This is a genomic window from Microbispora sp. CL1-1, from assembly GCF_012034195.1.
GTDB lineage: Bacteria > Actinomycetota > Actinomycetes > Streptosporangiales > Streptosporangiaceae > Microbispora.
Genome location: NZ_JAATEK010000021.1, coordinates 1 through 108589 on the forward strand (window position 1 = coordinate 1; position 108589 = coordinate 108589).

Annotated in this window: 134 protein-coding genes and 1 tRNA gene (1 of these 135 cut by a window edge); 94 read left to right on the forward strand and 41 right to left on the reverse strand. The window is 70.7% G+C overall.

Features of this window, described 5'->3' with window-relative positions; translation table 11 throughout:
* Positions 1 to 210: 210 nt before the first annotated feature.
* Positions 211 to 936, reverse strand: coding sequence for an SDR family oxidoreductase (locus HCK04_RS23155; protein ID WP_142649479.1), 726 nt, complete (start codon positions 934 to 936; stop codon positions 211 to 213).
* A 106-nt stretch (positions 937 to 1042) separates the two neighbouring features.
* Between HCK04_RS23155 and HCK04_RS23160 the strand changes: the two genes are divergently transcribed.
* On the forward strand, positions 1043 to 1891 hold the full coding sequence (locus HCK04_RS23160) for a LysR family transcriptional regulator (RefSeq protein ID WP_142649480.1): 849 nt from the start codon (positions 1043 to 1045) through the stop codon (positions 1889 to 1891).
* 256 nt (positions 1892 to 2147) lie between these two features.
* Here the strand turns inward: HCK04_RS23160 and HCK04_RS42660 are convergent, their stop codons facing one another.
* Entirely contained in the window at positions 2148 to 2429 is a 282-nt protein-coding gene (locus tag HCK04_RS42660) for a hypothetical protein (RefSeq protein WP_240971721.1), read from the reverse strand.
* A gap of 124 nt (positions 2430 to 2553) precedes the next feature.
* Here HCK04_RS42660 and HCK04_RS42665 point away from each other — a divergent pair, with 124 nt between their 5' ends.
* Positions 2554 to 2775: a hypothetical protein gene (locus HCK04_RS42665; protein ID WP_240971722.1), complete on the forward strand. Its 222-nt coding sequence runs from the start codon at positions 2554 to 2556 to the stop codon at positions 2773 to 2775.
* Positions 2776 to 2778: 3 nt separating this feature from the next.
* On the opposite strand, the gene HCK04_RS23170 is transcribed toward HCK04_RS42665, so the two are convergent.
* The gene (locus tag HCK04_RS23170) at positions 2779 to 4317 is read right to left on the reverse strand and encodes a phospholipid carrier-dependent glycosyltransferase (RefSeq protein ID WP_260617378.1); all 1539 of its coding nucleotides are present in this window, start codon (positions 4315 to 4317) and stop codon (positions 2779 to 2781) included.
* Positions 4318 to 4447: 130 nt separating this feature from the next.
* Between HCK04_RS23170 and HCK04_RS23175 the strand changes: the two genes are divergently transcribed.
* The 4 genes from HCK04_RS23175 (at position 4448) to HCK04_RS23190 (ending at position 8361) form a co-directional block, all read left to right on the forward strand.
* Complete coding sequence (locus HCK04_RS23175; protein WP_142649482.1) at positions 4448 to 5305, forward strand: neutral zinc metallopeptidase; 858 nt, start codon at positions 4448 to 4450, stop codon at positions 5303 to 5305.
* 56 nt (positions 5306 to 5361) lie between these two features.
* Positions 5362 to 5658, forward strand: coding sequence for a type II toxin-antitoxin system VapB family antitoxin (locus HCK04_RS23180; protein WP_142649483.1), 297 nt, complete (start codon positions 5362 to 5364; stop codon positions 5656 to 5658).
* Between the two features lie 91 nt (positions 5659 to 5749).
* Positions 5750 to 7171, forward strand: a complete 1422-nt coding sequence (locus tag HCK04_RS41355; protein ID WP_142649484.1) for an ATP-binding protein — start codon at positions 5750 to 5752, stop codon at positions 7169 to 7171.
* Positions 7165 to 8361: a tetratricopeptide repeat protein gene (locus tag HCK04_RS23190; protein ID WP_142649485.1), complete on the forward strand. Its 1197-nt coding sequence runs from the start codon at positions 7165 to 7167 to the stop codon at positions 8359 to 8361. The genes HCK04_RS41355 and HCK04_RS23190 overlap by 7 nt, the downstream gene beginning before the upstream one ends.
* A 254-nt stretch (positions 8362 to 8615) precedes the next feature.
* On the opposite strand, the gene HCK04_RS23195 is transcribed toward HCK04_RS23190, so the two are convergent.
* Both HCK04_RS23195 and HCK04_RS23200 read right to left on the reverse strand, forming a co-directional pair.
* A complete protein-coding gene (locus tag HCK04_RS23195; RefSeq protein ID WP_142649486.1) occupies positions 8616 to 8849 on the reverse strand; it encodes a hypothetical protein in 234 nt (77 codons plus the stop codon).
* 163 nt (positions 8850 to 9012) lie between these two features.
* A complete protein-coding gene (locus tag HCK04_RS23200) occupies positions 9013 to 9471 on the reverse strand; it encodes a hypothetical protein (RefSeq protein ID WP_142649487.1) in 459 nt (152 codons plus the stop codon).
* Between the two features lie 235 nt (positions 9472 to 9706).
* Between HCK04_RS23200 and HCK04_RS23205 the strand changes: the two genes are divergently transcribed.
* From HCK04_RS23205 to HCK04_RS23305, 23 genes are all read left to right on the forward strand, one after another.
* Positions 9707 to 9943, forward strand: coding sequence for a helix-turn-helix transcriptional regulator (locus HCK04_RS23205; RefSeq protein WP_142649488.1), 237 nt, complete (start codon positions 9707 to 9709; stop codon positions 9941 to 9943).
* 8 nt (positions 9944 to 9951) lie between these two features.
* Positions 9952 to 10182, forward strand: a complete 231-nt coding sequence (locus tag HCK04_RS23210) for a helix-turn-helix domain-containing protein (RefSeq protein ID WP_142649489.1) — start codon at positions 9952 to 9954, stop codon at positions 10180 to 10182.
* A gap of 66 nt (positions 10183 to 10248) precedes the next feature.
* Positions 10249 to 10380 (forward strand): hypothetical protein, encoded by a 132-nt coding sequence (locus tag HCK04_RS43720; protein WP_260617379.1) that lies wholly within the window; start codon positions 10249 to 10251, stop codon positions 10378 to 10380.
* The gene (locus tag HCK04_RS23215) at positions 10377 to 10709 is read left to right on the forward strand and encodes a hypothetical protein (RefSeq protein ID WP_142649490.1); all 333 of its coding nucleotides are present in this window, start codon (positions 10377 to 10379) and stop codon (positions 10707 to 10709) included. The genes HCK04_RS43720 and HCK04_RS23215 overlap by 4 nt, the downstream gene beginning before the upstream one ends.
* Positions 10709 to 11146 carry a hypothetical protein gene (locus tag HCK04_RS23220; RefSeq protein WP_142649491.1) on the forward strand — a complete coding sequence of 146 codons (438 nt, stop codon included), beginning with the start codon at positions 10709 to 10711 and terminating at the stop codon, positions 11144 to 11146. Before HCK04_RS23215 ends, HCK04_RS23220 begins: the two co-directional genes overlap by 1 nt.
* Complete coding sequence (locus HCK04_RS23225; RefSeq protein WP_142649492.1) at positions 11143 to 11364, forward strand: hypothetical protein; 222 nt, start codon at positions 11143 to 11145, stop codon at positions 11362 to 11364. Before HCK04_RS23220 ends, HCK04_RS23225 begins: the two co-directional genes overlap by 4 nt.
* Complete coding sequence (locus tag HCK04_RS23230; protein ID WP_142649493.1) at positions 11361 to 11645, forward strand: hypothetical protein; 285 nt, start codon at positions 11361 to 11363, stop codon at positions 11643 to 11645. Before HCK04_RS23225 ends, HCK04_RS23230 begins: the two co-directional genes overlap by 4 nt.
* Positions 11642 to 11971: a hypothetical protein gene (locus HCK04_RS23235; protein ID WP_168066199.1), complete on the forward strand. Its 330-nt coding sequence runs from the start codon at positions 11642 to 11644 to the stop codon at positions 11969 to 11971. Before HCK04_RS23230 ends, HCK04_RS23235 begins: the two co-directional genes overlap by 4 nt.
* On the forward strand, positions 11968 to 13002 hold the full coding sequence (locus HCK04_RS23240) for a lambda-exonuclease family protein (RefSeq protein WP_168066203.1): 1035 nt from the start codon (positions 11968 to 11970) through the stop codon (positions 13000 to 13002). The genes HCK04_RS23235 and HCK04_RS23240 overlap by 4 nt, the downstream gene beginning before the upstream one ends.
* On the forward strand, positions 12999 to 14000 hold the full coding sequence (locus tag HCK04_RS23245) for a recombinase RecT (RefSeq protein WP_142649495.1): 1002 nt from the start codon (positions 12999 to 13001) through the stop codon (positions 13998 to 14000). The genes HCK04_RS23240 and HCK04_RS23245 overlap by 4 nt, the downstream gene beginning before the upstream one ends.
* Entirely contained in the window at positions 14000 to 14197 is a 198-nt protein-coding gene (locus tag HCK04_RS23250; RefSeq protein ID WP_142649496.1) for a hypothetical protein, read from the forward strand. Before HCK04_RS23245 ends, HCK04_RS23250 begins: the two co-directional genes overlap by 1 nt.
* Positions 14197 to 14547, forward strand: a complete 351-nt coding sequence (locus HCK04_RS23255; RefSeq protein ID WP_142649497.1) for a hypothetical protein — start codon at positions 14197 to 14199, stop codon at positions 14545 to 14547. The genes HCK04_RS23250 and HCK04_RS23255 overlap by 1 nt, the downstream gene beginning before the upstream one ends.
* The gene (locus HCK04_RS23260; RefSeq protein ID WP_142649498.1) at positions 14540 to 14779 is read left to right on the forward strand and encodes a hypothetical protein; all 240 of its coding nucleotides are present in this window, start codon (positions 14540 to 14542) and stop codon (positions 14777 to 14779) included. Before HCK04_RS23255 ends, HCK04_RS23260 begins: the two co-directional genes overlap by 8 nt.
* Entirely contained in the window at positions 14776 to 15324 is a 549-nt protein-coding gene (locus tag HCK04_RS44315) for a RusA family crossover junction endodeoxyribonuclease (RefSeq protein WP_168066205.1), read from the forward strand. Before HCK04_RS23260 ends, HCK04_RS44315 begins: the two co-directional genes overlap by 4 nt.
* A complete protein-coding gene (locus HCK04_RS41360; protein WP_185949018.1) occupies positions 15321 to 15653 on the forward strand; it encodes a hypothetical protein in 333 nt (110 codons plus the stop codon). The genes HCK04_RS44315 and HCK04_RS41360 overlap by 4 nt, the downstream gene beginning before the upstream one ends.
* The gene (locus HCK04_RS41365) at positions 15650 to 15901 is read left to right on the forward strand and encodes a WhiB family transcriptional regulator (RefSeq protein WP_185949019.1); all 252 of its coding nucleotides are present in this window, start codon (positions 15650 to 15652) and stop codon (positions 15899 to 15901) included. Before HCK04_RS41360 ends, HCK04_RS41365 begins: the two co-directional genes overlap by 4 nt.
* Before the next feature lie 11 nt (positions 15902 to 15912).
* Positions 15913 to 16119 (forward strand): hypothetical protein, encoded by a 207-nt coding sequence (locus tag HCK04_RS23275; protein WP_142649500.1) that lies wholly within the window; start codon positions 15913 to 15915, stop codon positions 16117 to 16119.
* Positions 16120 to 16122: 3 nt separating this feature from the next.
* Positions 16123 to 16473 carry a hypothetical protein gene (locus HCK04_RS23280; RefSeq protein WP_142649501.1) on the forward strand — a complete coding sequence of 117 codons (351 nt, stop codon included), beginning with the start codon at positions 16123 to 16125 and terminating at the stop codon, positions 16471 to 16473.
* The gene (locus tag HCK04_RS23285; protein WP_142649502.1) at positions 16473 to 16877 is read left to right on the forward strand and encodes a hypothetical protein; all 405 of its coding nucleotides are present in this window, start codon (positions 16473 to 16475) and stop codon (positions 16875 to 16877) included. Before HCK04_RS23280 ends, HCK04_RS23285 begins: the two co-directional genes overlap by 1 nt.
* Positions 16870 to 17262: a hypothetical protein gene (locus tag HCK04_RS23290; protein ID WP_142649503.1), complete on the forward strand. Its 393-nt coding sequence runs from the start codon at positions 16870 to 16872 to the stop codon at positions 17260 to 17262. The genes HCK04_RS23285 and HCK04_RS23290 overlap by 8 nt, the downstream gene beginning before the upstream one ends.
* Positions 17252 to 17533 carry a hypothetical protein gene (locus HCK04_RS23295; protein WP_142649504.1) on the forward strand — a complete coding sequence of 94 codons (282 nt, stop codon included), beginning with the start codon at positions 17252 to 17254 and terminating at the stop codon, positions 17531 to 17533. Before HCK04_RS23290 ends, HCK04_RS23295 begins: the two co-directional genes overlap by 11 nt.
* A gap of 106 nt (positions 17534 to 17639) precedes the next feature.
* A complete protein-coding gene (locus HCK04_RS23300) occupies positions 17640 to 18581 on the forward strand; it encodes a hypothetical protein (protein ID WP_142649505.1) in 942 nt (313 codons plus the stop codon).
* Position 18582: 1 nt separating this feature from the next.
* On the forward strand, positions 18583 to 19446 hold the full coding sequence (locus tag HCK04_RS23305; protein WP_142649506.1) for a hypothetical protein: 864 nt from the start codon (positions 18583 to 18585) through the stop codon (positions 19444 to 19446).
* A gap of 2 nt (positions 19447 to 19448) precedes the next feature.
* On the opposite strand, the gene HCK04_RS23310 is transcribed toward HCK04_RS23305, so the two are convergent.
* Entirely contained in the window at positions 19449 to 19691 is a 243-nt protein-coding gene (locus HCK04_RS23310; RefSeq protein ID WP_142649507.1) for a hypothetical protein, read from the reverse strand.
* Positions 19692 to 19802: 111 nt separating this feature from the next.
* Here HCK04_RS23310 and HCK04_RS23315 point away from each other — a divergent pair, with 111 nt between their 5' ends.
* The 12 genes from HCK04_RS23315 (at position 19803) to HCK04_RS23370 (ending at position 29009) form a co-directional block, all read left to right on the forward strand.
* Positions 19803 to 20078: a hypothetical protein gene (locus tag HCK04_RS23315; RefSeq protein ID WP_142649508.1), complete on the forward strand. Its 276-nt coding sequence runs from the start codon at positions 19803 to 19805 to the stop codon at positions 20076 to 20078.
* A gap of 201 nt (positions 20079 to 20279) precedes the next feature.
* Positions 20280 to 20795: an AAA family ATPase gene (locus tag HCK04_RS23320; protein WP_142649509.1), complete on the forward strand. Its 516-nt coding sequence runs from the start codon at positions 20280 to 20282 to the stop codon at positions 20793 to 20795.
* A complete protein-coding gene (locus tag HCK04_RS23325; protein WP_142649510.1) occupies positions 20767 to 21111 on the forward strand; it encodes an HNH endonuclease in 345 nt (114 codons plus the stop codon). Before HCK04_RS23320 ends, HCK04_RS23325 begins: the two co-directional genes overlap by 29 nt.
* An 86-nt stretch (positions 21112 to 21197) precedes the next feature.
* A complete protein-coding gene (locus HCK04_RS23330) occupies positions 21198 to 21416 on the forward strand; it encodes a hypothetical protein (RefSeq protein WP_142649511.1) in 219 nt (72 codons plus the stop codon).
* Positions 21416 to 21652 carry a hypothetical protein gene (locus tag HCK04_RS23335; protein ID WP_142649512.1) on the forward strand — a complete coding sequence of 79 codons (237 nt, stop codon included), beginning with the start codon at positions 21416 to 21418 and terminating at the stop codon, positions 21650 to 21652. The genes HCK04_RS23330 and HCK04_RS23335 overlap by 1 nt, the downstream gene beginning before the upstream one ends.
* 62 nt (positions 21653 to 21714) lie before the next feature.
* Complete coding sequence (locus tag HCK04_RS23340) at positions 21715 to 22311, forward strand: RyR domain-containing protein (protein WP_142649513.1); 597 nt, start codon at positions 21715 to 21717, stop codon at positions 22309 to 22311.
* 9 nt (positions 22312 to 22320) lie between these two features.
* Positions 22321 to 22869, forward strand: coding sequence for a 3'-5' exoribonuclease (locus tag HCK04_RS43725; RefSeq protein WP_142649514.1), 549 nt, complete (start codon positions 22321 to 22323; stop codon positions 22867 to 22869).
* 169 nt (positions 22870 to 23038) lie between these two features.
* Complete coding sequence (locus tag HCK04_RS42680) at positions 23039 to 23536, forward strand: phage terminase small subunit P27 family (RefSeq protein ID WP_205830618.1); 498 nt, start codon at positions 23039 to 23041, stop codon at positions 23534 to 23536.
* Positions 23514 to 25253 carry a terminase TerL endonuclease subunit gene (locus HCK04_RS23355; protein WP_142649515.1) on the forward strand — a complete coding sequence of 580 codons (1740 nt, stop codon included), beginning with the start codon at positions 23514 to 23516 and terminating at the stop codon, positions 25251 to 25253. Before HCK04_RS42680 ends, HCK04_RS23355 begins: the two co-directional genes overlap by 23 nt.
* 11 nt (positions 25254 to 25264) lie before the next feature.
* Positions 25265 to 26797: a phage portal protein gene (locus HCK04_RS23360; protein ID WP_142649516.1), complete on the forward strand. Its 1533-nt coding sequence runs from the start codon at positions 25265 to 25267 to the stop codon at positions 26795 to 26797.
* 2 nt (positions 26798 to 26799) lie between these two features.
* Entirely contained in the window at positions 26800 to 28773 is a 1974-nt protein-coding gene (locus HCK04_RS23365; protein WP_142649517.1) for a hypothetical protein, read from the forward strand.
* Between the two features lie 5 nt (positions 28774 to 28778).
* Positions 28779 to 29009 (forward strand): DUF3300 domain-containing protein, encoded by a 231-nt coding sequence (locus tag HCK04_RS23370; protein WP_142649518.1) that lies wholly within the window; start codon positions 28779 to 28781, stop codon positions 29007 to 29009.
* Here the strand turns inward: HCK04_RS23370 and HCK04_RS23375 are convergent.
* Positions 28978 to 29547 (reverse strand): hypothetical protein, encoded by a 570-nt coding sequence (locus tag HCK04_RS23375; RefSeq protein ID WP_142649519.1) that lies wholly within the window; start codon positions 29545 to 29547, stop codon positions 28978 to 28980. The two genes, HCK04_RS23370 and HCK04_RS23375, sit on opposite strands and share 32 nt — an antisense overlap.
* Before the next feature lie 235 nt (positions 29548 to 29782).
* Here HCK04_RS23375 and HCK04_RS23380 point away from each other — a divergent pair, with 235 nt between their 5' ends.
* The 23 genes from HCK04_RS23380 (at position 29783) to HCK04_RS23490 (ending at position 47223) form a co-directional block, all read left to right on the forward strand.
* Positions 29783 to 30508, forward strand: a complete 726-nt coding sequence (locus HCK04_RS23380; RefSeq protein ID WP_142649520.1) for a hypothetical protein — start codon at positions 29783 to 29785, stop codon at positions 30506 to 30508.
* Positions 30509 to 30560: 52 nt separating this feature from the next.
* Positions 30561 to 31784 carry a DUF5309 family protein gene (locus HCK04_RS23385; RefSeq protein WP_142649521.1) on the forward strand — a complete coding sequence of 408 codons (1224 nt, stop codon included), beginning with the start codon at positions 30561 to 30563 and terminating at the stop codon, positions 31782 to 31784.
* 3 nt (positions 31785 to 31787) lie between these two features.
* Positions 31788 to 32150, forward strand: coding sequence for a hypothetical protein (locus HCK04_RS23390; protein ID WP_142649522.1), 363 nt, complete (start codon positions 31788 to 31790; stop codon positions 32148 to 32150).
* A gap of 11 nt (positions 32151 to 32161) precedes the next feature.
* The gene (locus HCK04_RS23395; protein ID WP_142649523.1) at positions 32162 to 32818 is read left to right on the forward strand and encodes a hypothetical protein; all 657 of its coding nucleotides are present in this window, start codon (positions 32162 to 32164) and stop codon (positions 32816 to 32818) included.
* Complete coding sequence (locus HCK04_RS23400) at positions 32818 to 33132, forward strand: hypothetical protein (RefSeq protein WP_142649524.1); 315 nt, start codon at positions 32818 to 32820, stop codon at positions 33130 to 33132. The genes HCK04_RS23395 and HCK04_RS23400 overlap by 1 nt, the downstream gene beginning before the upstream one ends.
* Complete coding sequence (locus tag HCK04_RS23405; RefSeq protein WP_142649525.1) at positions 33129 to 33482, forward strand: hypothetical protein; 354 nt, start codon at positions 33129 to 33131, stop codon at positions 33480 to 33482. The genes HCK04_RS23400 and HCK04_RS23405 overlap by 4 nt, the downstream gene beginning before the upstream one ends.
* Positions 33479 to 33913, forward strand: a complete 435-nt coding sequence (locus HCK04_RS23410) for a minor capsid protein (protein WP_142649526.1) — start codon at positions 33479 to 33481, stop codon at positions 33911 to 33913. The genes HCK04_RS23405 and HCK04_RS23410 overlap by 4 nt, the downstream gene beginning before the upstream one ends.
* A gap of 3 nt (positions 33914 to 33916) precedes the next feature.
* On the forward strand, positions 33917 to 34393 hold the full coding sequence (locus HCK04_RS23415; protein WP_142649527.1) for a hypothetical protein: 477 nt from the start codon (positions 33917 to 33919) through the stop codon (positions 34391 to 34393).
* Positions 34390 to 34902 (forward strand): hypothetical protein, encoded by a 513-nt coding sequence (locus tag HCK04_RS23420; RefSeq protein ID WP_142649528.1) that lies wholly within the window; start codon positions 34390 to 34392, stop codon positions 34900 to 34902. Before HCK04_RS23415 ends, HCK04_RS23420 begins: the two co-directional genes overlap by 4 nt.
* 156 nt (positions 34903 to 35058) lie before the next feature.
* Complete coding sequence (locus HCK04_RS23425; protein ID WP_240971741.1) at positions 35059 to 38010, forward strand: phage tail tape measure protein; 2952 nt, start codon at positions 35059 to 35061, stop codon at positions 38008 to 38010.
* 32 nt (positions 38011 to 38042) lie between these two features.
* Positions 38043 to 38321, forward strand: coding sequence for a hypothetical protein (locus HCK04_RS23430; RefSeq protein WP_142649530.1), 279 nt, complete (start codon positions 38043 to 38045; stop codon positions 38319 to 38321).
* Positions 38318 to 38653, forward strand: coding sequence for a hypothetical protein (locus HCK04_RS23435; RefSeq protein WP_142649531.1), 336 nt, complete (start codon positions 38318 to 38320; stop codon positions 38651 to 38653). Before HCK04_RS23430 ends, HCK04_RS23435 begins: the two co-directional genes overlap by 4 nt.
* A complete protein-coding gene (locus HCK04_RS23440) occupies positions 38653 to 39093 on the forward strand; it encodes a hypothetical protein (RefSeq protein ID WP_142649532.1) in 441 nt (146 codons plus the stop codon). The genes HCK04_RS23435 and HCK04_RS23440 overlap by 1 nt, the downstream gene beginning before the upstream one ends.
* 9 nt (positions 39094 to 39102) lie before the next feature.
* Entirely contained in the window at positions 39103 to 40881 is a 1779-nt protein-coding gene (locus tag HCK04_RS23445) for a hypothetical protein (RefSeq protein ID WP_142649533.1), read from the forward strand.
* A 20-nt stretch (positions 40882 to 40901) separates the two neighbouring features.
* Positions 40902 to 42764, forward strand: a complete 1863-nt coding sequence (locus tag HCK04_RS23450) for a hypothetical protein (protein WP_142649534.1) — start codon at positions 40902 to 40904, stop codon at positions 42762 to 42764.
* The gene (locus tag HCK04_RS23455; RefSeq protein ID WP_142649535.1) at positions 42764 to 43162 is read left to right on the forward strand and encodes a hypothetical protein; all 399 of its coding nucleotides are present in this window, start codon (positions 42764 to 42766) and stop codon (positions 43160 to 43162) included. Before HCK04_RS23450 ends, HCK04_RS23455 begins: the two co-directional genes overlap by 1 nt.
* 34 nt (positions 43163 to 43196) lie before the next feature.
* Entirely contained in the window at positions 43197 to 43538 is a 342-nt protein-coding gene (locus HCK04_RS23460) for a hypothetical protein (protein WP_142649536.1), read from the forward strand.
* Positions 43539 to 43566: 28 nt separating this feature from the next.
* Positions 43567 to 45132 carry a hypothetical protein gene (locus tag HCK04_RS23465; RefSeq protein WP_142649537.1) on the forward strand — a complete coding sequence of 522 codons (1566 nt, stop codon included), beginning with the start codon at positions 43567 to 43569 and terminating at the stop codon, positions 45130 to 45132.
* A 2-nt stretch (positions 45133 to 45134) separates the two neighbouring features.
* Positions 45135 to 45470 (forward strand): hypothetical protein, encoded by a 336-nt coding sequence (locus HCK04_RS23470; protein ID WP_142649538.1) that lies wholly within the window; start codon positions 45135 to 45137, stop codon positions 45468 to 45470.
* Between the two features lie 13 nt (positions 45471 to 45483).
* Positions 45484 to 45729, forward strand: coding sequence for a hypothetical protein (locus HCK04_RS23475; protein WP_142649539.1), 246 nt, complete (start codon positions 45484 to 45486; stop codon positions 45727 to 45729).
* 39 nt (positions 45730 to 45768) lie between these two features.
* On the forward strand, positions 45769 to 46092 hold the full coding sequence (locus HCK04_RS23480; RefSeq protein WP_142649540.1) for a hypothetical protein: 324 nt from the start codon (positions 45769 to 45771) through the stop codon (positions 46090 to 46092).
* Positions 46089 to 46994: a CHAP domain-containing protein gene (locus HCK04_RS23485; RefSeq protein ID WP_142649541.1), complete on the forward strand. Its 906-nt coding sequence runs from the start codon at positions 46089 to 46091 to the stop codon at positions 46992 to 46994. Before HCK04_RS23480 ends, HCK04_RS23485 begins: the two co-directional genes overlap by 4 nt.
* A 34-nt stretch (positions 46995 to 47028) precedes the next feature.
* Positions 47029 to 47223: a hypothetical protein gene (locus HCK04_RS23490; RefSeq protein ID WP_142649542.1), complete on the forward strand. Its 195-nt coding sequence runs from the start codon at positions 47029 to 47031 to the stop codon at positions 47221 to 47223.
* Positions 47224 to 47488: 265 nt separating this feature from the next.
* Here the strand turns inward: HCK04_RS23490 and HCK04_RS23495 are convergent, their stop codons facing one another.
* From HCK04_RS23495 to HCK04_RS23515, 5 genes are all read right to left on the reverse strand, one after another.
* On the reverse strand, positions 47489 to 48790 hold the full coding sequence (locus tag HCK04_RS23495; protein WP_142649543.1) for a glycosyltransferase family 2 protein: 1302 nt from the start codon (positions 48788 to 48790) through the stop codon (positions 47489 to 47491).
* A 290-nt stretch (positions 48791 to 49080) separates the two neighbouring features.
* The gene (locus HCK04_RS23500; RefSeq protein ID WP_142649544.1) at positions 49081 to 49263 is read right to left on the reverse strand and encodes a hypothetical protein; all 183 of its coding nucleotides are present in this window, start codon (positions 49261 to 49263) and stop codon (positions 49081 to 49083) included.
* Complete coding sequence (locus tag HCK04_RS23505; RefSeq protein WP_185949021.1) at positions 49263 to 49508, reverse strand: hypothetical protein; 246 nt, start codon at positions 49506 to 49508, stop codon at positions 49263 to 49265. Before HCK04_RS23505 ends, HCK04_RS23500 begins: the two co-directional genes overlap by 1 nt.
* A 1-nt stretch (position 49509) precedes the next feature.
* Entirely contained in the window at positions 49510 to 49926 is a 417-nt protein-coding gene (locus HCK04_RS23510) for a hypothetical protein (RefSeq protein WP_142649545.1), read from the reverse strand.
* Positions 49927 to 49993: 67 nt separating this feature from the next.
* Positions 49994 to 50377: an ATP-binding protein gene (locus HCK04_RS23515; RefSeq protein WP_142649546.1), complete on the reverse strand. Its 384-nt coding sequence runs from the start codon at positions 50375 to 50377 to the stop codon at positions 49994 to 49996.
* A gap of 145 nt (positions 50378 to 50522) precedes the next feature.
* On the opposite strand from HCK04_RS23515, the gene HCK04_RS23520 reads away from it, so the two are divergent.
* Positions 50523 to 51269 carry a GntR family transcriptional regulator gene (locus HCK04_RS23520; protein ID WP_142649547.1) on the forward strand — a complete coding sequence of 249 codons (747 nt, stop codon included), beginning with the start codon at positions 50523 to 50525 and terminating at the stop codon, positions 51267 to 51269.
* Here the strand turns inward: HCK04_RS23520 and HCK04_RS23525 are convergent.
* The 5 genes from HCK04_RS23525 to HCK04_RS23545 all read right to left on the reverse strand — a co-directional run bounded on the left by HCK04_RS23525 (position 51266) and on the right by HCK04_RS23545 (position 54264).
* On the reverse strand, positions 51266 to 52528 hold the full coding sequence (locus HCK04_RS23525) for a site-specific integrase (protein ID WP_142649548.1): 1263 nt from the start codon (positions 52526 to 52528) through the stop codon (positions 51266 to 51268). The genes HCK04_RS23520 and HCK04_RS23525 overlap by 4 nt on opposite strands.
* 112 nt (positions 52529 to 52640) lie before the next feature.
* A tRNA-Ser gene (locus HCK04_RS23530) sits at positions 52641 to 52728 on the reverse strand.
* 61 nt (positions 52729 to 52789) lie between these two features.
* Complete coding sequence (tadA, locus tag HCK04_RS23535) at positions 52790 to 53245, reverse strand: tRNA adenosine(34) deaminase TadA (protein ID WP_142649629.1); 456 nt, start codon at positions 53243 to 53245, stop codon at positions 52790 to 52792.
* 32 nt (positions 53246 to 53277) lie between these two features.
* Positions 53278 to 53760 (reverse strand): tRNA adenosine deaminase-associated protein, encoded by a 483-nt coding sequence (locus HCK04_RS23540; protein WP_142649549.1) that lies wholly within the window; start codon positions 53758 to 53760, stop codon positions 53278 to 53280.
* A 15-nt stretch (positions 53761 to 53775) separates the two neighbouring features.
* Entirely contained in the window at positions 53776 to 54264 is a 489-nt protein-coding gene (locus HCK04_RS23545; RefSeq protein WP_142649550.1) for a tRNA adenosine deaminase-associated protein, read from the reverse strand.
* 138 nt (positions 54265 to 54402) lie between these two features.
* Between HCK04_RS23545 and upp the strand changes: the two genes are divergently transcribed.
* The 6 genes from upp (at position 54403) to HCK04_RS23575 (ending at position 58462) form a co-directional block, all read left to right on the forward strand.
* Positions 54403 to 55041, forward strand: a complete 639-nt coding sequence (gene upp, locus HCK04_RS23550) for a uracil phosphoribosyltransferase (RefSeq protein WP_142649551.1) — start codon at positions 54403 to 54405, stop codon at positions 55039 to 55041.
* Between the two features lie 174 nt (positions 55042 to 55215).
* The gene (locus HCK04_RS23555) at positions 55216 to 55434 is read left to right on the forward strand and encodes a hypothetical protein (protein WP_142649552.1); all 219 of its coding nucleotides are present in this window, start codon (positions 55216 to 55218) and stop codon (positions 55432 to 55434) included.
* A 75-nt stretch (positions 55435 to 55509) separates the two neighbouring features.
* Complete coding sequence (locus tag HCK04_RS23560) at positions 55510 to 55686, forward strand: hypothetical protein (protein WP_168066201.1); 177 nt, start codon at positions 55510 to 55512, stop codon at positions 55684 to 55686.
* Entirely contained in the window at positions 55683 to 56213 is a 531-nt protein-coding gene (locus HCK04_RS23565) for a PH domain-containing protein (protein ID WP_030508643.1), read from the forward strand. The genes HCK04_RS23560 and HCK04_RS23565 overlap by 4 nt, the downstream gene beginning before the upstream one ends.
* Positions 56214 to 56351: 138 nt before the next feature.
* The gene (locus HCK04_RS23570; RefSeq protein WP_142649553.1) at positions 56352 to 57674 is read left to right on the forward strand and encodes a helix-turn-helix transcriptional regulator; all 1323 of its coding nucleotides are present in this window, start codon (positions 56352 to 56354) and stop codon (positions 57672 to 57674) included.
* A gap of 98 nt (positions 57675 to 57772) precedes the next feature.
* Complete coding sequence (locus tag HCK04_RS23575; RefSeq protein ID WP_142649554.1) at positions 57773 to 58462, forward strand: FadR/GntR family transcriptional regulator; 690 nt, start codon at positions 57773 to 57775, stop codon at positions 58460 to 58462.
* Between the two features lie 24 nt (positions 58463 to 58486).
* Here HCK04_RS23575 and dnaN read toward each other — a convergent pair whose 3' ends face one another.
* The 3 genes from dnaN to HCK04_RS23590 all read right to left on the reverse strand — a co-directional run bounded on the left by dnaN (position 58487) and on the right by HCK04_RS23590 (position 61784).
* Positions 58487 to 59578 carry a DNA polymerase III subunit beta gene (gene dnaN, locus HCK04_RS23580; RefSeq protein ID WP_142649555.1) on the reverse strand — a complete coding sequence of 364 codons (1092 nt, stop codon included), beginning with the start codon at positions 59576 to 59578 and terminating at the stop codon, positions 58487 to 58489.
* 68 nt (positions 59579 to 59646) lie between these two features.
* Positions 59647 to 60294, reverse strand: coding sequence for a response regulator transcription factor (locus tag HCK04_RS23585; protein ID WP_142649556.1), 648 nt, complete (start codon positions 60292 to 60294; stop codon positions 59647 to 59649).
* Positions 60285 to 61784, reverse strand: a complete 1500-nt coding sequence (locus HCK04_RS23590; RefSeq protein WP_205830621.1) for a histidine kinase — start codon at positions 61782 to 61784, stop codon at positions 60285 to 60287. The genes HCK04_RS23585 and HCK04_RS23590 overlap by 10 nt, the downstream gene beginning before the upstream one ends.
* 132 nt (positions 61785 to 61916) lie before the next feature.
* Here HCK04_RS23590 and HCK04_RS23595 point away from each other — a divergent pair, with 132 nt between their 5' ends.
* The 5 genes from HCK04_RS23595 (at position 61917) to HCK04_RS23615 (ending at position 65828) form a co-directional block, all read left to right on the forward strand.
* Entirely contained in the window at positions 61917 to 62792 is an 876-nt protein-coding gene (locus HCK04_RS23595; RefSeq protein ID WP_142649557.1) for an ABC transporter ATP-binding protein, read from the forward strand.
* Positions 62789 to 63538, forward strand: coding sequence for an ABC transporter permease (locus HCK04_RS23600; RefSeq protein ID WP_142649558.1), 750 nt, complete (start codon positions 62789 to 62791; stop codon positions 63536 to 63538). The genes HCK04_RS23595 and HCK04_RS23600 overlap by 4 nt, the downstream gene beginning before the upstream one ends.
* Before the next feature lie 77 nt (positions 63539 to 63615).
* Positions 63616 to 64407: a helix-turn-helix transcriptional regulator gene (locus HCK04_RS23605; protein WP_260617380.1), complete on the forward strand. Its 792-nt coding sequence runs from the start codon at positions 63616 to 63618 to the stop codon at positions 64405 to 64407.
* 84 nt (positions 64408 to 64491) lie between these two features.
* A complete protein-coding gene (locus tag HCK04_RS23610; RefSeq protein WP_142649559.1) occupies positions 64492 to 64956 on the forward strand; it encodes an SRPBCC family protein in 465 nt (154 codons plus the stop codon).
* Positions 64957 to 65093: 137 nt separating this feature from the next.
* The gene (locus HCK04_RS23615) at positions 65094 to 65828 is read left to right on the forward strand and encodes a metallophosphoesterase (RefSeq protein WP_142649560.1); all 735 of its coding nucleotides are present in this window, start codon (positions 65094 to 65096) and stop codon (positions 65826 to 65828) included.
* A gap of 23 nt (positions 65829 to 65851) precedes the next feature.
* Here the strand turns inward: HCK04_RS23615 and HCK04_RS23620 are convergent, their stop codons facing one another.
* A complete protein-coding gene (locus HCK04_RS23620) occupies positions 65852 to 67246 on the reverse strand; it encodes a carotenoid oxygenase family protein (protein WP_240971724.1) in 1395 nt (464 codons plus the stop codon).
* 13 nt (positions 67247 to 67259) lie between these two features.
* Complete coding sequence (locus HCK04_RS23625; protein WP_142649562.1) at positions 67260 to 67832, reverse strand: hypothetical protein; 573 nt, start codon at positions 67830 to 67832, stop codon at positions 67260 to 67262.
* Positions 67833 to 67910: 78 nt separating this feature from the next.
* On the opposite strand from HCK04_RS23625, the gene HCK04_RS23630 reads away from it, so the two are divergent.
* Entirely contained in the window at positions 67911 to 68465 is a 555-nt protein-coding gene (locus HCK04_RS23630; RefSeq protein ID WP_142649563.1) for a PadR family transcriptional regulator, read from the forward strand.
* A 227-nt stretch (positions 68466 to 68692) separates the two neighbouring features.
* Here the strand turns inward: HCK04_RS23630 and HCK04_RS23635 are convergent, their stop codons facing one another.
* The gene (locus tag HCK04_RS23635; protein ID WP_142649565.1) at positions 68693 to 69334 is read right to left on the reverse strand and encodes a TetR/AcrR family transcriptional regulator C-terminal domain-containing protein; all 642 of its coding nucleotides are present in this window, start codon (positions 69332 to 69334) and stop codon (positions 68693 to 68695) included.
* A gap of 74 nt (positions 69335 to 69408) precedes the next feature.
* Between HCK04_RS23635 and HCK04_RS23640 the strand changes: the two genes are divergently transcribed.
* Positions 69409 to 69834 carry an ester cyclase gene (locus HCK04_RS23640; RefSeq protein WP_142649566.1) on the forward strand — a complete coding sequence of 142 codons (426 nt, stop codon included), beginning with the start codon at positions 69409 to 69411 and terminating at the stop codon, positions 69832 to 69834.
* 231 nt (positions 69835 to 70065) lie between these two features.
* Here HCK04_RS23640 and dnaB read toward each other — a convergent pair whose 3' ends face one another.
* The gene (gene dnaB, locus HCK04_RS23645; protein WP_185949022.1) at positions 70066 to 71433 is read right to left on the reverse strand and encodes a replicative DNA helicase; all 1368 of its coding nucleotides are present in this window, start codon (positions 71431 to 71433) and stop codon (positions 70066 to 70068) included.
* A 290-nt stretch (positions 71434 to 71723) separates the two neighbouring features.
* Here dnaB and HCK04_RS23650 point away from each other — a divergent pair, with 290 nt between their 5' ends.
* The gene (locus HCK04_RS23650; RefSeq protein WP_142649567.1) at positions 71724 to 73052 is read left to right on the forward strand and encodes an MATE family efflux transporter; all 1329 of its coding nucleotides are present in this window, start codon (positions 71724 to 71726) and stop codon (positions 73050 to 73052) included.
* A 1-nt stretch (position 73053) separates the two neighbouring features.
* Here the strand turns inward: HCK04_RS23650 and HCK04_RS23655 are convergent, their stop codons facing one another.
* From HCK04_RS23655 to rpsF, 7 genes are all read right to left on the reverse strand, one after another.
* Complete coding sequence (locus tag HCK04_RS23655) at positions 73054 to 73797, reverse strand: amino acid ABC transporter ATP-binding protein (protein ID WP_142649568.1); 744 nt, start codon at positions 73795 to 73797, stop codon at positions 73054 to 73056.
* Complete coding sequence (locus HCK04_RS23660; protein WP_260617381.1) at positions 73794 to 74819, reverse strand: amino acid ABC transporter permease; 1026 nt, start codon at positions 74817 to 74819, stop codon at positions 73794 to 73796. The genes HCK04_RS23655 and HCK04_RS23660 overlap by 4 nt, the downstream gene beginning before the upstream one ends.
* Positions 74816 to 75697, reverse strand: a complete 882-nt coding sequence (locus tag HCK04_RS23665; RefSeq protein WP_142649569.1) for an ABC transporter substrate-binding protein — start codon at positions 75695 to 75697, stop codon at positions 74816 to 74818. The genes HCK04_RS23660 and HCK04_RS23665 overlap by 4 nt, the downstream gene beginning before the upstream one ends.
* A gap of 179 nt (positions 75698 to 75876) precedes the next feature.
* Positions 75877 to 76323 carry a 50S ribosomal protein L9 gene (rplI, locus tag HCK04_RS23670; protein ID WP_142649570.1) on the reverse strand — a complete coding sequence of 149 codons (447 nt, stop codon included), beginning with the start codon at positions 76321 to 76323 and terminating at the stop codon, positions 75877 to 75879.
* Positions 76324 to 76342: 19 nt separating this feature from the next.
* Positions 76343 to 76579, reverse strand: a complete 237-nt coding sequence (gene rpsR / locus HCK04_RS23675) for a 30S ribosomal protein S18 (RefSeq protein ID WP_076439843.1) — start codon at positions 76577 to 76579, stop codon at positions 76343 to 76345.
* 87 nt (positions 76580 to 76666) lie between these two features.
* Positions 76667 to 77203, reverse strand: coding sequence for a single-stranded DNA-binding protein (locus tag HCK04_RS23680; protein ID WP_142649572.1), 537 nt, complete (start codon positions 77201 to 77203; stop codon positions 76667 to 76669).
* 102 nt (positions 77204 to 77305) lie between these two features.
* Positions 77306 to 77596 (reverse strand): 30S ribosomal protein S6, encoded by a 291-nt coding sequence (gene rpsF, locus HCK04_RS23685; protein WP_142620127.1) that lies wholly within the window; start codon positions 77594 to 77596, stop codon positions 77306 to 77308.
* 271 nt (positions 77597 to 77867) lie between these two features.
* Here rpsF and HCK04_RS23690 point away from each other — a divergent pair, with 271 nt between their 5' ends.
* Positions 77868 to 78113: a hypothetical protein gene (locus tag HCK04_RS23690; RefSeq protein WP_240971726.1), complete on the forward strand. Its 246-nt coding sequence runs from the start codon at positions 77868 to 77870 to the stop codon at positions 78111 to 78113.
* 127 nt (positions 78114 to 78240) lie between these two features.
* Here the strand turns inward: HCK04_RS23690 and HCK04_RS23695 are convergent, their stop codons facing one another.
* Positions 78241 to 78417 carry a hypothetical protein gene (locus tag HCK04_RS23695; protein WP_168066207.1) on the reverse strand — a complete coding sequence of 59 codons (177 nt, stop codon included), beginning with the start codon at positions 78415 to 78417 and terminating at the stop codon, positions 78241 to 78243.
* A gap of 185 nt (positions 78418 to 78602) precedes the next feature.
* On the opposite strand from HCK04_RS23695, the gene HCK04_RS23700 reads away from it, so the two are divergent.
* The gene (locus HCK04_RS23700) at positions 78603 to 79394 is read left to right on the forward strand and encodes a deoxyribonuclease IV (RefSeq protein ID WP_142649575.1); all 792 of its coding nucleotides are present in this window, start codon (positions 78603 to 78605) and stop codon (positions 79392 to 79394) included.
* Positions 79395 to 79437: 43 nt separating this feature from the next.
* On the opposite strand, the gene HCK04_RS23705 is transcribed toward HCK04_RS23700, so the two are convergent.
* The 4 genes from HCK04_RS23705 to HCK04_RS23720 form a co-directional block, all read right to left on the reverse strand.
* On the reverse strand, positions 79438 to 80673 hold the full coding sequence (locus tag HCK04_RS23705; protein WP_142649577.1) for a glycosyltransferase 87 family protein: 1236 nt from the start codon (positions 80671 to 80673) through the stop codon (positions 79438 to 79440).
* A gap of 114 nt (positions 80674 to 80787) precedes the next feature.
* Positions 80788 to 82155, reverse strand: coding sequence for a glycosyltransferase 87 family protein (locus HCK04_RS23710; RefSeq protein WP_142649578.1), 1368 nt, complete (start codon positions 82153 to 82155; stop codon positions 80788 to 80790).
* A 103-nt stretch (positions 82156 to 82258) separates the two neighbouring features.
* The gene (locus tag HCK04_RS23715) at positions 82259 to 84814 is read right to left on the reverse strand and encodes a transglycosylase domain-containing protein (protein WP_168066209.1); all 2556 of its coding nucleotides are present in this window, start codon (positions 84812 to 84814) and stop codon (positions 82259 to 82261) included.
* A gap of 564 nt (positions 84815 to 85378) precedes the next feature.
* Positions 85379 to 85762, reverse strand: coding sequence for a DUF5318 family protein (locus tag HCK04_RS23720; RefSeq protein WP_142620120.1), 384 nt, complete (start codon positions 85760 to 85762; stop codon positions 85379 to 85381).
* 125 nt (positions 85763 to 85887) lie between these two features.
* Between HCK04_RS23720 and HCK04_RS23725 the strand changes: the two genes are divergently transcribed.
* Together HCK04_RS23725 and HCK04_RS23730 are read left to right on the forward strand one after the other, a co-directional pair.
* The gene (locus tag HCK04_RS23725; RefSeq protein ID WP_142649582.1) at positions 85888 to 86526 is read left to right on the forward strand and encodes a PadR family transcriptional regulator; all 639 of its coding nucleotides are present in this window, start codon (positions 85888 to 85890) and stop codon (positions 86524 to 86526) included.
* Between the two features lie 13 nt (positions 86527 to 86539).
* Positions 86540 to 87619 carry an inositol-3-phosphate synthase gene (locus tag HCK04_RS23730; RefSeq protein ID WP_142620118.1) on the forward strand — a complete coding sequence of 360 codons (1080 nt, stop codon included), beginning with the start codon at positions 86540 to 86542 and terminating at the stop codon, positions 87617 to 87619.
* A 76-nt stretch (positions 87620 to 87695) separates the two neighbouring features.
* Here the strand turns inward: HCK04_RS23730 and idi are convergent, their stop codons facing one another.
* Positions 87696 to 88292 (reverse strand): isopentenyl-diphosphate Delta-isomerase, encoded by a 597-nt coding sequence (gene idi / locus HCK04_RS23735; protein ID WP_142649584.1) that lies wholly within the window; start codon positions 88290 to 88292, stop codon positions 87696 to 87698.
* A 102-nt stretch (positions 88293 to 88394) separates the two neighbouring features.
* Here idi and HCK04_RS23740 point away from each other — a divergent pair, with 102 nt between their 5' ends.
* Positions 88395 to 89696 (forward strand): MFS transporter, encoded by a 1302-nt coding sequence (locus tag HCK04_RS23740; RefSeq protein WP_142649586.1) that lies wholly within the window; start codon positions 88395 to 88397, stop codon positions 89694 to 89696.
* 31 nt (positions 89697 to 89727) lie between these two features.
* On the opposite strand, the gene HCK04_RS23745 is transcribed toward HCK04_RS23740, so the two are convergent.
* Together HCK04_RS23745 and HCK04_RS23750 are read right to left on the reverse strand one after the other, a co-directional pair.
* Entirely contained in the window at positions 89728 to 90993 is a 1266-nt protein-coding gene (locus tag HCK04_RS23745; protein WP_142649588.1) for an adenosylmethionine--8-amino-7-oxononanoate transaminase, read from the reverse strand.
* Positions 90994 to 92391 (reverse strand): CCA tRNA nucleotidyltransferase, encoded by a 1398-nt coding sequence (locus HCK04_RS23750; RefSeq protein ID WP_260617382.1) that lies wholly within the window; start codon positions 92389 to 92391, stop codon positions 90994 to 90996.
* 181 nt (positions 92392 to 92572) lie between these two features.
* Here HCK04_RS23750 and HCK04_RS23755 point away from each other — a divergent pair, with 181 nt between their 5' ends.
* From HCK04_RS23755 to trxA, 8 genes are all read left to right on the forward strand, one after another.
* A complete protein-coding gene (locus HCK04_RS23755) occupies positions 92573 to 93109 on the forward strand; it encodes a YbaK/EbsC family protein (RefSeq protein WP_142649592.1) in 537 nt (178 codons plus the stop codon).
* Between the two features lie 46 nt (positions 93110 to 93155).
* The gene (locus HCK04_RS23760; protein WP_142649594.1) at positions 93156 to 95414 is read left to right on the forward strand and encodes a hypothetical protein; all 2259 of its coding nucleotides are present in this window, start codon (positions 93156 to 93158) and stop codon (positions 95412 to 95414) included.
* A 76-nt stretch (positions 95415 to 95490) separates the two neighbouring features.
* Complete coding sequence (murJ, locus tag HCK04_RS23765) at positions 95491 to 97089, forward strand: murein biosynthesis integral membrane protein MurJ (protein WP_142649595.1); 1599 nt, start codon at positions 95491 to 95493, stop codon at positions 97087 to 97089.
* A gap of 415 nt (positions 97090 to 97504) precedes the next feature.
* On the forward strand, positions 97505 to 99028 hold the full coding sequence (locus HCK04_RS23770; protein WP_142649597.1) for a protein kinase family protein: 1524 nt from the start codon (positions 97505 to 97507) through the stop codon (positions 99026 to 99028).
* A 60-nt stretch (positions 99029 to 99088) separates the two neighbouring features.
* Complete coding sequence (gene sigM / locus HCK04_RS23775) at positions 99089 to 99679, forward strand: RNA polymerase sigma factor SigM (RefSeq protein WP_142649599.1); 591 nt, start codon at positions 99089 to 99091, stop codon at positions 99677 to 99679.
* Positions 99669 to 100676, forward strand: coding sequence for a zf-HC2 domain-containing protein (locus HCK04_RS23780; protein WP_168066211.1), 1008 nt, complete (start codon positions 99669 to 99671; stop codon positions 100674 to 100676). The genes sigM and HCK04_RS23780 overlap by 11 nt, the downstream gene beginning before the upstream one ends.
* Before the next feature lie 151 nt (positions 100677 to 100827).
* The gene (trxB, locus tag HCK04_RS23785) at positions 100828 to 101757 is read left to right on the forward strand and encodes a thioredoxin-disulfide reductase (RefSeq protein ID WP_142649603.1); all 930 of its coding nucleotides are present in this window, start codon (positions 100828 to 100830) and stop codon (positions 101755 to 101757) included.
* A gap of 78 nt (positions 101758 to 101835) precedes the next feature.
* Positions 101836 to 102159 carry a thioredoxin gene (gene trxA / locus HCK04_RS23790; RefSeq protein ID WP_142649605.1) on the forward strand — a complete coding sequence of 108 codons (324 nt, stop codon included), beginning with the start codon at positions 101836 to 101838 and terminating at the stop codon, positions 102157 to 102159.
* A gap of 252 nt (positions 102160 to 102411) precedes the next feature.
* Here trxA and HCK04_RS23795 read toward each other — a convergent pair whose 3' ends face one another.
* Positions 102412 to 103032 (reverse strand): GNAT family N-acetyltransferase, encoded by a 621-nt coding sequence (locus HCK04_RS23795; RefSeq protein WP_142649606.1) that lies wholly within the window; start codon positions 103030 to 103032, stop codon positions 102412 to 102414.
* Positions 103033 to 103385: 353 nt separating this feature from the next.
* Here HCK04_RS23795 and HCK04_RS23800 point away from each other — a divergent pair, with 353 nt between their 5' ends.
* Both HCK04_RS23800 and HCK04_RS23805 read left to right on the forward strand, forming a co-directional pair.
* Positions 103386 to 104618 carry a PLP-dependent aminotransferase family protein gene (locus HCK04_RS23800; protein WP_142649634.1) on the forward strand — a complete coding sequence of 411 codons (1233 nt, stop codon included), beginning with the start codon at positions 103386 to 103388 and terminating at the stop codon, positions 104616 to 104618.
* A gap of 316 nt (positions 104619 to 104934) precedes the next feature.
* Positions 104935 to 105885: a D-alanine--D-alanine ligase gene (locus HCK04_RS23805; protein ID WP_142649608.1), complete on the forward strand. Its 951-nt coding sequence runs from the start codon at positions 104935 to 104937 to the stop codon at positions 105883 to 105885.
* 2142 nt (positions 105886 to 108027) lie between these two features.
* Here the strand turns inward: HCK04_RS23805 and HCK04_RS23810 are convergent.
* Positions 108028 to 108589 carry the 3' portion of a ParB/RepB/Spo0J family partition protein gene (locus HCK04_RS23810; protein WP_142649610.1) on the reverse strand. 425 nt of this gene lie beyond the right edge of the window, so the window shows 562 of its 987 coding nt (coding positions 426-987); the start codon falls outside the window, past its right edge — the gene reads right to left on this strand; its stop codon occupies positions 108028 to 108030.

Consider the following 108589-nt stretch of genomic DNA (forward strand, 5'->3'; position numbering starts at 1 on the left):
CGTCCGCAGGGGTTCACAAGAGTCCACAAAGTTGCCTTGGGCCTTCTCAGGGCGTATGGGGGACTCTCACGGACAGAAGCCCGCAGACTTGGAAAGCGTGTTGGGGGCAACCCCTCAGGAGTTCGAATCTCCTATCCTCCGCGCAGTTGGTTGAGCAGCAAAACGCGAAAGGCCCGGTCGATCCAGCCGGGCCTTTCGCGTATCCGGGATTCACCAGGGGATCGGCCCGGCGTCGTCGAAGAACCCGCCGGTCGGGCCGTCGTCGGGCAGGGTCGCCAGCTTGATCGCGATCGCCGCGCCCTGTTCTGGCGTACGGACGCCGCGGAAGCCGTTCAGGTCGGTCGCGCAGAACCCCGGGCAGCCGGCGTTGATCAGGATGTTCGTGTCGCTCAGCTCCTTGGCGTACTGCACGGTGACGGCGTTGAGGAACGTCTTCGAGGGCGCGTAGGCCGCGGAGATCGGGCCCGTTTCGGCGCCCGGAGCGCTCTGCCGGGTCAGCGAGCCGACGGTGCTGGACATGTTCACGATCCGCGGGGATGCCGAGCGGCGCAGCAGCGGCAACATCGCGTTGGTGACGCGGATGACGCCGATCACGTTGGTCTCCACGACCGCCCGCATCGTGGCGGGGTCCACCGTGGTGGGCGTCTGCGGCATGCCCCCGGTGACCGCCGCGTTGTTGACGAGCACGTCGAGACGTCCCGCGCGCTCCTCGATCAACTCGGCGGCGGCGGCCACGCTCGCGTCGTCGGTCACGTCGAGCGGCACGCCGAACGCGTCGACCCCCGCCGAGCGCAGCTTCTCCACCGCGGACTCGCGACGCTCGTCGTCCCGGGCGCCGACGCCGACACTCCAGCCGAGGGCGCCGAGGCCGGCCGCGATCTCGAATCCGATCCCCTTGTTCGCGCCGGTGACCAGCGCGATCGTCTGTTCGCTCATGCGTCTCATCCTGGGCGCGACCCCGCCGGAACCTCCAACACCGTTTGGTCCACCATCGATACCTCGCGGGTATCGATCCCGTGCTCCCCGGAGATAGCGTGGCGGCATGGAGACGCGGGAGCTGCGGTATTTCGTCACCGTCGCCGAGGAGCTGCACTTCGGACGGGCCGCGCAACGGCTCGGGATCGCGCAGCCGCCGCTGTCACGGGCGATCGGCCGGCTCGAACGGCGGCTCGGCGTGGCGCTGTTCGAGCGCACGAGCCGCTCGGTCGCGCTGACCGAGGCCGGGTCGGTGCTGCTGCAGGAGGGCAGGGCGGCCCTCGACGCGGTCGAGGCCGCCGAGCGCCGCACCCGCCGCACCGCGCTCGCCGCGACCGGCAGCCCCGGCCTGGTCCTCGTCACGAAGGCCGGTGCGGCCGGCGAGCTGCTGCCCAAGCTGCTCGACGCGTACGCCGCCGAGCCCGGCGCGGTCGCGGTCGACGTGCTGTTGTGCGGCATCGGCGAGCAGGAGCGGCTGCTGCGCGACGGGCGGGCCGACGTGGCGCTGCTGCACCGGCCGTTCGACTCGGCGTCGGGATTCGACACCGAGGAGCTGCGTACGGAGGGGCAGGTGGCCGTCCTGCCTGCCGGGCATCCCCTGTCCTCCCGGCCACATGTGCTGATGGCCGACGTCACCGCCCTGCCCGGACTGCCGCTGCCGCGCTGGCCCAACGTCGACGGCACCTATCCGGACGGTCCCGGTCCGCAGGTCCGCGATCACACGCAGCTTCTCCAGACGATCATCCTCGGCCGGGCCGTGGCGGTGCTGCCGGAGTCGACGCGGGCCTATCTGCACCCCGACCTCGCCGCGGTGCCCGTTCTGGACGCCCCGGAGGTGACGACGCTGATCGCGTGGCCGCCGCACAGCCGCTCGCAGGCCGTCGCCGGCCTGGTCCGGGCCGCCACCCGTCTCTAGGTCGTGTTCCCCTACGGTGGGCCGCATGCAACAGATCGGCTTCCCGGCGAGTCCGGGTGCGGGAGACCTCGACGTCCGGTGGATCCACGGCTCGGAGTCGGCCAAGCACAACACCGACCCCGATATCCAGGTGCACCGGTATGACGAGCACACGTACGTCCTGCGCCAGAACAAGGCGATCAACTACGAGGCGCCCTTCATGTTCCTGATGTTCGGGAACACCCGGGCGCTCCTGCTCGACACCGGCGCGACCGCCTCACCCGCGTACTTCCCGCTGCGCCGGACGGTGGACGAGATCGTGGACCGCTGGCTGGCCGATCACCCCCGCGAGGACTACGGGCTCGTCGTCGCCCACACGCACGGCCACGGCGACCACATCGCGGGCGACGGCCAGTTTCGCGACCGCCCGCACACGGTGATCGTGGACCCCGCGCCGGAGCGCGTACGCGAGTTCTTCGGCCTCGGCGACGATCTCGACGTTCTCGGGTCCGTCGACCTGGGCGGCCGCGTCCTGGACGCGGTGGCGAGCCCCGGGCACCACAAGGCGGCGGTGACCTTCTACGACCGCGCCACCGGCCTGCTGCTGACCGGTGACACCGTCTATCCCGGGCGGCTGTACGTCGCCGACTGGCCGGCGTTTTCAGCAGACCATCGACCGCCTGGTGAAGTTCGCCGAGGCCCGCCCCCTCACCCACGTGCTCGGCTGCCACATCGAGATGACCACCACGCCGGGCGAGGACTACCCGATCCGCACCACCTATCAGCCCGACGAGCCGCCGCTCCAGATGACGGTGGAGCACCTGCGGCGGATCCGCGACGCGGTGGCGGAGATCGGCGGACGGCCCGGCGTGCACGTCTATCCCGAGTTCATCGTCTACGCGTAGCGCTCAGATCCAGGAACGCAGCAGCATGCGGCTCAGCCAGGCGTCGTACGGCATGGGCACGGCGGTGAGCACGGGCGACAGCCACCAGAAGTTCACCAGCGCGAGCAGCGTGAACGCGCCCACCACCGCCGCCCCCGTGGAGCGCCGCGCGGCCGGCGCGCCCGGCGGCCCGAGGACGAGCCCGCATGCCAGCACGATCGCGAGGACCATGAACGGCACCGCCGGGAGGGCGTAGAACAGGTACATCGTGCGGTCGTCGGCCAGCGCGAAGTAGAACCACGGCAGCCATCCCGCGCCGTAGGCGAGCAGGACGGCGCCCGCCCGCCAGTCGCGGGTCGCCAGATACCACGCCGCCATCGCGACCAGCGCGAGCAGCCCGCCGTACCAGATCACCGGGGTGCCGGTCCCGAGGATCTCCTGCGAGCAGGAGGCGGCGCCGCACGTGCCGTCGGGCGACCGGTAGAAGAACGCGACCGGCCGCAGCAGCAGCGGCCAGGTCCACGGGTCCGACTGGTAGTCGTGGTGGGTGCTCAGCCCCTGGTGGAAGCCGAACACCTGGCTCTGGTAGTCCGCCAGCGAGCGGAGCGAGTCGAAGACGAAGTAGACCCAGCCGTTCGAGGTCGCGCGGTCCCAGTTGCGGCCCCATCCCCCGGCCGAGGCGAACCACCCGGCGAACGACGCGACGTACACGGCGACCGGCACGGCGCCGAGCCAGGCGAGGCCGAGCGGCCAGTCGAGGCGGGCCGCTTGCCGGTAGGGCCGGGACAGGCCGACGGCACGCCGTGCCCCGCAGTCCCAGACGAGCGTCATGACCGCGAACGCCACGACGAACAGCAGGCCGGTCCACTTGGTCGCCGACGCCGCGCCCAGGCACACCCCGGCCGCCAGCCGCCAGGGCCGCGGGCCGAGCCGGGGCGGAGGCCCGTGCAGGTCGGAGGTGCGATACCACTCCGTCAGGCGGGTGCGGGCCGCGTCTCGGTCGGCGACCAGGCAGGCGAAGCCCGCGAGCACCCAGAACATGAGGAAGATGTCGAGCAGCGCGGAGCGCGACAGCACGAGGTGCAGGCCGTCGAGGGCCAGCAGCAGCCCGGCGAGGCAGCCGAGGAGGGTCGAACGGGTCATCCGGCGGGCGGTCCGCGCCAGGACCAGCACGCTGAGCGTGCCCGCGAGCGCGGCGACGAACCGCCACCCGAACGGCGTGACGCCGAAAAGCCACTCGCCCGCCCCGATGAGCCATTTGCCGAGCGGGGGGTGGGCGACGTACGCGGCACACTCCTCGACCGTCCCGCACGCCTTGAACACGTCCGTGTCCCCGCGTACGAACGCCTGGTCGGCCCCGTCGGCGAACTGCCGCTCGACCCCGAACCTGATCAGCGAGTAGGCGTCCTTGGCGTAGTAGAGCTCGTCGAAGACGAAGGCGTGCGGAACATCGAGGCGATAGAAGCGGAGAAATCCCCCGAAAGCGGCCACGGCCAGCGGGCCGAACCACCCCCGCCCGCCCGGCATCGGCGGCACCAGCCGGGGTAAGGCGGTCAGAGGCACGCGGTGATCCTAACCCGGCAAAACCCGAAGATCAGGGCAAGACGGATCCGGCATGGCGGCCGCCTCGCATGATCACGCTTATCCAGGGCAGTAGCCCCGCCAAGCCACCACTCCATCAGGAGCGTCGCAGATGGATTTCGATGACCGAGCGCAACTCGACGCCTCGCAGGTCGAGGACGTCGGCCGTGGAGGAGGGTTACGCGGCGGGGGTCTGGCCGTCGGCGGCGGAGCCGCCGGCATCATCGCCCTCATCCTGGCCCTGATCTTCGGCGTCAACCCCGGCGACATCACGGGCCGCGACGAGCCCACCGGCCTGCAGCCGACCAGCGACCTGAGCGCGCAGTGCAAGACCGGCGCCGACGCCGACCAGTCGGAGAAGTGCCGGGTCGTGGGCGTCGTCAACAGCATCCAGAAATACTGGGGCGAGCAGATCGACGGCTATTCCGGCGCGAAGACCACGCTGTTCTCCGGCGGGGTGCAGACCGGCTGCGGCGCAGCGGACTCCTCCGTCGGCCCCTTCTACTGCCCCGCCGACAAGCACGTCTATCTCGACCTTTCGTTCTTCGACGAGCTCCAGTCGCGGTTCGGGGCCAAGGGCGGCCCGTTCGCCCAGGCGTACGTGATCGCCCACGAGTACGGCCACCACGTGCAGGACCTGCTCGGCACGATGAACCGGGCCGGCCAGGACCAGGGCGCGCAGAGCGGCTCGGTGCGGCTCGAACTCCAGGCCGACTGCTACGCCGGCGTGTGGGCCAAGAACGCCGTGGACACCGGCTTCTACGCCAAGCCGTTCACCGACGCCGACATCCAGGAGGCGCTCGACGCCGCCGCGGCGGTGGGCGACGACCACATCCAGGAGCAGATGCAGGGCAGGGTCAACCCGGACGCGTTCACCCACGGCACCTCCGCCCAGCGGCAGAAGTGGTTCACGAACGGCTACGCGTCGGGCGACCCGGCGCGCTGCGACACCTTCTCCGGGGGCATCTGAGACCGTGAAAAGGGCCTCGGGCGCGAACCTTTGCGTCGTCTCCTAAACTACATACCGTGATCTTTAAGTTGGTCGGCGACGGACGGCCCTATCCCGAGCACGGACTGTCGTCCCGCGAGTGGGCGCAGATCCCGCCCCGGCAGGTCCGGCTCGACACTCTGATCACCACGAAAGCGGTGCTCGACCTGCACTCGTTGCTGGCCAAGGACTCGACCTTCTACGGCGACCTGTTCCCCCACGTGGTGCAGTGGAAGGGCGAGCTCTACCTGGAAGACGGCCTGCACCGCGCCCTGCGCGCCGCCCTCCACCAGCGCTCGGTGCTGCACGCCCGCGTGCTGGAGGTCCAGGACTAGGGCGCTTCCCGGGCGAGATCCACTGTCCGGCTGCTTCGGTAGCCTGACGGTCATTTAGTTTGACCTGCCCTCGAAAGAAGGGAGCCGGACAGTGCCCGACGACGCCGGACTCCACGCCCTCCGCGAGGCGGCTCGGCTGTCTCCCGACAACCTTCCCCTGCGACGCCACCTCGCCGAGCAGCTTCTGACCAAGGGCTACCTCGCCGAGGCCGAAACCGAGTTCCGCGCCGCCCTCGTGCTGGCGCCCCAGGACCCGGACGTCATCACCGGTCTCGCGGAGGCCTTCGTACGGCAGAGCGCGTACGGCGCCGCGCTGTCGGTGCTGGAACCGCTCCTCGCGGATCCCGGGCACGCGCCGCGCGCCGGGCTGCTCGCCGCGAGGGCGCTGCTGGGCGAGGGCGACGTGGCCGGGGCGGCGCGCCGGTATCACGACGCGGTCGCCCGTGATCCCTCGCTGGCCGACCCCGGCCTCGCCGAGCGACTGACGCCCCAGCCCCAGCCCGTCACACCCGCCCCGCCGTACGCGCCGGAAACGCCCCTTAACCGCGCAGAGGACCCCGACGACGCCGAGGCCGAGCGCTCGGGCGTCACGTTCGCCGACGTGGCCGGCATGGAGGCGGTCAAGGAGTCGCTGCGGGTGAAGCTCCTGCTCCCCCTCCAGCAGCCCGAGCTGTTCGCCGCGTTCGGCAAGCGGGCGGGCGGCGGCGTGCTGCTGTACGGCCCTCCGGGCGCGGGCAAGACCCACCTGGCCAGGGCCGCGGCCGGCGAGCTCGGCGCGGCGTTCATCAGCGTCGGGCTGGCCGACATCCTCGACATGTACATCGGCTCCAGCGAGCGCAACCTGCGGGCCACGTTCGAGATGGCCCGCCGCCACCGGCCGTGCGTGCTCTTCTTCGACGAGGTGGACGCGCTGGCCGCGCGCCGGTCCGACATGCGGCAGGCGCACACCCGGCAGCTGGTCAACCAGTTCCTGGCCGAGCTCGACGGCGTGGAGGAGCACGCCAACGAGGGCGTCCTGGTGCTGGCGGCCACCAACGCGCCCTGGTACATCGACGCGGCCTTCCGGCGTCCCGGGCGGTTCGACCAGATGGTGTTCGTGCCCCCGCCCGACGCCTCGGCGCGCGCCGCCATCCTGCGCATCCTGTGCCGCGACAAGCCGCTCGCCGAGATGGATTACGACGCGGTGGCGAAGGTCACGGACGGCTTCGTCGGCGCGGACCTCAAGGGCGTGGTCGACCGCGCGGTGGAGACCAAGCTGCGCCAGTCGATCAGCGCGGGCCGTCCCCTCCCGCTGACGACGAACGACCTGCTCACCGTGGCCCAGGCGACGCGGCCGACGGCCGTGAAGGAGTGGCTGGGCACCGCACGCAACTACGTGCTGCACGCCAACGACTCCGGCGCGTGGGACGAGCTGATGCCCTGGATCGACGGCAAGACCGGCAAGACCGGCATGACGGGCATGAAGGGCATGAAGGGCATGAAGGGCATGAAGGGCAGCAAGGGCAGATGGTGACCGCCGCACCGCTGGAGCGGGCGCGGACACTGCTGGAGCTGAACCGTCCCGCGGAGGCCGAGCGGGAGCTGCGGGGCCTGCTCGCCGAGGAGCCCCAGAACGTCAGCGGGCACGCCTTCCTCGCGGTGGCGCTGGCGCGGCAGCGCAGGCCGGCCGAGGCGATCGGCGAGGCCGCGGAAGCCGTACGGCTCGCGCCGGACCACTGGTTCCCGCACTACGTGGCCGGTCAGGCGTACTACCGTGCGGGCCTGCCCGGGGAGGCCGCCGAGGCGACACGGGCGTGCCTGGAGCTCGCCCCCGAGCACGCCCCGGCCTGGGAGCTGCTGGCCCGGGTGCACGTCGACGCCGCGCAGTGGCCGCAGGCCGCCGACGCGGCACGCCACGGGCTCGCCCTCGCACCCGAGGACGCCGACCTGGCCGGCCTGCTCGCGGTGGCCCTCACCATGCTCGGCGACGCCGCCGGAGCCAAGGAGGCCGCCGCGAGGGCCGTGGGGCTCGATCCCGAGAGCGCCCTGGCCCACCTGGCGTACGGACGGGCGCAGCTCGCCTTCGGCTCACCCGGCGAGGCCGCCCGCGCGTTCCGCGAGGTGCTCCGCCTGTCTCCGGGGTTCGACCAGGCCAGGGATCTCCTGGTGATGGCGCTCAAGCAGCGCAACCCCGTCTATCGTCTGCTCGCGCGACTGCGCGGCACGTTCTTCGGCGGATGGCGGATGCTGCTCCTGCTGCCCGTCGCGCCCCCGGTCATCGCCCTGTTCGTCCTCATCGCGCTCCTGCACTGGGCGGCCTGGGTGGCCGAGGCGGTCACCACGCTGCGCCTGGCCCGCGCCAGGGCCACCCGGCTGCTCTTCGAGGGCGCGGAGGCGCGCATGGCCCTCGTGTGCTGCTGCCTGCCTGTCGTGGGCGCGGCGCTGCTCGTCACGGGCGTGGCGACCACCCAGGAGGCGGTGGGCACGGGCGGCGCGGCGATCATGGCGCTGGTCACCCCCGTGCAGGAGGCGGCGCACACGAGCGCGCCCCGGGGCCGGGCCCTCCTGTACGGCTGGGCGATCCTTCTGGGACTGGCCGCCGCCCTGGCGATGCTCCTGTCCTCCACCTCCGGCGCGCTGCTCACCGCCTACGCCGCGCTGGCCGGCATCTGGATCGCGGCCGGCGTACGGCGCCTGACCACCCCCCGGCCGAGCGCCCTCTGAACGCACGAGAGCCGCCGACCTGATCACGCAGGTCAGCGGCTCTTCGGTGGCGGTGGAGGTGGGATTTGAACCCAGCCTCTATCCCGATGCTGATCTGGGTGGATGGGCATCGTAGCTGGGCATGCGTAGACGCAACAAGACTCAGCGACACCAGATGGCACAGGATTGCATGCGCCGTGCCCCCACGCGGGGGCACCGACGATCTTGAGGTGCCCCCGCCGATGCGTTCCGTCGGATGCTGGAACGATCCAAGCTCAGTTCAGGCCATCCAGCGACCTGCGAACAACCTCGATCAGAGGCGGCCTCGACCCGAAGCCCAGCGCCTCACGGATGCAAGCGAAGTCGGCCGGCTCGAACACGGCCGCCGCGACCGCCGCGATGACGCGTCGATCACATCCCGGAGCATGCACGATGGCCAGGCAATCCCCGGCCCGCCCCCAGGCGAAGCGCTCCGGTTCGGGCAACTCGCTGCTCTCGGCCACCGACACCCTGAGTCCTTCGCGTGCGCCCTCATCAGCCATGTGCACCTACCGCAAACCGGGTGAACTGGAAATCGCATACTTGCCGCTCGCCGCCGCAAGGTCAAGATCTCGAACACAAGCCCGAGGCTACGAAGACGTTACAGTCGTCAAATTTTGCTGTGGGCAGGTGTTAGATGTCGGCGCCCATGTCCCGCAGCATCGCCCGCAAGAGACGGACCGTGGTCCGCTCCGCCTCCTCCCGCTGTTCCGGCGGCAGTTGACGGATCGCATCCTTCGCCTCCACTAGGAACGCCTCGAACCCGTCCTCCACGACCGAGCGCACGCGCAGCCCGTCGCGAGCCTCCCGGGCCCGGCGCTCGTCGACCTCGCTCCCCCATAGCGCGATGTCGTCGCCGGCGAGGATCGCGTGGATTGCGCCGGCGCGCAGCTGGTAGGCCTTCTCCAGGCGACGGATCATCGCTGGCGAGAAGTTCGTCCGCCTGGCCTTCTCCAGGTCGTAGACGACGCGGTAGTCCACGCCTGTGTCTTGCGTGAACGTGGAGCGGTTGCTCCAGGCGTCGTTGAGCTCTACACGCCTGGCGACCAGCTGGTCGCCCAGGCGTTTCCAGTCGTCTGCGGCCCCAGACATGGTCCTCTCCCTCGCCCGTCGCGCCTGCGTGTACAGGTGGGCCCGTATGCACAGCTTGACGTTGCCGCGATCCTCTTGGACTGAATAGGACTCCGTCAAGACTCATTGTGACTCGATATCTGTGCAGGTTACACGGGCCTTACCTTCTTGGCGACGCAGTCATAACGGATCCAGATGAGTCCTAAAGCATGAGACTTGATTTGACTCAAATGGACTCCAGTCCTAGTTTGTCTCCGTGCCACCCGTGATTACGGTCACCCAGAACGGCCGCGCGATCCGAGCGATCCGCCGCGCCCAACGGCTGACCATCGCCGCGCTCTCCGAGCGAATCGGCGTGACAGCGCCCTACCTGTCAAAGGTCGAGCGCGAGGTCAAGAGCCCATCTCTGAACCTCGCCGAGCGCATCGCCGGAGAGCTGCACGTCGAACTCGGCGCGCTCCTGCGCGAGCCCGCCCCCACGACTAGAAAGTGACCCCCGAAATGGCCACTGCCACCCGCGAGAAGACCGGCCGGCCCCTCCGGCCCCGCATGCCGGTCCCCGACCCCGAGGTCCAGCCGCTGCTGACCGTTCCCGAGATGGGCCTCATCTTCGGCATGTCCCGGGCGTCCGCCTACAAGGCGGCGCACAGCGACGACATCCCGACCATCCGCGTCGGCAAGCTGATCATGATCCCCACCGCCAAGCTGCGCGAGCTGCTCGGCCTGTCCTGAAACAGGAAAGCCCCCGGCAGCCGATTCCGCCGGCTGCGGGGGCCCGATCCCCGAAGGAATCCACGCATGTCCATCATCTCCTACGAGGAGCCCGTCTTGGTGCCTCCCCCGCACTCCGAGCTCGCGGCCGCCTTGGACGCGGCCCGCATGGAGTGGCTCGCCGACCACTGGTCGCCCCGCGGCGGTGAGACCGCGTGAGCGTCCACACCACCCTCGGCGCCGCCGTGGTGCAGCTCCACCTCGCCCTGCGCGACAACACCCTGTGGGCGGCCAAGTCCGGCTCCGGCACCCGCCCGTACGTCGCCGTCGGGCACGACGCCGTGGAGCACATCGACGCGGCGATCGCCGAGCTGCGCCGCGCGCGTGCGGCGCTCGTGAGCGAGCTGCGCGCCGACGAGGACGAGCGGGCCGCCCGCATCGACGCCGAGCGGGCCCGCCGCGCGACCGTCCCGGCCCTGACGCCCGCCGCGCTCGGCTTCGACGACCCGGTCGAGACCGGCGAGTCCCGCCACCCCCTGGAGGGCTGATGGGCCGCCCCGACGAGCGCCTGTGGCATGGTGGCGCACCCGGCCTCCAACCCGGTGACCTGCTGCTGCCGCCCGCCCAGACCGGCATCGCGACCAGCAGCGACATCCTGATCGCCCTGACCGGCTTCGACCCCCACGACAACGGCGTCGAGACCGACCGCATGCGAACCGACCGGGTCTACCTCACCCGCGACCGCGAGCTCGCCCGCGCGTACGCCGCCTGCTGGACCGCGAAGGCCGAGCACGGCCTCCAGGTCGGCCGCGGCGCGCTGTACGTCGCGCGTCCGATCGGCGAGGTCTGGCCCGACCCGGACCTGCCCGACGTGAGCGTCGAGTGCGAACGCGCCGAAGTGATCGCGGTCTACGACGCCGCGGTGACCCTGCCCTGGCAGAAGGCCGAGCGGCGCCTGCTCGCTCATGTGGGCAGCGCACGATGACCGGCCAGCGCGGCGGCCGCCGCCAGCTCCCGCACCTGCTCACCCTCGCGTTCTCCCGCACCGCCCGGGCCGAGCACGCCGAGCAGGTCGCGGCCGCCGACCCCGCCATCGCCGAGCACACCTCCTGGCTCGGCGACCTGCGCACCGGCGACACCGACGCCGACCGCCTCGCGATCGCCCGCCGGCAGATCGCCCTCATTCTCGAAGGAGACGAGTGAACCTCCCGCACCTGGCCAACCTCTGGCCACTGAACCTCAAGGTGCAGCACACCAGCACGCGCCGCACCGGCACCATCGCGCTGTGCGCGCCGCGTGACCCGATCGCCGTGGATCTGCTGAACGGGGCACCGGCCGCGCACGCAGTCCTGCGGTCCGGCAACCCGATCGTGTTCGTCGACTTCGGCGACGGCCACCCCGCGTGGTACCGCACGACCGTCCTCCGCAAGGCCACCGACAGCCCTCGCACGGTGTGGCAGGGACGGCCGAGGGGGTGGCGGTGAGCTACCTGACGATCGACCCGGACACCGGTCAGCGGCGCTCGCTGATCCGCTGGCCCGATGGGATGCGCCGTCCCCTGGACGGCTGCCGCTGGTGCGGGCACGTCCAGAGCACGCACTCCCTGTTCTGGATGCCCGCCCGCCCGGGGCACGCGTTCGAGCCGCCGACCGCGGCGCAGCGCGCCGCCCGGGCGGCCGCCAACGCCCGGATCGACGGCCGCCGCGTCGAGCAGATCCCGGCCCCGCGGCACGCCGCCCGCCCGTCGCTGCCGCCCGGCGTCGACACCGGCGTTCTCCAGCGCGTCGTCGAGGGGCTGAGGGCGCTGTGAGCACGACCCACCGTCGGGTCACCCCCACGGGCGTGCAGATCGCGCCCGTCGGGCTGCCCCGCCACGAATGGCTGACCCTGCGCCGCCTCGGCATCTGCGGCTCCGACGTGCCCGCCATGGTCGGCCTCGACCGCTACACCTCCGAGCGGGAGCTCTACCACGACAAGCGGGGCGAGCTCCCCGACCTCCCCCGCTCCCCGGAGCTGGAAGAGGCGGCCGAGTTCGGCAACGAGCTTGAGGCGGTCGTCGCCCGGCGGTTCGCGGCCGCGACCGGAACCCGGGTCCGCCGTATCGGCATGCTTCGCCACGTCGACGACGAGTGGCGCATGGTCAACCTCGACCGGCGCGTGCTCGGCTGCCCTGACGGCCCGTGCTTCGTGGAGATCAAGACGCGCTCGGCCTACCAGGCGGACCAGTGGGAGGACGGCGTCCCGGACGGGCCCGCCCTGCAGACGCACTGGGGAATCGGCGTCACCGGCTACGGCCACGCCCACGTCGCCGCGCTCATCGGCGGCAACCGTTTCAAGCACTTCCGGATCGACCGCGACGAGGAACTCCTCGACGACCTCGTCGGCATCGCCGGCGACTTCATGGAGGCCGTGCGGGAGGGCAACCCCCCGCCGGTCGACGGGTCTCCAGCGAACACCGAGCTGATGGCCCGCCTGTGGGAGACCGCCGCGGACTCCATCACCGCGGTGGACGCGGCCACGACCACCGCGCTGATCGCGGAGCGGGAGAAGATCCGCGCCCAGATCAAGGCCAGCGAGGAGGACCTCGCGGCCGTCGAGAACCAGCTCAAGGATCTGCTCGGCCCGGCCGAGGTCGGCGTGATCGGCGGCGACCCGGCGGTGACGTGGAAGCGCAACGGCACCTTCTCCACCAAGCAGTTCGAGCAGCGCTTCCCCGAGCTGGCGGCCCGCTGCCGCAAGACCGTCGAGGTGCTCGACCTCGACGCCATCAAGACGAACCACCCCGACGAGTACCGGGCCTGCCGCGCCCGCGTGCTGCGTATCCCCGGAGGTAAGGCGTGACGAACGATCTGAGGGGCCGCGTCGCTGAGCGCCGCAACGGCGGCCGCGGCCAGCGCCAGACCGGCAAGGCGAGCAAGGAACTGGCGATCAAGGCCAAGACCGCCAACGCCCGCGCGCTCATGCAGCAGATGAAGCCGCAGTTCGCCATGGCACTGCCCAAGCACATCGGCGTCGACCGGTTCCTGCGCATGGCGCTGACCTGCATGCAGAAGAGCCCGAAGCTGCTGGACTGCGACCCGTCGAGCGTCCTGGCCGCCCTGATGGAGTCCGCCCGGCTGGGCCTGGAGCCTGGCACCAAGCAGGCGGCCATCGTGCCCATGGGCGATAAGGCGACGTTCATCGCGCAGTGGCAGGGCCTGGTCGAGCTGATGTACCGCTCCGGTCAGGTCGCCAGCGTGACGGCCGAGTTCATCCACGAGAACGACGAGTGGGACTACAGCATCGGCGACGGCGGCGGCTTCCGGCACAAGCCGAACCTCCTCGGCGACCGCGGCAAGCCCGTGCTCGTGTACGCGTTCGCGACCATGAAGTCCGGCGCCCGCTCGAAGATCGTGTTCCTGACCCGGGAGGACGCGGAGAAGATCCGCGACGAACGGTCGAAGAACTACGCGTTCGCCGAGTCCAACGGCAAGCGCAACTCGACGTGGCACACGGATTTCGACGCCATGTGGCGCAAGTCCGCGGTGCGCCGGCTGGCCGACTGGGTGCCGTCCTCACCGGAGCTGCGTGACCTGATCGGCCGGGAGAACGAGGCGGGCGAGATCGACCTCGCCGACGTCGTCCTGCCCGAGGACATCGTCGACGGCGAGGTCGTCGACGAGCCGGAGGGCCCCGCCCTGCAGCCGGCCGACGAGCCGAACGGGCAGTCGGAGCAGGGCCAGGAGAAGAGCGAGCAGCCCGAGCCGCCGCGCGACCCGGAAGAGCCGCCCGCGCCGCCGGCCGACGAGGGCTGGGGCGACGACTGGCCGCCGGTGAATAGGCCCGAGGGCGGGTTCTGATGATGTGGATCGTCAGACTGCCGTTCGGAGACCGAGGCGCACAGCTGATCTACGGGCCGTTCGGTGAGGAGCAGGAGGCGCGGGGGTTCGCCGAATACCTCACTGCCGAGGTTGACCCGGCGTTCGCCGAGCCGGTGCGCTCACCGGTCGCCGAGTTGCTGGCTTGGCGCGACGCCCAGAAGGGCGGCAAGGGCTGATGGGCTTCTTCGGTAAGTCCCGTGCACAGCTGCTCCTCGATCACCACGCCGAAGTTGAGGACCTGCGCCGGATCATCGCCGACCAGGCGGCCGAGATCGGCGCGATGTCCGGCACCATCGCCGAGCTGCGCGCCCAGGCGGCCGAGGCGGTGAACGAGCGCAGCGCCGCGCTCGACTACGCCACCCGCCTCCGCATCGGAGCGCTCGGCCTGGCCGAGTCGTGGAACGGGCTCGGCCACGCGGGCAACTACCGCATGGCGGCGGCCGAGCTCCACGGCTTCATGGAGCAGCTCGGCGCGATCGAGCCGGCCGACCGGCCCGTGCTGCAGGTGGTGAAGACCGATGGGTGACGACCGCCCGACGCGCCACCGCTGCCCGATCCGCCGCGTCCACGCCGACGGCACCACCTGCACGCACAGGTTCGGCCCGGACGGCAGGCCCCGCCTCGGCGAGGACTGCCCCGGCGCGGCCGGCTACGAGGCCACATGCACCTGCGGCCACACGATCGAGCGGCAGAGCATGCGCGTGATCGTCGAAGAGAAGCGGCTGCAGCACCTCGGCAAGCGCGGGAGCGGCACGTGAGGCAGCTCGACCTCGTCACCTCGGAGGGCGCGGCCTACACCGCGCCCTCCGGGGCCCCGCTCATCACGATCACCGCATACGGCACGCCGGCGCCGCAGGGCGCGATCTCCTACAACGGCGGCGGCCGCGGCTACTACAGCAACGACAAGGCCCTGCGGCCGTGGCGCGCCGCCGTGCGGGATGCCGCGATGGATGTCCTCGGCACGCATGAGCACCGGCCGCCCACCAGGGAGCGCAAGGGCCGTTCCGGGCCGTGCGTGACCTGTGGGGTGCCCCGTAAGGACCACGGGCGCCTCAAGGGCGCGTACGTGGTCCTGATGACCGTCACCCTGCCGCCGCTCGCCTCGCCCCGGGCCCTGCCCGTGACGCGCAGCTCCGGCGACTGGGACCACCACGGCCGCGCGATCGGCGACGCGCTGACGCAGGCCTCCGTCTGGGCCGACGACGCGCAGGTCGTCGACGGCCGAGTCCGCAAGTTCTACCCCGGGCACCCGCTCGCCCTCGACCGGCCGGGCGCCGTAATCCAGATCTGGAGAGTCTCATGAAGTGGCGTTGGCCGTGGCAGTGGCCGGAGGCGGCCCCTGCGCTCGACGCGATGGCGAACGAGGACGAGGACGAGGCCCCCTGCGGCTGCCAGGTGCTGATCGACCAGCTCCACGAGCACGCCGACATGCTGCGCGAGGACCTGGCGCAGGCCGACCGGGCCTTGAAGGAGCAGGCCGAGCAGTACGAGGCCCGCATCGCGTCCCTGACCCGGCAACTGCGCGACGGCACGCCGTTCGGGGAGCGGGAGGAGATGCTCCGCACGCAGGAGACCAACGCCCGCCTCGCGCAGCGCATCAACGACATGACGCGAGGGGTCGTGACCCTGTGAGCCGGGAGATCGACTGGCATCGGCGAGCGCGCTGCAAAGAGCCATGGGTGGACCCCGAGTGGTTCTTCCCCGAGCATGCATCCCCCACAGACGTGCTCGCGATCTGCGCAGCCTGCCCGGTTCGTAGGCAGTGCCTGAACTTCGCCCTGAACAACCCCCTGGGCCAGTACGGCATCTGGGGCGGCACCACCGCATACGAGCGTCGCCGCATGCGCGCCAGCAAGACGAGAGGGGTCGTGACCCTGTGACCTGCCGCCCCGTGATCGTCTCCGTCACCGAGAAGGACGAGGCTGGCCACCTCACCAAGCGCGAGTGGGACGCCTGCGCATGCGTAGCGAAGGTGCTGGCCTCCAACCTCGGCCACCCCGACCGCCAGGCCCTGTTCACGCCCGAAGCGGCCGCCGCACTCAACGTCCGCCGCGCCCAGCACCCGGGCGTCGTCATCATCGACCACCAGGAGGGCTAACCCGTGCCCGACATCAAGCTCGACTCCAAGCTCACCAAGGCCATCAAGCGCCTGCTGGAGCCGTACGAGGCCCGCCTCGGCAAGCTCGGCAACAACGTCGTCGCGATCGTCGAGCTCACCTCCGTGAAGCGCGTCGACGTCACCCCCGACGTCGAGGCGGCCCCCGCGGCGTACCTGCGGATCACCGGCCTGGAGATCGCCACCCGCGACCAGGAGGACCACCTGCGCCGCGCCCAGCAGAGCATGTACCGCCTGCGGACCGCGAGCGGCACGTTGGACGAGATCCACTCGGCCGAGGACGCCAACCGGCAGCTGCGCATCCTGCACCAGACCGTGGCCGAGGGGGACGACTAATGCCGATCACCACGGTGCAGGGGCTGCACGACGCCATCCGCAACGCCCTGGACGGGGCCAGCGTCGACGCCGGCGTCGTCTGCGACGCGCTCTACGACGCGGACATGCAGATCGTCCCGACGGTCTACGACGACCGTTACTGGCGGCTGTTCGTGGCCACCGAGCACGAGCTGCGCGTCCTGGACAGTGAGGACCTCCCCCGCGAGCTCGCCTTGGTCCTGGCCGCGAATCCGGGCGCCGCGGTGGTCGTGCGCCCGGCCGACGAGGAGGAGGCGCACGCGTTCATGCTGCTCGGCGAGGGCGGGCTGCGGGAGCTGGACGCGAAGCGGCACGCGGAGGAGGCGGCGATCGCGGAGGAGACCGCGGCCGCGCTCGCCGCCGCGCTCGGGAGCGTCGATGACTGAGACCCCCGCCGAGGAGCTCCGCACGGCCGCCGCGAAACTGCGCGAGATGGCCGAGGGCACAACGCGCGGCCCGTGGTTCGTCGCCGACTGCGACCTGTACCCCCGCTGGATGCTCTCCGAAGGGCAGACCGAGCGCGACTCGCGCTACGCCGCCGACGTCGCCAAGAGCTACCCGGACGGCGGCGGCGACGGCGTGTATGTCACCGACGCCGACTGGGCCTGGATGGCGTTCGCCAACCCGGCCTGGGCCGAGCCGCTCGCCGCCCTGCTCGACGTGGCGGCGATCACCTGGGATCTCGTCGGCCCCGGTCGAGCCCCGTCCGGCGCGACCGGGATGGCGCTTGCCGTGGCCCGCGCCATCCTCGGAGGCGTCCGTGCCCAGTGAGCCGCGCCGCGCAACCGACGAGCTGCTGCGCCTGCTCGCCCGCACCCGGCCCGACTGGCGCGAGGGCGACATCCTCCAGGTCCTCCGCCACCTCGAACACCAAGGCTGGCCCTGGGCTCGGATCCTGCGCCTCTTCCCCGCCGTCGCCGCCGAGGACGACTCCCGGCCCGGCGACGTGATCGGCGCCTGGCGCCACCCCAACTACTCCTCCGGCCGCCCGCCCACCGAGGAGTACCACGCCGCCAAGCAGGCCCTCACCCGGCGCGAGTAGGAGGACCACGGCCACATGTAGATCACCCCGCGGCCCGCCCGGCCACACCGACCCGCGCCGGGCGGGCCTTCGCCCTGCACGCACTTCTAGGGGGAGCACACAGCAAATGCCCTACTTCCCGGTGGACGACTCGTTCCACTCCCACCCCAAGCAGATGGCTGCCTCGCTCGCGGCGATCGGGCTGTGGACCGTGGCCGGCTCGTGGTCGAACGAACATCTCACCGATGGTTTCGTCCCAGACCACGTGCTCCCGTCACTGTCGCGCGGCCAGGTCGAGCTGGCGAAGGAGCTCGTCGGCGCGGGGCTGTGGAAGCGGAGCCGAGGCGGCTACCAGTTCCACCAGTGGCACGCGGACGCCGACGGATCGCCCCGGAATCAGACCCGAGACGAGGCGATCGCCAGGCGCTCCAAGATGGCATCGGGTGGAGCTCTCGGAAATCACCGCCGCTGGCATGTGGATAAAGGCCGAATTGACCCCAAGTGCGGGTTCTGCCAGGCAAAACAGGATCGCCCCCCGACTCGCCCCGCGAATCGCCCCCCCGATCAGGTACCCGAGTCGGGTAGCGATTCGGGGGCGAATCCCCCCAGTCCCAGTCCCAGTCCCAGTCCCGAAGGGACTGGGACGAAGGACTGGGACGGTACTACTAGTCAGTCATCGTCTCGCCGTAACGCGCGCGCGAACGGACCCGACGACGACCAGACGATCGACAACGCGATCATCGAACTCCTCCAGGAACACACCGGGCAGACCGTGCCGCCCGAGTGGGCGGCACGCGTCCGCCAGCAGATCCTCACCGGCCGGACCGTACGCGCCAGCCGCGTCGCCTACGTCACCCGGGCCATCACCGAACGCCCGGCCGACTTCCTGCCCCCCGACACCGGCCAGCAGCCACCCCCGCGCGGCCGCCAGACGCCAGCCTGGTGCGGCTACTGCGACATGCGCACCCGGCTCATGGAGCTGCCCGGCGGCACCATGGCCCGCTGCCAGCAGTGCCACCCGCTCGCCCGCAGCCCGTACAACCACGCCGCGGCGGACGGTGAGGCTTGACGTGGCCGTCCTCGTGCGCTGCGGCTGCTGCGGCCGCCCCGTCCCCGATCACGCCTACGTCTGCCCCGCCTGCGCCTGGCACCTGCATGAGCACCTCGTCCGCCTCGTCGACGGCGACCTGGTCGACGAGCTCGACACCGCGCTCGCGCGGCAGGCCAAGCTCGGCGGCAGCGGCGGCCGCCACGGCGACGAGCAGCCCCTCGCCTTCGGCTACGCCGCGAGCGAGGCCATCTGGGTGCTGCGCAACACCCTGACCGGCTGGGTGCGCGTCCTCCTCGACGACCTCGCCCACCACCACCCGCCGGCCGACACGCTGCCCGCGATGGCCGAGTGGCTCGCCTACCGGACCGAGACTCTCCGGCACCTGCCCGAGGGCCCGGAAGCCGTCGACGAGCTCACCGCGGCCGTACGGCACGCCGAGGCCGCCGTCGCACCCCTCGGCGACCGCGTGTACGTCGGGCCGTGCGCCGGCGAGCTCGACGGCGGCGCCCCCTGCGGGGCCGACCTCTACGCGGCCCCCGGAGCGGCCTGGGTGACCTGCAAGGCCTGCGGCGCCCACTACCGGGTGCACCAGCGCCGGGAGTGGCTCCTGGACGCCGCCGAGGACGTGCTGGAGACCGCGACGGAGATCGCCCGGGCCGTGACCAGCCTTGGCCGTCCCGTCACCCCCGAGCGGATCCGGCAGTGGGCCCACCGCGGGCAGCTGCACGCCCGCGGCACCCAGCGCGACGGCCGCGGGCGCTGGGTACCGCTGTACCGCGTCGGCGACGTGCTCGACCTGGTCGCCGACGTGCCCGTTCCGGCCGGGCCCGCGTGCGCCGACTGCGCACACGGGACCTGCCGGACGATCCGGGCGCGGCGGTGAAGCTACTCGGCCGGCTGCTTGCGCGACTTGGGCCCGCGCGGCAGCGGCGGCGCCCCCCGCTCCCGCACGATGCGGCGCACGTAGGCGGCCGTGAAGGTGCAGTGCTGTGCGATCTGCTCTGGCGTTCGCCCAGCCTGCACGGCGGCCACCCAGGCGGCGAAGAGGGCTTCTTTGTCGGCGTCGGCGGCGGCCTGGCTGGCGAGGTAACGCTCGCTCGCGGTGGCGACGGCGGTGAGTTCATTCATGCACGGCAGGGTAGCGAAACCGAGGCGCGAAAAAAAGTAGCGAAACTCTGTTGCGTAATCCTCAGAAGGAGATTACGATACTCAGTATCGAAATCGAGAGGAGAGCCACCAATGATCACCATCGCCACCGAGGCCCGCATCGTCGACGCCTACACCCGCCTCGCCGCCGAAACCGGCCGCTCCTGGGTGAGCCTCACCGCCATCCGCCGCGCCCTCGCCGACCTCCCCCGCGACGAGCAGGACCGCGCCCTCCGGGAACTCGCCCGGTGCACCGACGTCCGCATCGTCCCCTGGGAGAACCAGAAGACCCTCACCACCGAGGACCAGGACGCCGCCCTCTGGTACGGCGACCAGTGGAAGCACTGCATCAGCATCAGCCTCTGGTAGCCCCGCCAGGCCCGGGCCCCGGCCCGGGCCATCCCAGGTCCCCGAAACCGCCATTGACCAGCGGATTTGCGAAGATCGCCGCAACCTGTCACGCTGAAACCCTGCGAGGACAACTATGCCCGCAGGTCAGAGCCCCGCCACCGAGCGGGGCTTTCGCGTACCCGGCCCCTGGCGACCCGGAACGGTAGGGCAGGTGACCAGATGTCCTACGGCATGATCAAGCAGCGCACCCGGGCCGCCCGAGGGCCCCTGCCACGCGGCACGGTCACCCTCGTATGCGGGCCGCCCTGCGCCGGCAAGAACACCTACGTCGACCAGCACCGGCAGCCGGGCGACCTGGTCGTCGACTTCGACGCCCTGATCACCGCCCTCGGCGGCGCCGACGATCACACGGTGCCCGAGCAGCTCAAGGCGTACGCCTACGACGCACGCGACGCGATCCTCGATCGGCTGTTCAGCCGGCCCACCCCCGTGCGCGCGGCGTGGATCATCCTGTGCGCCCCCACAGCGGCCGAGCGCCGACGCTACCGGGCGCTCGGCGTGCGAGTCGTGCTGCTCAACACCGACCAGGCCACATGCCTCGAACGCGCGGCCGCGCACCGGCCCCCCGAGTTCGCCGGCCACGTCCTGGAGTGGTTCGACACCTACGAGCCGGGTCAGGCCGACGAGATCATCGCCCACCGCCGCGATGCCCCGCCGTCTGCCGCCGCCCTGTAGCCGGCCCGGCTGCCCCCACCGCAAGCCCTGCCCCGACCACAAGACCAGGCGCGGCAGCGCCCGGGCCAAGGGCTACGACGCGCGCTGGGAGAACACGCGCCGCGAGTTCCTCGACGAGCACCCGCTGTGCGAGTGCGAGGACTGCGTGAAGCTCCCGCCCGACCAGCGGCCGCCGGCCGAGCACGCCGACCACATCGACGGCCTCGGCCCGAATGGGCCACGCGGCCACGACTGGGACAACCTGCGGGCCATGTCGCAGCCGTGCCACGCGCGCCGTACCGCACGCGACCAGCCCGGCGGCTGGAACGCCCGGTAACGCCCCCCGATCTCCTGGTCCGTCCGCTGCCGCCGGGGTTCGGTAGCGAACGGACCAGGTCAACCCCACAACCCCACGGAGGCACCATGCAGCTCGTCGGCCGACACCCGTCGACCAACCAGATCGCCCGCTACTTCGACTTCGAGCACCTGCCGCCGCACCTGCAGGCGATCAGTCGACCGTGCCACGCACTCGCTGAGGCGATGATCGAGCAGCTGCCCGACGGGCCCGAGCTCACCACCGGCCTGCGCAAGCTGCTGGAGGCGAAGGACTGCTTCGTCCGCGCCGCCCTGGACAAGTCCTGATGACGCCCGAGCAGGCCGAAGAGGCTCCCCCCGGCGAGCCCGCCGAGCTCGCATCGCTCCCGGTTGAGGTGCGCGCCCCCGTGCGCGCCCTCGTCCACGCCGTCGACCAGATGCGCGACCACTGGGCCGAGGCCGACGAAGCCCGACGCCGCGAACTGTGGCAGCAGGTCCACAGGGCACACGACGCCGTGTGGGGAATCACTGTCGCGGTGGCACTGGCCAGAGCGCGCGTCTGATGCTGATCAACAATCTCGTGGGCTGTCCTTCACCCCCTTCAACCCCCCTGGAGAAGACCTTCATGACCCCCGAGCAGGCCGCAGAGAAGGCCGCCGAGACCCTCGCCAAAGCCGCCGAGTACGCCCAGATCCCCGACGTGGCCGGCGCCTACGTGGGCATCGCTGACGGCTGGACGCGGCTGTGCGCCGCGCTCGCCCACTCGTCGTCGTCCAGGCCGCTGACGTTCAGCGTCCCGGAGGTCAAGGTTGGGTCCTACGCCGCGCTCAGGCGGGACCTGGAGCGCAGCCTCCGCCAGCCCGCCATCAAGACGGAGCGCTTCGCCCTGCCAGTCGAAGACGTCGCCCGCATCTGCCACGAAGCGAATCGCGCCCTGCAGCTGGCCACCGGCGACCCCGCGCCTTCCCCGGCCTGGGACGAGGCGCCCGAGTGGCAGCGCGCATCCGCGATCGCCGGCGTCGAGGAGGCCCGAGGCGGAGCGACGCCCGAGGAGCTCCACGAAGCCTGGTGCGAAGCGAAGTGGGCGACCGGCTGGACGTACGGCGAGGCGAAGGACGACGAGGCGAAGACGCACCCCTGCCTCGTTCCGTACGCTGATCTCCCGTCGGAGCAGCGCGCCAAGGACGAGCTGTTCCGCGCTATCGTCACGGCGCTGAGCTGAGGACCTCCTGTGCGGATCTACTACGACACGGAGTTCGTCGAGGACGGCAAGACGATCGACCTCGTCAGCATCGGCATGGTGGCCGAGGATGGCCGCGAGCTGTACGCCATCTCCTCCGAGTTCGACCAGGCCAAGCTCCTCGCCAACCCCTGGCTCGTCGAGCACGTGTGGCCATCCCTGCCCACGTACAAGCACAGGCCAGGTGTGCGCTGTGCGTGCGGCCCTGGCCACCTCGACGCTGACCACCCAGACGTACGCTCCCGTGCGCAGATCGCTCGCATGGTCCAGGCGTTCATCCTCGCCACGCCTGAGCCTGAGCTGTGGGCGTGGTACGGCGCATACGATCACGTCGCCCTAGCCCAGCTATGGGGACGCATGATCGACCTACCCGACGGCGTGCCCATGTGGACCAACGACCTCAAGCAGGAATGCATGAGGCTCGGCAACCCCACCATGCCCAAGCAAGCAGAGGGCAACGAGCACAACGCGCTCGCCGACGCGCGCCACGTCAAGGTCATGGCCGAGTTCCTCGCACAAGAGGCACATCACTCTGCGTGACGTTCGCGTTGATGCAGGTCAGAGCATTGCCCTGCATCGTCGCAGGTCACGGGGTGGGGGATGACCCCTTCCGGCCCGGGGGGCCGGAACGCGGGGGAGGCGAATCGCTGGCGCCGCAACTGGAAGGGTTTGCGCGGGGCCGCGCCGACCACGGAGAGTGAGGTGTCTCGTGGCTGACCCCCATCGGAAGCGCCCGACCCTCTCGGTGGTCCGCGAGGGCAACCCCGGCAAGCGGCCCATCAACCCCGGCGTCAAGCTGCCGCCGGCCGAGCTGCGCGAGCCGCGCTGGCAGGACACCTTTCCCGCCGTCCGCGACAAGACGCAGCAGGCGCTGAACCGCCGGGCCCGCGAGATCGCGCGGCGGGAGTGGCGCCGGGTCGTGCCGGTGCTGCGGCACACCGCCGGCCTGGCCGAGGTCGACGCGCACCTCCTGCTGGATTACTGCATCTGCGTCGCCCGGCTCGACCAGTGCGAGCGGGAGCTGTCGGTGCGCGGGCTGCTCATGGAGGGCGAGCGCGGCTGGCAGAAGAACGGCGCGACCACGATCGCGTCGCAGTACCGGGCGCAGCTCAAGGTCTACATCCGGGAGTTGGGTCTGTCGCCGTCGGCCCGGGCGGGGATGACGCCGCCAGACGGGGGCGACGATGAAGACGACCCGTTCGACTGAGGTCGCGCTTCCCGTACCGCGTGACGCGCTGATCGAGCTCGGCCTGACCGAGGACCAGATCGACGAGGCGATCGCGGCTCGTCCGCTGGTGGTCGCTTTCCAGGCCGACCGGCAGCCGGGCGCCTACTTCGACGTCGGCCGCGTGCAGAAGGCGCTCAAGGCGCTGGCGGCGTTCCGGCACACGAAGGGCCGGTGGGCCGGCCTGCCGTTCCGGCTCGGTCAGGGTCTCGCGCCGTGGCAGGTCGTGTGGGTCATCGCCCCCGTCTTCGGGTGGGTGTACTGGGACGACGAGGTGGAGGCCGTCGTCCGGGTCATCCGCGCGGTCTGGGTCGAGGTTCCCCGCAAGAACGGCAAGAGCACGATCTCTTCCGGGATCGCGAATGTGCTGCTGCTGGCGGACGGCGAGATCGGCGCCGAGGTGTACGCGGCGGCCGGGTCGCTGGAGCAGGCCCGCCGGGTGTTCGACGACGCGAAGCGTATGGCGTCGACGTCGAAGGCGGCCCGGGCGCGGATCCAGGCGCTCGCCGACGTGATCCGGGTGCCGAAGACCGGCGGAATCTTCCGCGCGCTGTCGCGGATCGCCGAGGCGGCGCACGGGCTCAACGTGTCCGGCGGCGTGATCGACGAGGTGCACGTCCACAAGAAGCGGGACCTGGTCGACGCCATCGAGACCGGCACCGGCGCCCGCACCCAGCCGCTGATCATCTTCATCACCACGGCGGACGAGGGCGACGAGGGCAGCATCTACGACGAGAAGCACTCCTACACCCGCAAGGTCGCCGACAACGTCGTCGAGGACCCCTCGCACTTCGGCGTGATCTGGGCCGCCGCCGAGGAGGACGACCCGTTCGCCGAGGAGACCTGGCGCAAGGCCAACCCTGGGTTGGGCGTCTCCCCCACCGTCCGCTACCTGCGGAAAGAGGCGAACAAGGCCCGCACGACGCCGAGCTACTTCCCGACGTTCTGCCGGCTGCACCTGAACCGCAGGATGCGCGGCCAGTCCCGCCTTATCGACGTGCGCGTGTGGGACTCCCTGGCCGGCATGTGCGACCTGGAGCGGGCGCGCGTACGCCGCGCGTGGGGTGGCCTGGACCTGTCCGCCGTGTCCGACCTGACCGCCTGGTGGATGGGCGTGGAGTCCCGGCAGCCCGGCGTCGAGCTGGAGATGTTCTGGCGGTTCTGGGTGCCCGGTGACCGGGTCGAGGACCTGGAGCGGCAGCTGCAGGTGCCGCTGTCGCGGTGGATCCGCGAGGGCTGGATCACCGCGACCGAGGGCGACGTCATCGACTACACCGCGGTGCGCGACGAGGTGCTGAAGGACTGCCGCCGCGTCGACATGCAGCGCATCTCCTACGACCGGATGTTCGCCGGCCAGATGGTGCAGGAGATCGACACCAAGCTGAAGGGCGTCGAGGTCGTCCCGGTGGCGCAGACGTTCTACGGCCAGTCGCCCGCGGTGAAGGAGCTGCAGCGGCTGCTCGGCCGGACCGGCGAGCAGGCCACGCCGGGGCGGATCCGCCACGGCGGCAACCCCGTCGCCCGGTGGATGGCGTCAGTGGTCGAGGTCAAGGACGACGGCCAGGACAACCTGCGCCTGGTCAAGCCGGAGCGGCTCAAGAGCCAGGCGCGGATCGACGGCATCGCGGCCTGCGTGATCGGACTGGACGGCTACCTGCGGCGGCCGGTCCCGAAGACCTACCAGGCACACACCGCGTGAGAGGGGGCGACATGGCGACATCGGCCGAAGCGCTGTCCCTACTCGACCAGCTGTCCCGAGAACTGGACCGCCGGCAGGACGAGCAGACGCGGGCGGAGGCGTACTACGACGGCGAGCACAACCTCCTGTTCGCCTCCCCGCAGTTCCAGCAGTACTTCGGCGGGTTGTTCACCTACTTCGCCGACAACTGGTGCCAGGTGGTCGTCGACTCCGTCGCCGAGCGGCTCACCGTGCGCGGCATCCGGCTGAGCACCGGCACCGACGCGATCGCGGACGCCGAGTCGCGGCGGGTCTGGCAGGAGAACGAGCTCGACGCCGACTCCGGCCTGGCGTTCGTCGACACCCTGACCGCCGGCCGTACGCATGTCCTCGTGTGGGGGAACCTCGACGACGAGGACACGCCGGAGGTCACGTTCGAGGCGCCGTGCGAGACGATCGTCGGGTACGAGCCCGGGTCGCGTCGCCGCCGGCGGGCCGCGCTGAAGCGGTGGCGGGACGACGACAACGAGTACGCCACCCTCTACCTGCCCGACGAGGTGTGGAAGTTCGTCAAGCCCGCGTTCCGCGTGCCGGTGGTGAACGGCCGCACCGAGTCCGGGCTGGCCGTGGCGGGCACGGTCAGCATGGCCGGTGAGGGCTGGAAGCTGCGCGAGGTGCCTGGCGAGCCGAACCCGATGCGCAACCCCATGGGCGTCGTGCCGATGGTGGAGCTGCCCAACCGCTCCAGGCTGGCCAAGGACCCTGTGTCGGAGATCCGCAACGTGATCCCGCTGCAGGACGCCGTGAACCTGCTGTGGTCGCACCTGCTGACCGCCTCGGACTTCGCGGCGTTCCCGCAGCGGGTCATCCTCGGCACCGACGTGCCGAAGAAGCCCATCGTCGACGCGGTTGGGGAAGTCGTCGGGTACGAGCCGGTCGACCTGGCCAAGTACGCCGTCGACCGCGTGGTGTGGCTGGAGGACCCGAACGCGAAGATCGGCGAGTGGTCCGCGGCCGACCTGGCCAACTACACGAACGTGATCGAGGTCGCCGTCGGGCACATCGCCGCGCAGACCCGCACCCCGCAGCACTACTTGATCGGGAAGATGGCCAACATGTCGGCCGACGCCCTGAAGGCGGCGGAGACCGGCCTCGTGTCCCGGGTGCGCGAGCGGCAGGTGTACCTCGGCGAGGCGATCCGCGAGATGTGGCGGCTCGTCGCCCTGGCCCAGAACGACGAGGCCCGGGCCAAGGCCATCAAGACCGGCACCGTGCTGTGGGCCGACCCCGAGTCCCGCTCCGATGCCGAGCTCGTCGACTCGCTGGTGAAGCTCAAGGGCATCGGCGTCCCGGACGAGGCGCTGTGGGAGCGGTACGGCGCCGACGTCGACGAGATCGAGCGGTGGAGCAGGATGCGCGATCAGGCTGCGTCGCGGATCCTCGCGGGCGACCTTGCGGCGCTCGTCGGGCCCAAGCCGGACCCGGAGGCCGAGGATGGCCAGGGGCAGGGCGACGGTCAGAACCCAGGCGGCCCGCCGCCGCCTGGTGACACGCAGGGCGGCTGACCATGGCTGCCGAGGACCTCGCCGCCGCGCACTACCAGGCGCAAGCCGAGCTCGGCCGCCAGGCCGCCATCGCCGGGCAGGAGCTCTGGCAGCGGATCGATCCGAAGGCCGTCCTCCCGACGTGGCGGCCGCTCGTCGCGAAGGCCGCGGCGGTGCTCGCCGCCGCGCAGTACGCGGCCGCGGCCCGCGCCCAGCCGTACGTGGCCAACCTCGCCCAGAGCATGGGCGTCCAACCCTCCCCCGCCGCAGCGCTCGACCCGGCCGCGTTCGCCGGTAGGGCGGCGAACGGCGGGGACCTCGCCTCCATGCTGCTGATGCCCGCGGTGCAGACCGTGGCGCTGCTCGCCGGCGGCGCCGACGACCGGACGGCGCTCCGGGCCGGGCTGGCGGCGCTGACCCGGATGATGGCCACCGAGACGGCCGACGCCGGGCGCGTCGCGACCAGCGTGGCGATGACCGCGGACCGGCAGTTCGTCACGTACGTGCGCGTCGTGCATTCGCCCGCGTGCGCGCGGTGCATCATCCTCGCCGGGCGCGAGTACACCTGGTCGACGGGCTTCCAACGGCACCCGCGGTGTGACTGCACGATGGTTCCCCGCGTGCACCGCCCCGGACGCGGGTACGACACGCCCGCCCCGGCGAGCCCGGACGAGCTGGTCGCCCGCATGTCACCCGAGGAGCAGGACCGGATCTTCGGCAAGGCGGGGGCGAAGGCGATCCGTGAGGGCGCCGACATCGGGCAGGTCGTCAACGCCCGCCGCGGCATGACCACCGCGGGCGGCAAGTCCATCACGACGGAGGGCACGACCTCCCGTGGGCACGCCGGCCGCCTGCTCGGCCAGCTCTCCAAGCAGGCCGGGGACCGCTACCGGCGGTCGCAGATCCCCCGGCTGACCCCGGAGCAGATCTACCGCGAGGCCGGCGACGACCGCGACGAGGCGATCCGGCTGCTGCAGCGGTTCGGCTACCTGGACAAGGGGTCGACGGCGCGCAGGGCCCGGGCTGTGGCGAAGGTGGACCAGGCGGCGGCCGCTGAACGCGAGGCGCTGCGCGCCGAGCAGGCGCGGCAGGCGGACGTCGAGCGGGCCCGCCGGGCGATCGACGAGGTCCGCAGAAAGGCCGAGGAGGCCCGGCAGGCGGCCGAGCAGGCCGCCCTCCGGCAGGCCGAAGAACGGGCCCGCCGCGAGGCGGCCGAGCAGGCGCGCAGGGACGCCGTGCCGGTCGGGGCCCGCCCCTACCACCGGAGCCTGGACGGGTTGGAGGACCTCGCGCGCCGGGTCGAAACGCAGAAGGTCACCGAGACTCGCCGCCTGGGCGGCGCGTCCGCGCAGACCGAGCTCGTGACGTTCGCCGACGGCAGCAAGGCCATCCGGAAGGCGGCCCGGGTCGGGCTGGCCGAGTCGCAGGATGCTGCCGCGGAACACGCCGCGCAGCTGATCGCCCGCAAGCTCGGGCTCAAGGCGCCGCGGGTGTACCGCAACGACGCCGGCACGATCTGGATGGAGTACGTGCAGGACGGCGTGACGGCCGAGGAGGGCGGCCTGCTGCAGCGCCTGCGCGACCGGTTCACCCGCGTGCCGGGATCCGACCGGGGCAAGGTCCTCGGCCTACTCGACCTGCTGACGAACAACGTCGACCGGAACGCCGGGAACTGGATGCTCGACAAGGCCGGCGACCTGATCCCGATCGACCACGGCATGGCGTACGGCGAGTTCATCGAGCAGGGGATGGAGCCGACGCTGGAGTGGGTGCACAGCGATTTCGCCGCGCACTACAAGGACCCCGACACCGACAAGCCGAAGGCGAACCCGCTCACGAAGGCGGACGTGGCCGAGGTGCGCCGCCGCCTGGAGGAGCTGCGGCCGGACTTCGAGCACATCGGCCGCGGTCACTGGCTGGACTACTCGCTGCGGATGCTCGACTTGCTCGGCCGGTACGCGAAGGGCAGCCGGGACCTCATTGCCGGGGTACGGTGACCGGCATGACGGTGATCCGGATCGTGTCTGTCCGTACGGGTGACGAGGTGTCCCGCGCCGAGCTCGGCGAGAACGGCGCGGTCACCTACTCGGGCGGGGAGTCGGCCGTGGCCGCGGTACGGTCCTGGCTGCGGGATCACCCGGGGCGGGACGAAGCCGACGCCGTCCGCGCGCTGGCCACCGAGGGCTGGTCGAACGGCTACCTCATGATCCAGCTGGATCAGGGCAGTTCATGACCGTGGTCGGGTAGTCGTCTGCGGTGATCCGGCCGCCGGTCTTGATCTGGGCCGTTCGCTCGTCGGCGACGTATTCGGCGCTGCACACGTAGACCTTCGCGTCCGCCGACCTGACGACCTGCACGGTGAGGTAGTCGCGGTCGCCCGCGTTGCGCTCCAGCCAGTCGCGGATCGCTGCCTGAGCACTTTCGACAGTCGCTCCCTTGACGAGCAGGTCAGCGCCGTTGCGGCGGGTCTTGGCCACGCTGTAGTCCGGAACCGTAGCGACCGTCGCGCTCGGCTTCGCCGACGGCGTTCCCTCGGTGGCCACCTTCGCCACGGTGCCGACGACGGCCACGAGGAGGATCGCCCCGACGACGAGCACGACCGTCAGCGGGCTGGTCTTCTTCGCCGGCGGCCTCGGCGGCCGCGGCGGCGGCAGATACGGGCGCCGGGGAGGACCGGCCGTCTCGGAGGTCTCAATCCACGGTTGCGTCGGGGGACCGTACGGCCCCTGCTGTGGTGGCCACTGCTGCGGCTGCTGCTGATGTACGCTCACGTTCGTCCTTTCTGGAGTGGACATAAGAGCGGCTCCCTGTTGGCGCAGGGGGCCGTTTCGCTTTCAGGAACCATGCGGCTCGGACCCTACGCCCCGAACCGTTCCAAATCGTCCGGATTCGTCCGGAGACACGCCCGAAACCGGGTGTTCTACGCATCACCAAACCGCGATCAGCGGGAAGCGTCACGGCCGCGCTCAAGGCCGGTAGCACTGCCGACGGGCTTACGGAGATCACATGAACACGCCTTTTGACCTGCCCATTCATCCTCGTACCGGGCTGCGCGCCATCGATGTGCTGCCCCGCTCGGGCCGCATCGTGTGGCCCATCCTCGGCGGCTCTGGCGAGGGCGACGGCGGAACCGGCGACGGAGGCCAGGGGCAGGGCGGCGACGGCGGGCAGACCGGCGAGGGCGAGGGCAAGACCTTCACCCAGGCCGACCTTGACCGGGTCGTCGCCGAACGGCTCGCCCGCGAGCGGGCGAAGTACGCCGACTACAAGGACCTCAAGGACAAGGCGAGCAAGTTCGACGAGCTGCAGACCGCGCAGCAGTCCGAGACGGAGAAGGCCGTCGCGAAGGCCCGCGACGAGGCCAAGGCGGAGGCCCTGGCCGAGGTCCGGCGCGACCGGGTCCTCGACAAGATCGAGGTCCTCGCCGCCGGGAAGTTCGCCGACCCCGAAGACGCCCGGCTGCGCCTGATGGCCCGGGTCGACGAGTTCCTCGGCGACGACGGCCAGATCGACGCCAAGGCGATCGAGGGCGCGCTGACCAAGCTCCTCACCGACAAGCCGCACCTCGCCGCCGGCGGCGGCCGCCGATTCGAGGGCGGCGGCGACGGCGGCCCGCGCGGCGGCAAGCAGGCGCCGTCGCTGGAGGAGCAGATCCGCGAGGCCGAGGCCAAGGGCGACTGGAAGACCGCCCGGCAGCTCAAGACGCAGCTGATGCTGCAACCCAGCAAGTAACCATCAGGGCCGGCCGAAGGGCCTGCCCGACTTCCAGTAGGGAGGACACCCCATGGCGGGTATCACCGGGCAGGGCACCACCTTCGGCCTGCCGAACTACGTCGGCGAGCTGTTCGCCGTCACCCCCACGGACACCCCGTTCCTGTCCGCAATCGGCGGCCTGACCGGCGGTGAGGCCGCGAACGCCACCCTGTTCAACTGGCAGGGTTACGACCTGCGCGACGCCGACGACTCCCGGCAGCGCCTGGAAGGCGCGGACGCTCCGAACGCCGAGAACCGGGTCCGCTTCGAAGAGCACAACGTGGTGGAAGTCCACCAGGAGTCGATCGAGGTCACCTACACCAAGCTCGCGGCGACCGGCCAGTTCGCCTCGACCGGCTCCAACAACCCCAACTCGGCCGCGGTCAGCGGATCCAACCCCGTGATGAACGAGCTGGACTGGCAGATCGAGCAGTCGCTGAAGCAGATCGCCCGCGACGTCGAGAAGTCGTTCATCACGGGAACGTTCAGCAACCCGAACAGCAACGCAACGCCGCGCCGTACCCGGGGCCTCCTGCAGGCCACCGCAACGAACGTGGCCACCAAGGGCACCACCGTGGGCACGGCGACGATCGAGGCGGACGACGAGTCGTTCACGATCTCTGCGCACGGCCTCGCGAATGGTGACGCGGTGATCGTGTCGTCGCTCACCGGCGGCGCGGTCGGTGTGCTGAAGCCCGACACCCTCTACTACGTGGTATCGACGGCGACGAACACCTTCAAGGTCGCGTCCAAGCCGGGTGGCAGCGCGATCGCGTTCTCCACCGACGGCGGCGCCGTGGTCACCAAGGCGACCGCGCTGACCGAGCCGATCGTGCTCGACCTCATGCAGGACGTGTGGACCTCCGGAGGCATTCAGGAGTCGGAGACCGCGACCCTGATGAGCAACGCCACCCTGAAGCGGGCCCTCACGAAGATCTTCATCACCGACAAGGACTATCAGGAGACGAGCCGGACGATCGCCGGCGTCCGGGTGACCACGATCGAGACTGACTTCGGCACTCTCAACCTCATGCTGAACCGGCACATGCCGACCAGCGTGCTGCAGATCGTCTCCCTGGAGGAGTGCGCCCCCCGGTTCCTGCCGATCCCCGGCAAGGGCTTCCTGTTCGTCGAGGAGCTCGCCAAGACCGGCTCATCGGAGAAGCGGCAGATCTACGGCGAGATCGGCCTGAAGTACGGCAACGAGCGCAAGCACGGCAAGATCCTCAACGTCACCGCGCCCACGGGGGCCTGAGCCATGAGCCTGTTCCGCTGCGGCCGCTTCCCGTCCGGAGAGTGGCCGATCCGCACCAGCGCGGGGATCGTGTGGTTCCGCGACGGCCAGGCCGAGGTCGACGCCGACTCCGGCCTGGCGGCCGCGCTGCGCGAGGTGCCGGCCGTGTTCGGCATCATCGAGGACGGCGTGACCGAGCCGCCCACGGAGCCGCCCACGGAGCCGTCGACCGAGACGCCGACCGGCACCCCGGAGGTGCCGGAGCGGCCCGCGCAGTCCGCCGTCAAGGCGGCCTGGGTGGACTACGCCGTCGCCTGCGGCGCCGACCCCGGCGAGGCCGAAGCGCTGACCAAGCCCGAGCTGATCGAACGGTACGGCAGCCAGTAAAGGGGGTCGTCGTGGCGCTCCTCCCTCTCGCCGAACCGGCTGACCTCGCCGTACGGCTCCGCACCACCTTCGAGGACGGGTCACCGGAAGAGCTCGCGGCCGAGGCGCTCATCGAGGACGCCTCCGCGCAGGTGCGCTCGGCGACCGGCCAGCACATCTACCCCGTCGAAACCGACACCGTCGAGCTGACCGGCGGCGACCGGCTGCTGAACCTTCCGCAGTGGCCGGTCATCGTCGACGACGATCACCCCCTGGTCGTGGTCGAGTACGACGACTACTGCACCTCGTCGGTGACGCTGGTCGAGGGCCTGGACTACGTACGGCACGGCCACCAGCTGATCCGCTCGCCCGGGCCCAACTCGTGCGGGTGCAACGACGGCGCGATACGCCGCGGCGGCGGCAACTGGGCGGAGCGGGTCGTCGTGACCTACACGCACGGCCTGGCCGAGGTCCCCCCCGAGGTCCGCGCGGTCGTGCTGAACGTCGCGATGCGGGGCTACGTCAACCCCGGCGCGCTGCGCTCCCGCACGCTCGGCAGCTACTCCGAGACGTTCACCACCGAGACCGTGGGGACCGGCGAGCTGACCGACAGCGACATGCGCCGGCTGGCCCGGGCCGGGTGGGCCGTACGCGTGCACAGCGTGCGGTCCTCCCGAAGGGGGCCGTGATGAGCCTGCCGGCGGACATGCTGCGCCACCAGGTGGAGGTCGAGCCGTACGAGGGGCCGGGCCCGGCCGGGCCGCTGTACGGCGACGCCGTCACCTATCGGGGCTATGTGGAGGACAACAGGCGGCTCGTGCGCTCCGCCACCGGGGACGAGGTGGTCTCCGAGACGACGGTCTACCTCGACCCGGGGGCGGTCATCCCCGCCGAGTCGCGGGTGACACTGCCGTCCGGCCGGCGCGCGTTCGTCATCACGGTGGCCACCCGCGAGGGCCCGCCCGATCCCGGGATGGACCACCTGGAGGTGACGCTCACATGACCCGCAAGTACGTCCGGGTGAAGTGGAACGGCGACCGCATCCGGAAGGCGGAGCGGGCGGCGGCCGCGCGAGGCCTGCGCCGGGCCGTCGACCACTTGAAGGGCGAGGCGGTCGCGATCGCCCCTATCGAGTACGGCAGCCTGACCGAGACCGCGACCGCGAGCGTCGACGAGGCGAAGCTCACCGGGGCCGTGTCGTTCTACGGCGACTACGCCGTACGGGAGCACGAGAACCTCGAACTCAAGCACGACCCGGGCAGGCAGGCCAAATACCTCGAACAGCCGATGAACACCGAGCGGGCGGCGATGCTCGGCATGGTCGCCGACGAGCTCCGCAAGGGCCTGCCATGACCCTGCTGGAGGAGCTCGCGACGCTGCTGGCCGAGCTCGGCCTCGGCACGTACGAGGTTGACGCCCCGGGCGGCACGATCTTCCACCCAAGGCTGCCGTCGACCCCGGACCGGTGCATGGCGGTCGCCCGGTACGGCGGGGCCGAGTCCGACAGCAAGAACCCGTGGGACGAGCTCAGCGTGCAGGTGCGGGTGCGCGGGCCGGCGGCCGACTCCCGCATTGCCGAGCAGGATGCGCAGGCCGTGTACGACGCCCTGCACGGCCTCGGCATGCGCGAGCTCACTCCCGACGGGACCTGGCTCCAGCTCGCCATCTGCCAGAACGGCGGGCCCGTCTACATCGGCACCGACGGCAACGGGCGGCACGAGTACACCGTGAACGTCCGGATGGACATCGATCACGAGACACCCCAACGCGCGCAGGAGGCGTGAGAAATGGCGAAGAGGCGGATCAACGCCCGCGACATGATCGTCGAGGTCGAGGACGACACCGCGGACACCTGGCTGCCGGTCGAGAACCTGCAGACCATCACCGTCAACCCCGGCGAGAACGAGGAGACGGTCGACGTCACGGACAACGACTCCGAGGGCGCCTACGAGCAGGAGATCATGCAGCGCGGCGCGAGCCTCGCGCTGGAGGGCCTGCTCATGAAGGACGACTCGACGGGCGCGCTGCCGCCCGGCCGGGCCCGCGTCGAGGAGATGGCCGGCGAGGACAAGCTCGGCGCCGACAGCCTGGGCCGGATCCGGTTCCGTCACCCGATGGACACCAACTGGCGGATCTGGACGGGCACGTTCTCGTTGGGTGAGCAGGGCGGTGCGACCAACGACAAGGCGTCCTGGTCGGCGACGATCACCAAGTCCGGGAAGACCACCACCGCGGCGGTCTCCGGCGGCGGGGGCGGCGCGTGAGCGACGAGAACTACGACGACATCGACGAGCAGGACGACCAGGACGAGGAAAAGTTCGAGTCCTGGGATGCGTTCTGGGAGGAGATCCGCCGTAAGGAAGAGGCCGAGCGCGGCGGCCCGAAGACCGAGATCATCCGCGGTATCGAGGTCGTGGTGCCGCGCGACCTGCCGATCCGGTTCGACCGGCGACTCGACCAGCTCAAAGCCTCCAGTTCCGACGAGGACCTCAAGGCGCTCCTTGCGGACCTCTTCGGTGCAGACGTCCTCGACGCCTGGATCGACGCGGGCATGACGCCCATGGAGCTCCGCGTCGTGCTGATGTGGGGAGTCGCACAAGGCAAGGGCCGCGCGATGTCCTTCCGGCAGGCGTATGAGCTGGTCAAGGAAGGTTCAGAGGGAAAAGCGGAGAGCTCGACCCGGAAGAACGGCAGCGCCGGAAGTACTGGTGGGCGATCGAAGCGGACTTCCGCGCGCGCTACCAGCTCGAACGGGACGAGCTCGCGAACCTGACGCACCGCCAGTTCGAGGTCTACCTCGCCGGGCTCCTCCCCGAGTCTTCGGCCTACAGGCGGCTCGTCGATAACCAGCCGATCGAGCTGGCCGGCGAGCACGCTCGGGCATTCATCGGCACCCTGTGATCCAGACGGGAGGTGACCTCCCGTGACCATGACGATCGGCGAGCTGGTCGGTTTCATCGACCTGGAGGACAAGGGCTTCGGCAAGGGCGTCGACCAGGCCGGTCGCGGCCTGGACCGGCTCCAGTCGGCGACGAGCAGCAGCATGTCGTCGATCGAGGGCACCGTCTCCCAGGCCCTCTCGCAGATCGAGACCGACATCGCCGGCGGGCTCGACCCTACGAAGGCAATCGCCGACCTCGACCGCCTGGAGTCCGAGCTCGACGCCGGCCTCAAGTCCATGCTCGACGAGGCCGACAGCTTCTCGGACGAGCTCGACCGCGCCATCGATGAGGCGTTCGACGGCCTGCCCGACAAGGCCCGCAAGAGCGGCGAGGAGACCGGCGACAGCTTCGGCGACGGGCTCGACAAGGGCGGCAAGTCCCGCATGCCCGGCATCGGATCGAGCCTGATGGGCTCCTTCAAGGGCCTCGGTTGGGCGGCCGCCGGGACCGCGGTTGCCGGGCTGCTGATGGAGGGCATCCAGTCGGCGATCGAACGTGAGGATCTTTTCGCGACCTTGAGCGTGAAGGTCGGCGCGTTCGGCCCTGAGTCCGCGCGTCTCGGGAAGATCGCGGGCGAGCTGTACGCCGACGCCTACGGCGAGAGCCTGGAGGACGTCACCGACGCCCTCGCCCGCGTCTATCAGAACGTCCCCGGCGCGACGAAGCTCGGCGACGACGCACTCAAAAAAACCGCCGGCCAGGCCATCACGACCGGCAAGGTGATGGACGAGGACCTGGGGAAGGTCACGAGCGCCGTCGGCCAGATGATGAAAACCGGCCTCGCGAAGAACGCCCAAGAGGCTTTCGACATCCTCGTCCGGGGCCAGCAGACCGGCATCAACAAGAGCGAAGACCTGCTCGACACCTTCAACGAATACTCGACCATCTTCCGCGATCTCGGTCTCAACGGGAAAGACGCCCTTGGGCTGCTCGGCCAGGGCCTGAAGGCCGGCGCGAGGGACAGCGACACCGTCGCCGACGCGCTGAAAGAGCTCGACATCCGCGTCAAGGACATGTCCGCTGCGAAGGCGCTCAAGTCCCTCGGACTGAACGCGAAGGACATGCAGAAGGCGTTCGCCGAGGGCGGCCCGAAGGCCCGGGACGCGCTGGGTCAGATCCTGGACAAGCTGCGCGGGGTCAAGGATCCCGCCGAGCGGTCCCAGCTCGCCGTGGCCCTGTTCGGGACCAAGGCCGAGGACATGGCGAAGTCGATCAACGCCCTGAACTTGGATAAGGCGAAGACCGCGGTCGGCGGATTCAAGGACGCCGTCAAGACCGCGGACGACACCCTCAACAACACGGCGTCCGCGAGCGCGGACAAGTGGTCGCGCAGCTGGGGCGACGCGCTCAGCGCGGTCGGCGGTTTCGTCCTCGACCAGATCAAAAAGTTCCTCCCGAGCCCGGACGAGATGGCAGAGCAGTGGAACCAGGTGACGTCCTGGTTCAGCGAGACCGTGGGCCCGTTCTTCTCCGGCCTGTGGGAGGACGTGAAGACAAAAACGTCCGAGGCCTGGGAAAAGATAAAGACGACCGTTTCCGAAAAGGGAACGGCCCTGGTCGACTGGCTGAAAGAACTGCCCGGGAAAATCGGAGAATTCTTCTCCTCCGGCTGGGAAAGTCTGCGGACCAAAACGTCCGAAGCCTGGGAGAAAATCAAAACGGCCGCCAGCGAAAAGGGCTCTGCCCTGCTCGACTGGGTGAAGGAACTGCCGGGCAAGATCAAGGACAAGCTGGGCGACCTCGGCAAGCTGCTGCTCGACGCCGGCAAGGACATGATTCAGGGCCTGATCGACGGGATCAAGTCGGTAGCCGGGAAGGCCGCGGAAGCGGCGAAGGGCGTGGCCAAGAGCGCAATCGACGGGGCTAAGGCCCTGCTCGGGATCCACTCGCCCTCGACGGTGTTCGCCGAGATCGGCATGAACACCGTACGCGGCTTCGCTCACGGGATTTTGCAGGAGCAGCCCCGGGCCCGGATGACCGCCGCGCAGTTCGCGAAGCTGATGAAAGACGCGACGTCCGTAAACCTCCAGGGTGCGCCGGACGCGTTCGTCGAGTGGGTCAAGAAGAACAATTCCGAGCTCAAGGACCTCGCGGACAAGCGGGCCGAGATCATCAAGACGATTGCCGATGCGAAGCGGTACGCCGACCAGATCGCCCAGCAGATGACCGACTTCGCCTCGGTGGCGAACCTCGGCCTGGAGAAGGGCGACGGGGCCGGCGACATCGTGTCCGGGCTGCAGACGAAGCTCGACCAGATCAAGAAGTTCGCGAACGACATCAAGAAGCTCGCCTCGTCGGGCCTGAATAAGACGACCCTGTCACAGATCATTAACGCCGGACCGGAAAAGGGTCTGTCGCTGGCGGAAATGCTGGTCGGCGCTGACGGCAGCGAAATCAAAGCCATCAATAAGGCGCAGGGCCAGATCGACAAGGTGTCCAAGCAGATGGGAAAGAATAGCGCGGACGCCTTGTACGACGTGGGCAAGAAGGCGGGCGACGGTTTCCTGAAGGGCCTCGAAGGCAAGCTCAAGGAAACCGAGTCGATGATGGCGAAAATCGCGAAAGCGGTTGTGGATGCGGCGAAGAAGCAGCTCGGCGTGAAGAGCCCCAGCCGGGTGTTCATGGGCATCGGCGACAACACGATGCTCGGCTACATTCAGGGCGTCCTCGGCCAGCAGCAGGCGACCGTGTCCGCCGTCGCCGGGGTCGTCGGCAAGGCCGCCGCGACGGCGTCCCGCGTGCCCGGCCTGACGCCCGGGCCCATGTCCGGGCCGAGCTCGGCGCCGGCGTACGGCGGCGAGTACGGCGCACCCGGGCTGGTGCAGCCATCGGCCGGCAGCGGCGTCGTCGTTCACATGCACGATCCGGTGGTCCGCGAGGAGGCCGACATCGGCCGGATCGGCGCCGAGTTCGCCTTCAAGTACCGCGCACGCGGCTGACGTCCCCCGATCCCACGAGAGGTGGTTTCACCATGTCCAGCTTCGATCCCTCGCTGGGGATCACCTACGGCGAGCACCTGCGCCGCAAGGGCATCCAGGTCAAGGGCGACCGGGCGGTGGCCCGGACGCGGGAGCCGCTCGACGAGCACGGCCGCCGCCGGCGGATCGTGACCGAGCGGACCGAGTCCGGGGCGATCGCCGTCACGACTCAGCGCACCGACGAGCGCGGTGGGGAGCACCAGGATGTGCACATCCACGCCCCGGCCGTCGTTGGGGTCGGGACGAGCAGCGGGCAGGTGATCGTGCCGTGAGAGACCCACGCACGCGCATGGAGGCCGCCCGGTCCCGCCGCGAGGGGCGCGCCCGCCTGGAGGCCGCCCGCCTCCGCGACCAGGTCGAGATCCTCGACCTGTGCGCCGCCGAGCAGGACAAGCTCGCCGCGGCGCGGGAGGCGTACGAGGCCGACCCGACACCGGAGACGCTGGCCGCCTATGAGCAGGCGCAGCGAGACATGTACGAGCTGCGGGGGTGGCTGCGGGCGGGCGCGCAGGATGCTGCCGCCCGCGCGGCCACGCCCGCGCCGAAGCCGGCGGGGCGGGAACCCCGCGCCCGGGCCCGCCGCACCGTGGGGAGTGACAGCTGATGGCCTGGTCCAAGAGTGGTTACTTCGTCTCGGCGCAGGTCGGCCAGTGGGGGGCCGCGCAGCTCGGCATCAACCTGCTGTCCGGGATGAAGCTCGCCCTGTGGGGGTCGAGCGTGACCCCGAACTACGACAGCGACACCGCCTATGGCACGTCGCCGTGGAACAGCGGGGAGTCGTCGGGGGCCGGGTACACCGCCGGCGGCGTCACCCTCGCGAATCCGACCCTGGTGGGCTCGTCCGGGGTCATGGCGTTCGACGCCGACAACGTCCAGTGGGACGAGTCGACGATCACCTCCGAGGGCGGCATCGTCTACGCCTCCGCCAAGAGCAACAGGTTGTGGTTGGGCATCTGGTGGGGTGCCCCCAAGAGCACGCAGGACGGGACTTTCCTGATCACGTGGCACTCGTCGGGGATCGGCCTGATGAACCTCGTCCCGTAGGAGGTCGTCTTGCTGCTGCAGAACTCGTTCGAGGGCGGCGTCAACGGCCAGGAGATCACCGAAGCCAACAGCGGCGGAGCCAGCGGTGACGCGTTCGACTACACCTTCGGCGCGCTATACACCTCCGCACAGGCCGCGAACGGCACCCGCTCGGCGGCGGTTGAGTCCGGCTCGTCCGGGTTGGAGCTGGATCTGTCCTTGGACGGGGCGGCGAACGGCAACGCCTACGGGCGGACCAACTTCCGGATCGGCCAGCGCACGAGCGGCGACGAGTACGTAAGCATGTGGCTGGCGATGTTCGACGACAGCGACCGCTACTACTGGTGGGAGGCCCGGGTCACCCTCCCTGCGTCCGGGTCCGCCACCCTGAAGCTGATCCACTTCAACGGCGAGACCGAATCCACGATCGACACCGAGAACATCACGCTGCCGCTAGGCACGTGGTGCCGCCTGGAGATCAGGGCCAGCAACAGCACGTCATCCACGGCGGAGGGCAGGTTCTACAACGCGGCGGCCGGAACGACGGCCACTGCGACGGTGTCAGGCAGCGCCTCCCACTCGGCGGTCGTGCCCTGGGAGGTTTGCGGGGCGCTTGCCGGAACCACCCTGACATCCGCCAGCAACATCTGGGTGGACGACGTCGGCGCCAGCGACACGGACTGGCTCGGGCCCGTCATCACCTCCGTCAGCGTCACCGTCACCCCCAGCCCAGTGACCGCCGCCGCCGTCATCCCCTCCCCCGCGCTGGCCGTCGGCAGCACCATCACCCCCGCCGCGGTGACCGCCGCCGCGGTGATCCCCACCCCCGACGTCCACACCGGAGCCATCACGACCGCGGTCAACCCGGCCGCCGTGGTGGCCACCGCGGTGATCCCCGCCCCGACCGTGGACGCGTACAAGAACGTCTTCATGACCCCGGACCCGCCGATCGCCACCGCGGTGATCCCGGTCCCGACGGTCGGCGTGCCGGTCAACCCCGGCGACCAGATCGACCGGCCAGGGCAGATCGAGTGGAACGGCTTCCTCCTCGGGGGCAGCACCGTCTACCGGTGGCTCACGTTGGAGGGCTGGTGGGACCTGCCCGACCTCGACAGCGGAAACGTCGCCCACCCGTCCCGGCATGGCGCCTACGCCGGGCGGGACCTCACCCAGGAGCGGCACGTCACCTATACCGCGCTGGTGCGGGCCCGGCGCGAGGACATGCAGGCCGTCATCAACGAGCTGAAGGCCGCCACCCGCATCCTGGACGACGACACCGAGCTGCCGCTCGCGATCCGCGTCCTGGACGACGTCCTCGTCGGCTACGGCAAGGTCGCCCGTCGAGCAATCCCCATCGACAAGCTTGTACGGCTGGGCCACGCGCAGCTCACCATCCAATGGACCCTCAGCGATCCGATCCTGCAGTCGCGGGAGCTGGCCAACGCGGTCGTCGCCGACGGCGTCTGGCAGAACGTCACCAACCTCGGTGACGCGCCCGCGTATCCGACGATCCGCATGCCCGGCCCCGTCACCGGCCCCACGATCTTCGTCCGCCATGAGGAGGCCGGCCGCCTCGACGAGCGAGCCCTCGAATTCGACCTCCACCTGAACACGGGCGAGACGTTGATCATCGACACCTACTACGGCACCGCCGCCGTCGGCAGCGACTCCGTCGTCGACACCCTGACCGGCAACAGCGTGCCGATCCCCGACCTGGTCCTGCCCGCCGGTCAGTCCCTGATCGGCTACGGCAGCTCGGGCGGCAGCGCGCCAGCAGCGACGGTCCTCTGGCGCCACTCCTACCTCTAACCCCCGGGGGGTGATCGCGCGTGGTCGCCAGCATCCGGGACGCCACAGGGAAACCGGTCGCGTCCGCGTCCAGCATCAGCGTGTCCCGCCCGTCGTCGTCGTCCGGCGACGTGCTGCTGTGCATCCACTCGGCGGCGTCCGGCGACCTGTCCAGCATGAAGATTCAGGGCAGCGGCTGGCAGACGGTCGGCTCCCGCGGAGACGACCGGCTCTTCGGGGACGGCGGCGGCACGAAGATCTACCGCAAGACGGTCGGCTCGTCCGAGCCTGGCTCGTACACGGTGCAGCAGGGCACCGGGGCCGGCACCGTGGTGATGCTGTCCATCAAGGGCGGGCACCGCGATCAGATCATCGTCCGGGACGACGGCGACACCGGACTGCCGCCGGAGTTCGAGCTCGACGAGGTGACCACACCGAGCGCGTTCCCGCCATCGGGGTCGGGCGTGGACATCCGGGTCGCCGTGGCGTGGGATCCCGACGGGTCGGTGTCCTGGCCGACAGCGTCCGGCTACCAGGTGCGGTCGACGCAGCAGGTCACCGGCGCCCTGTCGATGGTGGTCGAGTCGAAGACGCTCGTCACGTCCGCCTCCGTCGGCCAGGTGCGGTTCCGGATCAACCGGTCCGCAACGGCCATGCACGGGTTCACGATCATCGTGCCGAGCGCGACCACGTCCGAGTCGACACCCACCCCGCCGAGCTTCCCGGACTTCTCCCCGGCCCGGGGGTCCGGCCTCTACAGGTACACCGTGCATGATCTTTTGACCGGGGCGTACCGCGGCGACATCTACCCGCAAGATGTGAGCTTTGATCGGCGGATCGGCGAGGCCGGCGCTTTCTCGGCCACGCTGCCGATTCCCAACCGGAGGGTCGCCGCCCTGGTCGGCGAGATCATCCCCCGCTACGCCTCGGACCTGACGAGCGGCCCCGGCCGCATCGCCGTCCACGTCTGGCGCGCGGGAGACCTGTGGGGCGAATACTGGATCACCGGTGCGGTGATTCAGCGGTCCCGCCGCGGCAGCATCACCATCCAGCTCCGCGGCAGCACGCTGGAGGCGTACCTCGACCACGTCCCCGTCGAGCAGGACCTCGAATACGAGGGCGACCAGATCTCGTGCGCCCGGTCCCTGCTCAACAACATGATGAACCTGTCCGGGGCGAACATCGGCCTCACCCTCGCGGGCGGAACCGCCGGAGACCCCCGCAACCTCCAGGTGAAGGCACAGGACGCCACCACCTACGGCACCGCGCTGCGCGGCTACTCTCAGACCTTCCCATCGTTCGAGTGGGTCATCACGCCCGCCGTGGGGCAGCACGGCGGCATCGAACGCCGCTGGGAGTGGGGCGCCCCCACCATCGAAGGCGACCGTGAGCACGTCTTCATGGACTCGCCGCACGGCGGCGACATCCTCGACTGGTCGGAGGAGATCGACGCCCTGCGCGGCGGCACCCGGGTCATGGTCCGCGGCGGCACCCCGGAGGTGGAGGACGCCTCGGAGGGCAGCACCCCCGTCACCTCCGACTGGGAATCGGCGTCCTCGCACATGACGGCCGGCTGGCCCCGATTCGGCCAGGTCGTGGATCACCCGGGCGAGTCCACGTGGAAACCGGAACTGGACTACTACGCGGAGCGGTGGATCGCCGCCCTGGGCGGCGCCGTCCGCGTCTACTCCTGCACCGTCGCCCTCGGTGCCAGGCCAACGCTCTCGCCGTCGAGCTTGGGCGATTACGTGCGCCGGGTCATGGTCAACCAGTGGCATCCGCGGATCAACGCGGCCGCGGGGTTCGACCAGTCGCAGCGGCTGATCGGCGTCGGTATCACCCCCGTGTCCCGGACGACCGGCCGGGAAGAGGCGCAGCTGATCCTTGAGGAGGCGCACGTCTGATGGTGGACAAGTTCCCCGCCGAGCAGCAGCGGATCGTCAAGGACCTGCAGGACACGGTCGAGCGGCTCAAGACCATCGCCCGTGGTATCCCCCCCATCAAGGTCAACAAGGCGTCGGAGTATTTCGACCTGCCGGATGCCTCCCCGGACTCTCCCGGCTCCGGTGTCCGCCTGTTCGGCAACAGCGGCAAGCTCGGCGCGAAGAACAGCTCCGGCGAGACCTTGAGCATCCCGATCGCGAACGTCTCGAATCCCCCGAACTTCGGCTCGCCGTCGTCGCAGACGGGCGACTACGCGTCCGGGAGCGCGTACACGCAGCTGCGCGCGGACTGCGCCGCGATGCACGACACCCTCAGAGACCTCATGAACGCCATGCGGTCCGCCGGCCTCATGCGGTAACCGAACCAGCTCACGACGTACTTGGAGGACCACCATGGCCATGACCACCGCCTATCTGAACGCGATCGCCGACGCCGGGGCGAGCAAGATCACGCACATCGGGCTCGTCGACGGCTCCGGCACGGAAATCACGGGCGGCTCGTACGCCCGCAAGGCCGTCACCTGGACGACGGCGTCCAGCGGCACGATCCGCCCGAACGCCGACCTCACCTTCGACATCCCGTCGGGGGCGACGGTCGCCGGGTGGCGCGGCTACAGCGCGTCGACGTCGGGCACGAACTACGGCGGCGCCGACCTCACCTCGCAGGCCTTCTCGTCGGCCGGGACCTACACGCTGCTCGCCGCGAGCACAGCCATCAACCACACCGCCGCGTAGGCGCCACTGACGGGATCGGGGACGCCGCATGGCGACGATCACCGAGGACTTCGAGGACGCAACCCTCAACTTCACCTTCTCCTACAGCGGCGGCACCTGGGCCCGGTCCAATACCACCGCACACACCGGATCGTGGAGTCTGAAGGCGGCCACGATCACCGATAACCAGACGACCACGGCCACCCTGACGCTGCCCGCAGGCGCGCAGACGATCCAGTTCTGGTATCGGGTGTCGTCGGAGAAAGACTTCGACATCTTCCGCTTCTACGTCGGCACCAGCGGCATCGAGACGATCAAGGCGTCCGGCGAGGTCGCCTGGACGCAGTCGGCGGCCATCAACGTGGCCGGGGCCACCTCCGTCAAGTTCGAGTACAAGAAGGACACCGGCGACAGCGCCGGCTCGGACACCGTGTGGATCGACGACATCACGGTCGTCACCACCGGCGGCGCCGGAGAGTCCCATTCCGGAGGCTCGGCCGCCACCGTCACCGCCACCCCGACCGGCGCCGGGAAACCCGCTACCAGCGGCGGCCAAGCCGTCAGTGTCACGGCGGCCGCCACCGGAGCGGGCTCCCCCGCCTATCAGGGTGGTGCGGCGGCCACCGTCAGCGCCGCGGCGTCGGCGGGCGGTGTCCCAGGCGGCCGGGGCGGGGCGCAGGCCTCGATCACCACCGCCGCCACCGGGGCCGGCACACCAGCACTGGCCGCAGGCCAGGACGCCACGGTCACCGCCGCCGCTGATGGTGCCGGGTCGGTGGCCACCGCCGGAGGCGAGACCGCCACGGTGGCCACCACCGCCACCGGGGACGGCGGCCCCGGATTCTCCGGCGGGGGCGAGACCGGCGTCGACGTCGACGCCACGGCGGGCGGTGCGGCTGGGTTCTCCGGCGGATCCGAGGCGGCTGTGGTCGTCGATGCGACCGGCGGCGGCCTCACCGAAGGCACCGGCGACGGCTCCGAAACGAGTGTCACGGTGGCCGCCGAGGGTGCGGGGGCTCCCGGCCCGGCGTCCGGCGCCGAGACCACGGTCACCGCGGCCGCGACCGGTGACGGCCTTCCCAGCATCGCGGGCGGCTCGGAGACCGCCGCGGTGGTGGCCACCGACGGCGCGGGCGTTCCCGCTGTTGAGAGCGGCGCGGCGGCCGGGGTGGCGATCGCCGCCGAGGGGGCGGGTGGCCCAGGGTTCGCCGGAGGATCCGAGGTCAGCATCGGCGTGACCGCGACCGGCGGCGGCACGCAAGGCGACGTCGGCGGCGGCTCCATCGCCGTGGTGGCGGTGACCGCGGCCGGAGACGGCGCTGTGGCCGTCGTCGGCGGCTCGCCGGCGGCCGTCGGCGCGACGGCAACCGGGGCTGGGTTCCCCACCTTCGCGGGCGGGTCGGCCGCCGAAGTGTCCGTCCGCGCTACGGGGGCCCGCCTAGTCGTCGACATCACCGTCGAGATCGGCCCCACGAGGGTGCGTGGGCTGGCCACCGTGGGCCCGACCCGGGTGCGCGAGCGCGTGACCATCGGCCCCACCCGGCGCTCGGCCGAGGTGGGCGGCACCCGCACGAGCACCACGATCGGGCCAACCCGGATCAGCAGAGGAGCATGAGCGTGGCCGAGATGTTCCACACCGGCACCGAGTGGCTGGCGAACACGATCACGATCACCCGGGGCACCGTCGCGGACATCACCACGGTGGGCGTCTACCACAGCCTCGACCCGAACGTGATCCCCGAAGTCGAGGACTTCACCACGGTGCAGCTCGTCGACGGCACCGCACCGGACCCGGATCCGCTCGCGCAGGCCGGCCTCGTCGAGGCCCTGTCGCTGATCGGGCCGCGCAACGGCGACCTGGTGCTCGACCCCGGCGACTGGCAGCGGTTCGTCCTCGTCCAGACCGCGACCGAGGACATCATCCGCAAGATCGACGTCATCACCGTCCTCTGAAAGGGGGGCGCTCATGCGTACAGAGATCCGCGACGGCTGGCTCGTCGTGCCGTACTCCGGGCACGACCTCGCCACGGTGCACATCGCCGTCGCCCAGCGCCCGGCCGAGGAGGACTGGCGGCCGGCGTTCCTGGACTACGTCGGCAGGGAGCGCGTCGCGAAGATCCGACCGCCCGCCTCGTCCGGCCGACAGGTGGCGGTGTGGCTGCGGGTCGGCGACGTCGTGACACCGGCCGGGCGGGTCACGCTCTCGGCATGACCATGCCCGCCGCGGCGGGCCAAACGCGAAGGGGGTCACGTGACGGGCATCCCCGCCGTCGACGTGTTCGTGATAGCGGGCGTCATCGCCGGCGGCCTCGGCCTGCTCGGCGTCATTGGGAAAGCGAGCAGGTGGATGTTGCGGACGATCCGGCGAGTGCAGAACTTCCTCGACGACTGGAACGGCGAACCGGCGAGGCCGGGCGTGGAGGCCCGCCCCGGGTTCCCTGCCCGGCTCGCTGCGCTGGAGGGCGAGGTCGCCAGCGTACGGAAGATCGTCTCCAACGGCCTGTCCACGAACGTCGCGGACATCCAGGCCCGGGTGACCCGCGTTGAGGAGCGCCTGAACGGAGGTCAGGGATGAGCACGGTCGAAGCCGCCCGCCGGGAGCTGGTCAAGCACATCGGCTACCGCGAGAAGGGCACCAACGACACGATCTTCAACCGGGAGTACGGCAAACTGCCGGGCTACCCCGCCGGCGGTTACGGCTACCCCTGGTGCCACTCGTTCGTGTCTGTCTGCCTCAAGCGCGCCGGGCTCAGGCCGGGCGAGGACTTCCCTTGGACGGTCAGCTGCGTGGACGGCGTGGCCTGGTTCAAGAAGCGGGGCCGGTGGGGGAAGACGCCCCGGGCCGGGGCGCTGGTCTACTACGGGCCGCAGGGCGGCACGCACGTGGAGTGGGTCGAGCAGGTCACCGCGACGGAGATCGTCACCATTGGCGGCAACACCAGCGGGTCGCTGGAGGGCCGCTATTTCAACGGGGACGGCGTCTATCGCAAGAGGATCCCCAGGTCCAGCTCCCGCATCTACGGGTTCGGCTACACGATGTACCACGAGGAGGACGACATGCCGCTCACCGACGCGGACGCCAAGAAGGTCGCCAAGGCCGTCATGGCGAGCCTGACGCACAAGGTGACCGACGCCCACTGGGCTGGCCAGCAGGGCATTTTCACCATCGGCCAGCAGCTCGACCCGAAGGCCGGGCTGCGGCAGACCTGGGCGTACGGCAAGGACACCAACGCCAGGGTCCGCAAGCTGGAGAAGACCATCGCCGCCCAGGGGGCGACCATCACCACCCTGGCCGCCGCGCTCGGCCAGGGCGACGAACTGCTCGTCGACGAGTTGGTGGAGCGGATCGGCGCGCGGGTGGAGGCCGCGCTGGCCGCGCACGACGTCGAGCTGCAGGACGACGTCGACGAGCCCGACCCCGAGAACGAGAGCGACGTCGACGACACCCCCGCCCCGGTCGAACCGGCCGAGGGCTAACCCCGCCACGGCGGGCCATCCCCAAGGAGGGGCAATGTTCAAGGTAGGCAGGATCGCCAAGGCGATCGTCTCCGGCGCGTCCGCCGGCCTCGCGGCGCTCTACACCGCGATGGGCGACAACGTCGTGACCACCGGCGAGGGCGTCACGATCGCGCTGGCCGTGCTCGGCGCGCTCGGCATCACGTACGTCGTCCCGAACGCGGCACAGTCCGAGCAGCGCCAGCGGTAGCGGTAGCGGTCTGGCCGTACGGCCAAGCCAGGCGTACCGTAAGGTCACGCCTCGGGAGTGAGCGCCCCCGTCCCCTTCACAGGGGCGGGGGCGCTTTCGTCGTGCTCAAGCTCCTGCCCTGACATGCCGTTGCTGGGTAAACTCACCTCTGCCGGTCCGGTATCCACGCGAACCCGGGGGGATGGTGCGCTCTCAACCCCGGGCGTACCTCGACAGGGGGAAAGCTCGATGCAGCGCCCGGACCGGCCTCTCGGCTGCTCTGCTTTCACGCGACCATGGCCAGCGCCGGTTCGTCCATCGCGGGCCCGCGCGTCACCCAGCCCGTACGAGTCGCGGTGAGCGCGGCGTGCCACATGGCCGGGCGGATCACGCCGTACTGCAGGAGCAGCAGGAACGGCGTGCCGAGCAGCCACGTCGCTATCCGCGCGCCCGGGCGCACGCCCGGCCGGCGGAACGCGTACCGCGAGCCGATGATGTACGTCAGGCCGAGCCAGTAGACGATGCCCTCCCATGGGATCGGCTGGCCCGTGAGCGGCGTGCCGATGATCAGCCACAGGATCGCGATGGGGTTGAGCACCGACATGACCATGGCGTAGATCCGCCAGGCGGCCGGCAGCGTGCGGAGGTTGGCGACCTCCCACAGGGCGTAGAGCCAGTAGCTCCTGTACCACCTGGTGCGCTGCCGGTAGGCGGTGCGGATCGTCTCCGGCATGTCGGTGTAGACCCACGCCTCGTCGACGGCGACGGTCTGGCCATACCGGAGTGCATAGTGCGTGAGGCGGCGGTCGTCGCCGACCGTGCCTGACGAGAGGTAGTCCTCCAGGTTGTCGAGCACGAGATCGGCCCGGTACAGCGTGAGCGCGCCGGAGCACGGGGCGACGACGCCCATCCGGGAGCGCGCGGCCCGCTGGGTGAGACACGCCGAGACCATCTCCAGGTCGAGCAGCCTGGTGAGGAGGTTCTTCGTACGGTTGCGGAGCATCGGCAGGCCGGTCGCGGCCTGGACCTTCGGGTCCGACATGGCGCGCAGGAGATGTCGTACGGCGTGCCGGTCGACCACGCTGTCGGAGTCGACGGTGAGGATGAAGTCGGCGCGCGGTTGCCCCTTGTCCCGCCAGTAGCGCAGCTCGTACAGGATCCTCGCCTGCGCCTCCCGCTTGCCGCCGTTCGGCTGCCGCAGCCAACGAACGCGAGGGTGATACGCCATCCGTACCGGCACGGTCGAGCCGTCGTCGACGACCACGATCTGGTCCGGCGGCCGCGACGACTCCAGCAGTGCCTTGATCGTGGCGTGCAGCGCCTCCGGCACCTCGTTGTACGACGGCACGATCGCCACCACGCGGCCGCGTGCGGCCGGCAGATGCGTGAACCGGCGGGGCGCGACCGTCGAGCCGAGAATCGCGATCAGCACGCCCGACGTCAGCAGGTAGACGCCCATGGACTGCCAACGGCCCGGGTCGCCCAGCAGCGCCCGGAACCCCAGCATCCAGGCGAGCGCGGCCGCCAGGACGACGGCGCCGGCCGCGACGATCCGCGCGGCCTCGGTGTCGCGGCGGTGGCGCCTCACCGCGACCTCCGGCCTCTGGTGGCCACCCGGTAGGCGAGCAGGACGACGAGGACGACGACGGCGGCCGCGGTGAGGGTCCACGACAGGCCCGAGCGGGCGAAATCCGCGTGAATCATGATTTGTCCTTCGGAGGGGGAGAAAAAAGCGCGTCTGACGACGCGCTGATGTCGTTGCTGTGTGGTGGGCGGCCCCGCCGGGTGTTTCCCGTCACCCCCGTGCGGGGCCGCCGCTTAAGAGCCCTGCCGGAGAGGAGCTGACAACACCGGCCCCGGCAGGGCGACCCGCCTGCGCTACGCGGGCCAATGAGCGCAGGCGGGCGGCTCTTCGACGGGTGCGGCGCGGGCCTGCAGGCGGCGCACCACGTTGGCCATCCGGATGAACGCCGCCGCCTCCGTGGGGGTCTCCAGCGTCCCGTCTGGCCATCGGCGGGGTGTCCAGTCCTCCGGCAGCTCCTCCGGCAGCCGCTCCGTCATCACTGCGTCCGCGACGCGATCTCGGTCTGCTCGGTGAGTAGCTCCCGCAGAGCCTTCGGTGAGGCGGCGTGGACGGTCGCCCACAGCCCGGCGCGCATCTGTCTGGGGGTGATCCTCCGCCGGCGGGAGGCATACCAGTCGCCCAGCTCCCCCGCGGTGCCCGTCGCTCGCCACACACTCCACTCGGGGAAGTCGCGCTCGAACGCGCGGCGGTGCTCCAGGTCGGTGTAGGTGTCCACGCTCATGTCAGGCCACTCCCCTCAGTAGCGGTGCGCTGTACGGCTCCCGCCTGCCGGGCGGAGGGGCGTCCGGGTGCCCGGCCCGGACGGCGCGGGCGGCCGCGGCCTCGATCGGCAGCATCGACGCCACGGCGGGCCGGACGCACCGCGCCGGGGCGGGCACCGGGAAGCGCGACGCGAGGCCGAGGCGGCGCCGGATGTCGGCGCGGCGGCGCATCTGCGCGGCGGTCGGCGGCTCGTACAGGTGGTGCGGGTCGCGGGCGAGGCTGGACGCCTGGTGGGCGTACGGCGGGTGCCCGCACCAGCGGCAGCCGAGCGGCAGTGGCGGCCGGGTGGCGGCGTGGCGGACGCGGGTGCGGCGGGTGGTGCCGTCGGCCCATCGGATGGGCGCGGCCGCCGCGGCGGGGGCGCTAGGGTGGTTCATCGGGTCAGGACCTCCATCCTGATCAAGGGCCTGTCGCGGCGGCGCAAACGCAGCGGCGGGCCCGATTTCATGTCTGGGTGCTGTCGGGTTCCCCGATCTCGATCCGGCGCGTGACCCCCGACTCGTCGACGCGCATCTCGATCCGCGGCGCGGCCACGCTGAGCAGCTGCATGCCGTACCCGGTCACCTGCTCAAGGCGGTCGTCTCCGGCGACGTCGACGCCGACTTCTACGGCCACGCGGCCGCCGTCCACCTGGAAGGCCAGGCGCACGGGCGGCCCGTCGGGCGCGTGATCGACGCCGGCGAGGGCGGCGGTGACCATCTCGCTGACGGCGAGCTCGGCCGCCTCGGCGTCGGCTGGTCCGACGGCCCGGGTGACGACGTCACGCGCCAGCAGCCGCGCGGCGGTCGCCGCGGCGGGCACTGGCGGCATCGCCATGGGGTAGTCCACGACCACCGTCCTCGGACACATAGCCTGTACTGACGACTTTCGGAGACGTACTGACATCAACGTCTCCTGAATATGCAGCTTGTCTCACGAAGGGGTGGCCGGTCAAGCTGTACGGACGGATTCGCCCTCGGGGAGCAGGAGCAGCGTGGAGAGCAAGGCCCGATACCTCCAGATCGCCGACGACTTGCGCCGGAGGATCAAGGGCGGCGAGTTCCCGGTGGGCGCGCGTATCCCGTCCCGCGCCCAGCTCGCCGCCGAGTACAAGGTCGCGCCGCCGGTGGCCACCCGTGTGCTGCAGATCCTCGTGGCCGAGAGCCTGGTCGAGTCACGGCCGGGCGCGGGCGCGTTCGTGCTGCCGCCGCCGGAGCGGGTGCAGCTGTCGCGGGCGTGGTATCGGGAGGTGCGCGGCGGCAGCCCGTTCGCCGGCGACATGGAGGCGCAGGGCAAGGCGCCTGGCTGGCGGGTGCATTCCCGCACCGACGTCGCCTCGGCCGACGTCGCGCAGCGCCTGGCGATCGCCGAGGGCGACCCGGTCATGCGGACCGTGTACGTCTACACCGCGGACGGGTTACCGGTGCAGCGCGCGGTGTCCTTCGAGCCGTACGAGCTGACCCGGGGCACGGCGATCGCGCTGCCGGAGGACGGCCCGCATGCCGGCCGCGGTGTGAAGAACCGCATGGCCGTGATCGGCGTGCAGATCACGCGCCGCCGCGAAGGGCTGCACTCGCGCGGCGCGACGGTGGAGGAGGCCCGGGACCTCGGGGTCTCCCCCGGCGCGATCGTCACCGTCCTGCGGCGGACCTACTTCGCCGACGACCGGCCGGTTGAGACGTCCGACATCGTCGCGCCGGGGGATCGTGTCGAGTTCGTCTACGTCCTCGACGTCGACTAGGCCGAGCGGCCGCCCATCACCTGGTCGACGACGTCGACGGCGCGCTGGTCGGCTTCCGGGGTGAGGTGGCCGTAGATGTCGCTCGTCACCGCGATGCTGGCGTGGCCGAGCCGCTTGGACACGGTGTCCAGGGACACGTTCGCGGCTAGCAGCTCGGTGGCGTGGGCGTGGCGGAACTTGTGCGCGGTCGCCGCGGTCTCCAGCGCGTGCTCCTCGGCCAGCTTCACGACCTTCTGCCAGTGGGTCTGCGACCAGCTGGAAGAGGCGAGGATGCCGCCGCGTGCACCACGGAAGATCAGCTCCCGCGACTTGGGGTCGACGCCGCGCAGGCGCCGGGTGAGCATCATCACGACGCTCGCGGGGATGCGGATGGTCCGCAGCGCCTTGTCGCTCTTGCCGTAGACGGCGCGGTACGGCCGCCGCGTCGCCGCGTCCTCCTTGATCGCCCCGGCCACGGTGAGGAGCCGCCGCTCCAGGTCGACGTCACAGGGCCGCAGCGCGGTCATCTCCGCCCACCGCAGGCCTGTGCCCATGGCCAGGGTGACGATGTCCCCGGCGAGGGCCGACACCTGGTAGGCGATCGCGATCCACGTCTGGATCTCCTCGCCGGTGGGCACCTGGTCCAAGGACACGCTGCGGCCGAGCAGGCGCGGCAGGCGAACGTCCACGCAGGGGTTGGACGGCATGTGCGCCTTGTGCTTGCGGGCGGCGTAGGCGAGCGTGGGCGCGATCACCGCCCCGTGGATGTTGTGGATCGTCTTGGGGCTGTAACGGCGCTTCTGGCCCCGCCAGGCGTACGTTCGGCCGCCCATCCAGGTGACCCACGCCTGGATCACGTCCTCGTCGATCTGGTCGATCGTCAGCCCGCCGAGGGGGCCGACCCGGCGCCCGTCAGGCAGGGTGACGATCGCGCCCTGGATGTGGTTCACGTACAACCTGCGGTAATCGGCGATCTGCCGGGCGTCGGCCTTGGTGTGCTGGGCGAGGTAGGCCTCGAACACCGCGGTGAACGTTGGAATCTTCAGGGCCGGCGCGGCGGCCGCGGCCTCCTGGGGGGCGCCCATGCCGTGGCAGCCCTTCGGGTAGCCGTCGGGGCGGCGGTCGCCGGCCGCCTCGACCAGGCCCTTGAAGCGCTTGGCCGTGCGCCGGTCGTAGCAGGTTTCGGAGTCGCGGGCGCCGGTGCGGGTGCCGCCTTCACGCCAGGCGACGCGCCAGCTCTTGACGCCCTTGCTGCTGACGCGCTCTTCGATCGATGCCATGTCGCTCCTTCGGTAGGAGGGGTGACGCGCCACCGTGCCCCCGTGGGTGCCCCCAGGGGCGGAAAGCAAAAGAGCCGCTGACCTGTTCACGCAGGTCAGCGGCTCTTTTTGGTGGCGGTGGAGGTGGGATTTGAACCCACGGTAGGTTGCCCTACACACGCTTTCGAGGCGTGCGCCCTCGGCCACTAGGCGACTCCACCGCGCAGCAGCTTACCGGACGAACACCACTGCGCGTGCATCCGTTTTCTTCCGCCCGCCGGATCAGGCGCGGCGGTCCGAAAAGAACTCGGTCAGCACGGCCGCGCACTCGCCCGCGAGCACGCCCATGACCACCTCGGGACGGTGGTTGAGCCTGCGGTCCCGCAGCACGTCCCACAGCGATCCGGCGGCCCCGGCCTTCTCGTCCACCGCGCCGTACACGACGCGGTCCACCCGGGCGAGGACGGCGGCTCCGGCGCACATCGTGCAGGGTTCCAGGGTCACGACGAGCGTGCAGCCCGTCAGCCGCCAGTCGCCGGTCCGCGCCGCGGCCGCGCGCAGGGCGAGCACCTCGGCGTGGGCCGTGGGGTCGGCGCTCGCCTCGCGGTCGTTGCCCGCCACCGCGAGCACCTCTCCCGGCTCCCCGGAGCCGGGCCGCTGCGGGCCCAGCACGACGGCGCCGACCGGCACCTCGCCGCGCCCGCCCGCCCGTACGGCCTCCGCGAGCGCCAGCCGCATGGCGGCCTCGTACGCGCCGGGCGGCGAGGCGGTCACCGCAGCCGGTCGAGCTCGTCGGCGAAGCCGAGCCGTTCGGCGATGAGGGAGAGGATGTCGGCGGGCAGCACGCCCTCTTCCATGCTGAGCTCCACGAGCTCCTCCGCGCTCAGCGAGAAGTCGGCGAGCAGCTCCAGGTCGCCGACCGGGCGGATGCCGAGGTCGGGCGCGTCCTTGTCGACCACGACGCCGGCCAGCTCGGCGAAGATCTCGCCCAGGGGGTCGTTCTGCACGGCGTGCGCGTCGGAGATGAACACGCGGGGGTCGAGGTCGTCCTCATAACGGATGATCGCGAACCACTCGTCCTCGACCTCCACGCACAGCAGCGCGAGCTCCTCGCCGCTGAGCCCGAGGGCCTCCTGCAGGGCGTCGCTCAGGTCGTCGGCGATCTCGGCCTCGCCGAGATCGACCTCGGCGCCGGCCCAGCGGCCGTCGATGCGGGCGAAACCGGCGGAGAAAAGGTTGGATCTGGAGGGCATTGCCGTCTCCCCAGGTCAGCCGATGGCGGCGTCGACGGCGCGTTCGAATGGCTGGGAGAAGCCCAGCCGCGCGGCGATGCTGGACAGGACCTCATCGGGCAGCAGATCGAGGTCGCCGGACAGCGCGCCCAGCTCCATCTCGTCGAGCCCGAGGTCGGCGAAGATGGACAGGTCCCCGGCGGGAAGGACGCTGTCGAGCTCCTCCTCCTCGGGGACGGGCACGTCGAGGTATTCGAGCACCTGCTGCGCAAGCGGCCACTCCCAGGCGGCCGTGATGTCCGAGAGGAAGACGTCCACCTGCTCGCCGAAGACCCGTAACGCCACGAAGAAGTCATCCCCTACGGCGACCATGCCAATCGTGGTTCCCATGCTGGGGGTCTGGCGGAGGGCGTGGATGAGGCCGTCCAGGTCGGAGGTCAGCGCCACCGGGAGCATCTCCGCTTCCCAGTGGTCCTCCTCGCGATAGACAACGATGGCGAAGTCAAGAGTGTCCACGTCTGTCATCGTCTTCCCCACCGCACGGTCTTCACGCAGGCAATGGTCGCAGAATCGGAGTCGCACCGTATGGCGCTCGCTCCAAATCGTGATCAAAGACTCAGCCGGCGTCGAGGCTTTGCCCAGGAGACGGTAACTTCTGTTCCCATGGAGACCCTCGTCGTCGACCACCCGCTCGTCGCACACAAGCTCACCACCCTCCGCGACGTGCGGACCGACTCGCCGACGTTCCGCCGTCTGGCCGACGAGCTGGTCACGCTGCTGGCCTACGAGGCCACCAGAGACGTCCGGGTCACCGACGTGACGGTCGACACACCGCTCGCGACCACCCATGGCGTACGGCTGGCGCGCCCCGCGCCGCTCGTGGTGCCGATCCTGCGCGCGGGGCTGGGGATGCTCGACGGGATGACCCGGCTCCTGCCGACCGCCGAGGTGGGCTTCCTCGGCATGATCCGCGACGAGTCCACGCTGAAGGCCCAGACCTACGCCACGCGGCTGCCGGAGGACCTGTCCGGCCGGCAGTGCTACGTGCTCGACCCGATGCTCGCGACGGGCGGCACCCTGGCCGCGGCGATCAACTTCCTGTTCGACCGCGGCGCGCGGGACGTCACCGCGATCTGCCTGCTGGCCGCGCCCGAGGGCATCGCCTACCTGGACGAGGCGTTCCGCGGCGGCGACCGGCCGATCCGGGTGGTGACGGCCGCCCTCGACGAACGGCTCAACGAGAACGGCTACATCGTGCCCGGCCTCGGCGACGCCGGCGACCGTCTGTACGGCGTCGTCTGACCTCCCGCCACACCGATTCCCTCCGGGGTGATTCCCGGGGGGTCTGATTTCCCTTCCTTTCCACGTGGTCCGTCCACATCCCACCTGTGGTTACACTACGCGCCCGGTAGGGTACTCAGTGTGATGACGACGTCACCTCGCGCTCTCGCGAGCGGCGCGCCACCAGGGAGAGCGATGATCCAGCATCCGGCCGACGAGCCCTACGAAGAGCTCGAGGCCCTGCTCAGGGACGAGTTCGCGGAGGTGCATCCTCCCGCGACGGTGACCCGGTGTGTTCAGGCGGCCCACCACGGCGCCATCGAGGTCACCGGACAGGCGCATCCCGCGCTGGTCGAGCGCATCGCCCGCAAGCATCTGCGGGTCCTGGCGACCGCCGCGGCGGAGCGGGGCTGACCGTCGTCACGATCACGAAAACCCGTTGGCGATTAGCCGCTTTACCAAACGGGGCGTCTGGGTAATGTATTGGTCATGGGAGTGGTGACGGCGGTGCAGGCGAAGAAAGTCATCAAGTGGACGCTCATCGTGTCGGCGGGCTTCTACCTGCTCACAAGACCGATTGACGCGGCTCACACGGTCCATGGGGCCTTCAACGGGATCATCAACGCGGCCGACTCGATGGCGCAGTTCTTCGCAACCCTGACATGAGACTTGTGACCCACGGGGACTCGGCCCCGTCGTCGGTCAACCGTTACCTCCTCCCCCACGAACAGCAAGTCATCATGGTCCGGCGCCACCCCGCCGTCCTCCTGCGCCCTATCGCCGAGATCTTCGGCGGCCTCATCCTCGCCGGAGTCCTCAGCAAGTTCCTGAGCGACAACGGCGCGAGCCAGGCCCTCGCCCTCGTCTGGTGGGCCTGGCTTCTGCTGCTGGTTCGTTTCGTCTGGAAGGTCGCGGAGTGGTCGGTCGACTACTTCGTCGTCACCTCCCAGCGCATGCTTCTCACCACGGGCCTCATCACGCGCAAGGTCGCGATGATGCCCCTGAGCAAGGTCACCGACATGAGCTTCCAGCGCTCGCTCCTCGGCCGCATGCTCGGCTACGGCGAGTTCGTGATGGAGTCGGCCGGCCAGGATCAGGCCCTGCGCACCGTCCCCCACATCCCCTATCCGGAGACCTTGTACCTGGAGGTCTGCCAGATGATCTTCCCCAGCAAGGACGGGGACGACGACTGACCGAAGGCCCTCCGTCCGATATCTCGACACCGTGATCGAACCTTCATCGTCGTGATTCTTGACGGAGGGTTACACGATTCGGTCGCTTCGTGCCATTATGGCGACACTATTGACCCTTCCCCCGCCCTGAGAGATCAGATGCCGAGTCAGGGAACCATCGGCGACCGCGTCCGCGGATTGCGGTTGAGCAGGCGCATGTCACAGGCCCAGTTGGCCGGACCCGACCTGTCGGACAGTTACGTCTCACTCATTGAGTCCGGAAAGCGGACGCCTACGCCCGTCGTCGCCCGGCTGCTCGCCGAGCGGCTCGGTTGCACCACCGAGTTCCTGCTCCACGGGATCGAACCTCGGCAGCGCATCGACACCGAGCTCGGCCTGCGACATGCCGAGCTCGAGCTGTATCACGGCGATCCCACCGTGGCGGCCGACCGCTTCGGGGAGATCGTCAAGGCGGCGGGTGAGGACAACGCCATGCTGGCCGCCCACGCGCGCCTCGGTGTGGCGCGGGCGCTGGAGGCCCAGGGCCGCATCGGCCGGGCCGTCGAGGCGTACGAGCGGCTGCGCCGCGAGGCCGCCGCGCACCCCGAGCGCCTCGCCGACCTGCCGCTGACGGTGGCGCTGTGCCGCTGCTACCAGCGGGCCGGCGACCGGCTGCGGGCGCGCGACCTCGGCGCCCAGGCGCTCGGCCAGATCGACCGGATCGGCGTGATCGAGGGCGAGCTGGCCACGGAGCTGGCGCTGGCGCTGGTGGAGACCGAGACCGGCCTGCCGTACGTCGAGCGGGTGCTCTCGGCCGCGGGCCCGGCGAACGCGACCGACCGCAGCGCGGAGGTCCTCGCGCTGTGGCAGGCCAGCGTCACGGCGGCCGAGGGCGAGGACTCGGCCCTGGCCGTGCAGCTCGCCGAGGACGCCCTCGCGGCGGGCCGTCCGGTGCGGATCGCCGTGCGGCGCGCCCGCATCGCGATGCACTGGGCTCGCATCACCGCGGCGAATCCCGAAGGCGCCGATTTGGACCGAGCCAACGCTCTGGCGCAGTCCGCGGCGGACGTTCTGGCGGGGTTCCCGGCCGAACGGCAGGATCACGCACGGAGCCTCGTAGTGCTGGGTTTCGTACGGTTCCGGACCGGAGACACGGAATCCGCAGCCGAGCTCGCCGGTCAGGCACTGGATCTGTTGGACGGCGCCAAGGGGACCACCGCGGCGACCGCGAACATGATCCTGGCCGAGATCGCCTTGGCACGGTCCGAAGATCCGGCCGCCGCGCTGGACCGCGCGCACGACCTGCTGGACGGCGAGACGCCCGACCGGGAGACCGCCCGGGCCTGGCGCATGCTCGGCGACCTGTGGGGCCAGGCCGGTGCCCTCGACCGGCAGACAGGGGCATATCGTAGAGCCCTGGAAGCGGTCGGAATCCGCGTGAACATACCGGGCTCCATGACCACGACGGTGCTCGCTCGATAGCCTCCCTGGGGCTCCGGACTTGTGCTGGAGGCTCTGGAATAATGAGGGTCTACCACTCATTCCATCATCGGATGATTGGCAACCCAAAGGAGGCTGACGTGAGCCTGCGGACGGCGCAGCGGGCGTCTCTCGTGGACCAGGTGATCGACCAGCTCAAGGAGCAGATCACCTCCGGCTCCTGGCAGATGAATGCCAAGATTCCCACCGAGACGGTGCTCGCCGAGCATCTCGGAGTCGGCAGGAACACGGTGCGTGAGGCGGTCCGCGCGCTGACGCACGCCGGGCTGCTGGAGTGCCGCCAGGGCGACGGCACGTACGTGCGGGCCACCAGCGAGCTGTCGGGTGCGATGGCCAGGCGGCTGCGCGCGGCCGAGCAGCTGGAGATCCTGGAGGTCCGGCGCGCCCTGGAGGTCGAGGCGGCCCGGCTCGCCGCGACCCGGCGGACCGACGAGGACATCGCGTCGATCGAGGCCGCGCTGGCCGAGCGCGAGAAGGCATGGTCGGGCGGCGACCCCGACGCGTTCGTCGAGGCCGACCTCGCCTTCCACGTGGCCGTCGTCGAGGCCACGCACAACAGGGTGCTGATCGACCTCTACATCGACTTCTCCGCGGCGCTGCGGGCGAGCATCGCGGCGGCCGGCGGCTCCCTGGAGCAGAACTACATCCCCCACGACGCGATCGTGCGCGCGATCGTCGCCGGCGACGCCACCGCGGCCGAGCGGGCCGGTCACGCCTGCATGGAGCACATCCTCATCGCCCTCACCGACTCCGCCGCCATCCCCTCCTGAGCCCCCGCCCGGCGGCGAGCGTGCTCAGCCGAGCCGCAGGGACATGACGAGATAGCGGAAGCCGGGGTCCTCGCCCTCGTCGGTGATCAGCGAGGGGCGGGTCGGCGAGTCCATGTGGATGCGCGCCCGCCCGGTCTCGACCCCCGCCAGCCCGTCGAGCAGGAAGTGGGGCTGGAAGGCGATCTGGATGTCCGGGCCCGCCAGCTCGGCCTCGACGACCTCCGCGCCCCTGCCGATGTCGCCGCCCCCGGCCTGGATCAGCACCTGTCCCTGGGAGAACGACAGCCGGACCGCGGCGTTGCGCTCGGCGACCAGCACGACGCGCTTGACGGCCTCCACGAACGGCGCGACCTCCACGTCGGCGTGGTTCGTCCACTCGGAGGTCAGCCGGGACCGGTAGTCGATGAACTGGTCGTCCAGCAGCCGCACGGTCGTCGTGCGTCCCTGGCTCTCGAAACCCGCCACGTTGTCGCCCAGGCCGATCGCCACCTCGCCGCCCCGCAGCGATCGGGCCACCTCGACCAGCACCCGCGCCGGCACGACCACGCCGTGCCGCGCGTCCTGCCGCTCGGGATGCCACAGGAACTCGGCGGCGGCGATGCGGTAGCGGTCGGTCGCGGCCATCGACACCCGCGGCCCCTCGATGTCAACGCGGATGCCGGTCAGCATGGGCAGCGTGTCGTCGCGGCTCGCGGCGGCGGCCACCTGGTTGACCGCGGTGGCGAACGCGCCGCCGCCCACGGCGCCGACCTTCGGCGGCATCGGCGGGATCACGGGGAAGTCCTCGTCGGGCATCGTGATCAGGCCGAACTCCGTGCTGCCGCAGGTGAGCACCGCCTCCGAGCCGCTTCTGACGATCTCGACAGGCCGGGCGGGCAGGCTGCGGGTGATCTCGGCGAGGACCTTGCCGGGGATCAGCACCCGCCCCGGCTCGGCGACATCGGCCTCGACGTCGGCACGGGCCGACACGTCGTAGTCGAAGGCGGACACCCGCAGGTCGTCACCCGCCTCAAGCAGCAGGCCCGCGAGGACGGGCACGGCGGGCCGGGCGGGCAGCACCCGGGCCGCCCACGCCACCGCGTCCGCCAGAACGTCGCGGTTCACCTGGAATTTCATCCCGACCTCCTGCCTGTGCCACAGCTCGCTCCCAAACGTAGCGGGCAGCACCGACAATCCCGGCGGCGCTACTTGCTGTTGAGGAAGGCGAGCACGGCCAGGACCCGGCGGTTGTCGTCGTCGGAGGGCGCGAGGCCCAGCTTGGTGAAGATGCTCGCGGTGTGCTTGCCCACCGCGCTGTCGCTGAGGAACAGCCGCTGCGCGATCGCGGCGTTCGATCTGCCCTCGGCCATGAGTTCCAGCACCTCGCGCTCCCGGGGAGTGAGGCGGCCGAGCGGTTCGTTGCGCGCGTTGCTCGCCAGGAGCCGGGCGATCACCTCGGGGTCCATGGCCGTCCCGCCGCCCGCGACCCGGCGTACGGCGTCGACGAACTGCTCGCCGTTGAACACCCGGTCCTTCAGCAGGTAGCCCACGCCGCCGGACCCGTCGGCCAGCAGCTCCCTGGCGTACAGCTGCTCGACGTGCTGGGAGAGCACGAGGACCGGCAGGCCGGGCACCTGCCGCCGCGCGGCCAGCGCGGCCTGCAGCCCCTCGTCGGTGAAGGTCGGCGGGAGCCGTACGTCCACGACGGCGACGTCGGGACGCTCGCCGACCAGGGCGGCGAGCAGCTCGGGGCCGGACTCGACCGCCGCGACCACCTCGAAGCCGTGTGCGCGCAGCAGCGCGACCAGCCCCTCCCTCAGCAGATGGAGGTCTTCGGCCAGCACTACACGCACGCGCCGTTCTCCGTTTCCCTGTTCCGCACCGTCGACGCCAGCGCGATGGCCAGCAGGCCGCCGCCGAGCGCAATCATGCCGACGATGACCGGCCACTGGAAGGGCTCGGGCACGTGCAGGGCCAGGAACCACGACTTCACCGGCGATCCCACCAGCTTGAACACCATCGCGACCAGCCCCTGCGGGAACAGCGGGATCGGCCACAGCACCCAGCACAGGCGCCCGAGCAGGCGCCACGGAGTCGTCGGCGCCGGCCGCTGCCGGAACGCCCGGGGCAGTTCGATGACGGCCGTGGTCGGGCCGCCCACGGGGCTGTTCACCGCGAGGACGCCGTCGAAGGCCCCGAGCCTGCGCTCGATGCCGCGCAGGCCGGTGCCGCGCTCGGGATCCGCACCGCCGTGGCCGTCGTCGGTCACCGTCACGCGCAGCGCCGGGCCCTGCGTGCTCAGGTCCACCCACGCCTCGGTCGCGTCGCCGTGCCGGGCGGCGTTGGCCAGCAGCTCGCTGACCGCGAAGTACGCCGCCGACTCCAGCGGCGCGGAGGCGCGCTCGGGCAGGTCGACCGTGACGTGGACGCGCAGCGGGCTGTCCAGGGCGAGGGCGCGTACGGCGTCGCCGAGGCCGCGCTCGGCCAGCACCGGGGGATGGATGCCGCGCACCAGCCGCCGGATCTCCTGCAACGCGGTCGCCGACGCCTCCCTCGCCTTGCCGAGCAGCGCCCGGGCGGCCTGCGGGTCGCTTTCGAGCAGTTGCTCGGCCGCGCCGATCGTCATGCCGATCGCCACCAGGCGGGCCTGGGCGCCGTCGTGCAGATCGCGCTCGATCCGGCGCAGCTCGGCGGCCTGGGAGTCGACCGCCTCGGTGCGGGCGGCGTCGAGGCGGCTGACCCGCTGGGCCAGCCTGGCCTTCTCGGTCGGCCCCAGCAGGGCTGCGGCGAACTGGCCGTGCAGGCGCACGGCCCACGGCGCGTACCAGGGCGCGGCGATCATCGCGAGCAGGATCCAGACCACGCCCATCGCCGCGTTGCCTCCGGCCGCCCACGCGACGCCGTACGCGACCGCGAGCAGCGGTGCGGCGACCACGAAACCGCCGGCCGCCGGCGCGGAGAGCAGGAAGGCGAGGTCGCGCCAGGTGGCGGGGTCCTTGGTCATCCAGTTCCACCGCTTGTTGAAGGCCGGGATCGTGGGCTTCCTGTAGAGGGTGCGGCCGTCGCGATACCAGCCGTCGGCCTGCGGGACCGGCGGGGGCGGCTCGGGCCGGTACGGCTCGTCGATCGCGATGCCCGACCAGCGGGCGGCCAGCACGCGCTGCCGCCGGGTCACGGCCCGCGCGAGCCGTACGGCCGGGGGAAAGACGATCACCAGGCCGATCAGGAAGGTGAGCAGCACCGCGGTCAGCATGGCCAGGCCGGCGGCCAGGCCCAGCAGGGAGAGGCCCGCGAGGGCGGTGCTGCGGGCCAGGGCGGTGAGGGTCGAACGAGGTGCGGCCATGAGTCCAGTCTGGGCGCTGACGCCGGGTGGGCACAGTGGCCGAAGGCGCACGATGGGGGTGGAGGAAAGTGCACCCCCATCGGGTCCACAGCCGCATTCTCCGCGGACCGTCCGATTCCTAGCGTCTTTGCCATGGCAATCATCACCGTGGACCACCTCCGCAAGACGTACGGAACGCGGGTCGCGGTCGAGGACGTGTCGTTCTCCGTGAAGGAGGGCGAGGTCTTCGGCATCGTGGGCCGCAACGGGGCAGGCAAGACGACGACGGTCGAGTGCGTCGCCGGGCTGCGCACCCCCACCGCGGGCACCGTCACCGTGGACGCGGACCTGAAGGAACAGGTCGGCGTACAGCTCCAGGAGTGCTCGCTGCCCGACAAGATCCGGGTCGGGGAGGCGCTGGCGCTCTACGCCTCATTCTACGCCCGGCCGGCCGACTGGCGGGCCCTGGCCGAGGAGGCCGGCCTCGACCTCCGCGCGCCCTTCGGGAAGCTGTCGGGCGGGCAGCGCCAGCGGCTGTCGGTCGCGCTCGCGCTGGTCGGAAGCCCGCGCATCGCGATACTCGACGAGCTCACCACCGGCCTCGACCCGCGCGCCCGCCGCGAGACCTATGACCTGATCGCCCGGATCAGGGAGCGCGGCGTCACCATCCTGCTGGTGACCCACTTCATGGAGGAGGTGGAGCGCCTGTGCGACCGGGTCGCGGTCATCTCCCGGGGACGGGTGCGGGCGGTGGACACCCCCGAAGGGCTGGTCGCCCGCGCCGGCGGCGAGCAGCGCCTGGTCTTCCACACCGACGAGCCGGTCGACGCCCTGCGCGCACTGCCCGAGGTGGCGTCCGTCACCGTCGCCGACGGCGCGAACGGCCCGGAGGTCACCGTCACCGGCACCGGCGAGCTGCTCAGCGCCGTCGCCGCCGTGCTGCCCCCGTCCCGTACGCGTGGCCTGCGCATGGAGCGCACCACCCTCGACGACGCGTTCCTCGTTCTGACCGGCCAGGAGGAGTCATGACGAAAGCATTCGGAAAGCTCGCGGCCGTGGAGGCCCGGCTCTTCCTCCGCGAGCCGATGGCGGTGTTCTTCGCGCTCGTGCTGCCGGTGGGGCTGCTGCTGGCGCTGGGCACGACGATCCCCGCCTTCCGCGAGGCGGATCCCTCGCTGGGCGGGCAGCGGCTGGTGGACGCGCCCTTCACGGCGATGATGGTGCTGCTGTCGGTCGTGACGCTCGGGCTCAGCGTGCTGCCGGCCGGCCTGGTGCTCTATCGGGAGCGCGGCGTGCTGCGGCGGCTGTCCACCACGCCGGTGCGGCCGAGCGCGCTGCTGTCGGCCCAACTGCTGATCAACGTGGTCGTGGCCGTGGTCGCCACCACGCTGACGCTGATGCTGGGCCACCTGGTCATCGGGGTGCCGCTGCCGGGCTCGCCCTGGGCGTTCGCGGGGGTCTTCGTCCTCGGCACGCTCACCATCCTCGCCATCGGGCTGCTGCTGTCCGCCGTCGCGCCGAGCTCCCGGGTCGTCCAGGGGGTGGGCGCGGCCCTCATGTTCCCCCTGCTGTTCCTCGCCGGGATGTGGCTGCCCCGGCCGCTGATGCCCGAGGTCCTGCGCCGGATCAGCGACTTCACCCCCACGGGCGCCTTCGGGCAGGGGCTGATGGACACCCTGGGCGGGCACGCCCCCCAGCCGCTCCACCTCGCCGTACTGGCGGGCTGGGCGCTGGCCGCCGGTCTCGCCGCCGCCCGGCTCTTCCGCTGGGAGTAGCCGATGCGGCCCGTACGGCCCGGCGCCTACCTCACAGGTAATCGCCGGCCGATCGGCGACCGGATAGCGTCCAGGGCGTGACCGTCGCAACGCCCTATCAGCGGTCGTTCGGGGAGCTCCTGCGCCAGTGGCGCGAGCACCGGCGGATGAGCCAGCTCGACCTGTCCAACCGCGCCGAGATCTCCACCCGGCACATCAGCTTCCTGGAGACCGGCCGGGCCACGCCGAGCCGTGACATGGTGCTCCACCTCTCCGAGCACCTCGATCTCCCGCTCCGGGAGCGCAACCACCTGCTGCTGGCCGCGGGATACGCCCCCGTCTATGGCGAGTCTCCGCTCGCCTCGCCGCAGATGGCGGCGGTGTACGACGCGATCAGGCGGCTGTTGTCGGCCCACGATCCCTTTCCCGCCGTGGTGGTGGACCGGCTCTGGAACCTCGTCGACGCCAACGACGGCATCGGGCTGCTGGCGGAGGGCATCGACCCCGACCTGCTGGGCAACGTGCTGCGGGGCAGCCTGCACCCCGAGGGGCTCGCCCCGCACATCGTCAACCTGGGCGAGTGGCGGGCGCACCTGCTCGGCCGGCTGCGGCGGCAGATCACGCTCACCGCCGACCCGCGGCTCGCCGAGCTGTACGCCGAACTGCGCGAATATCCCTGCGACCAGCCCGAACCCGAGGTGGAGCTGCCCGGCCCCGGGGACATCCTCGTGCCGCTCCGGGTGCGGCGGGCCGGGCGGGAGCTGTCGTTCTTCAGCATCGTGGCGACCTTCGGCACCCCGCTCGACATCACGGTCTCCGAGCTGGCCATCGAGTCGTTCTATCCGGCCGACCCCGCGACGGCGGCGTTCCTCCATGGCAGCTCTTCGTGATCGTCCGGAGATCATCCGGCGTCCGTGCGGCGATACGGCCCTGCCACAATTCCCTCAACCAAGATCCAGGGTGAGGAGACCGGGGTGCCCGCACGGGTGCTGACCAACACGTTCCACGTGGACGCCGCGCCGGAGGAGGTCTTCGAGCACCTCACGACGCCCGAGAGTTACATCGGCCTGTCGCCGCTCGTGGTGGCCGTGCGCGACGTCGACCGGTCGGAGCCGGGGGTGGTGCGTTACACCTCGATCGAGCGGTTCCGCTTCCTCGGCCTGAAATACGACAACCCCATCGCCGTCACGCTGCTGACCGAGCGCACGGCCGAGCGACTGTCCGTACGGGGCCAGGTGGACAGCCCCGGCGGCGTGCGGATGGGCTACCGCTTCGACCTGTCGCCGGAGGACGGCGGCACGCGCGTGGACGACCGGCTCGACCTGAGCGCGCCGTGGCTCGTGATCGGGTTCGCGGCGGGCCAGGCGCGGAAGGTGCAGCTCGCCAGGGCCCGGATCCTCGCCGAACGGCTGTCCGGGCGGTCTACGCGCGGTTCGTGAACGACTCCAGCGACTCGGCGTACGTCGCCGTCGCGAGCGCCGGGTCGAGGCCGGCGAGCCCACGGTCTCGGTGAGACCTGACTCATACGATCCTTGCGTGAGAAGCTGGAGTTCCCATTCCGCCCGGGAGGTATCACATGCTCGTGCTGGCGCACGTCAGTGACATCCACATCGACGGAAGCGAGCGGAACACCTCGCGTGCCGCCCGCGCGCTCGCCTACGCGCGGTCGCTGCGGCCCGACGCGATCGTGCTCACCGGCGACCTCGCGGACCACGGCGCGGTGGAGGAGTACGAGACCGTCCGCGAGCTGATCTCCGGCGACGACGTGCCGCTCGTGCTGTGCCCGGGCAACCACGACGCCCGCGGCGACCTCCGCAAGGTCCTGCTGGAGCAGGACGGCGACCACCCGGTCAACCAGGCGCTCAACCTCGACCACGCGACGATCGCGCTGTGCGACTCCAGCATCCCCGGCCGCCCCGAGGGCGCGCTGGACGACGACACCCTGGCCTGGCTCGACTCCGTGCTCGCCGCCACACCCGGCGTGCCCGCCTTCGTCGGCATGCACCACCCTGCCGTCGCGCTCGGCATCCCGTACGTGGACGGCATCCGGCTCGGGCGGCCGGAGGGGCTGGCGGAGGTGCTGGGCCGCCACCCGCACGTCGTCGCGGTGCTGGCCGGGCACGCCCACACGGCGGCGGCGACGACGTTCGCCGGGCTGCCGCTGCTGGTCGCGCCGGGAGTGGTGAGCACCGCGCTGCTGCCGTCCGAGGCATCGGGGCGTCCCACCCTCGACTACGACCTGCCGCCGGCCATCGCCCTCCACGTGCTGGACGACGGCCGGATCACCACCCACTACCGTCCTGTGCCTTGATACCTGGGCCCTGAATCGACCTGTCAGGCGCCGGGAGCCTCGTCGGGGATCCACGAGCCGTGGAACCCGGCCGGCACCCGGCGCGGCAGCCGTACGGACGCCACCCGGGCGAGGTCCGACGCGTCGAGCACCAGCAGCTCGGCGCCGTGCTCGGTGGTCGCGATCGACAGCAGCCAGCCCTCGTCCTCGGCCCCGGCGTCCGATGCGGGGACGAACACGGCCTCGCCCGGCGAGCGCTCGCCGGTCTGGTGGGCCCGGCTCGTGCCGTTCGCGGTGTCGTACTTCACGATCGCGTCCTTGCCGACCGCGTAGACGAAACGGCTGGTCAGGCCGGTGCGCGTCTCGTTGATCGTGGGGAACTCGACGTCCAGGTCGTCGAGCTGCTCGTCGCGCGCGACGCCGGTGGCGGGGTCGAGGGTCCAGCGGTGCAGGGCCGCGCCCCCGGTGTGGGCGGCCGGGTTGGCCGCCCCGCCGATGGTCGGCCAGAAGCCGCAGAACGCCCCCGGCGAGTAGCGCACCGCGTCGACGACGACGCGCCCGTGCTCGTCCTCGCTCGCGTTGCCCACATGGAAGACGTAGCAGGGGTCGATGTCGAACCACCGCACGTCGCCGGTGGCGCGGCTCATCACGCCCAGCCGCGCGCCGTACGCGTCGTCCCACCGGTAGGGCATGCCGCGGCCCACGAGATCGAAGTCGAAGACGACCGGCAGGTCGAGCCACACCACATGGTGCCGGGTGATCGCGAAGTCGTGGGCCATGGTGGGCCCCGGCACGTCCACCGGCCGGCTCTCCACCAGCTCGCCGCCGGCCGACAGCCGGTGATAGGTGAGGTAGGGCTTGGCCCAGCCATACCCGAAGAAGTGCAGCTCCCCGGTGATCGGGTCCTCCTTCGGGTGCGCGGTCATCGCGGTGGCCAGCCGCCCGCCGAAGTCGCAGGGGCCGACCGTGTCGAGCTCGGGCGTCATCTCGTACGGCAGGCCGTTCTCCACGAGCGCGAGGATCTTGTCGGCGTGCCGGATCACATGGGTGTTGGCGGGCACGGCCGCGAGGTCCACCCCGCGCTCGTGCACGTACGGCGCGCCGGCGAAGCGCGTGGTGCGGACCCACCGGTTGCGGTACCACTCCGCCCGCCCGTCGCGCAGCCGGATGCCGTGGATCATGCCGTGGCCGACGAACCAGTGCCCGCCGTCCTCCCCGGGGCGGGGGTTGGGGCCGTTGCGGAAGTAGCGGCCGGTGAGCTCGGGCGGCAGCGTGCCCTCGACGGGCAGGTCGATCGCGTCGATCTCGTCGGGGACGGGAGCGAGGCGGCCGGTCAGGTAGGAGGCGGTCGGCTTCATGGTCGTCGGCTCTGTGGTCGTCTGTGTCGTGGTCGTCTGTGTCGTGGTGGTCGGTGTCGTGGTGGTCGGCTGCGTTGTCATGGCGGGGCTCCGATCAGGCGGCGTAGCGGGCGCGGACGATCTGGGGGTAGCGGATGGTGAACAGCGCGGGGAGCGCGAAGCCGCAGACCTTCACCGCGATGATCGCGACGGTGGCGTGCGGGGCGAAGGCGAACAGCAGGGCGAGGCCGACGGCGTTGAGGGTGAAGCCCACCGCCCACACAGCGGTGATGACGGCGTTGACCCGGTAGAACAGCGGGGTCGCCTGCACCTCTGCCGGGGTCGTCCGGCGGGCGATGCCCAGCGTGAACGGCTTGCGGATCGCCAGCGACCCCCAGGCGGTGAGCGCCAGCCAGGCCACCGAGACGGCCGGGCCGTACTCGCCGAAGGGCGCCGGCATGATCGTGAACGCGGCCAGCGTCAGACCCGCGAAGAACACCCCCGAGCTGAGCTCGATGACCAGCTCGTCCCAGCCGCGCCCGCCCCTGCGGTCGGCGGCGAGCAGCACGAGCGAGACGAGGAGCGCGGCCGTGGCTCCGAGCCTGGCCTCGCCGTTCGTGCTGAGGACGGCGAAGGCGATCCACGGGAGGAAGGTGAGGACGTAGCGAAGCACGGGGGGTTCCTTCATTCGACGTTCCATCAGTGACATGTCGAACGTAGAACCTCCACTAGCGACATGTCAACACAGGAATGTACGATCGGAGCCATGAGCCTTCGTCATGCCATGCTCGGTCTCCTGTCGGCCGGGCCCGCCAGCGGCTACGACCTGCTGAAGACCTTCGAACTGTCGCTGGAGAACGTCTGGCCCGCGACCCAGAGCCAGCTCTACGCCGAGCTGGGCCGGCTGGCCAAGGAAGGGCTGGTGCGGGTCGCGGCGGAGGGCCCGCGCGGGCGCAAGGAATACGAGATCACCGAGGAGGGCCGGGCCGAGCTACGCCACTGGCTGGTCGAGGTGCCGCCCACCATGTCCCGGCGCAGCGACATGCTGCTGCGGGTCTTCTTCCTCGACCAGGTCGGCGCCGACGCCGCCCGCGGCTATCTGGAACGGCTGGCCGAGCGGGCCGTCCACGAGCACGACCAGCTCCTCGGCATCCGCGAGTTCGTCATCGGCCAGGGCGGCGACGCGCTGCGGCTGTACGGCGACATCGCGCTGGAGTGGGGCCTGCGCCTGACCGCCGCGCAGCGCGAATGGGCCGAATGGGCCGCCGCGCGGATGGCGGAGCTGGAACCCGAAAAGGCCGGTCGGCCTCGGGCCGAGTAACGACCTCCGGGGCCCGGCGCTATCCCCGAGCCGTCCTCGGGCCCGGGGCCGAGTGACGCCTTCCCGGGCCCCGCGCCGTCCTCGGCCCTCGCGAGGAATCCCGTGCCCACCGCCTCGGCTCTCCTCCCCGGCGACCCGCCTGGGTGACTGCCGGCCTGCGCCGGACGGTGACCGGGCCGCCGGTCCGCGCCCGACGTGGCGTGTGCGCCGCACCCCGAGGACGCCGCCTATCGGGAGGCTTTGCGGAGAGCACCGGGCCCGAGGCCGTCGAGCAGGGCGTCGAGCGCGCGGTCGAAGCGCTCCTGATGGTCCTGCGGGCTGCCGAGCCCGGCGCGCACCGCCTCGGCCAGCACGGGATACTCCCCCGGGTCGAGGCTCTCCATCACACCGGCGACGTCCGGTTCGCCGTGCCCCGGTGTGCTTCCGGCCTCGGCCAGCGTGTGCCCCACCACGAACGTCGCCACCGCGTTGACGAGCCGAAGCCCCTCCAGCGCGCCGAACCCCTCGTCCCGCAGCACGGCCGCCATCCGTTCCACGGTCGCCAGGCCGCCGGGCGCGAGCACCGGCCGGGTGGCGACCAGCGGCAGCAGGGCGGGGTGCGCGAGCAGCTCCCGCCGGATCGCGACCGCGAAGGCGCGCAGCCACTCCCGCCACGGGCCCACCGGCTCCACCGTTACCCGCGAGACCGCCATGTCGATCAGCCCGTCGAGGACGGCGTCCTTGTTCGGCACGTAGTAGTAGAGCGTCATCGCCTCCACGCCCAGCTCCGCGCCGAGCTTGCGCATCGACAGCGCCGCGATGCCCTCCCTGTCGACCAGGGCCAGCGCGGCGGCGAGCACCTTCTCCTTGGACAGTCCCGCTCTCGGCATCGGTCCTCCACTTGACGTCTCTTACGGCGTAAGAATATCGTTCTCTTACGACGTAAGAAAGAAGGGGAGCAATCATGAGCACCGCCGCGAAGACCGTCGTCCAGGGCCTGTTCGACGCCATCAACGACCGGAGGCTGGGCGACCTGCGCCGCTACATGACCGACGACGTGATCGACCACAACAAGGTGATCCACGGGGAGCCCGACGAGCCGGGCGCGGCGTTCGACGCGATCGCCCAGCAGCTCGACGCGTTCGACCCCTTCCACCTGAAGGTCGAGGAGATGATCGGCGAGGGCCACCGGGTGACCGCGCGGCTGACGATGACGGGGGTGAACTCCGGCTCCCACCCGCGGATGCCGGAGCCCACCCACCGTTCGTTCACGGTCGAGGCGATCTTCATTCTCACGTTGCGGGAGGGGAAGATCTCCGAGATGCGCGCGGTGAGCGACCGCCTGGGCATGTTCTTCCAGCTCGGCTGGGACTGGCCCGAGGTCGACTGACCTGTGTACGGCCGTCAGGGGCTCGCCGCGGCCCGGCCGCCGAACGACTCGCCGTCCGTGCCAGGCCCGTGGCCCACGGCCTCGATCAGGCCGTCCCGGAGGGTTACGGCGTCGAGCAGCCGGAGACCGTCGAAGACCTTGACGTTGACGATCGTCGTGGTGCCGGATGGGTTGTCATGATTCCTCGCGACCCATACGACATAACACGAAATCGAACAAATGATCAGGAAGCTAGTGCGTCGCCATGTCCACGAAGCGGCTGTAGTGACCCTGGAACGCCACGGTCACCGTGGCCGTGGGGCCGTTTCGGTGCTTGGCCACGATCAGGTCCGCCTCGCCCGCACGCGGCGACTCCCGTTCGTACGCGTCCTCCCGGTGCAGCAGGATGACCATGTCGGCGTCCTGCTCGATCGAGCCCGATTCACGTAGGTCCGACACTTGCGGGCGCTTGTCCGTACGCTGCTCGGGGCCACGGTTGAGCTGGGAGATCGCGATGACCGGCACCTCCAGCTCCTTGGCCAGCAGCTTCAGCGCACGGGACAGCTCCGAGACCTCCTGCTGACGGCTCTCGGTCTTCTTGGGCGAGCTCATGAGCTGGAGATAGTCGACGATCACGAAGCGCAGGTCGTGACGCTGCTTCAGGCGGCGGCACTTGGCCCGGATCTCCATCATCGACATGTTCGGGGAGTCGTCGATGAACAGCGGCGCCTCGGCGACCTCGCCCATCCGGCGGGCCATCCGCGTCCAGTCGTCGTCGCTCATCATGCCCGAGCGCATCGTGTGCAGCGCCACCCGCGCTTCGGCGGACAGCAGACGCATGGTGATCTCGTTGCGCGACATCTCCAGCGAGAAGATGACCGTGGTCATCCCATGCTTAATCGCCGCAGATCGGGCGAAATCTAGACCTAGGGTACTTTTGCCGATCGCCGGGCGGGCGGCCACGACGATCATCTGGCCGGGGTGGAGGCCGTTGGTCAGGGCGTCGAGATCCTGGAAGCCGGTCGGGACGCCGACCATCTGGCCGCCGCGGCTGCCGATGGCCTCGATCTCGTCCAGCGCCGACGGCATGATCTCCGACAGCGGGAGGTAGTCCTCGGAGGTGCGGCGCTCGGTGACCTTGTAGATCTCGGCCTGCGCGCGGTCGACCAGGTCGTCGACCTCCTCGCCCTGGCCACCGTAGCCGTAGGAGACGATGCGGGTGCCGGCCTCGATGAGGCGGCGCAGCACGGCCTGCTCGCGGACGATCTTGGCGTAGTAGCCGGCGTTGGCGGCGGTGGGCACGATCGCGGTCAGCGTGTGCAGGTAGGCGCCGCCGCCGACCCGGGCGACCTCGCCGCGCTTCTGCAACTCGTCGAAGACGGTCACCGAGTCGGCGGGCTCGCCCCGGCCGTACAGGTCGGTGATCACCTCGAAGACGATCTGGTGGGCCGGCCGGTAGAAGTCGTCGGCGCGCAGCACCTCGATGACGTCGGCGATGGCGTCCTTGGACAGCAGCATGCCGCCCAGCACCGACTGCTCGGCCTCGATGTTGTGTGGCGGCGTCCGCTCGAACGTCGAATCGGAGCCTCCGGGTCCCCCCGGGAAGTCGAGCACGCTCACCCTCACACCCCCTGCCCAGCGGTCACAGCAACCCCAGCCCGGTGCGCAAGTCTCCCCAACCCCGGGGCCGGGCGGCAACTTGACCAGTGGACAACCCTGTGGACAACGTGTGCAGTCCGCTCCCCCGACATGTGAAAAGCCTGGGGACGACCCTGTGGACAGCGCTGTGACCACGTCGGCGAAGACCGCCGCCACCTGGGATTTCGATATCCACGGCCTGTGGAGGAAAGAAAGTCACCGGAGATTTCGATACCGATCGAGCATGGCTCAGTAAGCCGCAAAATAGGCTTATGCCACTTACCTCTGGGACCGGACACGGCCGTGCCCATGACAGGGAGATCCTCAGGCTCGCGATCCCGGCATTCGGGGCACTGGTGGCCGAGCCGCTCTTCCTGCTCACCGACTCCGTCATCGTCGGCCACCTCCCCGATCCAGCGCTCGGCGCTCTCGGCGTGGCCAGCGCGGCCCTGTCGGCCCTCGTCGGGCTGTGCGTGTTCCTCGCGTACGCCACCACCGCCGCGGTCGCACGGAGACTGGGGGCGGGGGACGTCAGGCAGGCGATGCGCCAGGGGATGGACGGCCTGTGGCTGGCCGCGATCATCGGACTGGCCGTCGGTGTGGTGTGCTGGCCTCTTGCTCCGTTTATCGTACACCTGTTCGGAGCGACCGGCCAGCTCGCCGCGCAGGCCGTCACCTATCTGCGCATCAGTCTCCTCGGCACCCCCGGCATGCTGCTGGTCCTCGCCGGCACCGGCGTGCTGCGCGGGCTGCAGGACACCCGCACGCCGCTGGCCGTGTCCATCGCGTCGTTCGGGCTGAACGGGCTGCTGAACATCTGGTTCGTGCTCGGCCTCGGCTGGGGGATCTCCGGATCGGCCTGGGGCACGGTCGTCGCGCAGTCGCTGGCCGCCGCGACCTACCTCGCGCTGGTCGTGCGGACCGCCCGTGCGCACGGCGCCTCGCTGCTGCCCGACCTCGCCGGTGTGCGGGCCGCCGGCGCCGCCGGGTTCGCCCTGGTCGTCCGTACGGCATGCCTCCAGGCCGTGCTGCTCGTCGCCACCTCGATCGCGACCCGGATGGGCGACGACCAGATCGGCGCGCACACGATCGCCGCCCGCATCTGGACGTTCCTCGCCTTCGGGCTCGACGCCATCGCGATCGCGGGGCAGGCCATCACGGGCCGCGCGCTGGGCGCGGGCGACGTCACGGGCGCCCGCGAGGCCACCAGGCGCATGGTGATGTGGGGTGTCGGATGCGGCGTCGTGTTCTGCGCGGCCGTCCTGCTCGCGCGCCCGCTGGTGCCCGCCCTGTTCGACGCACACGGCGAGGCGGCCGCCGAGCTGCTCTCCGTGCTGTGGCCGGTCGCGCTCCTGCAGCCGGTCGCGGGCGTCGTGTTCGTGCTCGACGGCGTGCTCATCGGGGCCGGCGACCAGCGCTACCTCGCCTGGGCGGGGCTGTGGACGACGCTGGCCTACCTGCCGTTCGCCGCCGTCGCGGGCACCCTGGTGGCCCTGTGGCTCGCGCTCGGCGTCTGGATGACCGCCCGGCTCGTCACGCTGGCACTCCGCGCGTACGGCACCGCCTGGATGGTCACGGGCGCCTCACGGACGGCCGCCTGACTCACATGCGGCGGGCCTCCAGCACGCGCTGGAGGAACGCCTGCGTGCGCGGATGCTCGGGCGCGCTGAAGATCTGCTCGGGCGGGCCGCTCTCCAGCAGCACGCCGCCTTCGAGGAAGCACACGATGTCGGCGATGTCGCGGGCGAAGCCCATCTCGTGGGTGGCCAGGATCATCGTCATCCCGGCCTCCTTGAGCTCGCGGATCACGCCGAGCACCTCGGTGACCAGCGTGGGATCGAGCGCTGAGGTGACCTCGTCGAGCAGCAGCAGGCGGGGATCGGTCGCGACCGCGCGGATGACCGCGACCCGCTGCTGCTGGCCGCCGGACAGCCGGTCGGGATACTCCCCCGCCTTGTCGGCCAGCCCGAACCGGTCGAGCAGCTCGCGCGCCCGCGCCTCGGCCTCCTCGGGCCGCACGCCGTGCACCTTGCGGGGCGCGAGCGTGATGTTGTCGAGCACGGTCATGTGCGGGAACAGGTTGTACGCCTGGAACACCATGCCGATGCGGCGGCGCACGTCGTCGGGGTCGGCCCGCACGTCGGTGATCTCGGTGCCGTCCAGGTGGATCGCGCCGTCGTCGATCGTCTCCAGCAGGTTGACGCAGCGCAGCAGCGTCGACTTGCCCGAGCCGGACGCGCCGATCAGGCAGACCACCTCGTGCGGAGCGACCTCCAGGTCGATCCCGCGCAGCACGCTCAGCCCCTGGTAGTGCTTCCAGACGCCCTCGACCTTGAGCAGGCTCATGCCGTGCCGCCTCCCGTCTGGCGCCGGGCCGCCCGCGCGGCGAGATGGTCGGTGAACCGGGCCATCGGCACCGTCAGCAGGATGAACAGCAGCGCGGCCACCAGGTAGGGCGTGAAGTTGAAGTCGAGGTCCTTGTGGATCTGCGCCTGCCGCAGCGCCTCCAGCGGGCCGAGCACGGAGACCAGCGCGGTGTCCTTCTGCAGCGAGACGAAGTCGTTGAGCAGCGGCGGGATCACCCGGCGGACGGCCTGCGGCAGCACCACGTGACGCATGGTCTGGCCCTGCGTCAGCGCCAGCGATCGCGCCGCCGCCCGCTGGCTCGGGTGCACCGACTCGATGCCCGCCCGGAACACCTCGGCGACGTACGCGCCGTAGGACAGCACGAGCGCGATGATGCCGAGGGTGACCGGGTCACTGGGTGCGCCTTGCAGAGCGAGTGCCGGAATGCCGAACCCGACCAGATAGATGAGCAGGATGGTCGGGATGCCGCGGAAGACGTCGGTGTAGACGACGGCCAGCGCGCGCAGCGGGAAGAACACCGGTGAGCGCAGGCCGCGTACCACTGCGACGAGGAGCCCCAGCACGAGGATGAACACCTCGGCGATGAGGAACATCTCGATGTTGAGCACGAAACCACGCAGCACGTCGGGCAGCGCGGCGACGAACGCCTCGGGGCTGAGGAAGGTCTCCCGCACCCTCGGCCACCCCGGCGACGAGGTGATCCCGACGACGAGGGCGACCACCACGACGATCGTGGACGCGGTCGCGACGGAGACGGACCGCCGCGCCCGGCCGCGCAGCTCCGCCTCCCGGCGGAGCTGGCGCTCGCTCTTCACCCATACGGGTGACTCCCCGCGTCCGGGGCTTCCCACCGGCGCGGCGGCCTCCGAGGGCAGCGACGTTCCCCCCGGCTCGGCCCGCAGATCCCCCTCCCGCGATCCCGCGGCCTCCGGATTCCCCGCCGGCGACTCCGCGGCCTCGGGTTCTGCCACGGGCGAGCCGGCCGCCTCTCCTTCGGTCACTTGAGCTCCGGCGCGCCCGCGGCGGCGGTCAGCCACTGGCTCTCGATCTGCGCCAGCTCACCGGACGACCTCAGCTCACCGAGCGCCTTGTCGACGCAGCTCACCAGCGGGTTGCCCTTCTGGAACAGCAGGCCGAACTCCTCGGGCTCCCCGGCGTTCGCGTCGAACTGCCCGACGATCTTCGAGCCCTCCACCTGGGCGGCGGTGACGTAGAAGGCGGTCGGCAGGTCGACGACGATGGCGTCGATCTGCTTGTTCTTCAGCGCGTTGACCGCGTCGACCTGCTGGTTGAACACGCTCGGGTCCTTGGAGGGCTGGATGACCGACCGCACCGCCTCCAGCGCGGTGGTGCCGGCCTGCACGCCGATCTTGGCGTCCTTGAGCTCGGCGAGGCTCGTGGCGGAGGCGAACTTCGTGCCGTCGAGGGCCACGACGCCCTGCTTGACCGTGTAGTAGCCCTGGCTGAAGTCGACGGCCTTGGCCCGGCTGGGGGTGATCGAGATCTGGTTGACGTCGAAGTCGAACTGCTTGGGCCCCGGGGCGAACGACGAGTCGAACGGCACGACCGCCCAGGTGACCTCGTCCTTGGTGAATCCCATCTTCTCGGCCACGGCGTAGGCGACCGCGCTCTCGAACCCCTGCCCGTTGGAGGGGTTGTCGTCCTTGAACCACGGCTCGTACGCCGGCTTGTCGGTGCCGATCGTGAGCTTGCCGGGGGTGATGAGCTTGAGGCTCTCCTTCGCGCACGCGTCCGCGGCGGCGGAGCCGGCCGGGCTCGCGGCGGCGCTCGCGGTGGTGGAGGTGTCGTCCGCCGGAGCGCAGGCGGCGGCCGCCAGCACGAGAGCGCCGGACGCCAGCAGGAGTGAGGGACGGCGCATCGCAGCCTCCATCGAGGGGTGTTTCCACGAAATCCGCTGAATCGGACGGCAAGATACTAGCGTTCCGTATAACCCCTGTTGACCTGAGGGGAATCACTCCTCACCGGACGGCCCACAGAACCGCGAAGGGCCCCTCTCCGGCGTACGGAGAAGGACCCTCGACGGAACTGCGACGGGTGTCAGCCCGCGACCACCTCGACGTCGATGGTGGCGGCGACCTCCGGGTGCAGCCGGACGCTCACCTTGTGGGTGCCGACGCTCTTGATCGCGTTGCCGATCTCGATGCGGCGGCGGTCGAGCTGCGGACCACCGGCGGCCTTGACGGCCTCGGCGATGTCGCCGGTCGTGACCGAGCCGAACAGCCGGCCCGACTCGCCCGCGCGGGTCGTGAGGCGCACCTTGAGGGCGCCGAGCTGGCCGGCGACCTCCTTGGCGGAGCCCAGGTCGCGGATCTCGCGGGCGGCGCGCGCCTTCTTCAGCGAGGCGACCTGCGACTCGGCGCCGCGGGTCCAGCGGATGGCGAAGCCACGAGGAATGAGGTAGTTGCGGCCGTAGCCGTCCTTGACCTCGACGATGTCGCCGGGAGCGCCGAGGCCGGAGACCTCAGTGGTGAGGATGAGCTTCATTTGTCCTGAGTCTCCTTTCTCAGCGCGCGGTGCTCGTGTACGGCAGCAGGGCCATCTCACGAGCGTTCTTGATAGCGGTCGCCACGTCGCGCTGGTGCTGGGTGCAGTTGCCCGTCACCCGGCGAGCACGGATCTTGCCGCGGTCGGAGATGAACTTCCGCAGCAGTCCCGTGTCCTTGTAGTCGACGTAGGAGATCTTGTCGTGGCAGAAGAGGCAAACCTTCTTCTTGGGCTTGCGCACTGCCGGCTTCGCCATCGTGGTGCTCCTCTCAGAGCCCCGCATGAAGCGGGAATGGTCGCTCGGTTGTGTTTACGGTGGTTGGGACCGGAAGGCCCCGGTGACCTAGAAGGGCGGTTCGTCGCTGAAGTCGCCGCCGAAGCCGCCGCCGCCCTGCGGGCCGCCGCCGAAGCCGCCGCCACCGCCGGAGCCGTAGCCCCCCTGCGGAGCAGGCGCCGCGGTCGCCCACGGGTCGTTGGCAGGTCCGCCGAAGCCGCCGCCGCCACCGCCCTGGCGCGAGGTCTTGTTGACCTTCGCCGTGGCGTTGCGCAGCGAGGGGCCGACCTCGTCGACCTCGACCTCGTAGACCGTGCGCTTCTCGCCTTCCTTGGTCTCGTACGACCGTTGGCGCAGCCGTCCCTGGACGATCACCCGCATGCCGCGCTGGAGGCTCTCGGCGACGTTCTCCGCCGCCTGCCGCCAGACGTTGCAGGTGAGGAACAGGCCCTCGCCGTCTTTCCACTCGTTGGTCTGCCTGTCGAGGAACCGCGGAGTGGACGCGATGCGGAACCGGGCCACGGCCTGCCCCGTCGGGGTGAAGCGCAGCTCCGGGTCGTCGACAAGATTGCCGACGATCGTGATCTGGGTGTCGCCTGCTGCCATCGGTCGCTTTCGCCTTCCTATCCCGTCAGCTGAGCCGTCAGAGGCTCAGAGTACGGCCCGGGCCCGACAAATCGCCGGGCTTCGGGGTGCTGCCAGTGAAGCTCAGTGGAGCTCGGGGCGGATGACCTTGGTGCGGAGGATGCCCTCGTTCAGGTTGAGCTGGCGGTCCAGCTCCTTCACGGTGGCAGGCTCGGCGGTCAGGTCGACCACGGCGTAGATGCCCTCGGACTTCTTGGCGATGTCGTAGGACAGGCGGCGACGGCCCCAGACGTCGACCTTCTCCACGGTGCCGCCGTCGTTGCGGACGACGCTGAGGAACTGGTCGAGCGACGGCTGCACGGTGCGCTCGTCGAGGGACGGGTCGAGAATGACCATCATCTCGTAGCGACGCATGTGTGATCCAACCTCCTCTGGACTCTTGCGGTCACGACGCCTTGCCGTGACAGGAGGACCCTGCGCCTCGCGCCGGGAGGCATGCCCCCCGGCCCTTATCAGACGCAGTCGAATAAGGCTATCAGCCACTTGGCCCCACCCGGCCCGGAGAGTGAAACTGGAGGTCGGAGAGGGGGTAGGCGCGATGCGAAACACCATCGGCCGAAAAAGAAGAAGCCCCGGTCACTTCATACTCGACACGGACGGCAGGCCGCACCCGCGGGAGAACGCGATGACGATCGCGACGCTCGTGTGCGGCCTGGTGGCGTTCGTCACGGGCTTCATCGTGGCGGCCCACATGATCGCGTCGTGGGTGGGCGCGGTCGGGTTCTGGGGCGGGCTGTACGCCCAGTTCGTCTCGTCGACCACCAGACAGCGGGCGCTGATCATCGTGGGGATCGTGGGGTCGTTCGTCGGCGCCGCGCTGGGCATCGCGCACGGGGGCTTCTTCCCCCGCGGTTTCTCGCTGCGCAACTGACGCCGCGCAACTGATGCCGGGCAACTGATGCCGCGCAACCGGCACCTGCGCGACCGACACCTGCGCAACTGACGCCGCGCGACCGACGCGTGCACAACCGACACCTGCGCACCTGGCCTGTGACCGTTCAGCCGCCGATGTGCAGGTCCACGCCGAGCAGCACCAGGAACCACAGGAAGACCGCGATCAGCGCCTGGGCGACCTGCTTGAGGAGCGTGGGGGTGATGTAGTCGTGGAGCCAGGCCACATAGAGGCCGACGAGGATGTAGATGAGAAGGACGAAGCTGCCTAAGCGATATCTCATGCTCGTCTCCTTGACGACGAAGTAGTATCGCGCGCGGGTCTGGGGGGCGCGTGCACACGCGACTGCCCTGTTTCGCACGCTTGAAACAGCGCGCCCTCTTGAAACGCTCTTGGAGAGCGCCTAGAGTTCGCCCCTCGCGTCCGGCGGCCTCGCGATCAGGCAACAAGCATTGGTGGAGGAACGGCATGGACAGCCACAACGGCGCCCGCCCGCGGATCGGAGCCCACGTCGACCAGGACGATCCGCTGGCGCACGCGGCGGCCCGCGACGCCGACGTGGTGCAGTTCTTCCTCGGCGATCCCCAGGGCTGGAAGGGCCCGGTGACGCCCGCCACCGCCGACGCCCTGCGCACCTCGGACGTGGACGTCTACGTGCACGCGCCGTACGTCATCAACGTGGCCACCGCGAACAACCGCATCCGCATCCCGAGCCGCAAGCTGCTCGATTCGCATCTGAAGGCGGCGGCGGCCATCGGCGCCAAGGGCCTGATCGTCCACGGCGGGCACGTCAACGCGGGCGACGACCCGCAGACCGGCTTCGACAACTGGCGCAAGGTCTTCGAGCGCACCGAGTGCCCGATCCCCGTGCTGATCGAGAACACGGCCGGCGGCGGCAACGCGATGGCGCGGAAGCTGGAGCGCATCGCCCGGCTGTGGGACGCGGTGACGGCGGGGGCGCCGGACCCCTCGGTCGTCGGCTTCTGCCTCGACACCTGTCACTTCCACGCGGGCGGCGAGGAGCTCGCCGGCCTCGTGGAGCGGGTGAAGGCGATCACGGGCCGCATCGACCTCGTGCACTGCAACGACTCGCGCGACGCGTTCGACTCCGGGGCCGACCGCCACGCCAACCTCGGCAACGGCCAGATCGACCCCGAGCTGATCCTGGAGGTCTGCCGGGCGGCCGGGGCGCCGATCGTGGTGGAGACGCCGTTCGAGGGCCAGGCCGACGACATCGCGTTCCTGCGCAAGCACCTGTAGCCGTTCGTCCACACCCTGTGGATAACTCTGCGGATTGAAAACGTCAGGAAGCGGGTACAGGCGTCTGAACGCCTCGCTCGTCCCGCACCCCCGCGGGCCTGCGCGTGGCGCGCCACAACTGCACGTACGACGTGACGGCCGCGGCGAGGAAGACGAGGTTGCGCAGGACCAGCACGAGCGTCCCCGGCAGGGTGCCCGTCCAGCTGTAGTCCAGCTCGATCCAGGGATACATGACGCCCGTCAGCAGGGCGGCGACCATGACGAGCAGGGCGGCCGGCCGCTGCGTCGGGCCCGGCCGGTCGCGCCGCACCGACAGGATGACGGCGGCGATGCCGATCACCCACACGAGGTACTGCGGTGACAGCACCCGGCTGGTGGCGACCAGGAAGAGCACGGTCGTGAGAGCGGCGTCGTAGTACGACCGGGGGCTGGGGGCCGCGCGCAGCCACCACAGGCCGATCAGCGCCAGCGCCACGGGCGTGGCGGCCAGGCTCACCATCGTCGCGATGCCCACGCCGCCGCCGACGGCCTCCATCGCGCCGTGCCGATAGGTGGTGTAGCCGTCCCACCAGCCGAGGGCCCGGGCGAGCGCGAACGGCGTGGCGGCGAGCGACTCGATCTGCAGCCCGCGCTTCTCCTGTGCGGTCAGGAAGTCCAGCGCGTGCGGCATCGACAGGGCGGCCACGCCGCATCCCCCGACCGCGACCGCGACCGTGAGCCACGACGCGGTCAGCAGCTCGCGCCACCGCCGCAGGCCGGCGAGCAGCGCGACCGGCCAGACCTTCACGAGGAGCCCGGCGCCGATGAGCGACCCGCGCACCACCGGGTTGGCCGACGCCGTCAGCGCGAGCACCGCCACGAGCGTGACCATGAGGTCATAACGGGAGACGAGCACCGGGCCGAGCAGGGCCGCGCCCACCGTCCACGCCCACGGCCCCGTACGGCTCCCGCCGCGCCGGCCGGTGGAAAACCACCAGACCAGGAACAGGATCGCGAGGTCGCACAGTGCCGCCAGCAGATAGAAGGCGACGTGGTAGCCCAGCGGCAGCAGCCGGGGGGCGAGCAGCGGCAGCGCCGCGAACGGCGGGTACTGCCACTTCTCGTCACCCGCCGGGAACTGTCCCTCCGCCAGGATCTCGGACCAGTGGCGATAGAGGGTGACGTCGTTCCTGAACGCCACGCCGTGCCCGGTCGGGATGGTCTGGGTCGCGACGAGGAGGAGCATCACCCTGGTCACGACCCACACCAGCAGCAGGAGCCATGGTGGCCTCCGGCGCATCGTGTCTCCCCCGTTCGTCGCGGACACTCTCACGCGACGCTACGCGATGCCTCCGCGCGGACGGCTCGGAACCGCGCCGCGACGGGCGCGAAATCCGATGTAAGTTTCACGGCTTCACACCGTCTCCGGCTGCTGCCGCACCCCTCGTGAGAGGAGCGAACGGCGCAACACGAGACGGTCCTCGGCGTGATCGAACACCCCGCCCGACGGGTCGTCGACCTCTCCCTGGCGGATGACGTCGTGCTCGGGCCGCAGGATGTCGCGGACGACGAGCGCCATGAGGATGACGATGGTCAGCGCCCGGGCCCAGACCGACAGGAAGTAGGGGTCGTCGCCGATGCCCTCCCCGGCGTGGTCGGGATACTGGGTGATCAGGTAGAGCCAGATGGAGAAGAAGTACCAGCACTCGGCGACCTGCCAGGCGGCCAGCGCCCCCCACCTCGGCCTGGCCAGCACCGCGAACGGCACCAGCCACAGGACGTACTGCGGCGACCAGACCTTGTTGGTGATCATGAAGGCGGCCAGGGCGAGGAAGCACAGCTGCATCAGGCGCGGGCGGCGCGGCGCGGCGAGCGCCAGCACGGCGACGCCCAGCAGGAGCACCGCCAGCGCGGCCATGGCCATGGTGTTCAGCTTCTCCGCGTCGCCGAGAAAGGCCAGGAAACCGGGCCTTTCCATGCCGAACCACTCGGTCTTCTGGAAGAAGAACCACAGCCCGCCCCAGTCGGCGCCGCGCTCGCTGCTGAACGCGTAGAACTTCTCCCAGCCCTCGAAGTTGACCAGCATGATCGGCACGTTGACCAGCAGCCACGCGCCCGCGGCCCCGGCGAGGGTCTTGAGGAACGGCACCCACTTCGCCGTACGCACCGTGAGCAGGAACAACGCGCCGAAGAACATCAGCGGGTAGAACTTCGTGGCCACGGCGAGGGCCAGCAGCACACCCGCCAGCCACGGCCGGTTGCGGGCCCAGGCCAGCAGGCCGCCCAGCGCGAGGGCGCCGGCGGCGAGGTCCCAGTTGATGTACGCGCAGAGGATGACGGCCGGGCCGACGGCGTACCAGAGGGCGTCCCAGCGGCGGGCGGGACCGGCGAGCGCGGCCATGAGCAGCACGCCCACGACCAGCGCGATTCCCATCAGGATCACGGTGACGTCGTAGAACACGACCCCGTCGCCACCCGCGAGGCGGCGGGCGAACTCCATGATCCCGCCGATGCCCACCGGGTATTCGACCGGATAGTCGACGTACGGGATCTTGCCCTCGTTGAGCTTCTCGGCCCAGAACAGCGGATAGATGTCGGTGTAACAGAAGTTCGTGAACTGCCCGACGCCGCCGTTCCAGGCTCCGCCGAACCGGCAGGGATATTTCCACAGGTACGCGAGAACGGCGCCGAGCCCCGCGAGAAGCCCGAGAGGCAGGTACGGCACCGCCCGCGCGGCGACCCCGGGCAGCGGGGCGGAGTCGTTCGTGGTCCGGGTCGTCATGCTCGGTATTGCACCATTCAACGCCTCGGCTTGGCGACTCCGCGCGCCGAAGGGGCCCGCGGCGGGAGTCGCCGCGGGCCCCTTCGGGACGCCGGATCGCGGATCAGGCGCCGCTGCCGTTCCTGCCGTTTCCCGACCCGGTCGGGAGCGCGGCCGGGGGCTGGTTGATGTTCAACGGGACGTCGTCGCCGCCGGGGCCGCCGTCCGAACCGCCCGGGCCCCGGTCGTCGCCGAGGCCGTCGCCGCTGTCACATCCCGGGCCGCCGTTGAAGCAGCCGCCGTCGTCGGGGAAGTCGGTCGGGAAGTCCGTCGGGAACCCGGCGTCGTCGGGCTCCGGGCTGGGCGTCGGCGTCGGGCTCGGCACGATGTTCTCCGGGCTGCCCAGCCCGGCCTTCTGCGGGAACTGCTCGACAGGCTTGCCCGCGAGCGCCTCCATCATGAAGTTCCGCCAGATGGTGGTCGGGTAGGTCGCGCCTTCGATGCCGGCGCCGAGCGATATCTCACGGGGCTTGGAGTAGGGATTGTTCGGGCCGTACTTCTTGCTCTTCTTGCCGCCGGGGGTCTCCGGGCAGTTCGCGTAAATGGGCTGGACGATCTTTCCCGACTTGGTGACGCACTGCTCGCGGTACATGCCGACCGCGGTGGAGATCTGCGGGGTGAAGCCGACGAACCACGCTTCCTTGTTGTCGTTGTTCGTGCCGGTCTTGCCGGCGGCCGGGCGGCCGATGCCCCTGCCCGCCGCCGTACCCGTCTTGAGGACCTCCTCCATCGCCGCCACGGAGTCGGCCGCCGCCTCGGGCGTGATCACCTGCTTGACCTCACGGCGCTCGGCGAAGACGACCGCCTTGTCCTTCCGGACCTCCTTGACCACGTGGTAGTCGACGTGCTTGCCCTCGTTGGCGAAGATCGAGTAGCCGGCGGCCTGCTCGACCGGGGTGACCAGGGCGCTGCCGATGGAGAACGCGTACTTGTGCTCCTTGACGTCGTCCTCCATGCGCTGCTTGCCGAGCCCGGCCTCCTCCGCGATCTGCTTCACCGCGCTGAGCTGCCCGATCGTGCCGTTCTCCTCGTCCAGCTTGTACGCCATCGAGGCGAAGGCCGTGTTGACCGAGTCGGCGGTCGCCGTGGTGACGTTGATCGCGTTCCCCACGTTGTGGCTGTTGCCGATGGGCTTGGTGCCGGGGAGCTCCTCCGGCACCGTCTTGTTGCCGGGCACGAAGCTGTTCAGGCTGTGCCCGGCGTCCAGCCAGGCGGCCAGCACGTACGGCTTGAACGCCGAGGCGGCCTGCTTGTAGGAGTCGAACGGTTCGTTCCAGTTGTCCTTGACGTAGTCCTCACCGCCATAGAAGGCGAGCACCCGTCCGTTCTTGGGGTCCACTGCGGCCAGACCGGCGTGGATCTCCTTCGGCAGGCTGGCGGTGGTGCCGATGACCGCCTTCCTGGCGGCCTGCATGAGCTTCTTGTCGAAGGTCGAGACGATCTTGTAGCCGCCGCTCCTGACCTGGTCGGGCGGCAGGTTCATCCGGGTCTTCAGCTCCTGCAGCACCTGGACGACCATGTAGCCCTTCAGGCCGCCCAGCTCGTTGCTGTTGCGATCGGGAACCGTCTTGGGGAACTTGGCCGTGCCCGGCAGCTTGCCGTACTTGGCCGGGTCGAGCCTCGCCATGGCGTTGACGACGTCCTTGAACCGGCTCTGCAACCGCGGGGAGTCGGCGTCCAGGGCGGGCGTCTGGATGCGCGCGGCGAGATAGGCGCCCTGCTCCACGGTGAGCTGTTCGACGTGCTTCTTGAAGTACGCCTGCGCGGCGGCCTCGATGCCGTACGCCCGGCCGAAGGGCACCGTGTTGAGGTACTGCAGGAGGATCTGGTCCTTGGTCATCGACTTGTCGAGCTTGACCGCGACGAAGATCTCCTTGATCTTTCGCTTGATCGACACTTCCTGGCTGAGGCCGTCGTAGTAGTTGCGGGCCATCTGCTGGGTGATGGTCGAGGCGCCCTGGAGCTGCTGCCCGGTCGCCGTCATGTAGACCGACCGGATCATGCCGGGGATCGAGATGCCGCTGTCGGTCCGGAAGGTGTCGTTCTCGATCGCGATGACGGCGTCCTGGACGTGCCGCGGCACCTTGTTGATGTTGTCCAGGATGACGCGCGGGGTGCCCACCTTGGCGATCAGCGTCTTGCCGTCGTTGTAGTAGATGGCGCTGCCCTGGGCCACGGCCTCCGCCTGCGTCGCCTCGGGCACCGGGGTGTTGGCGTAGGCGACCGCGATCATGCCGAAGGTGCCGGCGGCCAGCACGGTGAAGGCCGCCAACAGGATCTTCCAGCTCGGGACGAAGCGCCGCCAGCCCGTACGGCGCGGCTTCTCGTCGTCCTCGTCGAAGTCGTCGAAGTCACGCGGATCCCGGGGGCCGCGCCCGCCGGGCCCACCCGGACCGCCGGGTCCACCGGGTCCACCGGGTCCACCGGGTCCACCGGGGCCGCCGGGGCCGTGGCCACCCCGGCCCGGGGGCCTGCGGCGGCGGCCGCCGGTCTGGATGGCCTCGGTGCGCTGCTCGTCCCCCCGGGGATCGCGGCCGTCGCGGGGGAATCCGCCCGTCGGCATGCCCATCGCCTGGGTGCGCTCGTCCGCGCCGGGACGGCCGGGCCTGCCAGGGCCCACAGGACCACCCGGGCCACCAGGACCGCCGGGGCCGGCCGCGTAGCGCGGGTCACGGTCCATCGGCGGGCGTCCGCCGCCCACCGGTCCCCGGCCTCCCTGCTGCGGTCCCGGAACCGGTCGCTGCGGCCTGCCCTGCTCCGGTCGCGGTTCGGGCCGGGGTTCGGGCCGGGGTTCGGGCCGCGGTTCCGGCCTGGGGGGCACCGCGTTCATGGCCGCCGTGTCCTCGAAGGCTGCCGCCTCACGACGGCGGTCGGGTCCGGCCGGCCGGGCGCCGCGGGGCGGCTGCGGGACCGGTCCCCTGCCGGGCTGCCGCGGCGGGACGGGCTCGCCGTACTCTCCGTACTCTCCGTACTCTCCGTAATCGCCGAACTCGTCGGATTCCCGGGGCGAGCGACGACGGCGCCCAGGGCGGGATGATCCACCGGAGCCCGAGGCGTCCTCGGGACGGCCGGTCGGCTCCGGTCCGTAGCTGCTGTAAGTCACGCGTCCTCGTCAGATGGTTCGGGGAATTATCGACGTCGGCCGGCAGGCCGGCGGGCCGCCTCCTGGAGGTGGAGGTCCGCCCTACAGGGAAGGGCCCGGGGGATCGGCTGTTCCGAGGACGAACGACACCGCCAGGTGGTTCCAAGAACAACCTTGGCAGACCTCCACCACGTAGACGCGGAATTCGCGGTATTCCCGCGCCATCGCGGTGAGCTCGGCCATCCCTTTTGCCTGGCCGGCCACTCGTCCTAATTCGTCCCCATATACGTATGTGACGTTGGTCACGTTGCGTCGTTCACATATGGGGCAACTGCGGCTCGTCGGCTCTCCGTGGAACCGGGCCGCGCGGAGCAGGTAGGGGTGGGCGTCGCACACGTCCCGCGCCCGCATGCGGCCGGCGCGGACGGACTGTACGGCCGCCCGCTTAGCGAGGCCGTAGTCCACGACCGACCGCTGTGACCACATGCGGCCAGATTACGACCCTTTGCCGAATCTTGCCCAACCGTTGACCCGTTGCCATCTATGACACCCCGACGTATCCTGCGGATGTATCGAGTCGATACATCGGTCGGACACAGGGGGTGGTTCCAGTGACGGGCTCTCGTGGAGGTGTGCTGGAGCTCGCCGTCCTGGGATCGCTGAACGAGACGCCCTTGCACGGATATGAGCTGCGCAAACGGCTCAACACGCTGCTCGGCATGTTCCGTGCCTTCTCCTACGGCTCGCTGTACCCCTGCCTCAGGGGTCTGCTCAACGAGGGCCTCATCGCCGAGGAGGAGCCTCCTGAGGACACGGTTCTCGGCCGTAGGTCGAAGATCGTCTACAAGATCACGGCGGAGGGCAAGGAGCGGCTGCAGGAGCTGCTCAGCCAGTCGGGGCCGTCCTCCTGGGAGGACGAGAGCTTCGGCATCCACTTCGCCTTCTTCCGCCACACGGAGGCGGAGGTGCGGCTCCGCATCCTGGAGGGCCGCCGCAGCCGCCTTGAAGAACGCCTCGACCGCGTCCGTGAGGCTCTCGCCCGCACGAGAGAGCGGCTGGACACCTACACGCTTGAGCTCCAGCGCCACGGGCTGGAGTCGGTCGAGCGCGAGGTCCGCTGGTTGAACGAGCTGATCGACTCGGAACGGCGGAGCCGTTCGGCTCCCGGCGAGGGGGGTCACCCTCCGGATCCCGCGCAAGCCGTACAGGAAGAGACCCAGAGGGCGGACACGCCCGAGGCAGATAGGTAAAGGAGCGAGTGCTATGGGTTCGGTGCGCGTAGCCATCGTCGGTGTGGGCAACTGCGCCTCATCGCTGGTGCAGGGCGTCCATTACTACAAGGACGCGGATCCGAGCAGCCGTGTGCCGGGCCTCATGCACGTGCGGTTCGGTGACTACCACGTCGGTGACGTGGAGTTCGTCGCGGCCTTCGACGTGGACGCCAAGAAGGTCGGCCGCGACTTGTCGGAGGCCATCGTCGCCTCCGAGAACAACACGATCAAGATCTGCGACGTGCCGCCGCTCGGCGTCACCGTGCAGCGTGGCCCGACGTTCGACGGCCTGGGCACGTACTACCGCGAGATCATCGAGGAGTCCGACGAGGAGCCGGTGGACGTCGTCCAGGCCCTGAAGGACGCCCGGGTCGACGTCCTGGTGTCCTATCTCCCGGTGGGCTCGGAGGAGGCCGACCGCTTCTACGCGCAGTGCGCGATCGACGCCAAGGTGGCGTTCGTCAACGCGCTGCCGGTCTTCATCGCCTCCGACCCCGAGTGGGCCGCGAAGTTCACCGAGGCCGGCGTCCCGATCGTGGGCGACGACATCAAGTCGCAGGTCGGCGCGACGATCACGCACCGCGTGCTGGCCAAGCTGTTCGAGGACCGCGGAGTCGAGCTGCTGCGCACCTACCAGCTCAACTTCGGCGGCAACATGGACTTCATGAACATGCTGGAGCGCACCCGCCTCCAGTCCAAGAAGATCTCCAAGACCCAGTCGGTCACGTCGCAGATCCCGCACGAGATGGCCAAGGCCGACGTCCACATCGGCCCGTCCGACCACGTGCCGTGGCTGGACGACCGCAAGTGGGCCTACGTCCGCCTTGAGGGCCGGTCGTTCGGCGACACCCCGCTCAACCTGGAGTACAAGCTCGAGGTCTGGGACTCGCCCAACTCCGCCGGCATCATCATCGACGCGGTGCGCGCGGCCAAGATCGCCCTCGACCGGGGCATCGGCGGCCCGCTGCTGTCGCCCTCGTCCTACTTCATGAAGTCGCCGCCGGAGCAGTACTCCGACGACGCCGCCCGCGAGGCCGTGGAGAAGTTCATCCGCGGTGAGGCCGAGCGCTGACGTCCGTCGTCCGCGTGTCCCGCCCCGGTTCCGCTCGATCGGACCGGGGCGGTCCCATGTCCACGCCCGGTGGACCTCAGTGGTTCGTGAGCGGGCGCGCGGCCGGCGGCAGGGCGGCGGCGTCGGCCACCGGCCAGGCCAGCGGATCCGGCCCGAGCGCGACGAGCTGAGGCACCTGCTCCCTGGCCCAGGGCGAGATGTCCCGCTCCCCGCTCATCACCTCGGCGGCGAAGCGCGCCCAGGGCTCCCACCTGACCTCACCCACCTCCTCGGCGTTGGGCGCGGCCTCTCCGGTGACCACGGCCCGGTAGACCGGGCACAGCTCGTTCTCCACCGTGCCGTTGTCCATCACGGCCCGATAGGAGAAGCGCGGCAGGATCAGGTCGACGGACTCGACCGTCAGGCCCAGCTCGAACCCGAGGCGGCGGATCACCGCCGACGACAGCGGTTCGCCCGGCAGGGGATGCCCGCAGCAGCTGTTGGTCCACTGATCGGGCCAGGTCAGCTTCGAGCCCGCACGGCGTGACAGCAGCACGCGCCCGCGGTGGTCGAAGACGTAGCTGGAGAACGCGAGATGCAGCGGCGTGTCGGCGCTGTGGACGGTGGATTTGGGGGCGGTGCCGATCGGGTTTCCCTCGCCATCGACCAGCACGACATGTTCCTGTGACGTCACTCTGCGAGAGTACGTGATCACCTTGCCGCGGGGTGAGACCTACGGGTCTTTATCAGGGTCGCTCCGGATGTCCGCGCGTGATCGCCCGCGTAGGCTGTCGCCGTGTCCTACGCCTCTGATCTGCGGGTGGTCCTGCGGGGTCGAAACTTCCGGCGGCTTTTCGCCACACGGCTCGTCTCGCAGTTCTCCGACGGGATCTTCCAGCTCGCCGTCGGCGGCTACGCGTTCTTCAGCCCGGAAAGGCAGGCGAGCGCGACCGCCATCGCGGCGGGCCTCGCCGTGTTGCTCCTGCCGTACAGCGTCCTCGGGCCCTTCGTCGGGGTGTTCATCGACCGCTGGTCGAGGCGGCAGATCCTCGTCATCGCGCCGGTCGTGCGCGGCGTGCTGCTGGTGGTGGCCGCCTGCCTCGTCGCGGCGGGCGCCTCCGACGTCGTCTTCTACGCGGCGGCGCTCGGCGTGCTCGCGGTCAACCGCTTCTTCCTGTCGGCCCTCAGCGCCGCGCTGCCCCACGTCGTGCCGTCCGAGAACCTGATGATGGCCAACGCGGTCACGCCCACCTCGGGCACGGTGGTGACGTTCGTCGGGGCGGGCGCCGGCGTCGTGCTCCGCGTGATCTCCGGGTCGGACGACCGGGGCGTGGCCGTGCTGCTGGTCTGCTCCGGCGTCGTCTTCGGCCTGAGCGCGCTGATCGCGCGGACGATGGAGCGCTCGCTGCTCGGCCCCGCGTACGACCCGAACCGCCCGCAGGCCCGCGAGGCCGTACGGCACGTGCTCGCCGGCCTGGTGGACGGCGCGCGGCACATCGCGCACCGGCGTTCGGCGGGGGCGGCCCTCAGCGGCGTCGCCACCCACCGCCTGATGTTCGGCATCTCCACGGCGGCCGTGGTGATGCTCTACCGCTACCACTTCACCCACGACCCCGACGACGCGCTGAAGGGCATCGCGCTCGTGCTGGGCGCCGTCGGCGCGGGCAGCTTCGCCGCGGTCCTGGTCACGCCGTGGGCCACCGAGCGGGTCCGCATCGAGATCTGGGTGCCGGTGATGCTCGTGACCTGCGGCGTGCTGGAGTTCGCCCTGTGCGCGACGTTCCACAAGTGGGCGTTCGTCGCCGCCGGGCTGGTGATCGGCGTCGCGGGGCAGAGCGTGAAGATCTGCGCGGACACCGTCGTGCAGCGCGACATCGAGGACGCCTATCTCGGCCGCGCCTTCTCCGTCTACGACATGCTGTTCAACGGCATGACGGTGCTCGGCGCGGTGCTGGCCGCGGCGCTGCTGCCGCGCGACGGCGTGTCGTATCTCGCGCTCGCCGTGATCGGCGTGGGCTATCTGCTCGGCGCGGTGGTCTACCGGCTGATCCTGCCCTCCGCCGTACGCCGCAGGCCGCCGGTGCCCGCCGTCGACTGACTCCCGTCGGCAGGCCTCCCGTCGGCCGGCGTCACAGCGCCGCGGTGGCGGCGACCATGGCACCGGTGATGCGGGCGATGTCGCCGGGCGCGCAGGCGTACGGCGGCATCGTGTAGATCAGCCGGCCGAAGGGCCGCAGCCACACGCCGTGCTCCATCACGATGTCTTGAATTTTCGCGACATCGACGGGCCGGTCGGTCTCGATCACCCCGATCGCGCCCAGCACCCGCACGTCCCGTACGCCGGGGGCGCCCGCGGCCGGGGCGAGACCGTCGAGCAGGCCCGCCTCGATGCGCGCGACCTCCTCCCGCCAGGGCCGTTCGGCGAGCAGGTCGAGCGAGGCGCCGGCCACGGCGCAGGCGAGCGGGTTGCCCATGTAGGTCGGGCCGTGCATCAGCACGCCGATGCGCTCGGCCACCCGCGCGGTGCACAGCGTGGCGGCGAGCGTCATGTAGCCCCCGGTGAGCGCCTTGCCCACGCACATGATGTCCGGCCTGATCCCGGCGTGGTCGCAGCCGAACATCTCCCCCGTACGGCCGAAGCCGGTGGCGATCTCGTCGGCGATCAGCAGGATGCCGTGCTCGTCGGCCAGCTCGCGCAGCCGCCGCAGGTAGGCGGGGTGATAGAACCGCATGCCGCCCGCGCCCTGCACGACGGGCTCGACGATGATCGCGGCCAGCCGGTCGGCGTGGGCCTCGACGGCCGCGGTCAGCTCAGCCAGATAGGCCTCGTCGGGACCCGCCTGCGCGGTCCCGCCCGGGCGGCGGCCGTAGTCGTGCGGCGGCATCGGCGCGAAGACGTGCCGCGGGAGCATCCCGGTGAACAGGTGGTGCATGCCACCGACCGGGTCGCAGACCGACATCGCGGCGAACGTGTCGCCGTGGTAGCCGCCCCGCACGGTCAGCAGGGCCGAGCGCCCGCTGTACTGCACCGCCATCTTGATCGCGACCTCGACCGCCACCGAGCCCGAGTCCGCCAGGAAGACGTGGTCGAGCCCGGTCATCCCGGCCAGCCGGTGCGCGAGCCGTACGGCGGGCTCGTGGGTCAGGCCGCCGAACATGACGTGCGCCATGTCGCCGAGCTGGTCGCGGGCGGCCCGGTTGAGCCGCGGGTGGTTGTAGCCGTGAACGGCCGCCCACCAGGAGGCCATGCCGTCGATCAGCTCACGGCCGTCGCCGAGCGTGATCCGCACGCCCTCGGCCCGGCGGACGACGTGCACCGGCACCCCGGACGGCACGGCCGTGTAGGGATGCCAGACGTGCTCGCGGTCGAGCCGGAGGACCTCCGCGGCGTCCACCTACGAGATGATCCCGTTGTCGCGCGCCCAGTCGAGCAGGGCCTGCCGCGCGGCCTCCTTGCCGATCATGCCCTGGTCCATGCGGATCTCCAGCATGTGCTTGTAGGCCCTGCCGACAACCGGCCCCGGCGGCACGCCGAGGATCTCCTGGATCTCGTTGCCGTCGAGCTCAGGGCGGATCTTGGCCAGCTCCTCCTCGTCGGCCAGCCGGGCGATGCGCTCCTCAAGCTGGTCGTAGGTGCGCGACAGTGCCTGGGCCTTGCGCTTGTTGCGGGTGGTGCAGTCGGCCCTGGTCAGCTTGTGCAGGCGTTCGAGGAGGTGCCCCGCGTCGCGGACGTAGCGGCGCACGGCGCTGTCGGTCCACTCGCCCGTCCCGTAGCCGTGGAAGCGCAGGTGCAGCTCCACGAGCCTCGACACGTCGGACACCACGTCCTTGGGGAACTTCAGCTCGGCGAGCCGCTTCTTGGCCATCTGCGCGCCGACGACCTCGTGGTGGTGGAACGACACGCGGCCGCCGGGCTCGTTGCGCCGGGTCTTCGGCTTGCCGATGTCGTGCAGCAGGGCGGCCCACCGCAGCACCCGGTCGGGGCCGGACGTCTCCAGGTCGATGGCCTGCTCCAGCACGATCAGCGTGTGCTCGTAGACGTCCTTGTGCCGGTGGTGCTCGTCGATCTCCAGCCGCAGCTTGGGCAGCTCGGGCAGGACGTGGGCGGCGAGCCCGGTGTCCACCAGCAGCGCGAGCCCCTTCCTCGGGTGGGCGCCGAGGATCAGCTTGTCGAGCTCGTCGCGGATGCGCTCGGCCGAGACGATCTCGATGCGGCGGGACATCGCGGTCATCGCCTCGACCACCTCGGGGGCCACGGTGAACCCGATCTGGCCCGCGAACCTGGCCGCCCGCAGCATCCGCAGCGGGTCGTCGTCGAACGACTGCTCGGGTTTGCCCGGCGTCCGCAGGACCTTGGCGGCCAGGTCGGGCAGCCCGCCGTACGGGTCGACGAACTCGTGGCCGGGCAGCCGGACGGCCATCGCGTTGACCGCGAAGTCGCGCCGGGCGAGGTCGCCCTCGAGCGAGTCGCCGTACATCACCTCGGGCTTGCGCGAGGCGGGGTCGTACGACTCGCTGCGGTAGGTGGTGATCTCCAGCAGCCAGCCGCCCTTGCGCACGCCGACGGTGCCGAAGTCGATCCCGATCGTCCAGACGGCGTCCGCCCAGTCCTTGACGATCTCCAGCACCCTCTCGGGGCGGGCGTCCGTGGTCAGGTCGAGGTCCTTGCTCGCGCGGCCGAGGAGGACGTCGCGGACGGAACCGCCGACCAGGGCCAGCTCGTGCCCTCGGGCCGAGAACAGCTCACCGAGCTCGTCGGCGACCGGGGCGATCCGGCGGAACAGTTCGTTCACGGCGCGCTGCTGGCTGTCGCTCAGATTTGAAACGGACAAGGCTGGGTAGGTCCTTCGGTCACGGAACAGAAACTCTCCCCCGATGGCCCAGGTGTTCAGGTGTCACCCAGGGGAGACACACCTAGCGATCACTAGGCCACGGACGGTTCGGGGGCGCTGGACGACGCAAGGAGCACACGAGATGAAAGACGCTCTCGCGATTCACCGCTGGCTCCTCGCCCACCAGATCCACCATGAGATCGTACGTCTTCCGCGCCCGTTGACATGCTCGGACGAGCTTCCCGAGGTGCTGGGGGTCTCACCCGAGAGGTGCCTGTGCGTCTCGCTGTTCGAGGTGTCGGCGCGAGGGCGGACACAGGAGGTGGCGGTGGTGACCGCGGTGAACTCCTGTCCCGGGCCGGCGGACGTGGGCGCCGCTCTGCGCGCCCACAGGGTAACCCCCGCGTCGGCCTACACCGTGAACTCCGCGACCGACTACGCGCACGGCCTGGTCTGCCCGCTCCTGCTGCCCGACGACCTGACCGTGCTGGTCGACCAGCGTCTGCTGGAGCGGGCCGATCCCGACGAGGTCGTCCACACCGCGACCGGCGAGCGCCGCACCGCGTTGCGCATGCCTGCCATCGACCTGTTCGACCTGGTGGCGGCCAAGCCCGTCGACCTGAGCGCCACCCAACGGAGGGGTCTCGCGAGCCTCGTGAGTCCTATGCGGACTGCTTAGGCCATAGCATTCTGGGCGTGCGCCGTACCTCACCGCCGGCCGGCACATGATCCGTAAGGCCGCGCTGCTGACATCGCTGACCGCCCTGCTCGCCTTCCCCGCGGGCATGGCCGGTACGGCTGTCGCGGCACCACCTCCGGGTCGTGTCGTGGCCGTGGCACCGGCCGATCCGCTCGTGGTCAGCGAGATCACGCCGGAGGTCGTGCGCGTCGCCACCGACCCCATCACGGTCGCGGGGACCGTCTCCGGCACGCCGGGATCGTTCGTCCGGGTCGCCGTCCGCTACTCCCGGGACAGGCCGTTCGCCTCCCGGGCCGAGATGGCGGCGTACCTGTCGGAGCAGGGATACGGCACCACCAACTGGAGCACCAGGATCCAGGCCACGGCGCTCGACCAGTCGGGAAAGCTTCCCTTCCGGTTCACCGTGACCCCCGCGGAGCTGGGCATGCCCAGGCCCGGCGTCTATCCCTTCGAGATCGAGCTGACCGACGCGGGCACCGGGCAGCGGCTCGGGATCGAGCGGACCTTCCTGACGTACGCCCCCAAGGGCGAGCAGATCCCCAAGATCAAGCTGGCCGTCGCCCTGCCGATCGTCGACCGGCCCCACCGCGCCGACGACACGACGTTCATGGACGACGACCTGCCGGCCTCGCTCGCGTCCGGCCGCCTGGCGGCGCTGCTCCAGACGGCGCAGGACACCGGCGACGCGGTGACCTGGTTCGTGGACCCCGCGCTGCTCGACGACGTCCGCGTCCTGTCCTCCGGCCCCCGGAATGTGCGCGGCACCCGCAAGGACGCCGACCAGGCCGCGGGCCAGTGGCTGAACGGCCTGCGCAGCGCGCTGACGGACAAGACCGTCATCTCCACGCCGTACGCCGATCCGGACATGACCGCGCTGGTCCACCACGGCCTCGACAAGCAGGCCGCGGCGTCCGTCCAGCGCGGGGCGGCGCTCGCGAGCGAACTGCTCGGCCGGGAGATCCCCAGCACCACCACGTGGCCGGCCGGCGGCAAGATCGACCGCGACGCGGTGGACGAGCTGGCCATGTCGGGCGTGACGTCCGTGCTGCTGTCGGGCGACGCGCTGCCGCCGCGGCCCGAGGGCCAGGGCGCGACGCAGACCGGACAGCCCGTCCCCCCGCCCGCGCAGCAGACCACGCCCGACGGCGCCGCCACGCTCGAAACCGTCGCCGAGAACCCGCTCACCGCGCTGCTGGCCGACCCCACGCTCAGCGAGCTCCTCGGCGGGAACGTGTCGGCTCCCGGCGCCGCGATGCTCGCGCGGCAGCGGTTCCTCGCCGAGACCGCGATGATCGCCTTCGAGCAGCCGGTAGCCCTTCCCGGCCAGACCGGCGGCACGGGACAGAGCGGCACAGGCCAGAGCGGCACCGTGCAGAACAGCACGGCGAAGGCGGCCACGCGCACGGTGATCGCGGCCCCGCAGTCGCATCTGTGGACGCCCGACCCGGCGTACGTCTCCAGCCTCCTGCAGGCCGCCTCCGGCGCCCCCTGGCTGCGCATGACCCCGCTCGACTCGATCAAGCCCGGCCGGGTCCAGGTGCCGCGCGCCGACCTGACGTACACCGAGCGCGACCGCCAGGCCGAGCTGAGCCGCACCTACCTCGCGACCGTACGCAAGCTGGAGCGCAAGGCCGACGCCGTGGCCACCGTCACCGAGCAGCACACGGACGTCTTCCACACGGCCATACTCCGGCTGTCGTCGGCCTCCTGGCGGGGCGACGGCAAGCGCGCGATGACCTTCGCCGGGCAGGTGCAGAAGGCCATCGACGCGCGCATCGACGACGTGTCGGTGCTCGACACCCCGCGCGCGGTCGCGGGCAGCAACGGCCAGGTCCCGGTCAGCGTGGCCAACAACCTGGACAAGGACATCCAGATCAAGATCCGGGTCACCTCGGCCAGCAAGTCGCGGCTCGCTATCGACGCCCCCGGAGGGGTCTACATGACCCCCACGACCACGATCCTCGCGGGGCGCAGCCAGCTCGTGAACGTGCCGGTGATCGTGCGCGACGAGGGCGGCGACGCGAGCATCTCGGTGCAGCTGCTGACCGACGGCGACGAGAAGTACGGCAGCGCCGTGCGGGTCGTGGTGCGCGCGACCGGCTACACCGGCATCGCCCTCGTCATCGTGGGGGCGGCCGTGGTCATCATGCTGGCCGCCGTGGTGATGCGCATCCTGCGCCGCAGGTCGCGCAAGGCGTTCCCGTTCGACGCCTCCGGCGGCGAGGACGGCCCGCCCGGCGACCGGCAGGGAGCCGTCCCGGCCGAGCGCACCCAGTCGCCGTAGTCTTGGGTCGCCTTCCCGGGACCACTGGAGGAAGGCGGCCACCCCAAGTCAGGCCGCCGCGAACCGAAGGACAACCATGAGCAGGATGCTGCGGGCCAGCGCGATCATGGCGGCCGGGACGATGGTCTCGCGGCTCACCGGCTTCGTCCGTACGGCGATGCTCGCCGCGGCCATCGGCACCCTCGCGCTCGGCGACGCGTACAACGCGGCCTACCAGATCCCCTACATCCTGCTCGACCTGCTGCTCCAGGGCGTGCTCAGCGCCGTGGTCGTTCCGGTGATCGTGCGGGCGCAGAAGCGGGACCCCGACGGGGGCCAGGCGTTCGAGCAGCGGCTGATGACGCTGGGCGTGGTGGTGCTGACCGCCGTCGCGGTGATCGGCGTGCTGCTGGCCCGGCCGATCATGGAGCTCTACACCGCCTCGAACTGGTCGGAGGACAAGGTCGCGGTCGCCACCACGCTGGCCCGATATCTGCTCCCGCAGATCGCGTTCTTCGGGATCGGCTCGCTGGCCGGGGCGATCCTGAACACCCGGGACCGGTTCGCCGCCCCGATGTGGGCGCCGGTGCTCAACAACATCGTGGTAATGGGGGTCCTCGCCGCCTACTACGTCATCGGCACGTCCGACATCGAGAAGGTGAGCGACCGCGACCTCATGTTGCTCGGCCTCGGCACCACCGCGGGCATCCTCGCCCAGGCGCTGGTGCTGATCGTCGCGCTGCACCGGGTCGGGTTCCGGTTCCGCCCCCGGTTCGGGGTGCGCAACACCGGTCTCGGCGAGGCGGCCAGGGCCGCCGTGTGGACGTTCGCCTTCGTCGGCATCAACCAGATCGGGTTCTGGGTCACCACCAAGCTCGCCACCGGCGCGGGCGACCGTGCCCCGGGCGCCGGCAACAGCGCCTGGTCGTACGCGTTCCAGCTCTTCCAGCTTCCGTACGGGATCATCGCGGTGTCGGTGATCACGGCGATGCTGCCCAGGATGAGCAGGCTCGTGGCCGACGGCGACCTCGCCACGGCCCGCGGGGAGTTCTCCTCCGGGGTGCGGCTGGTCTCCTCCGTCATCGTCCCGTCGGGTCTGCTGCTGATGGTGCTCGGCCCGGCGGTCACCACGCTGATCTTCTCGTGGGGCAACATGACGACGGGCAACGCGATCTACATCGGTCACGTGCTGCAGGTGTTCGGCGTCGCGCTCGTGCCGTTCTCGATCTTCCAGCTCCTGCTGCGGGTCTTCTACAGCTTCGGCGACACCCGCACCCCGGCGATCATGGCCGGGGTGAACGTGGTCGTCAACGCCTCGCTCAGCCTCGTCGCCTACTTCACGCTCCCCGACCGGTACATCGTCATCGGCCTGGCGTTCGCCTACCTGATCACGTACGTCGTCCTCTGCGGCGTCGCGTGGGTGCTGGCGAGCCGGAAGATCGGCGGGCTGGGCGGCCGGGAGATCGTCGCCGGCCTGGGCCGGATGTACGCGGCGGCGATCCCGGCCGCCGCGCTGGCGCTGGCGGTCCTCTGGCTGGCCAGGGAGATCACCTCGATCAGTCCCATCAGTGCGGCGGTGGTGCTCGTGGTGGGCGGCGGCGCCGGGCTGCTGCTGTACATGTTCGCCGCGCACCGGCTGCGGGTTCCCGAGGTCCGCTCCATCATTGGACTTGTCGCAAGCCGGGTAGGACGGTAAGAGTCCTCAAGAACGACCGGCGACTGGAAGGTAACGCGAAAGTCCGATTCGGACGTCTTCGATCGGGAAGGCGGGCACAAGCGGCACGGCACTAGCATGGTGCGCCAGGGAGTGTTGAGACACACTCAGAGAACGTCCCGCAGAACTTGCCCTACCGATGGATTCGGCCGGGCGGGTGACCGCGAGGGTGGAGGAGGACCGGCGGCGACGGCCGTACGGGCCTGTTCCGGCTCGCGGATGCTCGTCTCCGGGGTCTCGCCGACCCGGCGGTGCTCCGCTCGGCGACCACGGCAGGCAGGAGGTTTTAGGGGCGCGATCTGGTGTTTCGGACCGGCGAGCGGAAGCGGGAAGGCGTGGGCGGAACCACCCGGCATCGGCTGGTGCATGCCGATGAGCCGCGGAGCGGGGCGGCCGCATGAGCATGTCCACGGTCGAACCGGGGACCAAGCTGGCGGATCGGTTCCGCCTGGAGGACAGGGTCCACGAATCCGGCGGCGCGACCCTGTGGAAGGCGCTGGACGAGATCCTCGCCCGCCCGGTCGCGGTCCACACGTTCGCACCCGATTTTTCCCGAGTCGAGGAAGTCGTCACCGCCGCCCGCCTGGCGAGCCGCCTCACCGACCCCCGCCTCACCCAGGTCTTCGACGCGGCCGACGAGGACGGCACCGCGTACGTCGTGAGCGAGTGGGTCAGCGGAGAGTCGCTGCTCGACCTGCTGGAGAGCGGGCCCGTCGAGCCCGAGCGGGGCGCGGCCCTGGTCGCCGAGGCCGCCGAGGCCCTGGCGCACGCGCACGCGGCGGGGCTCACCCACCTGCACCTGACCCCCAGCCGCCTGGTCTGGACGAGCGGCGGCACGGTCAAGCTCCTCGGTCTCGCCGTCGACGCCGCGATCCTCGACCTGAGCAGCGAGGACCCCGCCAAGGAGGACGCCGAAGGGCTGGGCCGCCTGCTCTACGCGGCGCTGACCGGCCACTGGCCCGGCGACTCCGACTGCGGGCTGCCCCCCGCGCCCCTGGACGACGGCAAGATCTGCACGCCCCGGCAGGTCACCGCCGGCGTCCCCGGCTACCTCGACGCCATCACCTGCCGCGCGCTGCTGCAGGAGCCGCGACGCGGGCAGCCGCCGCTGGCCACCCCGGCCGACGTGGCCGAGGCGCTCGCCGAGGTGCCCCGCCCCGCGCCTGCGCCGGTCACCACCGCGCCGCCCGCGTTGAACCTGCGCAGCGAGGCGCCGGACGGGCTGGGCATGTCCACCATGCCGCCCCGCGTGCCGTCCCATCTGGCACACCAGATGTCGATGGTCCCTCCGCCACCGCCGCCGCGCCCGCAGACCGGCGCCGCGAGCAAGATCCTGCTGACCGTCATCGTCCTGCTCGTGATGGCGGCCGTCGGCGTGGGCGCCTGGACCGTGGGCAAGAACCTCGGCAACACCCCGCGCGGGGTGGCCCAGTCGGACAGCGCGCAGTCGCCGTCCCCCTCGCGGAAGCCGGTCGCCGTCAAGCCGGTGAGCGCGGCGGGGTTCGACCCCCTCGGCACCGACCGCGCCGAGAAGCCGGAGCTCGCCCCGCTGGCCATCGACGGCAAGCCGTCCACCGACTGGCACACCGACAGCTACAGCACCGCCGACCTGGGGCGCCTCAAGGACGGCGTCGGGCTCATCCTCGACATGGGCAAGCCGATCCCCATCGCCGACGTCGTCGTCTCCCTGGGCAACGCCGGCGGATCGACCGTGCAGCTCAAGGTGGGCGACGCGGCGGATCTGTCTTCTTTGAAGACCGTGGCGGAGAAGAAGGGCGCATCGGGTTCGGTGACGCTCACCCCGGAAAAGGCCACGACGGGCCAGTACGTTTTGATCTGGTTCACCCGGCTTCCCGCCTACAACGGGCAGTATCGTGGCACTATCTACGACGTAACGGTGCATTCCCCAGGATCGGCATAGCAGGGACTTGTGAATTCCCCACCAGACAATCCCCCGACGGCTGAGCACGCGCGACGCGCGATGTCCGATGCCGATCTGCTGGCCCGCCACCTCGGCGGCGACCCTCACGCGTTCAGCGAGATCGTCAAGCGGCATCGCGACCGGATGTGGGCGGTCGCCCTGCGCACGCTCGGCGATCCCGACGAGGCCGCCGACGCGGTTCAGGACGCGTTCGTCTCGGCGTACCGGAAGGCGGACAGCTTCCGCGGCGAGGCGGCGGTCACGACGTGGCTCCACCGCATCGTGGTCAACGCCTGCCTCGACCGCATGCGCCGCAAGTCGGTGCGCCCGGTCGCCGACGACGAGCTCATCGAGGCCGCGGAGCGCGAGGCCCCGGCGACCGACCAGGCCGGCGAGCGCGAGGTCTCCCTGGAGGTCACGGCGGCGCTCAAGCTGCTGCCGCCCGACCAGAGGGCGGCCCTCGTGCTGGTCGACATGATGGGGTACGCGGTGGACGACGCGGCGACGGTGCTGGGCGTCCCGCCGGGGACCGTGAAGAGCCGCTGCGCAAGGGGGCGCGCCAAACTCGCCCCGATTCTTTCGCATCTACGGAACCGATCCGACCTCACTCGCGTCTCATCCGGGAAGGGAGCAGAACTTCGTGACGGGTGACACGCACTACGACCTGGAGGTTCTCGCCGAACTGGCGGAGGGTCTCCTCGACGACACGACGGCCCGGCGGGTCCGCGAGCATCTCGCGGTCTGCGACCCCTGCGGGGAGAGCCTTGCCGACCTGGCCGCGGTCCGGGAGGTCCTGGCGGCGATGCCGGTGCCGGCGATGCCTCTGGGCGTCGCCAGGCGTATCGACCGGGCGCTTGCCGCCGAGGCTCCGGACTGGGACCGCGTCCTGCGGGACGCCCCATGGGACAGCGCTCCACAGGAGCCGGCCCCGTGGGACAACGCCCCATGGGACGACGTTCCGTGGGAGACGGTCGAGCCTCAGGTCGCCGCTTCGGCGGAAACCACCTCGGAAATCGCCGCCTCGGAAATCGCCGCCTCGGAAATCGCCGCGGAGACGCAGCCGGAGCCGGAGCGCGGGACCGCGCCGGTGGTTCCGCTGGGTGTCGTCGCCGACGACGGGACGATCGTGCCGGCCAAGCGCCGTTCGGGACCGCGTACGGCGGGCCGCAAGGCGTCCAGGCGGCGCTCGTGGGCGTTGCCGGCCGCGGTCGCCGCTGCGGCGGCCGTCGTGATCGGGAGCGGCGGTCTCGCCACCGGCCTGCTCTCGTTCGGCGACTCGCCGTCCCGGCAGGTGGTGAGCCAGGGCGAGCCCGGCAAGAGCCCGGACAAGGTCGAGGCGCTGACCTACTCGACGTACGCCAGCGGCCACAACTACACCAGCCGGGAGCTGCGCGGGCCGCTGCTCGGGTACTTCGGCGTGGCGCCCGGCTCGGGCACCAACGACGACGAGGACCTCGACACCTGCGTCAAGCGGTTCTCGACCGAGCTCGACCGCACGCCGATCGGCGTCGACAAGGCCCTCTACAACGGCAACGAGGCCACCGTGATGGCGTTCTGGGAGGACAAGAGCAGCAACGCCGTACGCGTGGTCGTCGTGGACTCGCAGTGCCACAAGCTGCGCCCCGAGGTTCTGGCCTCCTGGAAGTGACCGCGCGGCGCGAGCCGTACCATCGGCAGTGACGAAGCCCCCCGCGACCTCCGGGGGGCTTCGCCGTATCGGGGATCCCCCGGGGAATGACCGGGGCCTAGGATCTGTTGACGGCACTGCATATCCACCGGGAGCGAAGAAGGCGGGTCCGTTGAGCGACGTTCGTAACGTGATCATCATCGGGTCGGGTCCGGCCGGCTACACGGCGGCCGTCTACACCGCGCGCGCGGACCTCAAGCCTCTCGTCTTCGAGGGGTCGGTCACCGCCGGCGGCGCGTTGATGAACACCACCGAGGTGGAGAACTTCCCCGGGTTCCCCGACGGCATCATGGGCCCGGACCTCATGGACAACTTCCGCAAGCAGGCCGAGCGCTTCGGCGCCGAGCTGGTGGCCGACGACGTGGTCGAGGTGGACCTCACCGCGAACCCCAAGGTCGTCAAGACCCACACCGACACCTTCTACGCCAAGTCCGTGATCCTGGCCACCGGGTCGGGCTACCGCGAGCTCGGGCTGGAGAACGAGAAGCGGCTGTCGGGGCGGGGCGTGTCGTGGTGTGCCACCTGTGACGGGTTCTTCTTCCGCGACCAGGAGATCGTGGTCGTCGGCGGCGGCGACACGGCGATGGAGGAGGCGATCTTCCTGACCCGGTTCGGCAAGTCGGTGACGGTGATCCACCGCCGCGACTCGCTGCGCGCCAGCAAGATCATGCAGGACCGGGCGTTCGCGAACGAGAAGATCCGCTTCATCTGGGACACCGAGGTCGTCGACGTGCTCGGCGAGGACCGGATCTCCGGTGTGCGGCTGCGCAACGTCAAGACCGGCGAGGAGTCCGAGCTGCCGGTGGGCGGCCTGTTCATCGCGATCGGCCACGAGCCGCGCACCGGCCTCGTCAAGGGCCAGATCGACCTTGACGACCAGGGGTACATCAAGGTCGAGTCGCCGTCGACGCGGACGAATATCGACGGGGTGTTCGCGGCCGGAGACGTCGTCGACCACACCTATCGTCAGGCCATCACGGCCGCCGGGACCGGATGTGCGGCGGCGCTGGACGCCGAGCGCTGGCTGACGCTGAACGCCTGAGTCCCGACATCGGGAATGCGGGGACTGTCCCCGCGGTTGTCTGCACCGCCACACCACTCATGCAAGGGGAGAGATACCGTGGGCGCGATCAAGAGCGTGACGGACGCGAGCTTCGAGGCCGAGGTCCTCAAGAGCGACAAGCCGGTTCTGGTCGACTTCTGGGCCGAGTGGTGCGGTCCGTGCCGTCAGGTCGGGCCGATCCTCGAGGAGATCGCCGCCGAGAACGCCGACAAGCTGACCATCGTCAAGCTGAACATCGACGAGAACCCGGTCACGCCGCGTGACTACGGTGTGCTCCAGATTCCGACGATGAACGTCTACAAGGGCGGAGAGGTCGTCAAGCAGATCATCGGCGCCAAGCCGAAGGCCATGCTGCTTCGTGAGCTCGAGGGCGTCATCTGACGCCGTAGCCGCCGGCCTCATCCGAAGAGCCCCCCGTGCCTGTGCCGCGTGCCTGTGCCCGGGGGGCTCTCGCGTTCTCCGGGTCCCGTACGCGGGACCGCCGGGACCGGTGGGGTTTCCGAGCCGGGACCGGTGGGCCGGGACCGGTGGGCCGGGACCGGTGGGCCAGGGCGGAACCAGTGGGCCGGGCGAGACCGGTGGGCCAGGGCCAGGGCTGTTCTCGCCGGGCCAGGGCGGGGCCTGGCGTGCCTCTCAGACGGGCCGCAGTGCCCGCTCCGGGGACATCGACCCCAGCAGGCGCTCCAGTGCCACCTCGACGTCCTCACGCCACGACACGGCCGTCTTGAGCTCCAGCCGCAGGCGGGGGAAGCGCAGATGCGGGCGCACGGTCTTGAACCCGACCGACAGCAGATAGTCCGCGGGCAGCACACAGCCGCCCGGCTTCTCCCACTTCAGGTCGCCGAACGCCTCGATCGCCCGTACGCCGCGGCGGGTCAGGTCCTTGGCGACGCCCTGCACGAGCATCCGGCCCAGCCCGCCGCCGGTGAACTCCTGCACGATGTGCGCGGTCATCAGCAGCACGGCGTCCGAGCTGACCGGAGAGGTCGGAAACGCCACCGAACGCGGGACGTACAAGGGCGGGGCGTAAAGCACGAACCCGGCCGCCACCCCGTCCACGTAGGCGATCTTCCCGCAGCTTCCCCATTCGAGAAGGGTCGCGGAGATCCACGCCTCCTTCTCCAGGGCCGGATCACCCGCCTCCGCGGCGCGCTCGCCGCTGACCGGGTCGAGCTCCCAGAACACGCACCGCCGGCACCGTCGCGGCAGGTCATCGAGATTGTCCAGCGTGACATTGACCAGCCGACGCGACACGTGATGCCCCAATCCCCGTCAGGAGTCCTGCCAGAAAAGCGCGCGAATACGGCGTCTCCAGCTCGCATCGTAACTCAGGGGAAGGTCCGGGAGCGGGTGCGCCACAACAGCCGCCGACGACCATTAAAGGGGTTGGGCGGGCCGAAACCAGTGGTGCGGGAATGCAAGAAAAGGGGCCCTTGATGGTCAATACCCTGTTGTGATCGGAGTGGCGCGTTACCGTACCCTGGATTTCTCGGCTACGTGATCGGAGGTGGACCGTGGCACAAGAGCTTGATCACGGTCGGACGAACGCGACTCATGGGTCGCGCATTGACGCCTACGTCGACAGGTACGCCGCCCGCGCTGCCGGGATGGTCGCCTCCGAGATCCGAGCTCTCTTCGCCGTCGCGTCGAGGCCCGAGGTGGTCTCGCTCGCCGGCGGCATGCCGTACGTGAACGCGCTCCCCCTCGACCTCGTCAGCGAGCTCGTCGCCGACCTGGTCGCCTCGCGCGGCTCCGTGGCCCTGCAGTACGGCTCCGGGCAGGGCGACCCCGCCCTGCGCGAGCAGATCTGCGAGGTCATGCGCATGGAGGGCATCGAGGCGAACGCGGACGACGTGGTCGTCACGGTGGGCTCGCAGCAGGCGCTCGACCTGATCACCCGGATCTTCATCGACCCCGGTGACGTCGTGCTCGCCGAGGGACCCTCGTACGTCGGCGCGCTCGGGACGTTCAGCGCCTACCAGGCCAAGGTCGTGCACATCGCGATGGACGACCAGGGCCTCATCCCCGAAGCCCTCGCGCAGACCATCTACGCGCTCCAGGCAGCCGGCAACCGGATCAAGTTCCTCTACACGATCCCCAACTTCCAGAACCCGGCCGGCGTCACGCTCAACGAGGTGCGCCGCCGCCAGGTGCTGGAGATCTGCCGCCGCGCCGGTGTCCTCGTCGTGGAGGACAACCCGTACGGCCTGCTCGGGTTCGACGGGGAACCGATGCGGGCGCTGCGGGCCGACGACCCCGAGGGCGTGGTCTACCTCGGCTCGTTCTCCAAGACCCTCGCCCCCGGCTTCCGCGTCGGCTGGGCCCTCGCCCCGCACGCCGTACGCGACAAACTGGTGCTGGCCATGGAGTCGGCGGTGCTGTCGCACTCGTCCTTCACCCAGCTCGCCGTCGGGCAGTACCTCGCCACGCAGCCGTGGCGGGAGCAGATCAAGTCGTTCCGCGAGCTTTACCGTGAGCGGCGCGACGCGCTCCTCGGCGCGCTCGACGTGCTCATGCCGCCCGGTTGCACATGGACCCGCCCCGCCGGCGGGTTCTTCGTCTGGATGACCCTCCCCGAGGGGCTCAACTCCAAGGCGATCCTCCCCCGCGCGGTCGCCGAGCGGGTCGCGTTCGTGCCCGGCACCGGCTTCTACTCCGACGGCGGCGGCTCGCGGAACATGCGCCTGTCGTTCTGCTACCCGGAGCCCGAGCGCATCAAGGAGGGCGTGCGCCGCCTGGCCGGCGTGATCGAGCAGGAGCTGCGGCTTCGGGACACGTTCGGCACGGGCTCCACACCGGGGCGCTCCGGCGTCGACACTCCCGGCCCGGATCTCGCCTAGACACGGTACGGCCGCTGCCCCAACGTGACGGAGGAGCCGCCCATGGCACCGCTCATGGGCGGCTCCGGCACAAGTGCGACCTCGTCTGAGACCTGACGCGACGACGCGGCGGCGCGGGCGGGGCACTAGCCTGTTCAGGCTGGCCGTACTGACTTGTCGAGGCGAGAAAGGCCCTCTTCGTGAGCGAGCGAACGATGACCCAAGGATCGCCCCCCGCGCGTCCGTGGAGGGGGACGCGACTCGGGCCAGGCGAAACGACGAATCACCGCCGGACCGCGATCGGCGCCGTGGTGGAGCGCATGGGCGGTGAGGCGTGATGAGCGACCTGGGCCACGTGCTCATCCTCGCGGGAGGGCTCTCCTACGAGCGTGAGGTCTCCATCCGCTCCGGACGCCGCGTCGCCGAGGTGCTGCGGGCCGCCGGTGTGGACGTGGAGACCCGCGATGCCGACGCCACCCTCGTGCCCGGCGTGCTGGCGGACCCGCCGGACGCCGTCTTCGTCACCCTGCACGGCGGCGCCGGCGAGGACGGCGCGATCCGCTCGGTGCTGGAACTGCTCGGCGTGCCCTACGTCGGTGCGACACCGGACGCCTGCCGGGTCGCCTTCGACAAGCCCACGGCGAAGGCGGTCGTCCGCTCCTGGGGCCTGAACACACCCGACTCGGTCGCGCTGCCCAAGGAGACGTTCCACGATCTCGGCGCCACGGCCGTGCTCGCCCGCATCATCGACCAGCTCGGCCTGCCGCTCTTCGTGAAGCCCTCGCGCGGCGGGTCCGCGCTGGGCGCCTCCATGGTGCGCACAGCGGAGGAGTTGCCCGCCGCGATGGTCGGTTGCTTCGCATACGGCGACACCGCGCTCATCGAGCGGTACATCCAGGGCGTGGAGGTGTCGGTCTCCGTGGTGGATCTCGGCGACGGACCGGTCGCCCTGCCGCCCGTGGAGATCGTGCCCGACCGCGGCGTGTACGACTACGCCGCCCGCTACACCGCTGGGCAGACGGAGTTCTTCGCACCAGCCCGGCTCTCTCCCGAGGTCACCGAGGCGTGTGCCGGCATGGCGGTCGCCGCCCACACCGCGCTCGGCCTGCGCGACATCTCCCGCACCGACATCATCGTCGATGCCGACGGCAAGCCGTACTTCCTCGAAGTGAACGTGGCCCCCGGCATGACGGAGACCTCTCTGCTGCCCATGGCGGCGGAGGCCGCTGGCCGCGATCTCGGCACGCTCTGCAAGGGACTCCTGGAGCTCGCCGCCGCCCGAGGCTGATCCGCCTCCGTTTCACGTGAAACACTCCCCCCTCCAGGCAAGTCCTAGAGGGGGAGTTGGTGTGCCTTGGGGGCGTCTGCCTGGGGCAGTGAAGACGGCGGCGCAGGCGTGTGATCGGCGGGGTCCGCGCGGTCCCTGGCCAGGGCAGGTTGGTATGCCCTGGAGCGGTGAGGACGGCGCGACGGGAGTCTACGGGGCGCTGGCCGGGGGGCGAGCTGGGTGCCTCGTGGTCATGAGCACCGTCGCAGGGTTGGTCTGGCTTCGGTGCGCCGCCGGTAAGGCGCGCGAGGTTCTTTGGCCGGGGCGGGTTGGCCTGGGTTGGAGTCGTGAGAACGGTCTCAGGATCGGTCTGCATGGGGGCGGGCAGCCGAAGGAGTCAGTGTGATCCTTGGCCGGGTTCCGGTCACTGCGCCGGAAGGAACCTCCGGTCCTCGCGAAGCCCGCTCCGCTGGGCCTTCGCTGCGGTCCTCACTCCCTTCCGCTCCGCTCCCTAGCCCGGACAATGGTTGACGCACGGACTCCAGGGGCGGCCCCGACGAAGCTGACGCGCCTATCCGCCCTCGACGGCATCCCCCTGAACGGCCGCCACAACACTCACACCACCTACGACCCCGCCACCACTTGGCAACTCCGTCACGACACCTTTGCCGCTCGGCATCGAGGCTCCAGTGCCCCCTGGGCATCGTCGGCTGGTCGACGCTGTCCGATCGACGTGGATGTTGCGCATGATCTGCTTGCACGTACACGAGCGGTTCGGCGATCGCCGCCGCCGTCAACGCACCTCCAGTTCGTCCCGGTCGAGCGTGCCGCGCGTCATCCGCCGCCACAGGCCGATTACCCGGCCAGGACGAGAGCGTTGGGCACGGCGACGAGCAGCAGGAACGACGGAGTAGGTTTCCGCGGCGGCCCATCGGAAGCAGACACGAAGGGCCGCCCCTCTCCTCCTAGCCTTCTCCCCCGGGTCCACGCTGCCTCCCCGAGCCCACGCCCCCTCCCATCGGGCCCGGCACACCGGCGGCCGTCCGTCCCCGCCTCGGCAGCCGGGAGATGCGTCTGACTCTTGCGCTGGGGCGCTCGAACAAGGCGTCGGGTCGCTGGTGCAGGACTCGTCAGGCGTAGGAACTCTCAGGGCCGCCGAGGTGGCTTGGGATGATCTCGACCATGGGCGTCCGGCGAGGTTCGGGGGACGACACCGAACGGCCCGAGGCGTGTCGTCAGAGGCTCCCGGGCGCCGTGGCGGCCGGGCCGGGGCGTACCTCGTGGAGACCTCACCGCAGGAGGCGATTGCTCTGCTCTACTCCGCTCTCGGGCGCCGATCAACCCCGTCGGCCCCGCCAGGGCGGCTCGAATGGACGTACGTCAGTACGCCGTCTACGTTCACCGGGTGGAGGGAGCGGAGCGGAAGGGAGCAAGGACCGCAGCGAAGGCCCAGCGGAGCGGGCTTCGCGAGGACCGGAGGTTCCTTCCGGCGCAGTGACCGATCCAGCCCCGACACCGGTCAGCCGATGACCACCAGCGAGTGGCTCGACCGCCTCACGCCCAAGGCGACCGCCGTGCTCGCCGTCGGCACCTGCGCTGAGGCCCGTGGAGATCCCATTACCCGGCGCCGATCAACGAGCGGCCGGCTGCCGGAGGGCACGGGCACAGCCATGCGGTTGGCCTCCTACGGCCGGCCAACCCGTGTGAGCGCCCGGGAAGCCCGGTCGGCAATCTGCCAGGAGCACAGCGGGGCATGGTCAGGCATTGGTGCGGGCGACGAGAGCTCGCATCTGTCGCCCGCCACGGCCGAGGTGTGCGCACGCGACGTGGCCACGCACGTACCTCAAAGGAAGGCCATGGCCGCCGGAGACGGCCGGTTGTCCAGGAGGCCGGTGAGCGGACGGGCTGCGAGCCTGCTGCAATGGGGGCGACACACGACCTCAGGCTCAATTTACGGGGGCGCCGGGGCGCGATGTTTCACGTGAAACCTGCGGCAGGGTGCCTGTAGCTGCTGCGGCGGGTGCGGCGGCATCGGTGGGTGTGCAGTGACGGCCATTGCCTGCGCCTGGGCCGGAAACGCCGCGAGGGCAGCACCCACCTGGATGCCGCCCTCGCCGCCCCCAGGACCATGGGGGCGCGGTCTTCCTGCCGCAGGCGCTGCGGTCACTCCGCTGTGATGCCCCTGCTGCGCATCGCGTGGGCGGCATCCGGTGCCATCGTGTCGATGATGCGCTCCAGGTCGTCGATCGTGGAGAACTCGACCACGATGCGACCCTTCCGGCTGCCGAGATCGACCTTCACCTTCGTCTCGAAGTGGTCCGAGAGGCGATCCGCCAGATCGCGCAGTGCCGGGGCGGTCGGCTTCTTCGCCCGGGGCTTGCGTGGAGCCGGCCCCGCGGTCGCCTCGCCCAGAGCAACGATCTCCTCGACGGTCCTGACCGACAGCCCCTCGGCCACGATCCGGGTCGCCAGGTGCTCCTGGGCGGCGGGGTCGTTCAACGCCAGCAGCGCCCGCGCGTGCCCGGCACTGATGATCCCGGCCGCCAGCCTGCGCTGCACCTCGGGAGGAAGGTTCAGCAGTCGCAGGGTGTTGCTGATGTGCGAGCGCGACCGTCCGACCTTCTTGGCCAGCACCTCGTGAGTGGCTCCGAAGTCGTCCAGAAGCTGCTGATAGGCCGCCGCCTCCTCCAGAGCGTTCAACTGCTCCCGCTGGAGGTTCTCGATC

Excerpts from the sequence above, each read along its gene's own strand:
- HCK04_RS23155 (WP_142649479.1), bottom strand. The coding sequence starts at position 936 with ATGAGCGAACAGACGATCGCGCTGGTCACCGGCGCGAACAAGGGGATC.
- HCK04_RS23160 (WP_142649480.1), top strand. The coding sequence starts at position 1,043 with ATGGAGACGCGGGAGCTGCGGTATTTCGTCACCGTCGCCGAGGAGCTG.
- HCK04_RS23175 (WP_142649482.1), top strand. The coding sequence starts at position 4,448 with ATGGATTTCGATGACCGAGCGCAACTCGACGCCTCGCAGGTCGAGGAC.
- HCK04_RS23190 (WP_142649485.1), top strand. The coding sequence starts at position 7,165 with ATGGTGACCGCCGCACCGCTGGAGCGGGCGCGGACACTGCTGGAGCTG.
- HCK04_RS23200 (WP_142649487.1), bottom strand. The coding sequence starts at position 9,471 with ATGTCTGGGGCCGCAGACGACTGGAAACGCCTGGGCGACCAGCTGGTC.
- HCK04_RS23210 (WP_142649489.1), top strand. The coding sequence starts at position 9,952 with ATGGCCACTGCCACCCGCGAGAAGACCGGCCGGCCCCTCCGGCCCCGC.
- HCK04_RS43720 (WP_260617379.1), top strand. The coding sequence starts at position 10,249 with ATGTCCATCATCTCCTACGAGGAGCCCGTCTTGGTGCCTCCCCCGCAC.
- HCK04_RS23220 (WP_142649491.1), top strand. The coding sequence starts at position 10,709 with ATGGGCCGCCCCGACGAGCGCCTGTGGCATGGTGGCGCACCCGGCCTC.
- HCK04_RS23225 (WP_142649492.1), top strand. The coding sequence starts at position 11,143 with ATGACCGGCCAGCGCGGCGGCCGCCGCCAGCTCCCGCACCTGCTCACC.
- HCK04_RS23250 (WP_142649496.1), top strand. The coding sequence starts at position 14,000 with ATGATGTGGATCGTCAGACTGCCGTTCGGAGACCGAGGCGCACAGCTG.
- HCK04_RS23255 (WP_142649497.1), top strand. The coding sequence starts at position 14,197 with ATGGGCTTCTTCGGTAAGTCCCGTGCACAGCTGCTCCTCGATCACCAC.
- HCK04_RS23260 (WP_142649498.1), top strand. The coding sequence starts at position 14,540 with ATGGGTGACGACCGCCCGACGCGCCACCGCTGCCCGATCCGCCGCGTC.
- HCK04_RS41360 (WP_185949018.1), top strand. The coding sequence starts at position 15,321 with ATGAAGTGGCGTTGGCCGTGGCAGTGGCCGGAGGCGGCCCCTGCGCTC.
- HCK04_RS23285 (WP_142649502.1), top strand. The coding sequence starts at position 16,473 with ATGCCGATCACCACGGTGCAGGGGCTGCACGACGCCATCCGCAACGCC.
- HCK04_RS23290 (WP_142649503.1), top strand. The coding sequence starts at position 16,870 with ATGACTGAGACCCCCGCCGAGGAGCTCCGCACGGCCGCCGCGAAACTG.
- HCK04_RS23300 (WP_142649505.1), top strand. The coding sequence starts at position 17,640 with ATGCCCTACTTCCCGGTGGACGACTCGTTCCACTCCCACCCCAAGCAG.
- HCK04_RS23310 (WP_142649507.1), bottom strand. The coding sequence starts at position 19,691 with ATGAATGAACTCACCGCCGTCGCCACCGCGAGCGAGCGTTACCTCGCC.
- HCK04_RS23315 (WP_142649508.1), top strand. The coding sequence starts at position 19,803 with ATGATCACCATCGCCACCGAGGCCCGCATCGTCGACGCCTACACCCGC.
- HCK04_RS23320 (WP_142649509.1), top strand. The coding sequence starts at position 20,280 with ATGTCCTACGGCATGATCAAGCAGCGCACCCGGGCCGCCCGAGGGCCC.
- HCK04_RS23325 (WP_142649510.1), top strand. The coding sequence starts at position 20,767 with ATGCCCCGCCGTCTGCCGCCGCCCTGTAGCCGGCCCGGCTGCCCCCAC.
- HCK04_RS23330 (WP_142649511.1), top strand. The coding sequence starts at position 21,198 with ATGCAGCTCGTCGGCCGACACCCGTCGACCAACCAGATCGCCCGCTAC.
- HCK04_RS23335 (WP_142649512.1), top strand. The coding sequence starts at position 21,416 with ATGACGCCCGAGCAGGCCGAAGAGGCTCCCCCCGGCGAGCCCGCCGAG.
- HCK04_RS23340 (WP_142649513.1), top strand. The coding sequence starts at position 21,715 with ATGACCCCCGAGCAGGCCGCAGAGAAGGCCGCCGAGACCCTCGCCAAA.
- HCK04_RS23355 (WP_142649515.1), top strand. The coding sequence starts at position 23,514 with ATGAAGACGACCCGTTCGACTGAGGTCGCGCTTCCCGTACCGCGTGAC.
- HCK04_RS23360 (WP_142649516.1), top strand. The coding sequence starts at position 25,265 with ATGGCGACATCGGCCGAAGCGCTGTCCCTACTCGACCAGCTGTCCCGA.
- HCK04_RS23365 (WP_142649517.1), top strand. The coding sequence starts at position 26,800 with ATGGCTGCCGAGGACCTCGCCGCCGCGCACTACCAGGCGCAAGCCGAG.
- HCK04_RS23370 (WP_142649518.1), top strand. The coding sequence starts at position 28,779 with ATGACGGTGATCCGGATCGTGTCTGTCCGTACGGGTGACGAGGTGTCC.
- HCK04_RS23380 (WP_142649520.1), top strand. The coding sequence starts at position 29,783 with ATGAACACGCCTTTTGACCTGCCCATTCATCCTCGTACCGGGCTGCGC.
- HCK04_RS23385 (WP_142649521.1), top strand. The coding sequence starts at position 30,561 with ATGGCGGGTATCACCGGGCAGGGCACCACCTTCGGCCTGCCGAACTAC.
- HCK04_RS23390 (WP_142649522.1), top strand. The coding sequence starts at position 31,788 with ATGAGCCTGTTCCGCTGCGGCCGCTTCCCGTCCGGAGAGTGGCCGATC.
- HCK04_RS23400 (WP_142649524.1), top strand. The coding sequence starts at position 32,818 with ATGAGCCTGCCGGCGGACATGCTGCGCCACCAGGTGGAGGTCGAGCCG.
- HCK04_RS23405 (WP_142649525.1), top strand. The coding sequence starts at position 33,129 with ATGACCCGCAAGTACGTCCGGGTGAAGTGGAACGGCGACCGCATCCGG.
- HCK04_RS23410 (WP_142649526.1), top strand. The coding sequence starts at position 33,479 with ATGACCCTGCTGGAGGAGCTCGCGACGCTGCTGGCCGAGCTCGGCCTC.
- HCK04_RS23415 (WP_142649527.1), top strand. The coding sequence starts at position 33,917 with ATGGCGAAGAGGCGGATCAACGCCCGCGACATGATCGTCGAGGTCGAG.
- HCK04_RS23425 (WP_240971741.1), top strand. The coding sequence starts at position 35,059 with ATGACGATCGGCGAGCTGGTCGGTTTCATCGACCTGGAGGACAAGGGC.
- HCK04_RS23430 (WP_142649530.1), top strand. The coding sequence starts at position 38,043 with ATGTCCAGCTTCGATCCCTCGCTGGGGATCACCTACGGCGAGCACCTG.
- HCK04_RS23440 (WP_142649532.1), top strand. The coding sequence starts at position 38,653 with ATGGCCTGGTCCAAGAGTGGTTACTTCGTCTCGGCGCAGGTCGGCCAG.
- HCK04_RS23455 (WP_142649535.1), top strand. The coding sequence starts at position 42,764 with ATGGTGGACAAGTTCCCCGCCGAGCAGCAGCGGATCGTCAAGGACCTG.
- HCK04_RS23460 (WP_142649536.1), top strand. The coding sequence starts at position 43,197 with ATGGCCATGACCACCGCCTATCTGAACGCGATCGCCGACGCCGGGGCG.
- HCK04_RS23465 (WP_142649537.1), top strand. The coding sequence starts at position 43,567 with ATGGCGACGATCACCGAGGACTTCGAGGACGCAACCCTCAACTTCACC.
- HCK04_RS23475 (WP_142649539.1), top strand. The coding sequence starts at position 45,484 with ATGCGTACAGAGATCCGCGACGGCTGGCTCGTCGTGCCGTACTCCGGG.
- HCK04_RS23485 (WP_142649541.1), top strand. The coding sequence starts at position 46,089 with ATGAGCACGGTCGAAGCCGCCCGCCGGGAGCTGGTCAAGCACATCGGC.
- HCK04_RS23490 (WP_142649542.1), top strand. The coding sequence starts at position 47,029 with ATGTTCAAGGTAGGCAGGATCGCCAAGGCGATCGTCTCCGGCGCGTCC.
- HCK04_RS23500 (WP_142649544.1), bottom strand. The coding sequence starts at position 49,263 with ATGACGGAGCGGCTGCCGGAGGAGCTGCCGGAGGACTGGACACCCCGC.
- HCK04_RS23505 (WP_185949021.1), bottom strand. The coding sequence starts at position 49,508 with ATGAGCGTGGACACCTACACCGACCTGGAGCACCGCCGCGCGTTCGAG.
- HCK04_RS23510 (WP_142649545.1), bottom strand. The coding sequence starts at position 49,926 with ATGAACCACCCTAGCGCCCCCGCCGCGGCGGCCGCGCCCATCCGATGG.
- HCK04_RS23525 (WP_142649548.1), bottom strand. The coding sequence starts at position 52,528 with ATGGCATCGATCGAAGAGCGCGTCAGCAGCAAGGGCGTCAAGAGCTGG.
- tadA (WP_142649629.1), bottom strand. The coding sequence starts at position 53,245 with ATGCGGCTGGCGCTCGCGGAGGCCGTACGGGCGGGCGGGCGCGGCGAG.
- HCK04_RS23540 (WP_142649549.1), bottom strand. The coding sequence starts at position 53,760 with ATGCCCTCCAGATCCAACCTTTTCTCCGCCGGTTTCGCCCGCATCGAC.
- HCK04_RS23545 (WP_142649550.1), bottom strand. The coding sequence starts at position 54,264 with ATGACAGACGTGGACACTCTTGACTTCGCCATCGTTGTCTATCGCGAG.
- upp (WP_142649551.1), top strand. The coding sequence starts at position 54,403 with ATGGAGACCCTCGTCGTCGACCACCCGCTCGTCGCACACAAGCTCACC.
- HCK04_RS23555 (WP_142649552.1), top strand. The coding sequence starts at position 55,216 with ATGATCCAGCATCCGGCCGACGAGCCCTACGAAGAGCTCGAGGCCCTG.
- HCK04_RS23560 (WP_168066201.1), top strand. The coding sequence starts at position 55,510 with ATGGGAGTGGTGACGGCGGTGCAGGCGAAGAAAGTCATCAAGTGGACG.
- HCK04_RS23565 (WP_030508643.1), top strand. The coding sequence starts at position 55,683 with ATGAGACTTGTGACCCACGGGGACTCGGCCCCGTCGTCGGTCAACCGT.
- HCK04_RS23570 (WP_142649553.1), top strand. The coding sequence starts at position 56,352 with ATGCCGAGTCAGGGAACCATCGGCGACCGCGTCCGCGGATTGCGGTTG.
- dnaN (WP_142649555.1), bottom strand. The coding sequence starts at position 59,578 with ATGAAATTCCAGGTGAACCGCGACGTTCTGGCGGACGCGGTGGCGTGG.
- HCK04_RS23590 (WP_205830621.1), bottom strand. The coding sequence starts at position 61,784 with ATGGCCGCACCTCGTTCGACCCTCACCGCCCTGGCCCGCAGCACCGCC.
- HCK04_RS23595 (WP_142649557.1), top strand. The coding sequence starts at position 61,917 with ATGGCAATCATCACCGTGGACCACCTCCGCAAGACGTACGGAACGCGG.
- HCK04_RS23600 (WP_142649558.1), top strand. The coding sequence starts at position 62,789 with ATGACGAAAGCATTCGGAAAGCTCGCGGCCGTGGAGGCCCGGCTCTTC.
- HCK04_RS23615 (WP_142649560.1), top strand. The coding sequence starts at position 65,094 with ATGCTCGTGCTGGCGCACGTCAGTGACATCCACATCGACGGAAGCGAG.
- HCK04_RS23620 (WP_240971724.1), bottom strand. The coding sequence starts at position 67,246 with ATGACAACGCAGCCGACCACCACGACACCGACCACCACGACACAGACG.
- HCK04_RS23625 (WP_142649562.1), bottom strand. The coding sequence starts at position 67,832 with ATGAAGGAACCCCCCGTGCTTCGCTACGTCCTCACCTTCCTCCCGTGG.
- HCK04_RS23630 (WP_142649563.1), top strand. The coding sequence starts at position 67,911 with ATGAGCCTTCGTCATGCCATGCTCGGTCTCCTGTCGGCCGGGCCCGCC.
- HCK04_RS23635 (WP_142649565.1), bottom strand. The coding sequence starts at position 69,334 with ATGCCGAGAGCGGGACTGTCCAAGGAGAAGGTGCTCGCCGCCGCGCTG.
- HCK04_RS23640 (WP_142649566.1), top strand. The coding sequence starts at position 69,409 with ATGAGCACCGCCGCGAAGACCGTCGTCCAGGGCCTGTTCGACGCCATC.
- HCK04_RS23650 (WP_142649567.1), top strand. The coding sequence starts at position 71,724 with ATGCCACTTACCTCTGGGACCGGACACGGCCGTGCCCATGACAGGGAG.
- HCK04_RS23655 (WP_142649568.1), bottom strand. The coding sequence starts at position 73,797 with ATGAGCCTGCTCAAGGTCGAGGGCGTCTGGAAGCACTACCAGGGGCTG.
- HCK04_RS23665 (WP_142649569.1), bottom strand. The coding sequence starts at position 75,697 with ATGCGCCGTCCCTCACTCCTGCTGGCGTCCGGCGCTCTCGTGCTGGCG.
- rplI (WP_142649570.1), bottom strand. The coding sequence starts at position 76,323 with ATGAAGCTCATCCTCACCACTGAGGTCTCCGGCCTCGGCGCTCCCGGC.
- rpsR (WP_076439843.1), bottom strand. The coding sequence starts at position 76,579 with ATGGCGAAGCCGGCAGTGCGCAAGCCCAAGAAGAAGGTTTGCCTCTTC.
- HCK04_RS23680 (WP_142649572.1), bottom strand. The coding sequence starts at position 77,203 with ATGGCAGCAGGCGACACCCAGATCACGATCGTCGGCAATCTTGTCGAC.
- rpsF (WP_142620127.1), bottom strand. The coding sequence starts at position 77,596 with ATGCGTCGCTACGAGATGATGGTCATTCTCGACCCGTCCCTCGACGAG.
- HCK04_RS23690 (WP_240971726.1), top strand. The coding sequence starts at position 77,868 with ATGACGATCGCGACGCTCGTGTGCGGCCTGGTGGCGTTCGTCACGGGC.
- HCK04_RS23695 (WP_168066207.1), bottom strand. The coding sequence starts at position 78,417 with ATGAGATATCGCTTAGGCAGCTTCGTCCTTCTCATCTACATCCTCGTC.
- HCK04_RS23700 (WP_142649575.1), top strand. The coding sequence starts at position 78,603 with ATGGACAGCCACAACGGCGCCCGCCCGCGGATCGGAGCCCACGTCGAC.
- HCK04_RS23705 (WP_142649577.1), bottom strand. The coding sequence starts at position 80,673 with ATGCGCCGGAGGCCACCATGGCTCCTGCTGCTGGTGTGGGTCGTGACC.
- HCK04_RS23710 (WP_142649578.1), bottom strand. The coding sequence starts at position 82,155 with ATGACGACCCGGACCACGAACGACTCCGCCCCGCTGCCCGGGGTCGCC.
- HCK04_RS23720 (WP_142620120.1), bottom strand. The coding sequence starts at position 85,762 with ATGTGGTCACAGCGGTCGGTCGTGGACTACGGCCTCGCTAAGCGGGCG.
- HCK04_RS23730 (WP_142620118.1), top strand. The coding sequence starts at position 86,540 with ATGGGTTCGGTGCGCGTAGCCATCGTCGGTGTGGGCAACTGCGCCTCA.
- HCK04_RS23755 (WP_142649592.1), top strand. The coding sequence starts at position 92,573 with ATGAAAGACGCTCTCGCGATTCACCGCTGGCTCCTCGCCCACCAGATC.
- HCK04_RS23760 (WP_142649594.1), top strand. The coding sequence starts at position 93,156 with ATGATCCGTAAGGCCGCGCTGCTGACATCGCTGACCGCCCTGCTCGCC.
- murJ (WP_142649595.1), top strand. The coding sequence starts at position 95,491 with ATGAGCAGGATGCTGCGGGCCAGCGCGATCATGGCGGCCGGGACGATG.
- HCK04_RS23770 (WP_142649597.1), top strand. The coding sequence starts at position 97,505 with ATGAGCATGTCCACGGTCGAACCGGGGACCAAGCTGGCGGATCGGTTC.
- sigM (WP_142649599.1), top strand. The coding sequence starts at position 99,089 with ATGTCCGATGCCGATCTGCTGGCCCGCCACCTCGGCGGCGACCCTCAC.
- HCK04_RS23800 (WP_142649634.1), top strand. The coding sequence starts at position 103,386 with ATGGTCGCCTCCGAGATCCGAGCTCTCTTCGCCGTCGCGTCGAGGCCC.
- HCK04_RS23805 (WP_142649608.1), top strand. The coding sequence starts at position 104,935 with ATGAGCGACCTGGGCCACGTGCTCATCCTCGCGGGAGGGCTCTCCTAC.